We start from the raw sequence: 112,585 nt of genomic DNA, 5'->3' as shown, positions 1-112,585 counted from the left end.
GTGCATTGATCGAACGGCTCAGCGCCGTGCTCGTCGAGCGCAGCCGTTCATGCATGTGCTCGGAAATCTTGATGATGCCCATATATCCCCAATTAAACGAAACGTAGCTGTTTCGTATATTACGCCGTGCACGACGACCGGGCAAGCCGTTCGCGCGCGCCTCCCGCCGCCCAGCGGCCGGAAATGCCATTGACATCAAATTCCAGTTTGCTGGAAAATCAATCCATCATGAAAGAATCAACGATCACCGCGGCCGACGATACCGGCATCAACGAGCGCATTGCCCGGCGCGTGCGCGACCTGCGCACCGTCCGAGGCTACACACTCGACGCGCTGGCCGCGCGTTCCGGCGTCAGCCGTTCGATGATCTCGCTCATCGAACGCGCGGCGGCCAGCCCGACGGCCGTCGTGCTCGACAAGCTCGCGGCCGGCCTCGGCGTGTCGCTGGCCGGGCTGTTCGGCGGCGACCGGGACGACGCGCCCGCCCAGCCGCTCGCACGGCGCGCGCAGCAGGCCGAATGGCGCGATCCGGCGTCCGGCTATGTGCGACGCAACCTGTCGCCGGCCGGCTGGCCGTCGCCGATCCAGCTCGTCGAGGTCGATTTCCCGCCCGGCGCGCGCGTCGCGTACGACAGCGGCGGGCGCGAAAGCGCGCTGCATCAGCAGGTGTGGATCATCAGCGGCCGCGTCGACGTCACGTTCGGCGATACGCTTCACGAACTTCGCGAAGGCGACTGCCTGGCGATGCGGCTCGACCAGCCGCTGATCTTCAGCAATCCGTCGCCGCATGCGGCGCGCTATATCGTCGCGATTTGCGATGCATCCGCCGCCGGCATGCGCGGCGCGTAATGCGCGCGCCGTGTGTGCAACCGGTTTAGCCAAACAGGAAGGAAACGTATGAATTCCCCGACACAGCGCGACGACGTGCGCCTGATCGATTGCAGCGAGGCCGAACACGCGGCGGCCATTCTCGAGATCCTGAACGACGCGATCGTGAACTCGACCGCGCTGTACGACTACCGGCCGCGCCCGCCGGAAGCGATGATCACGTGGTTCGCGACGAAGCGCGCGGGCGGCTTTCCGATCATCGGCGCCGTCGACGCGGCGGGCACGCTGCTCGGCTTCGCGAGCTGGGGTACGTTCCGCGCGTTTCCGGCATTCAAGTACACGGTCGAGCACAGCGTCTACGTGCGCAACGATCAGCGCGGTCGCGGGCTCGGCGAACTGCTGCTGCGCGAAGTGGTCCGGCGTGCGCGCGAAGCGCAGGTCCACGTGCTGGTCGGCTGCATCGACGCGGCCAACGCCGGCAGCATCGCACTGCATACGAAACTGGGGTTCGAGCACGCGGGCACGATCGCGGAGGCCGGATTCAAATTCGGCCGTTGGCTCGATGCGGCGTTCTATCAACTGAAGCTCGAGACGCCGGTGCAGCCGGTGGATGGGTAATTGCTTTGCGGCCGGCGCATAAATCGACGCCAAGACTTACCCCACCCTACCCGCATCGTTTTGCCACCGGACGCTCTCTTCCGACCAGTCTCTCGACCCACTATGTAACGACGCGCGAGCGGCACGGGCAATTTTCAGCAGAGCGGCAACGGCAGCCGTATTTTTATTTATCAGGCATTCACCTTGAATGCCGCCTTCTTTTACGTGGATATATAATCGACGCAAGATGCGGCGGCTAGCATTTACTGCGGCAACCGTCTTTAAATGCGCAATAGAGATCGTCCACGCAAGCACGTCTGATGCAGATATCGTGATCTGCACCTGAATTCGAAGCCGAAACTACAACGCCCAGTGCTGACAAAAATAATCTTCATTCCCAATGGAGAAACATTCAATTTAATTGGATATGAAATCATCAAATCAACTACTAGGGGTAAACGATAGATAGCTTGCCACACCTTATTTAAGGAAATTTCCTAATATGATCTGACGGGGATCTACAGATCTGATTATTGCTTGCCACATGAAAATCATTACGGCACCATTTTTTTAAAATTATCGGGAAATTTCACCAAGACCCCTGGCGGCCGCAGACAGGGCAGAAAGACCTATTGCCGACGAAAAAACATTTTCTGGGCGCGAACGCTGAACATTGCCGAAAATATACAGCCCGAATCGCAGATGCCGTGAATTTTGCCTGCTAAAGAGTATCGGATCGTCAATCGCAGATTGCGGAGGCGTTTATGTAAAAAATCAAGCCATCCATGAACCGAGTGTGGCGAAACACCAAATCCATCTTTCATCGTGGAGACCGAAAATGACTTCCTATTATGTCGACTTCAACAACGACACCAAGCAAACCTGGACCATGGCTGTATATCAGACCCTGCCGAGTTCCATTGGATTGGAAAGCGTGTCGTGGAAGCAAACGACCGTTCCTCAAAGTGGCGCCAGCGGTGTGACGTGGGATATTTTCTATAACGTCGCCATTGCCAATTACCAGCAGATTGGCGGCATCGGAGTCTACAAAGCCAGTCAGACGCTGACGACGGAATTGGGGACGTCATGGGACTGCATTTTTAAAGACAACGTCCAGCAATTGGTGCCGGGGTCCGGTTCCGTACCTCCGGATTCCGTCCTGATCAACAACAAGTCGACCAATCTCGCGAACCTTGGTATCGGCATGAGCGGTCAGGGATCCGTGTTCAAGAAGGGCGTGGTCAGCGGCGCATCGGCTCAGTTCCAGGTGACACCGACTTATTGGGTCGGCTTGTTCAATTCACTCGTCCTCGGCGAAGTGATCTCGAGCAACGTCGTCGTGGGTCCGCTACAGCTGTCTTATCCCAGCGGGCAGAACCTCGCAACCGTCAATGCATACATGGACGGCAACACGATCAAGCTCAACGTCACATATGGCCAGCAAGTGGCCGTCGAAAATAGTGTGGTGGACAGAATCATTGCTGCGCAACCGACGCGATCAGGGATTTTGCTCGAGTACGGCAACTAAACGGCTACGTGCTCTTGTCATGCGAGGGACAGGCGCCGTTACGGCGCCTGTCTTGTTACACAAAATTTTCCGATGTGGACAATTGATATGCGAACCATTGCCAAGATTCTCTTTCCGACCTTGATGGCCTGCCTTGTGTTCAACGGAGAAGCCGGCGCCGCCGAAAAATCCTTTTGCTATTACCATCACAATTGCCCTGCCGACGGAAAACTGCCGAAAGGTCAATTGCCCGAGCAATATACCAAGCGCCAGTGCACGAACGGTGGAGGAAAGAGCTGGGGCGACGGCCCGAAGAGCTGTGAGAACGTAAACGATTGACGGGCCTTGGTATTGAGGGACGACTTCAGACGTGATTGCACGAATTTCGACGATGCCGACATTTTTGCCGGACCGAACCCGTCGGCAAAGGAATTCTCCTGTGAACCGCCCTGGTTATTCGGAGATTTTCTGTCGATACCGCCTATGTCGATTGACACGTAGCAATCCATCGCGACGAGATCGACGGTCAATCGCCCCTCAAAATCACACTGCCTGCCCGGACGATGCAATAGCAGGAAGAATGGCGTAGTTATTTAACATCCCAACGACTGCTTTTATATTTGTGGCGCATCTTTATCTCGTGCCTAAACGGTGCGCTCGCAGCCCCCTGCCACTTCCCTCGTTGTGGCAGGGGTTTTTTAGTGTCTTCCGATATTACGGTCGCACGGTCGGGCCCTGCCATAGAAAGACCTTCCAAACGGGTTGGACGAGTTGCGCGGCGGCTGGAGCGCAGCCACTTTCAAGAAATGACGCTCGAACAGCGCTTCGTGCCGGAACTCTGCATGTGCGCCCGAAGCCGGAGGGCAGCGCGACCGCCACCATTGATGGAAAGCCCATTACCGGCGGCGGCCGCAAGTACCACTCCTCCCCGCAGTACGAAGCCCTCGTTCCGATCCTGCGGCCACGGGGCGGTATTACCCTCACACGTTCGACGGCCGAAAAATCGCCATCGATGGCATGAAAACCGCGTGCGGAGCGACGCTGATCGCATCCTGGTCGTCCCGACGTCGGCTCGGGTAACGCGACGACTGGTGTCGCTACGTCCGCCCAGTAACCCTGAAACCCGATGCGGTGAAGAACGGTGCCCGTTCCTGACCATGCCCGAGCCGATGCTTCGCCTGCAGGCGTGGTTACGCGTGCCTCTTGAGTGGTTCGAGGCGGCTTTGTATTGCTCCGGGTGATTTACTTACGAGAATGAAAGCGCCGCAGAAAAAAGAAAAGCCCTGACGAATCAGGGCTTTATCTCGTTCTACCTGGAGGCGCGAGCCGGAGTCGAACCGGCCTAAACGGCTTTGCAGGCCGCTGCATAACCGCTTTGCTATCGCGCCAAAAGCGGACTGTCCGGATGCCGTGAGGCAAGCGGCAGATTTTTATTCGAGGACCGGAAGTCCATCAAATAAAAAGGGAAGCGTGGCTTCCCCATTACTGGAGCGGGAGACGAGTCTCGAACTCGCGACCTCAACCTTGGCAAGGTTGCGCTCTACCAACTGAGCTACTCCCGCATTGTCCTGCACCTGCAGCGCTTCGCCGACCAACACGCTGCCAGAAAAATCTGGAGCGGGAGACGAGTCTCGAACTCGCGACCTCAACCTTGGCAAGGTTGCGCTCTACCAACTGAGCTACTCCCGCATGTGTCCTGCATCTGCAGCGCTTTGCCAACCAACACGCTGCCAGAAAAAAATCTGGAGCGGGAGACGAGTCTCGAACTCGCGACCTCAACCTTGGCAAGGTTGCGCTCTACCAACTGAGCTACTCCCGCGTATTGCTGCGCTACTGCTTCCCCGTCACACACTTAATTCGTCGTGCAGCGGAGAAGCGAGATTATGTCGAAGGCACATTCGTGTGTCAAGGGCTTTTCCAACCCTTTTTACAAAAACCGCTGCCGAACCGGCGCAGCAGGTCACGCGCCGCCGCGCTCGCGAATCTGCGGCCATGCGAGCTTCATGTAGTACAGCATCGACCAGATGGTCAGCACCGCGGCCAGGTACATCAGCCACTCGCCCCACACGCGCGTATCGATCGTCACGATGCCGAGCGGCAGCGGCCCGTAGAACAGCAGCATCGGAATCGCGACCATCTGGCACGCGGTCTTGAACTTGCCGAGCTGGTTCACCGCGACGCTCTTCGACGCGCCGATCTGCGCCATCCATTCGCGCAGCGCCGAAATCGCGATCTCGCGACCGACGATCACGAGCGCGATCGCCGCGTCGACCCGCGAAATCTGCACGAGGATCAGCAGCGCGGCCGTGACCATCAGCTTGTCCGCCACCGGGTCGAGAAACGCGCCGAACGACGACGTCTGGTTCCACTTGCGCGCGAGGAAGCCGTCGAACCAGTCGGTCAGCGCGGCGAGGATGAAGATCGCCGCCGCCGCGAGATTGCGGTGCGCGCCGCCCATCACCGTGTCCGGCAGATAGAACACGCCGACGACGAGCGGAATCAGCACGATCCGTACCCACGTCAGGAAAATCGGGAAATTGAACGGCATGGCATGCGGGACAGTAAAGGATTCGCAATTGTGCCGTGTCGACCGGCCTGCCACAAGAACGCTGGCAACGCCGCCGGCCGCACGGCCGCGTCAGTGAAGCTGCTTGTAGATCTGCTCGGCGAGCGCGCGCGAAATGCCTTCGACGCTCGCCAGTTCCTCGACACTCGCGGCCACCACGCCGCGCAGCCCGCCGAAGCGCGCGAGCAGCCGCTGCCGGCGCTTCGCGCCGACGCCTTCGAGCTCCTCGAGCCGCGACGTCTGGCGCGCCTTCGCCCGCTTCGCCCGCATGCCGGTGATCGCGAAGCGGTGCGCCTCGTCGCGGATCTGCGCGACGAGCATCAGCGCGGCGCTCTCCTTGCCGAGTTCGAGCGGCGCGCGGCCGTCCGCGAACACGAGCGTCTCGAGGCCGACCTTGCGCCCCTCGCCTTTCGCGACGCCGACCAGCATCGACGTGTCGAGGCCGAGCTCGGTGAACACCTGCCGCGCGATCTCGACCTGACCCTTGCCACCGTCGATCAGCACGATGTTCGGCAGCAGGCTCGACGCTTCGGCCTCGCGCGTCGATTCGCCGTCGATGCCGGCCGCTTCGTCGGCGGCCGCCGCCTGCGCGGCCTGCTCGACCATCTTCTCGTAGCGGCGCGTGAGCACCTGCCGCATCGCCGCGTAATCGTCGCCCGGCGTGATGCCCGTGATGTTGTAGCGGCGGTATTCGCTCGACTGCATCTTGTGATGGTGATAGACGACGCACGACGCCTGCGTCGCCTCGCCCATCGTATGGCTGATGTCGAAGCATTCGATCCGCAGCGTCGCCAGATCGTCGCTGTCGTAGCTGAGCGTGTCCGCCAGCGCGCGTGTGCGCGCCTGTTGCGAGCCCTGCTCGGACAGCAGCCGCGCGAGCGCGAGCCGCGCGTTCTGCTCGGCCATCGACAGCCACGCGCGCCGCTGTCCCTGCGGCTGCCGCACCAGCGACACCTTGTAGCCGGCCTGCTCGGACAGCAGCTCCAGCAGGTCGCGGCTCGCCGGCGCATGGCTGACGACGAGCACGGGCGGCACGCGGTTGCCGAGATAGTGTTGCGCGATGAACGCATCGAGCACCTCGGCCTCGACCGACGCTGCGGCCGCGCCGCGCGCGCCGCCGGCCTCTTCCGCAGCCTGATCGGGCACCGCATCGACCGTCGAGCCGACCGTCGCACCGACCGCCTCCACCGGTTCGGCCTCTTCGCCGAGACCGCCCTCGGCGAGCGTCAGTGCGCTTTCGACATGCGTCGGGAAATACGCCTTGTCGCCGAGGTGCCGGCCGCCGCGCACCATCGCGAGGTTCACGCACACGCGTCCGCCCAGCGCGACGACGGCCAGGATGTCGACGTCGCTGTCGCTGCCGACCTCGATCGCCTGCTGGTGCAGCACCGTCGCGAGCGAGCTCATCTGGTTGCGCACGGCCGCCGCCTGCTCGAATTTCAGCTCGGCCGCGAACGCGTGCATCTTCTGCTCGAGTTCCTTCATCACTTCGGACTGCCGGCCGAGCAGGAACCGCGCGGCGTTCGACACGTCGACCGCGTAATCCTCGCCGGAGATCGCGCCGACGCACGGCGCCGTGCAACGCCCGATCTGATGCAGCAGGCACGGCCGCGTGCGGTTGTTGAAGACGGAATCCTCGCAGGTGCGCAACTGGAACACGCGCTGCAGGATCTGGATGCTCTCGCGCACGGCCCATGCGCTCGGGAACGGCCCGAAGTACTGGTTCTGCTTGTCGACCGAGCCGCGGTAGTACGCCATCCGCGGAAAACGGTGCGCGGTGAGCTTCAGGTACGGATACGACTTGTCGTCGCGAAACAGGATGTTGTAACGCGGCGCGAGCGCCTTGATCAGGTTGTTCTCGAGCAGCAGCGCTTCGGCTTCCGAGCGCGTGACCGTCGTTTCGATGCGCGCGATGCGCGTGACCATCATCGCGATGCGCGGCGACAGTTGCGTCTTCGTGAAATAGCTCGACACGCGCTTTTTCAGGTCGCGCGCCTTGCCGACGTAGAGCACGGCGCCCGCCGTGTCGTAATAGCGATAGACGCCCGGCATGTGCGGCAACTGCGCAAGGATCTTCTTCGGTTCGAACGGAGTATCGGAGGCTTCTGGGGATGTCATGCGTGATCCGGGCGCCTTGTAACGCGGAACGGGTCTATTAGAATCGCCAGTTTAGAGCATCCACCCGCCCGCTTCGATGCCACACCCCGCCGCTGGCCCCCTCTCCGCCGTCCCGCTCGCGCCGGGCGAACCGATCGCCTGCGACCTCTTCTGCACGGTGATCGACAATTTCGGCGACATCGGCGTGTGCTGGCGCGTCGCGCGCCAGCTCGCGCACGAGCACGGCTGGCAGGTTCGGCTGTTCGTCGACGACCTGCACACGTTCGCGCGCCTGCTGCCCGAAGTCGATCCCGACGCGGGGCGGCAAACGGTCGATGCGATCGTGATCGAGCACTGGCACGCGGAAGTCGGCGACGCGCTGGACATCGCCGATGTCGTGATCGAGGCGTTCGCGTGCGAACTGCCCGGCCCGTATCTCGCGGCGATGGCGCGGCGCGCGCGGCGCCCCGTGTGGATCAACCTCGAGTACCTGAGCGCCGAGGACTGGGTCGCCGATTTCCATTTGCGGCCGTCGCCGCATCCGCGCTACCCGCTGCTGAAGACGTTCTTCTTCCCGGGCCTGTCGGCCGGGACCGGCGGCGTGCCGAAGGAGCGCGACCTCGACACGCGCCGCGCGGCCTTCGACGCCGATCCGTCAGCGCGCGCCGCGTGGTGGCAGCGCGCGACCGGCGGCCCGCCGCCGGCGCCCGGCACGACGGTCGTCAGCCTGTTCGCCTACGAGAACCCGGCCGTCGACGCACTGCTCGCGCAGTGGCGCGACGGTCCGTCGACGGTCGTTGCGCTCGTGCCGGTCGGGCGGCTGTCGCCCGCCGTCGCGCGGTTTTTCGGGGTCGAAGCGTTCGAGGCGGGCGCCCACGTGCACAGCGGCAACCTGACCGCCCATGGCCTCGCGTTCGTGCCGCAGGCCGACTACGACCCGCTGCTGTGGGTCGCCGATCTCAATTTCGTGCGCGGCGAGGATTCGTTCGTGCGCGCGCAATGGGCGCGCAAGCCGTTCGTGTGGCACATCTACCCGCAGGCCGACGACGTGCACCTGCCCAAGCTCGACGCCGCGCTCGCGCACCTGTCGGCCGGCCTCGCCGATGCGCCGCGCGTGGCGCTCGAACGGTTCTGGCATGCATGGAACGGCGCCGGCACGCCCGACTGGGCCGATTTCTGGCAACATCGCGCCGCGCTGCACGCCAATGCACGCCGCTGGGCCGACGCGCTCTCGGCCGTCGGCGATCTCGCGGGAAAGCTGGCGGAATACGCAAAATCTCAGTTAAAATAAGCGGTTATCCGACGGCTGACCACGCAAGCGCTCGCGTTTGGGCGCTTGGCGCCCCCCGGAACGCCCCGCCGCTTGCGCCGTCAGCCGTTGCGCAACGCTCAGGCACCTATTTATTTGATTGGATCAGGACAGTTTTTATGAAGACCGCACAGGAACTCCGCGTAGGCAACGTCGTGCAGATCGGCAGCGAAGCATGGGTCATCGCAAAGGCGGAATACAACAAGTCGGGCCGTAACTCGGCCGTCGTCAAGATGAAGATGAAGAACCTGCTGACGAACGCAGGTCAGGAATCGGTCTACAAGGCTGACGACAAGTTCGACGTCGTCGTGCTCGACCGCAAGGAAGTGACGTACTCGTACTTCGCCGACCCGATGTACGTGTTCATGGACGCCGACTACAACCAGTACGAAGTCGAAGCCGAAATGATGGGCGAAGCGCTGAACTACCTCGAAGACGGCATGGCTTGCGAAGTCGTGTTCTACAACGAGAAGGCGATCTCGGTCGAACTGCCGACGATCCTCGTTCGCGAAATCACCTACACGGAACCGGCCGTGAAGGGCGACACGTCGTCGGGCAAGGTGCTGAAGAACGCGAAGCTGGCGACCGGCTTCGAACTGCAAGTGCCGCTGTTCTGCAACACCGGCGACAAGATCGAAATCGATACGCGCACGAACGAATACCGCAGCCGCGCGTAATCGTCGGCGATACCCGCATCGAACAAAGCGCCCTTCGGGGCGCTTTTTGTTTGTCTGGCGTCAACAGCTGCCACAACTCGGCGCCGGAAGCAGCACAAAAGCCACCGGTAAAGATATTCAATTTGTATCATCGGTAACTGTTTTATAGCGCCGGAGAAATAATGCGCGTGACGCGTTCGGTGGGGCATAAAATCAGTCTTTAATCCGACATGCGGCTGCGGTCCGCTGGCCGACAGCCCGCCTCTCTTGACTCGACTCGCGTCCACCATGCCACACGCCCTGATTGTCGAAGACGATCCCAACAGCCTGTCAGGCCTCACCGCGCTGCTCGCCGCAGACGGCTTCTCGGTCGACACGGCCACGTCGCTCGCCGAAGCGCGCACGGCGCTCGGCCGCTCGATCCCCGACGTCGTGCTCGTCGACCTGAACCTGCCGGACGGCAGCGGGTTCGACCTGCTCCAGCACCTGCCGCAGCAACAGCCGAACGGCTCGCTGCCCGTGATCGTGCTGACCGGCAACGCGACGGTCGAGAGCGCCATCGAGGGCCTGCGTCACGGCATCTGGGACTACCTGCTCAAGCCGATCAACATCCCGCGTCTGCGCAGCCTGCTCGCGCGGATTCCCCGCCCGTACGAACTGATCGACGAAGTGCAGTCGCTGCGTGCGTCGCTGCGCCATCTCGGCCGCTTCGGTGCGCTCGTCGGTCGCAGCGACGCGATGCAGCACGTGTACGACATGATCGAGCACAACGCCCGCACCGAAACGGCCGTGCTGTTCTCGGGCGAAGCCGGCACCGGCAAGAAGCTGGCCGCGCGCACGCTGCACGAACTGAGCCGGCGCCGCAAGGGGCCGTTCGTCTCGTTCGACTGCCGGATGCTCTCGCAGGCCGGCCGGCACGGCGCGTCGCTCGACAGCGTGCTGTTCGGCCATGAACGCGGCGCGTTCGACGGCGCCGAACGCCGCGAATCGGGCCTGTTCGAGCAGGCCGGCGGCGGCACGCTGTTCCTCGACGAAATCACCGCATTGCCGCTCGTGCTCCAGGAAGCGCTGCTGCACGCGCTCGATTCGCAGAACTTCATGCGGATCGGCGGCACGAGTTCGATCACCAGCGATTTCCGGCTGATCGCGGCCACGCGCCGTCCGGCGCGCGAAGCGGTGGCGAACGGCACGCTGCGCGAGGATCTGTGGCTGCGTCTCGACGCGGCGTCGATCACGATGCCGCCGCTGCGCGAGCGCGACGGCGATGCGCTCGCGATCGCGGACGCGCAGATCGACGAACTGAACCGCGAAGCGCGCGCAACCGGCCGCAGCACGACCGACAAGCGCGCGGCGCCAGGCTTCGTGCGCGATTGTCTGTCGTACGAATGGCCGGGCAACGTGCGCGAACTGCAGGAACGCGTGCGTTTCGCGTACGACGCATCGGGCGACTTCATCGAGACGCTGCGTGCCGGCGAGGCCAGCTTCTCCGCCGGCGCCGCGCTGAACGGCAGCAGCGTGCAGATCAAGGTCGGCACGCCGCTGTCGGACGTCGAGGATCTGCTGATCCGCGCGACGCTCGACGCGGTCGGCGGGACGCGCCACCGTGCGGCGACGCTGCTCGGCATCAGCCCGAAGACGCTGTACAACAAGTTGCAGCGCATGAAGGTGAACTGAGCGGCGGGCGCCTGAATACGGGCGCTGGCCGGATCTGACCGTTAGTTGCGTTCAAATTCATTCCGGCGACCGGAACGGCGCTGCGCACCATCCCTGTCCGCTTACGCCAGCGCGCTCTTCAGCAGCGCCTGCGCCCGCAGATACTCGGGCTGCGCGATCAGCTTGTCCCATTTGAGCGCCTTGCCGTGCGCGCGCATCCGCTTGATGCGCCGCACCGATTCGGCCGAAGCCCGCGCCTTCAATCCGTTCAGCACGACTTCGGCCGCGTCCGGCTGGTTACACACGAGCACCATGTCGCAACCGGCGGCGAGCGCGGCGTCGGCCGCCTGCGTGAGCGTGCCGCCTTCGCGGGCAGCCTCCATCGACAGGTCGTCGCTGAAGATCGCGCCCGTGAAGCCGAGCTTGCCGCGCAGGATGTCCTGCAACCACACGCGCGAGAATCCGGCCGGCCGCTTGTCGACCTGCGTGTAGATCACGTGCGCCGGAATCACCGCGGCAAGCGACAACCCGAGCCAGTCGTACGGCGCGACGTCCTGCTCGATGATCGCATCGAGCGGGCGGTCGTCGGTCGGCAGCGCGACGTGCGAATCGGCCTCCGCGAAACCGTGCCCGGGAAAATGCTTGCCGCAGTTCGCCATGCCGGCGAGCGACAGCCCGTGGTTCAGGCTCTTCGCGAGCAGCGTGACGACGCGCGGATCGCGATGGAACGCACGATCGCCGATCACCTTCGAGTGCCGGTAGTCGAGGTCGAGCACGGGCGTGAAGCTCATGTCGATCCCGCACGCGCGCAATTCGGCAGCGAGGATGTAGCCAACGGCGGTCGCGACCTTCGTCGCGAGCAGCACGTCGCGATCCCACAGTTCGCCGAGGCGGCGCATCGCGGGCAGCACCGTGAAGCCGTCGGTGCGGAACCGCTGCACGCGCCCGCCCTCGTGATCGACGGCGATCAGGATGTCTTCGCGCACCGCGCGGATCGCGTCGGTCAGCGCGGTCAGTTGCGCACGATTCTGGAAGTGCCGCGCGAACAGGATCACGCCGCCGGTATTCGGATGCGCGAGGCGCCGCGCATCGTCGCGCGACAGGCTCGTGCCGACGACGTCGAGCATGACCGGGCCGGGAGTCGTTTTCATCAGATCGGGAATTCCGTCAGGAGGAGGTTCGGGAAACAGGTGCAGGGGCACGCGCGGCGGCCGTTTCAGCGGCCGTTTCAGCGTCCGTCTCGGCGACCACGAACGACACCGCGTAGTCGCGTTCGTCGCTGACCGTCACGCGCGCCGTGATGCCGCGCGCGGCCAGCCAGTCGGCCAGCTCGCCCGACGCGACCACGTACGGCTCGCCGCTCGGGTGGTTGAGCGTCTGCAGCGCGCGCCACGTCATCGGCCAGTGCATGCCGAGCCCGATCGCCTTCGAGAACGCTTCCTTCGCGGAGAAGCGCGTCGCGAGAAACGCGATGCCGCGCGCCTCGGAGCGTGCGCGCCGCGCGTGGAACACGCGCAGTTCGTCGGGGCCGAGCACCTTCTCGGCAAACCGGCCGCCCGTGCGTTCGAGCACGGCCGCGACGCGGCTCACCTGCGCGATGTCGGTACCGATGCCGTAGATCGCCATGTCAGTCTCCGCCGGAGTGGCCCGGCGAGCCCGGGTCAGGCGCGTCGCACACGGCGTGCGGGGCGCGGCAGCCTCGCATCGTCACCGTGCGCCGCCGTGCAGCGCGGCGACGCGTGCGGCGACCATGATCGCCTTCATCTCGCGCACCGCGTTGTCCCAGCCCGCGAAGATCGCGTGCGCGACGATCGCGTGGCCGATGTTCAGTTCGACGATGCCGTCGATCGCGGCGATCTGCTGCACGTTCGTGTAGTGCAACCCGTGGCCCGCATTGACCTTCAGGCCCAGCCGCGCGCCGGCCTGCACGCCCGCGACGATACGCTCGTATTCGCGCTGCTGCTCCGCTTCGTCGTGCGCTTCGGCGTAGCGGCCCGTATGCAGCTCGATCACCGGCGCGCCGGCTTCGTGCGCGGCGCGGATCTGCGTGTCGTCCGGGTCGATGAACAGCGACACGCGCACGCCCACGTCGGCGAGCTGCTTGCACGCCGCGCGCACGGCCTCGAAGTGGCCGGCCACGTCGAGACCGCCTTCGGTCGTCAGTTCCGCGCGCTTCTCCGGCACGAGGCACGCGTCGTGCGGACGCACTTCGCACGCGATGTCGAGCATCTCGGCCGTCACCGCGCATTCGAGATTCATGCGCGTCTTCAGCAGCGGGCGCAGTTCGCGCACGTCGGCGTCGACGATGTGACGACGATCCTCGCGCAAATGCAGCGTGATCGCATCCGCACCGGCCTCTTCGGCGGCGAGCGCCGCGCGGATCGGATCGGGATAGCGTGTGCCGCGCGCATTGCGCAGCGTCGCGACGTGGTCGATGTTCACGCCGAGGTCGATGGCGGTGGGCGTGGTCAGGAAGAAGCTCATAGGTTTTGCAGGTCGATCAGGATCTGACGCGTGGCGAGCGGCGTGCCGCCGAGATAGGTGTTCAGCAGGAAGCGCATCAGCGTCTTGCTCTGCGCGACCGTCTGGGCTCGATGGTAATCGTCCTGCTCCATGTCGAGCAACGTCTGCCCGGTGATGACCGGCCAGTGCGACGGCACGTCGTCGTCCGCATTGCGCACGCCGCGCTCCGGATCGAACACGTAGCGGCGCTCGGGTTCGACCGCGCGACGCGCGACCGTGCGGTTCAGCGCCATCGCATAGCCGGTCTCGCGCAGCAGCACGCGCTCGAACGAGCGCAGCACCTGCACGGCGGGCTCGCCGTGCGCGAGACGCGTGAGCGTCAGCACGTAATGATTGAACAGCGGCGGCTGCGGATCCTCGCGCGCGCAGAATTTCACGAGCAACTCGTTCGCGTAGAAACCGCACAACAGCCCGTCGCCGCCGAGCGGCAGCATCCCGCCGACCCACTCGGCGCCCGTCAGCGTGCGCACCTCGGATTTGCCGGACCACGACAGCAGCAGCGGCTGGAAGGTCTGCAATACGCCGCGCAACGCGGAGTGCGGGCGCTTCGCGCCCTTCGCGACGAGCGCGAGCCGGCCGTGGTCGCGCGTCAGCACGTCGACGATCAGGCTCGTTTCCCGATACGGGTAGCTGTGCAGCACGAACGCCGGCTGCTCGGCGACGCGGAAATCGGACGTGCGAGACGTCGCGCGCCGCGCCTTGCGCGGCGGTTCGGGCGGTGCCGGCAGCGGCGCGTCGTTCGCGCCGGCCGTCACCGCGTCTTCGGTCGACGTCAGCGCGTCATTCGTACCCATAGGCACGCAGCCCCGCCTCGTTGTCGGCCCATCCGCTCTTCACCTTCACGAAGGTCTCGAGGTACACGGGGCCGTCGAACAGCTTCTCCATGTCCATCCGCGCCTCGGTGCTGATCTGCTTGAGCTTCTCGCCCTTCTTGCCGATCACCATCGCCTTGTGCGAATCGCGCTCGACGAGGATCGTCGCGAAGATGCGCTTCAGGCGGCCCTCCTCCTCGAACTTGTCGATCAGCACGGTGCTCGTGTACGGCAGCTCGTCGCCGGTCCAGCGGAATACCTTCTCGCGCAGGATTTCGGCCGCGAGAAAGCGCGAGCTGCGGTCGGTCAGTTCGTCCTCGCCGTAGATCGGCTCGCCTTCCGGCAGGTACGGCTTGATCGTGTCCAGCAGGCGCTTGATGTCTTCCGGCTTCTGCGCGGACAGCGGCACGAGCTCGGTGAACTCGCGCAACCCGCTCACCTTCTGCATGAACGGGAACAGCGTGGCCTTGTCGTTCACGCGGTCGATCTTGTTCGCGATCAGCAGCGTCGGCATGCCGGGCGGGATCAGGTCGAGCACCTTCTGGTCGTCGGGCCCGAAGCGGCCGGCCTCGATCACGAACAGGATCACGTCGACCGACGTCAGCGTCGACGTGACCGCGCGGTTCAGCGAACGGTTCAGCGCGGTGCTGTGACGGGTCTGGAAGCCGGGCGTGTCGACGAACACGAATTGCGCGTCGTCGAACGTGTTGATGCCGGTGATGCGGTGACGGGTCGTCTGCGCCTTGCGCGACGTGATGCTGATCTTCTGGCCGACGAGTGCGTTCATCAACGTCGACTTGCCGACGTTCGGGCGGCCCACGATCGCGATCATGCCGCAACGGAAACCGGTAGGAGCGGGAGTGTTCATATCGTTTGGGAGACAGGTTCGGAAACGGCCGCGCGGCGCGCGGCACGATCGATGGGCAATTCAGTGGTCGGCATCGGCCACGCGCGCCTGCGCGGCAGCCAGGCTCGCGCCGCCGGGCGGCGTGTCGGCGTCGGGCGCCGCGGCATCGCGTGCGCGCGCCGGCGCGCGCGCGGCGGAATCGGCGCCCGCCGCAGGCTTGTCGGCCGACGACGATGCCGGATCGGCCGCATGGCCGGCCGGTTTGTCGGCTGCGCGCGGCGCGGCCTCGGCGGGCTTTTCCGCGGCCTTGTCGGCCCGCTCGGCCGGTTTGTCGGCCACCTTGTCGGTCGCCGGCTTCGCCGCCCGTTCGCCCTTGTCCGTTGCCGGCTCGACATGCGCCGCGCGAATCGCGGCCATCGGCGCGACGGCCGGCTCGACGCCCGCAGCCGCAGTAGCAGCCGCAACGGTTACCGCCGGCACCGCGCCGGCCGCCCGGGCCTCGCGCGCCGCCGCACGTTCCTTCCGCTCGGGCGAGCGCAGGTCGAGCGCTTCCTGCACGCCCTTCACACCCGGCACGATCTCGGGTTCGACATGCTTGGACCCACGCGCGTTTTTCGAGCGCTTCGGCTTCGCGGCCAGCATCGGCGCGGCCGCCATCACTTCGTCGAGTGCCTTCTTCGCGGCGGCCTGCTCGGCCGCGCGCCGGCTCGCGCCGGAACCCGATACCTTCACGTCCAGCTTCGGCACCGTGCACTCGACCTCGAACTGCTGATTGTGCGCCGCACCATGCGTCGCGACGACCGTATAGGTGGGCAGCGCGATCTTGTGCCCCTGCAGGTATTCCTGCAGCAGCGTCTTCGCGTCCTTGCCGAGCGTGCGCGGATCGATGTGGTCGAGAATCGGGATATAGAGGCGCTTGATGACCCCTTGGGCGGCTTCGAAGCCGCCATCGAGGAATACGGCCCCGATGATGGCTTCGAACGCGTCCGCGAGGATCGACGGGCGGCGGAACCCGCCGCTGCGCAACTCGCCCTCGCCCAGCCGCAAGCCGTCCGAAATATTCAGGGCCTGAGCAATTTCGTACAGCGACTGCTGTTTGACGAGGTTGGCGCGTACGCGCGACAGGTCACCTTCGTCCAGCTTGCCGAACCGCTGGAACAAAAGGGCGGCCACCGCGCAATTCAGAACGGAATCGCCGAGAAACTCGAGCCGTTCGTTGTGCGTGGCACTGTGACTGCGATGGGTCAAAGCCTGGCGCAACAATTCCGCATTGCGAAATTCGTAGCGCAGCCGGCTTTCCAACTGGGATGAGGGCATGTGCAGGAGTATAACGCGGGCGCCCGGTCGGGCCGAAACGGCACGGCCGGACACGAAAAGGCGTGACGAGGCGGTGTTACCGCCGGTTCTTAAAGTCGTTCGGCACGACGCGACGCGGCCCGTGCGTCGCGTCGTGCGTGTACATCGAAGGCGGTCAGTTGAAGGAACCGATGCGCTTCAGGTCGCCGAAGTTCATCCAGATGAAGAACGCGCGGCCGACGATGTTCTGGTCCGGCACGAAACCCCAGTAGCGGCTGTCCGCGCTGTTGTCGCGGTTGTCGCCCATCATGAAGTAATGACCGGGCGGCACCTTGCAGATCACGCCGCGGCTGTTGTACGTGCAGTTGTCGCGATACGGATAGTCGTATGCGCCCATCACGAACGGCGGCACGGCCGGGTTGTTGAGGATCGCGTTCTTCTTGGTGCCGATCGTTTCCTCGAACTGCTTCGCGTAATTCTGGCGCTCGTCGTCGAAGAAATCGGGCAGCGGCGTTTCCGGCACCGGCTGGCCGTTGATCGTCAGCTGCTTGTCCTGGTACGCGACCGTGTCGCCCGGCAGGCCGATCACGCGCTTGATGTAGTCGACCGACTCGTCCTTCGGATAGCGGAACACGACGACGTCGCCGCGCGACAGCGGGCTGCCCTGCGTGATCTTCGTGTTGGTGACCGGCAGGCGCAGCCCGTACTCGAACTTGTTGACGAGGATGAAGTCGCCGACGAGCAACGTCGGCACCATCGAGCCCGACGGAATCTTGAACGGCTCGACGATGAACGAACGCACGACGAACACAGCCAGGATCACCGGGAAGAAGCTTGCCGTGTACTCGAGCCACCACGGCTGGCGCAGCTTTTCGTCACGCAGCTTCGACCGCGTCTGCGTCGCGTTTTCGTCCGCGAAACGCTTGTCGATGCGCGACTGCTGGCGATCGAACTCCTCGATCGCCGAGTCGGCCGCCTTGCGACGCCGCGGCAGGAACACCAGTTTGTCCAACACCCACGCTACGCCCGTCACGACGACGAGCACAAAAAGAATCAGCGCAAAATTCATAAAAGGATCAGTCCTGTTATTTGTCTTCGACGCGCAAGATCGCGAGGAACGCCTCCTGCGGGATCTCGACCGAACCCACCTGCTTCATGCGTTTCTTACCTTCTTTCTGCTTCTCGAGCAGTTTCTTCTTCCGCGTGATGTCGCCGCCGTAGCACTTCGCGAGCACGTTCTTGCGCAGTGCCTTGATGTTCTCGCGCGCAACGATGTGCGCGCCAATCGCGGCCTGGATCGCCACGTCGTACATCTGGCGCGGAATGATCTCGCGCATCTTCGCGGCGACTTCGCGGCCGCGATATTGCGACTGCGACCGGTGCACGATGATCGACAGCGCGTCGACCTTGTCGCCGTTGATCAGCATGTCGACCTTCACGACGTCCGACGAACGGTATTCCTTGAACTCGTAATCCATCGACGCGTAGCCGCGCGACACCGACTTCAGGCGATCGAAGAAGTCGAGCACGATCTCGGCCATCGGGATCTCGTACGTGAGCTGCACCTGACGGCCGTGATACTGCATGTTGATCTGCGAGCCGCGCTTCTGCTCGCACAGCGTGATCACCGAGCCGACGTAATCCTGCGGCATGTACAGGTTCACGGTGACGATCGGCTCGCGCACTTCGCCGATGCGGCCGGGCTCCGGCATCTTCGCCGGGTTCTCGACCATGATCGTCGAGCCGTCGCTCTGCACGACCTCGTAGACGACCGTCGGCGCGGTCGTGATCAGATCCATGTCGAATTCGCGCTCGAGCCGCTCCTGCACGATTTCCATGTGCAGCAGCCCGAGGAAGCCGCAGCGGAAACCGAAGCCGAGCGCCTGCGACACTTCCGGCTCGTACTGCAGCGAGGCGTCGTTCAGCTTCAGCTTCTCGAGCGATTCGCGCAGCGCGTCGTACTGGTTCGCCTCGACCGGATACAGCCCCGCGAACACCTGCGGCTTCACTTCCTTGAAGCCCGGCAGCGGCTCGGCGGCGGGCTTGGTCGCGTGCGTGACGGTATCACCGACCTTCGCGGCCGTCAGTTCCTTGATGCCGGCGATGATGAAGCCCACCTGCCCGGCCGACAGCGACTCGAGATTGCGCGACTTCGGCGTGAACACGCCGACGTGCTCGACCGGATACTGCGCGCCGGTCGCCATCATCTTGATCTTGTCCTTCGGGCGCAGCGTGCCGTTGACGATGCGCACGAGCATCACGACGCCGACGTAGTTGTCGAACCACGAATCGATGATCAGCGCCTGCAGCGGCGCGGCCGGATCGCCCTTCGGCGGCGGCACCTTCGCGATCAGCGACTCGAGCACGTCTTCGACGCCGAGGCCCGTCTTCGCGCTGCAGCGCGTCGCGTCGGTCGCGTCGATGCCGATCACGTCCTCGATCTCCTCGATCGCGTTCTCGGGGTTCGCGGCCGGCAGGTCGATCTTGTTCAGCACCGGCACGACCTCGACGCCGAGCTCGATCGCCGTGTAGCAGTTCGCGACCGTCTGCGCCTCGACACCCTGGCTCGCGTCGACCACCAGCAGCGCGCCTTCGCACGCGGACAGCGAACGGCTGACCTCGTACGAGAAGTCGACGTGCCCCGGCGTGTCGATCAGGTTCAGGTTGTAGACCTTGCCGTCGCGTGCGCGATAGGACAACGCGGCCGTCTGCGCCTTGATCGTGATGCCGCGCTCGCGCTCGATGTCCATCGAGTCGAGCACCTGCGCTTCCATTTCACGGTCGGCGAGGCCGCCGCATACCTGGATGATGCGATCCGCGAGTGTCGACTTGCCATGGTCGATGTGCGCGATGATCGAGAAATTGCGAATATGATCCATTCAGTGCCGATCAAGCGAAAAAGGCGCGCTCGACGACTGCGGAGCACGCCTTGTGTAAGTCGGTGAAAAAACGGCTTATTTTAGCCGAAAAGGCTTACGCCGGGCGGGATTTCGGACGCCCGCCCCGCGGGAGCCGGCGGCGCGCCCGCCGGATCAAACCCCGTATGAAGCGGCACGGGCCCGCGGCAAGCCAGGCTCAACGCCGGGCCGCCAGCGCGCCGCGCACCCGGGCGTCGTCGAACCGGTGGCGGCACACTTCCGCGCCGTCCAGCAGCAGCACCGGCACGTCCTCGTCGTAACGCGCGACGAGCGCCGCATCGGTGTCGATGTCGACGTAGTCGACCGAGACGCCGAATTCGGCCGCCACCGGCGCCAGTGCGTCGCGCATGTCGTCGCACAGGTGGCACCAGCCGCGGCCGTAGAGCGTGAACATCGGCGCGTTACTTCTGGGTCGCGCGCGGCCGCACCGGCACGAACTGCGTGTTGTCGCCGCGCCGCACGAGCACCGCGACCGCCTTCTGCGGATCGAGCTGCGCAGTCACGTCGGCGAACTGCTTCGCGTTCGCGATGTCGATGTCGCCGACGCGCAGCACGATGTCGCCGCGCTGCAGGCCCGCACGGGCGGCCGGGCCGTCGACGCCATCGATCTGCACGCCGTTCTTCAGCTTCAGCGTCTTCAGTTGCTCCGCCGTCAGGTCGCTGACCGTCAGGCCGAGCGAATTGGCCTGACGCGGCTTCTGCGGCGCGTTCTTGCGCTGCTCGGCCTTCGCCGTCGACTCGGCCGGCGTCTCGGCGATCGTGATCGGCAGATCGCGTGCCTGACCCTTGCGCCACACGCTGACCGTCGCCTTCGTGCCGGGCTTCGTGTCGCCGACCATGCGCGGCAGGTCCGACGCCGCCTCGACCGGACGACCGTTGAACTTCAGGATAATGTCGCCCGGCTGGATGCCGGCCTTGTCGGCCGGGCCGCCCGGCTCGACGCTGCTGACGAGCGCGCCTTCGGCCTTCGGCAGCCCGATCGAGTCGGCCACGTCCTTCGTCACCTCGCCGATCGCCACCGCGATCCGGCCGCGCGTGACCTTGCCGGTCGCCTTCAGCTGGTCGGCCACGCGCATCGCCTCGTCGATCGGAATCGCGAACGAAATGCCCATGAAGCCGCCAGTGCGGCTGTAGATCTGCGAGTTGATGCCGATCACCTCGCCCTGCATGTTGATCAGCGGCCCGCCCGAGTTGCCGGGGTTCACGGCGACGTCGGTCTGGATGAACGGCAGGTAGTCGCCCGTGTTGCGGCTCTTCGAGCTGACGATGCCGGCCGTGACCGTGTTGTCGAGGCCGAACGGCGAACCGATCGCGACGACCCACTCGCCGACGCGCACCTTGTTCGAATCGCCGATCGCGACGACCGGCAGGTTCGACGCCTGGATCTTGACGACCGCGACGTCCGTGCGGTCGTCGACGCCGATCAGCTTCGCCTTGAATTCGCGCTTGTCGGTCAGCGTCACGTAGATGGTGTCCGCATCGTCGACGACGTGCGCATTGGTCATCACGTAACCGTCGGCCGACACGATGAAGCCCGAGCCGACGCCGCGGTTCTGCTCGGTGTCGGGCCCATTGTCCGGCGCCGGCGCGTTCTTCGGGTTGCTGCCGTTGCCGCCGCCGTTGCCGGGCGCCTGCGGCAGCGGAATGCCGAAGAAGCGCCGGAAGAATTCCGACATGTCGCCGTTGTCGAAGCCGGGCGGGAGCACGCCGCGCGGGCCGGGTACCGGCACGTTCGCGGTGGTCCGGATGTTCACGACCGCGGGGCCCACCTTTTCGACGAGGTCGGCGAAATCGGGCAGGCTGGCAGCGGGAGGCGTGACAGCGACAGCGGTTTGCGGGACGAGCGGCAGGCAGGCACACAGCGCCGCCGCCGCGAGCACTTTGCGCAGCGTGAGTTTCGTCATGTCGGGAGCCGTAGCGTTACTTGGAAGCCTTGTATTCTATGGCAGACGCGAACTGCTGCAACGTTGCCGGCGGCACTTCGCCGAGCACGGTGATCCAGTAGTCGCCGCGGCGCTTCACGAGAACGTGCGTGGCGCCGGTGCTGCCCGCGCCTTCCTTGCGCGTGTTTTTCTCGGCCGGCTCGATGAAGACCGAGACCGTCGCGAGGCCGTCGGTGAAGACGGCCTGGTCGACCGGGATCGGCGGATCGCCCGCATCGCGCGCGGCCATCGGCCGGCGCACTTCACGAATCTTCTGGAAGCCGGCGACGCTCGGCGCGAGCTGCCAGCCCTGCGCTTCCATGTCGACCGTCGCGACCGGCGGACGCACGACCGTCCAGCCGCCCAGGTTGCGCATGCCCGCTGCGATCGCAGCCTTGTCGCCACTTGCGCCGCCCGTCTGCACTTGCGAGAACGCGATCTGCTCGAGCACGCGATCGTTCGCGTCGAGCGTCTGCGAACGCAGCAGCAGCCCGGTGCGCGCGTCGGCCCACAGCTTGTACGTGAAACGGTACGCGTCCTTCGGCACGAGCTCGACGACTTGTGCGTCGATCCCGGCCACGCGGTCCTTGCCGAGCGACTTCGCATCGTAGACGGACATCACGTGCTCGCCGCTCGCGCCGAGCAGCGCGGGGAACGAATCACGCGTCTGACGGCGCTCGACCACGCACAGCTTGCGCTCGGGCACGAACGTGTACAACTCGTCGTTGTGCCGCAGCAGTTTGCGCGGCTTGCCGTCGAGCGTTTCGATCCGCTCGAACTCGCCGTCGCGGGACGAGACGTGCGCGATGCGCGACGACTGCACGTATCCGCCGCGCTGGTAGACGAACGTACCTTCGTAGCTCTGCTGCTGCGCGGCCTGCTGGACGCGGTCGAGCCAGTCCGCGGCGCCCTTGCGGGTCGCGACGGGATCGTCCGGTTGCTGGGCGCTGGCGGGAAGGGATTGAACGGACAACAGGGCGGCTGCGCAAAGCAGGAGGGCCGGCAGCCGCTTCCATCCGGAGATGGCGTGATTCAACTGCAATGTCCGCATCGGGTTTATTGGCCTGGCGTGGTGGTCACGGCAGCGCGGATCAGCGGCATCGAACCCGTGACGACGGGCTGCTGCGCGAATTGCTGGTGCGCTTCAAGATATTGGTCGAGGCTCGCGTCGCGAATGATGTTGACGTCCTGCAGGCCCGGCTGGGCCGATGCCTGCGCAACCGTCACGCGCTGCAGGTTGCCGCTCTGCGGCGCGCCTGCCGACGCGACCTGAACGGCGCCCGGCGCACCGGCCGTCTGCATCTGCGGGACGACGATCCACGTCAGCGTGGCGGCCGCGGCGGCCACCGCGAACGCGGGCACGACACGGCGGCGCAGCGACAGCAGCTTGCGCGCGACCGGTGCGGCCGCCGGCGCCAGCAGGTGCGGCTCGCTTTCGAGCGCCGCCGACATGCGCGCGGTGAACGCGACGCTCAGCGCGGGCGGCAGCGCGAGCTCGTCCGAGCGCAGCGCATCGCCAATCAGATGGTAATGGGCCCACACGGCGCGATCCGCGCGGTCGAGCTCAGCCAGAAACTGCCCGTGATCCGGGCCATCGAACATTTCGCCGTCGACCAGCGCGGAAAGGCGCTCGCCGCGCGAGCACGCTTGCGATTGCGTATTGACCGACCCCATGATGCTCCCCATCTTGCACACCCCGTCGTGACTTCACGACTCTATCCGTAACTAGACCCCGACCCGCGTCGTTCCGCCCGTCGCGCTTACCAGCGCTTGCCTTCGGGCGTATCGAGCAGCGGACGCAATTTGGCAGCGATTGCTTCGCGCGCGCGGAAGATCCGCGACCGGACCGTCCCGATCGGACAGCCCATCATTTCCGCGATCTCTTCGTAGCTCAGGCCCTCGATCTCGCGCAGCGTGATTGCCTGGCGCAGTTCTTCGGGCAGCAGAGCCATTGCAGCGTTGACCGTCTCGGCAATCTGCTTGCTCATCAACATCGACTCAGGCGTGTTGATATCCCTTAGTTGGTCTGCGTCGGAGAAAGTTTCCGCTTCCTCCGCATCGGCCTCGGTCGAGGTCGGCGCCCGGCGGCCTTGCGTCGCAAGGTAGTTCTTCGCCGTGTTGACGGCAATTCGGTACAACCACGTATAGAACGCCGATTCGCCGCGGAATTGCGGCAGCGCACGATACGCCTTGATGAACGCGTCCTGGGCCACGTCCTCGACCTCGGCGGGATCCCGCACGAGGCGCGAGATCAGCCGAATGATCTTGCGGTGGTATTTGGAGACCAGGAGTTCGAACGCCGCCTTGTCGCCCTTCTGTACGCGCTCGACCAGAGCCTGATCGATTTCTTTTTCACTCACCTGACAAATCCGTTAACTAGGGATGCAACGCGGAGCGTTATTGTAGCGTTCCGGCGCCGGCCGCTGGTTACGGTCGGTAACCGCGCGGCCGTCATGCCCGCGCCGCCGCCCCGGCCGTTCTCGCCAGCACCGACAGCGCACTGAACGACGCGGCATCGAGCGCGTCGGCCGGAATCAGCAGCGGCCGCGCGCGCCGGGCACCCTGCCCGACCGACAGCACCAGCAGCAGGCTGCTCCAGTGCGCATGGCCCGTCACACGGCCGCGGGCCAGCAAGCGCCCGGTGCGGCCAAACGCCGCAATCTCCCCGAACGCATCGATTTGCAGCTCGGCCGGCAGCCGGCGGGCGCAAGCCCGCGCCGCGCATACGGCCAGCAGCGCCGCCGTCACAGCCGCCACGCCTGCGCCGGCGGCAGCGCCCGCGCGCGGCGCCCAGAACAGGTACGCCGATGCGGCAGCCGACGCGACGAACGCGGCCAGCACGAGATACGACACGGCCGAGGCCCGCAACGCAAAGCGCTGCGGACGCCCGGCCGGAGCATCGAATGGACTCGTCAAGCGATTCGACGTCAGACGCGCTTGAACACCAGCGTGCCGTTGGTCCCGCCGAAGCCGAAGTTGTTCTTCACGGCCACGTCGATCTTCATGTCACGCGCGGTGTTCGCGCAGTAATCGAGATCGCACTCGGGGTCCTGGTTGAAGATGTTGATGGTCGGCGGCGACACGTTGTTGTGCAGCGCCAGCACCGTGAACACCGATTCGAGGCCGCCCGCGCCACCCAGCAGGTGGCCCGTCATCGACTTCGTCGAGTTCACGACGAGCTTGTACGCGTGCTCGCCGAACGCCGCCTTCACCGCGTCGGACTCGTTCTTGTCGCCCAGCGGCGTGGACGTGCCATGCGCGTTCAGGTACTGGACCTCGTCGGCGTTCATGCCGGCGTCGCGCAGGGCCGCGACCATGCAGCGGCGCGGACCATCCATGTTCGGCGCGGTCATGTGGTACGCGTCGCCCGTCATGCCGAAGCCTGCGACTTCCGCATAGATCTTCGCGCCGCGCGCCTTCGCCGCCTCGTACTCTTCGAGCACCATCACGCCGGAACCCTCGCCCAGCACGAAGCCGTCGCGGTCCTTGTCCCACGGACGCGACGCGGTCGCCGGATCGTCGTTGCGGGTCGACAGCGCGCGTGCTGCCGCGAAACCGCCGATGCCGAGCGGCGAGACCGTCGATTCGGCGCCGCCCGCGACCATCACGTCGGCGTCGCCGGCCTGGATCAGGCGCGCGGCGAGGCCGATGGAGTGCAGGCCGGTCGTGCAGGCCGTGACGGCCGCGAGGTTCGGGCCCTTCAGGCCGAACATGATGCTCAGGTGACCCGAGATCATGTTGATGATCGAACCCGGCACGAAGAACGGCGAAATCCGGCGCGCGCCGCGATCGACGTAGGTCTGGTGCGTATCCTCGATCATCGGCAGGCCGCCGATGCCGGAACCGACCAGCACGCCGATGCGTTCCGCGTTGGCTTCGGTCACTTCCAGCCCGCTGTCCCGGATGGCCTGGACGCCGGCGGCGATGCCGTAATGGATGAACGTATCCATGTTCCGGGCTTCCTTCGCCGGGATGTACTCCTCGGCGCTGAAACCCTTCACTTCGCCCGCGAAATGGCAGGCGAGGTTCGACGCATCGAACTTCGTGACGGTGGCGATACCGGACTTGCCGGCGACGAGATTGGCCCAGCCGTCGGCAACATTATTGCCAACAGGCGAAATCAGCCCCAGGCCTGTAACGACAACACGACGGCGGCTCACGGTAACCTCTTTTCCATTATTGGATGACAAAAACAAAAGCCACAGTGGCCACAGGAACCAGCCCTGCGAGCCCTGTGGCTGTTAGTCCGTCCGGCGCGGAGCCGGCAGGATGGCGCGTCAATCGCGATGATCGCGGCGACGTGGCGGACAAGCGCGAAAGGCGCTTACGCCTTGACGTTTGCGCGAGCGTAGTCGATCGCTTGCTGAACGGTCGTGATCTTCTCTGCTTCTTCGTCCGGGATTTCCATGCCGAACTCGTCTTCCAGAGCCATCACCAGTTCGACCGTGTCGAGCGAATCGGCGCCCAGGTCGTTCACGAACGAAGCTTCGTTCTTGATCTCGGCTTCCGCGACGCCCAGTTGCTCAGCGACGATCTTCTTGACACGTTGTTCGATGTTGTCCATTACCCCTCCGAGGGAAAGTTCAGATTTACAAGTGCGCGCATTTTATCAGGTTTGCTGACGGCAAAACGCGCGTTGGCTTGATGGTCGATCAAGCGCCGGTCCGCCTGAAAAACGGGATACGGCGCGGATGGTAAACGAAAACCGTTACGACATGTACATGCCGCCGTTCACGTGCAGCGTCGTACCGGTGATGTAACCGGCCTGCGGCGATGCGAGGAACGCGACGGCATGGGCGATGTCCTCCGGGCTGCCGAGGCGGCCGAGCGGAATCTGGGTCTTGAGCGCGGCCTGCTGTTCTTCCGGCAGCGTCTTCGTCATGTCGGTGTCGATGAAGCCCGGCGCCACGCAGTTCACGGTGATGCCGCGGCTGCCGATCTCGCGCGCGAGCGCCCGCGTCATGCCCGCGACGCCGGCCTTCGCGGCCGCGTAGTTGACCTGACCCGGATTGCCGGCCGAGCCGACCACCGACGTGATGTTGATGATACGGCCGCCGCGCGCCTTCATCATCGGGCGCAGCACCGCACGCGACAGGCGGAACACCGACTTCAGGTTGGTGTCGATCACCGCGTCCCAGTCCTCGTCCTTCATCCGCATCGCGAGCTGGTCCTGCGTGATGCCCGCGTTGTTGACGAGCACGTTCAGCGCGCCGAATTCCTTCACGGTCGCATCGATCAGTGCCTCGGCCGCGGCTGCGTCGTTGACGTTCAGCACCGCGCCGCGGCCCGTGACGCCCGCTTCCGCGAACGCCGCGGTGATCGCGGCGGCGCCCGATTCGCTCGTCGCCGTGCCGATCACCGTCGCGCCCAGGCGCGCGAGTTCGAGCGCGATCGAACGGCCGATGCCGCGCGACGCGCCGGTCACGATCGCAACCTGTTTATCGAGAGTCTTGTCCATGAATCGAATATCCGTTGCTTGGGAAAAGGCGCCGCGTCAGGCGGTCGCGAGCTTGAGCGCTTCGTCGAGCGAAGCCGGATCGAACACCGACGCACCCGTCAGGTTGCCGTCGATGCGCTTCGTCAGGCCGGCCAGCACCTTGCCCGGACCGCATTCGATCACGTGCGTGACGCCCGTGCCGGCGATGTGCCGCACGCACTCGACCCAGCGCACCGGGCCTGCGGCCTGGCGCACCAGCGCATCCTTGATCGCGGCCGGATCGCTGACCACGGCGACGTCGATGTTGTTGACGACCGGAATCTGCGGCGCCTTCACGTCGACGTTCGCGAGATAGTCGCGCAGCTGGTCCGACGCCGGCTTGAGCAGCGACGAATGGAACGGCGCCGACACCGGCAGCGGCAGCGCGCGCTTCGCGCCCTTCGCCTTCGCGATCTCGCATGCCTTTTCGACCGCGGCCTTGCTGCCGGCGATCACGACCTGCGCGGGCGCATTAAAGTTCACCGCTTCGACGACGCCCGCTTCCGCGGCTTCGGCGCACACCGCGCGCACCGTGTCGTCGTCGAGGCCCAAGATCGCGGCCATGCCGCCCTGGCCGACCGGCACGGCCGTCTGCATCGCCTGCGCACGGAAGCGCACGAGCGGCACCGCGTCCTTGAACGCAAGCGCGCCGGCCGCGACGAGCGCCGTGTATTCGCCGAGGCTGTGGCCGGCGACGATCGACGGCGCCGGGCCGCCTGCCTGCTGCCACGCGCGGTAGCACGCGTATGCGGCGGTCAGCATCACGGGCTGCGTGTTGGTGGTCAGGTTCAGCTCTTCGGCCGGACCTTCGGCGATCAGCTTGCCGAGATCCTGATTGAGCGCATCGGACGCTTCCTGGAGCGTCTCGCGCACGACGGCCAGATCGGCGAATGCGTTGAGCATGCCGATCGCTTGCGAGCCCTGCCCCGGAAAAACGAATGCAAATTTCATATCGTCCCCAATTGAATCGATTCGGACGGCGCGCACGAACGGCGCGCCGACGGGATCCGCGCGCGGCTTGTCGCGCGCCGCGGATCAGAAGCGGAAGACCGACGCGCCCCAGGTGAAGCCGCCGCCGACGCCTTCGATCAGCACGTGTTGGCCACGCTGGATGCGGCCGTCACGCACCGCGGCGTCGAGCGCCAGCGGGATCGACGCCGCCGACGTGTTGCCGTGCTGGTCGACCGTCACGACCATGCGCTCCTGCGGCAGGCCGAGCTTGCGGCAGGTGCTGGTCATGATGCGGATGTTGGCCTGGTGCGGAATCAGCCAGTCGATTTGCTCGGGCGCGAGATTCGCCTTCGCGAGCGCTTCGATCGCGACCTTTTCGAGCACGTTGACCGCGAGCTTGAATACGGCCTGCCCGTCCATGTGCAGGAATGCGCTGCCGTCGATCACGCCGCGATTGACGTTGCCCGGCGTGCACAGGATGTTCGAGTAGCTGCCGTCCGCGTGCAGCGCGCTGCCGAGCACGCCCGGTTCTTCCGACGCGGACAGGATCACCGCGCCCGCGCCGTCGCCGAACAGCACGCAGGTCGTGCGGTCCTTGAAGTCGAGAATGCGCGAGAACGTCTCCGCGCCGACGATCAGCGCGGTGCGGTGCTGGCCGCTGCGGATGAAGCTGTCGGCCGTGGCCATCGCATACGCGAAACCCGAGCATACGGCCTGCACGTCGAATGCCGCACCGCCGTTCTTGATGCCGAGCTTGTTCTGCAGCAGGCACGCGGTGCTCGGGAACACGAAATCGGGGGTCGAAGTCGCGACGATGATCAGGTCGATCGACTGCGGATCGATACCGGCCGCTTCGATCGCACGACGCGACGCCTCGAGCGCGAGATCGCTCGTCGTGACGTCGGGTGCGGCGAAATGGCGCGCGTGGATGCCCGTGCGCGCGACGATCCATTCGTCGCTGGTCTCGATGCCTTCCTTCGCAAGACGATCGGTCAACTGCTGGTTCGTGACGCGGTCGGGCGGCAGGTAGCTGCCCGTGCCGAGCACGCGGGAATAGAGAGTCGATTGGGCCATTTATGCTTTAGAGGATTGCGCAGCGGAAGGTTCGGCGTGATGGCCTGCGGCCGGGCTTGCCTGGCCCGCGCCGCCCGCGTTGTGTCCGCCATCGCCGAGCGACACTGAATTATCCGCCATCGCGCGCGCGAGGCGCTCCAGCACCCCGTTTTTGACGGCATCATACCCGCGTTTGATCGCCCACTCAAACGCGTACGCGTCGGCCGAACCGTGGCTCTTGATCACGAGGCTCTTCAGCCCCAGCAGCGCCGCGCCGTTGTACTGGCGGTGGTCGACGCGCTTCTTGAAACGCATCAGCACCGGCAGCGCGAGCAACGCCATCAGCCTCGACATCAGCGAACGGCCGAACTCCTCGCGGATGATGTTCGACAGCATCTGCGCGAGCCCTTCGGACGTCTTCAGCGCGACGTTGCCAACGAAGCCGTCGCACACGATCACGTCGACGGTGCCCTTGTAGATGTCGTTGCCTTCCACGTTGCCGCGGAAATTGAGCGTGCTGGCGCGCAGCAGCTCGCCTGCGCGCTTGATCGTCTCGTTGCCCTTGATGACCTCTTCGCCGATGTTCAGCAGGCCGATCGTCGGGCGCTCCTTGCCTTCGAGCGCGGCCACGAGCGCGTGCCCCATCTCCGCGAACTGCAGCAGGTGCTGCGGCTCGCAGTCGACGTTCGCGCCGAGGTCCAGCATCATCGTGTAGCCGGTCGGGTTCGGCAGCGCGGACGCGATCGCGGGCCGCTCGATGCCGGGCAGCGTCTTGAGCACGTAACGGGAAACGGCCATCAGCGCGCCGGTATTGCCGGCCGAGATGCAGGCCTGCGCCGCGCCTTCCTTGACGTGGTTGAGCGCGACGCGCATCGAAGAATCCTTCTTCTTGCGCAGCGCCACTTCGACAGGATCGTCCATCGCCACGACTTCGGTGGCGGGCACGATGGTCAACGCGGGATCGTCGAGGGCTTTCAGCTTCTTCAGCTGAGCGCGAATCGCGCTTTCGATGCCGACGAGCATCAGGTGCGCATCGGGATGCGCGCGGACGAACTTGACTGCCGCGGGAACGGTCACGGACGGGCCGTGGTCGCCTCCCATGCAATCGATTGTGAGCTTTACGGTCATGGAATGCGACGAATTTCAGGCACAAAAAAGCGGCAGTTGAATGCCGCCTTTTTGTTGAGCCAGGAAAGTGTCAAGCGAACCAGTTGTCACGCGAACGGCGAGCGTAGCGCGCAACGCGTGACTTGACGCTTAGTCGTTCTTCGTCTTGACGACTTTCTTGCCGCGATAGTAGCCGTTCGGGCTGACGTGGTGACGCAGATGCACTTCACCCGTGCTCGGCTCGACTGCCAGCGGCGCTGCCGTCAGGAAATCGTGCGAACGATGCATGCCGCGCTTCGACGGCGACTTCTTGTTTTGCTGGACTGCCATGACTAACTCCTAAATAATTTTCCGGATTCTAACACAGCCCGATCCGGCGCTTAACTACCCTGGCCCAAAGCCCTACGCCTTCCCGCGCCACAACTGCTTAGTGTTTCTTGGTGCCGTCACCGTCCTTCTTCAACGCTTGCAGCGCTGCGAACGGATTCGGCCGTTTGCCTTCGTCCCCGGCTTCGTCGGACTCCTCGTCCGCCGCTTCCGCGGGACCGCTCGCGCCCGACACGAGGCTTTCGTGAACTGCCGGGCAAACCTCGTGCTTGGGCACGAGCGGCAACGAAAGCAGCAATTCCTCTTCGATCAAGTCGACGAGATCGAACTGGCGTGAGCCCACGATCACATCGGCTTCATCGTCGTCGAGCGGAAATTCCTCAGCTTCTTCTTCGGTCGCGACGACCCGGTACGTCATGTCGACGTCGAACGTCTGATCGTACGGCGTCACGCAGCGCTGGCACGTGAGCCACGCATGGCCGTGCACCGCGAGGCGCAGATACGGCTGCTGCCCGTCGGCGCCGTCGTCCTGCAACTCCTTCTGCGTGAACCCTTCCGCCTGCCACGTGAAGACCGTGTCGCGATCTGGCGCGTCCGTCGGCACTTCGTTTAACATGCGCGGCAGTTGCGAGAGGCGCACCGCCCCGGCTGCCTGCCGCCCGCTGCGGGCGAACTCGAACAGGTCGACCGCGTGCGGATCGAGCGCCGCCGCAGGTTTGCCAGAAGAAGTGTTCATGTGCGCTCCTGCCTACAGGCTGACTTGCGGATCCGGCTTGGCACCGCTCGCGTACGGCTCATCGAAGGATGACGTACTTTACTTCCGAAGACCCGGCAGGCGCCACCACAACGAAAGCCTGCCGACGAAAAGCGGGAAAGCATACCTGTTTTACCTTTTGCGGTCAATCACTTAAGCTTGCGTCCGCGCAACGCCGCGCCACACCTGACGACTCACCGATCCAACCGACCATGCCGGATACCGTTTGCCGCCCGCCGCGGCTGATTCTTGCCTCCAGTTCCCGCTACCGCCGCGCGCTCCTCGAGCGCCTCGGCGTGCCCTTCGACGTCGTGTCGCCCGACCTCGACGAAACCCCGCTCGCCGGCGAAACGCCGGCCGCGACCGCGCTGCGCCTCGCCGGCGCGAAGGCGCGGGCCGTGGCCGCGACGATCGATGCGCCGGACGGCGTGCTCGTGATCGGGTCGGACCAGGTCGCGACCTTCGACGGGCACCAGATCGGCAAGCCCGGCACGCACGAGCGCGCGCTCGCGCAGCTCATGTCGATGCAGGGCCGCAAAGTCGAATTCCACAGTGCGCTCTGCCTGTACGACAGCCGCACCGACGACGCGCAGGTCGAGGACATCGTCACGCACGTGCGCTTCCGTTCGCTGCCCGAAGCCGAACTCGACGCCTACCTGCGCGCGGAAACACCGTACGACGTGGCCGGCAGCGCGAAGTCCGAAGGGCTCGGCATCGCGCTGCTCGACGCGATCGACTCGGACGACCCGACCGCGCTCGTCGGCCTGCCGCTGATCGCCCTCACGCGGATGCTGCGCGCCGCCGACTATCCGCTGTTTGCCACCACCCGAGGAGACCGCGCATGACCGCCGGCACGCTTTATCTGGTCCCGAACACGCTCGGCGAAGGCGACGAATCGATGCTCGCCGCCGTGCTGCCCGCCGCCGTGCAGGCGCGCGCCGGCACGCTCGGCTATTACATCGGCGAGAACGCGAAAACGACGCGCGCGTTTCTGAAGAAGATCGGCACGACGCGGCCGATCCAGGAAATCGAGATCAGCGAGCTGAACGTCAATACGCCGGCCGGCGCCATCGACCGGCTGCTCGCGCCCGTGCTGGCCGGCGCGGACGCGGGCCTCGTGTCGGAAGCCGGCTGCCCGGCCGTCGCCGACCCCGGCGCGCTGCTGGTGCGCCGCGCGCACGAGCGCGGCGTGAAGGTCGTGCCGCTCGTCGGGCCGAGTTCGATCCTGCTCGCGCTGATGGCGTCGGGCCTGAACGGCCAGAGCTTCGCGTTCAACGGCTATCTGCCGGTCGATGCGGCCGCGCGCGCGAAACGGCTGCGCGAACTCGAGCAACTGTCGCGCAAGGCGCGCCAGACGCAGATATTCATCGAAACGCCGTACCGGAATCACGCGATGCTCGACACGCTGGTCGCGACCTGCGCGCCGTCGACGCAGATCTGCGTCGCGGCCGACCTGACCCTCGCGACCGAAACGATCGCGAGCCGCACGGTGGCCGACTGGAAAAAAGCGCCTGCGCCGAATCTGCACAAGCGCCCCGCGATCTTCCTGCTGCTCGCGAATTGATGCCGCGAACGGCGATCCGCCAGCCAGATGAAAGGCGGGCCGTCGCGGCCCGCCGATTGCCGCCAGCCGTCAGCGCAGGCTGACCGACGCGCCGCCGGCCGTCAGCGCCTTCATCGCGGCGCCGCCGACGGCCGCGCCGAACTTGCGCGCGACGCGATTCGTCAGGCTTTCCTTCACCGTGTAGTCGACCAGATCCGGCGCCTTCAGCACGTCGCGTGCGACCGTGTCGGTCGTGCCGTAGCCGTCGGCGAGGCCCAGTTCGACGCTCTTTTCGCCGGTCCAGAACAGGCCCGAGAACATGTCGGGCGTCTCGTGCAGCCGCTTGCCGCGGCCATCCTTCACCGCCTTGATGAACTGCGCATGCACCTGGTCGAGCAGTGCCTGCGCGTGCGCGTCCATCTTCGGCGTTTCCGGCGAGAACGGATCGTAGAAGCCCTTGTTTTCGCCCGACGTGTGCAGGCGCCGCTCGACGCCGAGCTTGCCCATCAGCCCGGTGAAGCCGAACCCGTCCATCAGCACGCCGATCGACCCGACGATGCTCGCCTTGTCGACGAAGATCTTGTCGGCGGCGGACGCGATGTAATAGCCGCCCGACGCGCACATGTCGGTCACGACGACGTACAGCGGCTTGTCCGGATACTTGCCGCGCAACCGCCGGATCTCGTCGTAGACCATCCCGGCCTGCACCGGGCTGCCGCCCGGGCTGTTGATCCGCAGCACGACGCCGACCGTGCCGTCGTCGTCGAAGGCGGCGTCGAGCGCCGTGTTGATGTCGTCGGCGTTCGCGTTGACGCCGGCCGCGATCTCGCCGTCGATCGTCACGAGCGCCGTATGCCGCCCGCTCGCCGAAAACTTCGAATCGCTCGAGAAATCGATCAGCGCAAACGCGAACAGCACGAACACGCCGAGAAACGCGAAGCGGAAGAAGATCTTCCAGCGCCGTGCCGCGCGCTGCTCCTTGACGGCCGCGAGCGCGATCCGCTCGAGCGCCGCGCGCTCCCAGCTCGGTTCACGGCTGTCGGGACGGGAGGAGGAATCCGGGGAATTCGGTTGGTCGGCCATGCAGTAGTGTCGTCAATCGGTCGTGGCGGAAGTGGCAGGATGCAGGTCCGCATCGGGCACCCAGAATACCGCACGGCCGTCGGGCGTGTCGCGCTCGTCGACCTCGACCGGTCGCAGGCGGCCGCCGCGGCACGGGCCGCCGACGCACTTGCCGGTATCCGGCGCGTAGATCGCGCCGTGCGTCGCGCACATCAGATAGAGGCCCGACGACTCGAAGAACTGCCCTTCGGCCCAGTCGAGCTCCATCGGCACGTGCGCGCAGCGGTTCAGGTAGCCGTACGCGCGGCCGTCGTAACGCACGAAGAACACGACGGCCTGCTCGCCGCGCAGCGTCGCGTCGACGCGCACGCCGACGCCGCCGTCGGTCAGCGCGTCGGACGCGCATACGCGCACGGCGTCCGGCGCCGCGCTCATGCGTGCTCCCGCAGCCAGGCGGCCAGCGCGCCGACGTCCGGCGCGACGAAGCGCGGCGTGAGCGCCGCCAGCGCATCGGCCGGGTGCGCGCCGTACGCGACGCCGACGCCGGCCGCGCCGGCGCTGGCGGCCATCTGCAGGTCGTGCGTGGTGTCGCCGATCATCACGGTGCGCGACAGGTCCTGCCCCAATTCCCGCGACAACTCGTGCAGCATCGCCGGATGCGGTTTCGAGAACGTCTCGTCCGCGCAGCGCGTCGCATCGAACCAGCTCGTCAGTTTCGACTGGTCGAGCACGCGGTTCAGCCCGACCCGCCCTTTGCCGGTCGCGACGGCGAGCAGGTAGCCCGTGTCGCGCAGTTCGGCGAGCAGCTCGCGCACGCCGGCGAACAGTTCGATGCGCTGGTCGTCGAGCAGATAGTGATAGCGGTAGCGTTCGGCCAGCCGCGCATAGTCGGACGGATCGAGGGTCGGAGCCGCGATCTGCAGCGCGTCGCGCAGCCCGAGGCCGATCACGTAGCGGGAGGCCTCGTCGGACGGCGTGGGCAGACCGAGATCGCGGCATGCGGCCTGGATGCTGTGCGCGATGTGCGCAGTCGAATCCATCAGCGTGCCGTCCCAGTCGAAGACGATCAGGTCAAATTGCTGTCGAGCCATGCGGTTCAGGCGGTATCGCGCAATGCGCTGAGTTGATCGAGGAAGCGCCGGCATTCGGCCGGCAACGGCGCATCGAACTGCAGCGCCTCGCCGGTCAGCGGATGCGCGAGCTTGAGGCGGTGCGCATGCAGGAACATCCGCTTCAGCGACGGCTGCGCGTTCGCGCGCGCCAGCGCCTTGTTCAGTGCGAAATCGCCATACTTCGCGTCGCCGGCGATCGGCAAGCCGAGATGCGCGAGGTGTACCCGTATCTGATGGGTCCGACCCGTTTTGAGTTCCGCTTCGACGAGCACATAGTCGGACCAGCGGTCGACGAGGTTGAACACCGTATGCGAGGCCAGCCCATCGTCCTGCACGCGCACGCGGCGCTCCCCTTCCGGGGTCGAATACTTGAACAGCGGCGCCTTCACCGCGCGGCGCCGGCCCCAGTCGGATTGCCATTCGCCGTGCGCGCACGCGAAGTAGCGCTTGTCCATCCGGTTCTCGCGGATCTGCTCGTGCAGCGCGACGAGCGCCGTGCGCTTCTTCGCGAGCATCAGGATGCCGGACGTCTCGCGGTCGAGCCGGTGCACCAGTTCGAGGAATTTCGCGCGCGGGCGCGCCTGCCGCATCTGCTCGATCACGCCGAACGCGACGCCGCTGCCGCCGTGGACCGCGACCCCGGCCGGCTTGTCGATCACGAGCATCGCGTCGTCCTCGTACAGCACGTCGAAATTCGCGGGCGGCACGACCGGCGTGTCGGCGCGCGCGAGGTCGGCCGCGGCCACGCGCACCGGCGGCACGCGGACGAGGTCGCCCAGTTCCAGGCGGTACTGCGCGTCGATCCGGCCCTTGTTCACGCGCACTTCGCCGCTGCGCAGGATCCGGTAAATATGGCTTTTCGGCACGCCTTTACAGACGCGCAACAGGAAATTGTCGATACGCTGACCGGCCGAGTTTTCGTCGATCTCGATCATCGATACCTGGCCGCTTGCGACCGAATTCTGGGATATTTTGCCTAACTCATTCATACTGAATATAATTTTGCCCAGCCTGACGTTGTGGGTGGCCTGATCGGCCGGCCCCGGCTGAATTGGGCAAGGCGCAAGCGCAAACCGCTATTTTACTTGCGCCGGGGGTCCGCTGCTCGCCCCTAATCAAAGAGATGCAGCAAGTTGCACGCACGGCGCCGCCCGTCGGCAAGGATCGCGCCCACAGGCGGATTCGGTCGGCAAGGCGCCGCGGTAACGGAAAGTTGGTTGAAAAGAATTTGATCGGCAGCCCGACGGCGCGCAGTGCGTCCGCAGGCTGCCGGTTGCGAAAATTACGGCGTTGCGCCCGATTTGGCCCCGCGAAGCGTGCGGGGCTTGGCGACGTCAAACCAGGGAAGTACACCCCAAGCGGGAAAGTCGGGCTGGATTCGATACTCCCCGCTGCGGCCCAAGCCGCAGCATCTGCCGCCCGTCGGCGCGCGCGACGCATTGCGCGCGCCCGTGGCAATGCCCGGACAGGCTTAGCGCGCTTTTGCAGCGTGCGGTGTGTGAACGCCGTGCTTTGAAGCCGTATTCGCAGGTGCCCTATGGCCGCCGGCCCCGTCTTTCGGGCCCAAGCGCCTCTTCAGGCAATTCTCCCCGCCAGCGTTCCCGCTCCAGCGTGCTCGTGACAACACAACAAGGTGCGGCCTGCCGTCGTTCCCGCCCTCGCCACTGACAACCGCGAGGCGCCGGCAGCGGAGCCGCCTGGAGTCGTTCATGAAACGCATGCTGTTCAATGCGACGCAGCAGGAGGAGCTGCGCGTCGCCATCGTCGATGGGCAAAAGCTCATCGACATCGACATCGAAACCGCCGGGCGCGAACAGCGCAAAGGCAATATCTACAAAGGTGTCATCACCCGTATCGAGCCGTCGCTCGAAGCGTGCTTCGTCAACTACGGCGAAGACCGCCACGGCTTCCTGCCGTTCAAGGAAGTCGCCCGCCAGTACTTCAAGGACGGCATCGACATGCGCTCCGCGCGCATTCAGGATGCGCTGCGCGAAGGCCAGGAGCTGATCGTCCAGGTCGAGAAGGAAGAGCGTGGCAACAAGGGCGCCGCCCTCACCACCTTCATCTCGCTCGCCGGCCGCTACCTCGTGCTGATGCCGAACAATCCGCGCGGCGGCGGCGTGTCGCGCCGGATCGAAGGCGACGAGCGCCAGGAACTGCGCGAAACGATGGCGCAACTGCAGATTCCGGACGGCATGAGCATGATCGCCCGTACCGCGGGCATCGGCCGCAGCGCCGAGGAACTGCAATGGGACCTGAATTACCTGCTGCAACTGTGGCGCGCGATCGAAGCGGCGTCGCAAAGCGGCAACGCCGGCCAGCCGATGCTGATCTATCTGGAATCGAGCCTCGTGATCCGCGCGATCCGGGACTATTTCCAGCCCGATATCGGCGAAATCCTGATCGACACGAACGAAATCCACGATCAGGCCCGTGCGTTCATGGACATCGTGATGCCGGACAACGTCGCGAAGGTGAAGCGCTACCACGACGACGTGCCGCTGTTCTCGCGTTTCCAGATCGAGCACCAGATCGAAACCGCGTACTCGCGCACGGTGCCGCTGCCGTCCGGTGGCGCGATCGTGATCGACCACACCGAAGCGCTCGTCGCGATCGACGTGAACTCGGCCCGCGCGACCAAGGGCGCGGACATCGAGGAAACGGCCACCCGCACGAACCTCGAAGCGGCCGACGAAGTCGCCCGCCAGCTGCGCCTGCGCGACCTCGGCGGCCTGATCGTGATCGATTTCATCGACATGGAATCGGCGAAGAGCCAGCGTGAAGTCGAGCAGCGCCTGAAGGACGCGCTCAAGCACGACCGTGCGCGCGTGCAGATGGGCAAGATCTCCCGCTTCGGCCTGATGGAGCTGTCGCGCCAGCGCCTGCGCCCGGCGCTGTCGGAAGGCAGCCACGTGACGTGCCCGCGCTGCAACGGCACCGGCCACATCCGCGATACCGAATCGTCCGCGCTGCAGGTCCTGCGGATCATTCAGGAAGAAGCGATGAAGGAAAACACCGCGGCGATCCACTGCCAGGTGCCGGTCGAGGTGACCGCCTTCCTGCTGAACGAAAAGCGTCAGGAAATCAACAAGATCGAGTCGCGCTTCAAGGTCGGCATCGTGCTGATCCCGAACAAGCACCTCGATACGCCGCACTACAAGCTCGAGCGCCTGCGTCACGACGACGCGCGCCTCGACGATCCGCGCGCATCCTGGAAGATGGCCGAGGAAGCGGCCCGCGAGCTCGAGTCGGAAACCGGCTACAGCAAGCGTGCGGCCGAAGTGAAGCCGAAGCAGGAAGCCGCGGTCAAGGGCATCACGCCCGAGCGTCCGGCACCGAGCCCGGCGCCGCAGCGTCCGGTCGAACCCGTTGCGGCCCCCGCCCCGGCGCCCGTCGCCGCGGCAAGCGGCGGCTTCATCGGCTGGCTGAAGGGCCTGTTCGGCGTGTCGCCGGCACCGGCGCCCGCACCGGTCGCGCCAGCCCCGGCGAAGGAGCAGGCAGCCCGCCCGGCTCGCGAGCGCAACGAAAAGACCGAGCAGCGCGGCGGCGATCGCAACCGCAACCGTCGCGGCGGCGCCCAGCAGGCGCAAGGCGGCCGTGACCAGGCAGCCGCCGGCCGTGGCCAGCCGCAACGCCAGGAGCGCGAAGGCAAGGAAGTGCGCGAACCGCGTGAAGGCCGTGAGCCGCGCGAGGGTCGTGAGCTGCGTGAGGGCCGCGAGGGTCGCGAAAACCGCGAAGGTCGTGAAAACCGTGAGGGTCGCGAAGGCCGCGAGGGCCGTGGCCCGCGCGAAGGTCGCGAGCCGCGTGAAGCCCGTGAGCCGCGCGAACCGCGGGAAAACCGCGAACCGCGCGAGCGCGGCGAACAGCCGGAAGGCGTCGAAGCAGCCGGCCGTGGCGAGCGCCAGGAACGCGGCGAGCGTCGCGAGCGCGGCGAACGCCGCAAGCCGACCCAGCATGCGGCCACGCTCGAAACCGTCACCCGCGGCGAAAACCATCCGGAACCGGAAACCGACAAGGCTGTTGCAGAAGCCCTGCCCGGCGCGGAACTGGCAGCCGATGCGGAAGCCGGCGCACGTGACGGCGAAGAACGCCGCCGTCGCCGTCGCGGCCGCCGCGGCGGTCGTCGCGAGCGCGAGGAAGACGGCTCGGTCGACCAGGCCGAGCAAGGCGCCGAAGGCGAAGTCGCGGCGCAAGCCGTGACGCCGGTCGCGGCCGAACCGGCCCACACTGCCGCACCGGTAGTCGTCGCGGCCGCGGCCAGCGCGGTCGCCGTGGAAGCCGTCGCCGAGCAGCATGCCGCACCAGCCGCTGTCGAAGCGCAGCCGGCGCCGGCACACGCCGAAGCGGCTCCGGCCGCCCCGGTCGAGCCCGTCGTCGCCGTCCAGGCAGCAGAACCGGCACCGGTCGCACCGGCGGTCGCGGAAGCGGGCCCGGCGCCGGTCGCGGTATCGCCGACCGATGCGTTCGAAGTGCCGGCGGCCGCTCCGGTCGCTGTCGACGCGCCGCAAGCCGCGCCGGTCGCTGTCGAGGCGCCGCAAGCCGCACCGGTCGAGCCAGCCGCACCGGCCGTCGCGATCGAAGCCGCTCCGGTGGCAGTCGAACCGGCACCGGTCGAAGCAGCGCCTGTCGACGCAGCACCGGTCGAGGCCGTCGCCGCACCGGCACCGACGCCGGCTCCCGCACAACCGGCAGCCGCGCCCGCTTCGGCGAGCCTGGATGTCGTGCTGGAGCAGGCCGGTCTCATCTGGGTGAACACGGACGCCGACAAGTTCGCGGCCGCGCAGGAAGCCGCATCGCGACTCCCGCGCCCGGCCCGCGTGCCGCGCGAACGCAAGGTGCTGCCGCCGGCCGATACGGCCCCGATGCAGCAGGTCGAAACGACGCACCACTGAACGGCGCATCGCACGACCTAGGAAAAGCCCGCCTCCGGCGGGCTTTTTCACGTCCGCGCTGCGGGTTTCCGCCCACCGGCCCCGCCGGCCGGTTGCGGCTAAAATAGCAGTCTGGTTCGCACTTCTTCCAACATGTCCCGACGCATCATTCCCCTCGCCGACGTCAGCGGGATGCCGGACGTCTCCGGCATCGCGCATGCCCCCGACGGCACGCTGGCCGACACGTTCGCCCGGCCGCTGCGCGACCTGCGCATTTCGGTGACGGATCGCTGCAACTTCCGTTGCGTGTACTGCATGCCGCGCGCGGTCTTCGACAAGGACTATCCGTTCCTGCCGCACAGCGCGCTGCTTACGCACGAGGAAATCGAGCGCGTCGCGCGGCTCTTCGTCGCACACGGCGTCGAAAAGATCCGCATCACGGGCGGCGAGCCGCTGCTTCGCAAGAACCTCGAATTCCTGATCGAGCGGCTCGCGCGCCTGACGACGCACGCAGGCCGCCCGCTCGACCTGACGCTGACGACCAACGGCTCGCTGCTCGCGCGCAAGGCGCGCGCGCTGAAGGACGCCGGGCTCACGCGCGTCACGGTCAGCCTCGATGCGCTCGACGATACGCTGTTCAAGCGCATGAACGATGCGGAGTTCGCGAGCGCCGACGTGCTCGACGGCATCTTCGCCGCACAGGCCGCGGGCCTCGCGCCGGTCAAGGTCAACATGGTCGTGAAGCGCGGCACCAACGACAGCGAGATCCTGCCGATGGCCGAGCGTTTTCGCGGCACCGGCGTGATCCTGCGCTTCATCGAATACATGGACGTCGGCACGTCGAACGGCTGGAACATGACCGAGGTGCTGCCGTCGGCGGACGTCGTCGCGCGCATCGCCGAACATTTCCCGCTCGTGCCGCTCGAGCCGCACACGGCGGCCGAGACCGCGCAGCGCTGGGGCTATGCGGACGGCAGCGGCGAGATCGGCGTGATCTCGAGCGTCACGCAGGCCTTCTGCGGCGACTGCACGCGCGCGCGGCTGTCGACCGAAGGCAAGCTGTACCTGTGCCTGTTCGCGTCGACGGGGCACGATCTGCGTGCGCTCGTGCGCGGCGGCGCGACCGATGCCGAGATCGCGACCGCGATCGCCCGCATCTGGCACGCGCGCACCGACCGCTATTCGCAACTGCGCGGCAGCGCATTGGCCGACGGCGCGCCCGACGGCGCCGGCAAGCGCGTCGAAATGTCGTATATCGGCGGCTGACGCACGCCGCTCTGTCCATCCGCGCACGATGCCCGCTCCCGCCTCCCCGTCGATCGCCGGCCTGCTGCTCGCGGGCGGGCGCGCCACGCGCATGGACGGCGTCGACAAGGGCCTGCAACTGCTCGACGGTACGCCGCTCGCGCTGCACGTACTGCGCCGGCTGTCGCCGCAGGTCGACGAGACGGTGATCAGCGCGAATCGCCATGCCGATCGCTATGCCGAACTCGGTGCGCCGTTCGACGCGCGCATCGTCGCCGACGAAACACCCGACTTCCCCGGGCCGCTCGCGGGCCTGCTTGCCGGCATGCGCGCGGCGCGCGCACCGCTGGTCGCGTGCTCGCCGTGCGATACGCCCTATCTGCCCGCCGACCTCGTCGCGCGGCTGCATGCGGCGCTCGACGCGCAACAGGCCGATATCGCGATGGCGGTCACCGTCGACGCGCAGCAGATGCGCTCGCCGCAGCCGACGTTCGCGCTGCTGCGCACGTCGCTGGCGGACGACCTCGCCGCCCGACTCGCAGCCGGCGACCGCAAGATGCGTGCGTGGTACGCACGCCACACGACGGTCGAAGTCGAGTTTCGCGACGAGCGTGCGTTTTACAATGCCAATTCCTGGCAGGAACTGGCCGCGCTGGCCCGCCGTTGACGGCCCCGCGCCGTTCCCGCCCGGCGTCTGCCGCACGCGAAACCCGCGCCCCGGCACCCTCCTCGCGCCACCGGCCACGAACCCGATACGCCTTGCGGCGCAGTCCGACTGATGATCACGCAATCCTCGCCCGCCTCCCGAACCGCACCCGACCCCGATGCCCCGCTGTCGCTCGCCGACGCGCAGGCACTCGCGTGCCGCTTCGCGGTGCCCGTCGACGCGTGCGATACGGTGGCGCTGCGCGAGGCGCTCGATCGCGTGCTCGCGGCCGACGTGAGCGCGCCATTCGACATTCCCGCGTACGACAACTCGGCGATGGACGGCTATGCGTTCGACGGCGGAGCCGCGGCACTCGCGTCGGCGCAGGGCGAGGTCGCGATGACGGTTGTCGGCACCGCGTTCGCCGGCCATCCGTTCGACGGCGCCGTGGCGGCCGGTGCATGCGTGCGCATCATGACGGGCGCGCCGATGCCGGCCGGATGCGACACGGTGATTCCGCAGGAACGCGTTCGCGTCGACGGCGACGCGATTCGCTTCGCCGCGCACGACGTCGCGCGCGGCGCGAACTGCCGCAAGGCCGGCGAGGATCTCGCGCGCGGCACCAGTGCGCTCGCCGCGGGCCGCATTTTGCGGCCGTCCGATCTCGGCCTGCTCGCGTCGTTCGGCATCGTCGACGTCACGGTGCGCCGGCGCGTGCGCGTCGCCGTGTTCTCGACCGGCGACGAGTTGCGCGAGCCCGGCGAACCACTCGGCCGCGGCGCGCTGTACGACAGCAATCGCGGGATGCTGATCGCAATGCTCGAACGGCTGCACGTGGACGCGATCGATCTCGGGATCGTCCGCGACGACCCGGCCGCGCTCGAAGCCGCATTGCGCGACGCCATCGCCGCGCAGGCCGATGCGGTGATCACGTCCGGCGGCGTGTCGGTCGGCGAAGCCGATTTCACGCGCGACGTGATGGCCCGGCTCGGCGACGTGACGTTCGCGAGCCTCGCGCTGCGACCGGGCCGCCCGCTCGCGTGCGGTACGCTCGCCCGCGCGGCCGACGACGCCGGTCACGCGCTGTTCTTCGGCTTGCCCGGCAATCCGGTCGCGTCTGCCGTGACGTTCCATGCGATCGTGCGCCCCGCGCTGCTGACGCTGGCCGGCGCGCGCACGCCGCCGCCGGCCATGTACACGGCGCTCAGCACGCAACCGTTGAAGAAACGCCCCGGCCGCACCGACTACCTGCGCGGCATCGCGACGCGCGCCGCCGACGGTCAATGGCACGTCGTACCGGTCGGATCGCAAAGCTCGGCGTCGCTGAGCGGTCTCGCGGCCGCCAACTGTTTCATCGTCCTGGGCCACGATTCCGCGGCAGTCGACGCGGGCGCCCCGGTCGACATCCTGCCGCTCGACGGCCTGATCTGAATTCCAATCGGTATATTTCTACGGGGGCAATCCGCACATGAAGAAACAAATCTCGTCGATCGCCGCGGGGCAGACCGCCAAGGCGCTGATCCTCGTCTACCTGACGTTCAGCGTGCCGATCGTGCTGCTCGGCATTCTCGTTGCGTATATCCGTTACGGGATGGTCGAGTTGAGCACGATCCTGAGCGCACTGCTGCTGAACGCGATCCTCGGTTTCGTGCTGCTGTGGATCGCGTGCCATGCGTACAACTGGGTCGCATCGCGCTTCGGCGGCATCGAGATCGTGCTGTCCGATCCGCCGGAAGAAGCGTGAGCGGCACGCCGCTGATCCGCGCGGCCGACACGCGCGACGTCGGCACGATCCTCGCGCTGATGCGCGAGCTGGCCGAGTTCGAAAAGCTCACCGAGCTGTTCGTCGCGACCGAAGCCGATCTCGCCGACGCGCTGTTCGGCGAGCATCCTGCCGCCGAGGCACGCGTAGCCGAACAAGACGGCACGATCGTCGCGTACGCGCTGTTCTTCCACAACTATTCGACGTTCCTCGGCCGCCGCGGGCTCTATCTCGAGGATCTGTACGTGCAGCCGTCGCAGCGCGGCACGGGCCTGGGCACCGCGATGCTGCGCCATCTCGCGGCGCTCGCCGTCGAGCGCCGTTGCGCGCGCTTCGAATGGTCGGTGCTCGACTGGAATCAGCCGGCGATCGACTTCTACGAGAAGATGGGCGCGACCGTGCTGCCGGAGTGGCGCATCGTGCGCGTGACGGGCGACGCGCTGGACACGCTCGCCGCGCATTGAACGCGAGCCGGCTGCGCCGGTGACCGCTGCAAAGGAAAACGGGCGCCCGTTTCTTCTGTCCGACAGTTGCCAGCAACGCGCGTCACGCGTCGTCCGCGTCGGCGCCTTCGGCCTCTTCCGCGCCGAGCAACCCGGCCGCCGTATCGCCCGGCAACGCCTCGACCTGCTTCAGCTTGCGGTTCATCACACGTGTGCGCTGCTCGGCGGACTCGATCGAGCGCGTGACCGTTTCGAGCTGCGCCTTCGTGCGCGCGAGCACGTCGCCGAACTTGCCGAACTCCGTCTTGACCGCGCCGAGCACCTGCCACACCTCGCTCGAACGCTGCTCGATCGCGAGCGTGCGGAACCCCATCTGCAGGCTGTTGAGCAGCGCGGTGAGCGTGGTCGGCCCCGCGACCGTCACGCGATAGTCGCGCTGCAGCAGGTCGGTCAGCCCCGGGCGGCGCAGGATCTCCGCATAGAGCCCCTCGGTCGGCAGGAACAGCAGCGCGAAATCGGTCGTGTACGGCGGCGCGACGTACTTCTCGGCGATCGTGCGCGCTTCCATCCGCACCCGCGCCTCGAGCGCACGCGCCGCCTCCTCGACGGCCACCGCGTCGGCACGCTCCTGCGCGTCGATCAGCCGCTCGTAGTCTTCGCGCGGGAATTTCGCGTCGATTGGCAGCCACACCGGCGACGCGTCGCGCGTGCCGGCGTCCCGCCCCGGCAGCCGGATCGCGAATTCGACGCGCTCGGTACGCTTCGGCACCGTCACGACGTTCTTCGCGTACTGGTCGGGCGTAAGCATCTGTTCGAGCAGCGCCTCGAGCTGCACTTCGCCCCAGGTGCCGCGCGTCTTCACGTTGGTCAGCACCTTCTTCAGATCGCCGACGCCGGCCGCGAGCGTCTGCATCTCGCCGAGCCCGCGATGCACTTGTTCGAGCCGGTCCGACACGAGCTTGAACGATTCGCCGAGCCGCTGCTCGAGCGTCGCGTGCAGCTTCTCGTCGACGGTGCGGCGCATCTCCTCGAGCTTCGCCGCGTTGTTCGTCTCGATTTCCTTCAGCCGCTGTTCGAGCGTCGCACGCACCTCGCCGATCCGGCGGTCGTTCGCCTCGGTCAGTTGCGTGAGCTGCCGGTTCAGCGTGTCGCCGAACAGCCGCAGCGCGCCCGTTTGCTCCTCGCGTGCCTGCTGGGCCTGGCGCTGCACGCTCTCGCGCATCGCGTCGAACTGCTGCGCGTTGCCGGCGACGAGCTTGCCGAGCTGCTGCGCGAACCCCTCGATCTGGTTGTTCTGCACGGTCGCGACGCTCGTCAGTTGCGCGGCGAGTGTCTGCTGCAACTGGGCGAAGCTGCCGGCCAGCTCGGTACGCGAGCCGCGTGCGGTCTCGACGATCTCGCCGCGCAATTCGCGTTCGAGCCGCTCGACCGCGCGCGCCTGCGCATGCGCGGCGTCCTCGATCTGGTCGCCGAGCACGGCCGCGTCGTCGTGGCGGCCGCCGCCGCGCACGAGCGCGACGATCGCCACCGCGAGCGCGACGGCCAGCACGACGACCGCCGCAAGCAACAACGTCGTCGTCATGCGCGCGGCTTCCCGATCACGTCAGGGTTGATCGGATTCGGCGGCTGCCCCGCACGCGGCCCTTCGCCCAGTGCGGCGATCAGGTTGTCGGCGGCGAGATTGGCCATCGCGCGGCGAGTCTTTTCGGTCGCGCTCGCGATATGCGGCGTCAGCACGACGTTCGGCACCTCGAGCAGCGCCGGATGCACGCTCGGCTCGCCCTCGTACACGTCGAGGCCGGCCGCGGCGATCGTCCCGTCGCGCAGCGCGGCGGCCAGCGCCGCGTCGTCGACGATCCCGCCGCGCGCGATGTTGGTCAGCGTCGCGGTGGGTTTCATCTTCGCGAGCTCGGCCGCGCCGATCGTGTGATGGTTCTCCTTCGTGTACGGCAGCACGAGCACGACATGATCGGCGCGCGCAAGCAGCGCATCCTTCGACACGTATTCGGCATCCAGCTCGGCCTCGATCTCGGGCGCGACGCGCGACCGGTTGTGATAGATCACCTGCATCCCGAAACCGCGCGCGCGGCGCGCAAGCGCCTGGCCGATACGGCCCATCCCGATCACGCCGAGCGTCGAGCCGTAGATGTCGGTGCCGAGGAAGCCGTCGTACGCCCACTTCCGCCAGTGACCGGCGCGCAGCCAGTGTTCGGATTCGGCGATCCGGCGTGCGGCGGCCATCATCAGCGCCCAGCCGAAATCGGCGGTCGACTCGTTCAGCACGTCGGGCGTGTTGGTGCCGAGCACGTTCGCCGCGTTGAACGCGGCCATGTCGAAGTTGTTGTAGCCGACCGCCATGTTCGCCACGACCCGCAGGCGCGGCGCCGCCGCGAGCGTGGCCGCGCCGACCGGGTCGCCGGCCGTCAGCGCGCCGTCCTTGTCGGCCAGACGCGCGGCAAGCGCGTCGGGCGCGAGCGCATCGCCGTCGTTCCAGTCGACGTCGAAATACTGCTTGAGCCGTTCGATCACGTCCGGAAAGATCGGACGCGCGACCAGGATCTTCTGCATCGCCATCTCCGCATACCGCGGACGGATCGCGGCGCGCGATGCGCCGCCGGAGCCGCCCGCTCGGGGTTGAAAAACGTCAGCTTACGCCGTGAAGAAAAGCCACGACGTCAGCAGGAATACCGGTATCAGCACGACGAGCGCCCAGCCGAGGTACGCGAAGAAGCTCGGCATCTTCACGCCGCGCGATTCGGCGATCGCCTTCACCATGAAGTTCGGCGCGTTGCCGATATAGCTGTTCGCGCCCATGAACACCGCGCCGGCGGAAATCGCGGCGAGCGTCGACGCGCCGGTCGTCATCAGTGTCTGCGCGTCGCCGCCCGCGAGGTTGAAGAACACGAGATAGGTCGGCGCGTTGTCGAGGAACGACGACAGGATGCCGGTCGCCCAGAAGTACATTGCGTCGACCGGCTTGCCGTCGGGGCCCGTGACGAGATGGACGATCTGCGCGAACGCGCCGTCCGCACCCGCGCGCAGGATCACGATCACCGGCGCGATCGTCACGAAGATGCCCGCGAACAGCTTCGCGACTTCCTCGATCGGCGCCCAGTTGAACGCGTTGCCGTCGCGCGCGGAACGCGGCGTCAGCGCGAGCGACGCGAGCGTCACGACCACGAGCGCGACGTCGCGCACGAGATTCTGCAGCGCGACGTGCGTGCCCCAAACGTCGAACGAGATGCCCGGCTTCCACACGCCGCTCATCAGCACGAGCGCGATCACGGCCGCCAGCAGCACGAAGTTGATCTTGCCGTCGATCGACAGCGCCGCGCCGTCGGGCGTCGGATCGAGCGCGGCCGGCCGCTCCTCGCCGCCCTTCCGGTAGAAGTACGTATCGAGCGCGAAGAACAGCGCGAGCAGCACCACGCAGATGAACAGCATCGGCAGCGCGAGATGGGTGGTCGTCCAGAAGAAGCTCACGCCGTTCAGGAAGCCGAGGAACAGCGGCGGATCACCGAGCGGCGACAGCGAGCCGCCTGCATTCGCGACGAGGAAGATGAAGAAGATCACGACGTGCACGACATGCTTGCGGTTGTCGTTGGCGCGCAGCAGCGGCCGGATCAGCAGCATCGCGGCGCCCGTCGTGCCCATCACGCTCGCGAGCAGCGTGCCGAGCGCGAGGATCGCGGTATTCAGCTTCGGCGAACCGTGCAGGTTGCCGTTCACGCAGATGCCGCCCGCGACCGTATAGAGCGCGGTGAGCAGCACGATGAACGGAATGTATTCCTCGAGCAGCGCATGCACGAGCGTGCCGAACGCGGCGCCGGCGCCGAACGCGACCGCGAACGGCGCGAGAAACACGATCGCCCAGCCGGCCGCGATCTTGCCGAAGTGGTGATGCCAGAACACCGGGGCGATGAGCGGGAACAGCGCGATGGACAGCAGGATCCCGGCGAACGGGATGCCCCAGAGCGCGGACAGCGTGGCACCGTCGAGCGTGGCGGCCGATGCGAGCGCGGGAGTGGCGCCAAGCGCGATTCCCGACGCCATGCCCGCCCAGGCGGCATGTCGTTTCATGCGGAACTTCCTTGTTCGAGTAACTGTGAATGCGGCGGGCGCGTCATGCGCCCCGTACGACGATCGCGTGCACGCGGTACGGGCCGTGTGCGCCCAGAATGATCGTTTGCTCGATGTCGCCCGTGCGCGATGGGCCCGACACGAAATTGACCGCGCGCGGCAGCTCGCCGCGCTCCGCGCGAATCAGCGCGAACGCGTCTTCATGACCGGCGACGATGCGCGACGCCGGCACGATCGCGATGTGGGTTTCCGGCAAAAGACCGGCCGATGCGTAAGTGTCGGGACCGGACAGCAGCACCAGCGACCCCGTTTCGGCGGTCGCGCAGAAGCAGCCGGTCAGGCCGACGAGATCGCCGTCGCGCGGCTTGCGGCACTCGACCGACAGGCCGGCGCCGGCCCAGTCGAAATCGGCCAGCGTGCGCCATGCGACGGCCTGCGTCGGCAGACCCTGAGCGGCAAGATAGCGGGCGGCGGCGGCAGGCACGTCGGCCAGCGTCGCGACTTCGTCGACCGTGGTCGACAGGCGCCCCGCTTCGTCGACGAAAGCAGCGACGAGGTCGGCCGGCGCCGGCGGGCGCGGGCCCTGCGGATGCCGCGCGAGATAGTCGGCGACGCCGTCGCGCTCCGCTGCATCGGGTTCGGCCGCGCGCCCCTGCGCCGCGCGAATGCGCGCGAGGATCTGGCGACGGGCGGCGGAAGTGTCCATGAACGGTCCTCGTGACGTTGGCGTGCAATACGTCGGATTATACCGGCCACCCCTGCCGCGACACACCTTCGGCCGAACGGCCAACGCCTACTTCGACGCGTCTTCCTCGACCGGCTGCGCGATGCCGAACACCTGGCGCAGGTACGCGAGATAGGCCTTGTCGTCGCACATGCTCTTGCCCGGCGAATCCGACAGCTTCGCGACCGGCTGGCCGTTGCAGCGAACCATCTTGATCACGATCTGCAGCGGCACGTAGCCGAGATCGTTGGTGAGGTTGGTGCCGACGCCGAACGCGAGCTTGCAGCGGCCGCGGAACCGTTCGTACAGCTGCATGACCTTCGGGATGTCGAGCGCGTCCGAGAACACGAGCACCTTAGTGCGCGGGTCGCAGCGGTTCGCCTCGTAGTGGCGCAGCATCCGCTCGCCCCAGTCGAACGGATCGCCCGAATCGTGGCGCGCGCCGTCGAACAGCTTGCAGAAATACATGTCGAAGTCGTTCAGGAACGCGTCCATCCCGTAGACGTCCGACAGCGCGATCCCGAGGTCGCCGCGATATTCCTTCGCCCACATCTCGAAGCCGTAGATCTGCGAATCGCGCAGCCGCGGGCCGAGCGCCTGGCACGCCTGCAGGTATTCGTGCGCCATCGTGCCGAGCGGCGTGATGTCGTGCTTCATCGCGTACAGCACGTTGCTCGTGCCCGCGAACTGCGGGCCGAGCCCGTCGCGCAGCGTGAGCGCGACTTCCTCGTGCCAGACCTTCGAGAAGCGCCGGCGCGTGCCGTAGTCGGCGATCTTGCAGTCGGCGAATTCGGGCTTCGCGCCGAGCAGCTTGATCTTCTCGCGCAGCCGCTCGCGCCCTTCGCGATAGTCGGGCTCGCGCTGCGTGTTGCGGAAATAGACTTCGTTGACGATCGCGAGCACCGGGATCTCGAACAGGATCGTGTGCAGCCACGGCCCCTCGATCACGACGTCGATCTCGCCGTTGCCCTTCGGCGACGGCGTGATCGAGATGTACTTCTCGTTCAGGTGGAACAACGCGAGGAAGTCGACGAAGTCGCTCTTGATGAAGCGCATCCGCCGCAGGTAGTCGAGTTCGACGTCGGAAAAGCGCAGCGAGCACAGGCCGCGCACCTCGTCGCGAATCTCGTCGATGTACGGCACGAGATCGACGCCGGGCGTGCGGCAGCGGAACCGGTATTCGACGTTTGCAGCGGGAAAGTGATGCAGGACGACCTGCATCATCGTGAACTTGTAGAGATCCGTGTCCAGCAGCGAAGTGATGATCATGATGACGGCAGCGCCAATATCGTGACAGGGCACCGGCGCACCGCGCGCCGCCCGGTCTGTCGGCCATGTTACCCGAATGCGGGCCCGACCATCGTGAAACCGGCCGCCGCCTTGCCGTATCGTGCCGGTGCCTGGCGTACGGGTATCCGTGTCGCGCGCCCCATAAACTAATCACGAAACGATATAAGCCGGATAGCCGACCTCGTCATGCGGGTTTGGCGCTTCAGTTACAATGCCGCTTTTGGCGCAAACGCCACCCCATATACCGCCAAGCAGGAGCGTTTTAATGACTCACGTTGTGACCGAAGGCTGCATCAAGTGCAAATACACGGATTGCGTGGATGTGTGCCCGGTGGATTGCTTCCGTGAAGGTCCCAACTTTCTCGCCATCGATCCGGACGAGTGCATCGACTGCGCCGTGTGCGTCGCCGAATGCCCGACCAATGCGATCTATGCCGAAGAAGACGTTCCGGGCGACCAGCAGCAGTTCACCGAGCTGAACGCCGAGCTGGCGAAGAACTGGCCGTCGATCACGAAGACCAAGCCGGCGCCGGCCGACGCGGACGAATGGAAGGACGTGCAGGACAAGCTGCACCTGCTCGAGCGCTGATCGCACGGCGGCGACCGCAAAAAATTTCATGCGTCGCGGCTTCGAAGTGTTGACAGGTTAGCGAACACTCCATACAATCTCGTTTCTCTGCTGTTGCTTGTTTGTTCCCCGATAGCTCAGTCGGTAGAGCGCCGGACTGTTAATCCGTAGGTCCCTGGTTCGAGCCCAGGTCGGGGAGCCAAAAACGCAAAAGCCCGTTGAAAGTGGACGGGTTTTTTGTTGGAAAACATAGCACGCAGATGTACCGATTTATTCCCCGATAGCTCAGTCGGTAGAGCGCCGGACTGTTAATCCGTAGGTCCCTGGTTCGAGCCCAGGTCGGGGAGCCAAATAGCGAAAGGCCCGTCATTCGACGGGCCTTTTGTTTTTCCGGCCCCCTTGTCCGCCTTCCTGCGTTGCGTGACCCGGTCATGCGCATGCTAGAGTCTCTGTCCCGCATCCGCATCCGGTTCCGTCGATGAAGCATCGCCTCCTCCGTTTCGCCCCCGCCGCCCTCCTGCTCTCCGCCGTCGCCGCCGCACCGCTCGCGCACGCGGAGGAAGTCGGCAGCGTCAACACCCATTTCCGCGTCACGGGTTCCGATCGCGTGGTCGTCGAGGCCTATGACGATCCGGTCGTGAACGGCGTGACCTGCTACGTGTCGCGCGCGCGCACCGGCGGGATCAAGGGCACGCTCGGCGTCGCCGAGGATCCGAGCGAAGCGTCGATCGCGTGCCGGCAGGTCGGCCCGATCAGCTTCAAGGAACCGCTCAAGCAGCAGGCCGACGTATTCAGCGAACGCATGTCGTTCATCTTCAAGACGCTGCACGTCGTGCGCGTGGTCGACAAGAAACGCAACACGATCGTCTATCTGACCTACAGCGACCGCATCGTCAGCGGCAGCCCGAAGAACGCCGTCACCGCGGTGCCGATGCCGGCCGGCACGACGATTCCGGTCAAGTAAGCCCGCACCCGCCGGGGGCGCGAGCGATACACTGTCGGTTCGACCGCTCCCGCGCCCGATCATGTCCGCCACCCGCCTTCCCGATTCCGCACGCTACTGGCGCACGCCGCTCGTGCCGGACGCGGACCTGCTCACGGCCACCTATCGCGATCACGCGTTCGCGCCCCACTGGCACGATGCGTACACGATCCCCGTGATTCTCGAAGGCGCGGAACGCTTCACCTATCGCGGCAACGGCTATGTCGCCGAAACGGGCACCGTGCCCGTGATCAATCCCGGCGAAGTGCATACGGGGTCGCGTGCCGCCGACGAGGGCTGGTGCTATCGCGTCAGTTACATGCCGGTGGAATTCATCCGCGAACTCGCGAGTGCAGTCGCGGGCCGCCCGCAGGATCCGCCATGGTTCGCCCCCGGCGTGATCCGCGACGCCGATCTGGCGGCCCGGCTCACGCTCGCGCATCGGATGCTGGAAGCCGGCAGCGAGCGCGCGCTGTCGTCGCATGCGGCCGACGGTCCGGCTACCGACGCGCCGCGCGTCTACGATCCGCTCGCCGCCGAAACCGCGATGCTCGACGCGCTGTCGACGCTGATCGTGCGCCATGCCGACGTGCGGCCGCAACCGGCGCCGCTCGCGGCCGACGAACCGCGCGTCGACGCGATGCGCGAGCGGCTCGCCGCCGATCTGACGTCCGCGGTGACGCTCGACGACGTCGCGCAGGCGGTCGGCCTGTCGCCGTTCCACGCCGCGCGTCTGTTCACGCGTACGACCGGCATGCCGCCGCATGCGTGGCGCAACCAGCTGCGGCTGCAGCGCGCGCTGGCACCGTTACGCGCGGGCGTGCCGGTCGCCGATGTCGCCGCGGCCAGCGGCTTCGTCGACCAGAGCCACTTCACGCGGCATTTCAAACGGATGTTCGGCGTGCCGCCCGGGCGCTGGCAGGCAAGCTGACGCACGGCTTCCCGCCGTCGTCGGTCGGACCGCACCGCGCAGCGACCCGCCGCGCCGGCCGACACTCGGGCACCGACCCCGCTCCCGCGAGCGCAAGAACATACAAGCCGGCCCGCCACCGGCCCGCTATCCTCCAGCTCATGGAGGAGCGCTACTTGAACGAGACACCCGCCTCACCCCCGCGTCGCCCGCTCAACGAATGGCTCGATGGCGCGCGCGACACGATTCCGATGATGATCGGCGCCGCGCCGTTCGGCGTGATTTTCGGCACGCTCGTCGGCAGCGGCCCGCTTGCCGCCTGGCATGGCGCGCTGATGTCGCTCGCCGTGTTCGCGGGGTCCGCGCAGTTCATCGCGCTCGGCCTGATCGCCGGCAGCGCGAGCTTCGCCGTCGTGCTCGCCACGACGCTGATCGTGAACCTGCGCCACCTGCTGTACAGCGCGACGCTCGCGCCCTATGTCGCACACCTGCCGCTGCGCTGGCGCGCGACGCTCGGCGCGTTGATGACCGACGAAGTGTTCGCGGTCGCCTACGGGCACTACCGGCACTACCCGCCCGGCACGATCGGCCCCCACTACTTTTTCGGCTCCGGGCTCGCGATGTACCTGAACTGGCAGGTCTGGACGCTCGCGGGCATCGGCTTCGGCACGGCGTTCCCGGGCCTGCAGTCGCTCGGCCTCGACTTCGCGATGGCGGCGACCTTCATCGCGATCGTCGTCCCGCAGCTCGGCACGCTGCGCTACTTCGCGGCGGCCGCGACGGCCGGCACGCTCGCGTACTTCTGGCAGGGCTGGCCGTACAAGCTCGGGCTGCTCGGCGCGGTCGCCGCCGGCGTCGCGATCGGCGTCGTGCTCACGCTGCGGCACGACCGCACGCGGGCCCGCTCTCGCCCGGAGGCCGCATCGTGAACTACGCGCTGTTGATCCTCGGGATGGCCGTCATCACGTATGCGATCCGCTCGACGCTGTTCCTGTTCGGCGAGCGGCTGACGTTCCCGCCGCTCGTGCGGACCGCGCTCGGCTTCGTGCCGGTCACCGTGCTGACCGCGATCATCGTGCCGATGACCGTCTCGCCGCACGGCGGCACGGCCGAGCTGACGTGGCGCAATCCGCAGCTCGTCGGCGCGCTCGCGGCCGTGCTCGTGTCGGCCGCGACCCGCCGGCCGCTCGTCACCATCGCAGCCGGGCTCGCGGTGTTCTTCCTGTGGCAAGGGGTCGTCATCCCGCACTGGCCGCCTGCCTGAGCGCACGCTCCATCGCGCGCGCTCAAGTTTCCGCGCGGCCCGCCGATATAGGAGAGGAAGACCCGCCACCGGCCCCGGCGCGCATCGGTCAGTCGACGCGGCGCCCGCTCCGGTGCGCCGCGCCGGCGCCGGCTTGCGCGGGCCGTCATCGAGATGATTCATGGGCCAGATCACCCTTTCCCTCAAGGACGACACGCTCGAGTCCCTGCGCAAGGACTACGACGCGTTCGTGCGCGTATCGCTGAAACTCGACCCGCAATTCGCGACGCCGTCGTTCGAGGATTTCCTGCGCGCCAAGCTGCTCGACAACATGGTGCCGCTGACCGAGCACGCCGTGCAGCGGATGCTGCAGGGCGGCCAGTACGCATGGGCCAAGCGCACGCTCGACAAGGAATTTCCGGACGTCGTCGCGATCCTGATGCGGCAGGCCGGCGAATTCGGCTTCGGCTTCGCGTCGCGCTCCGAATGGACGCCCGACGAGCTCGCGAAGGCATGCCGCGACTGGGCGAAGGCGATCGTCGCCGAAGCACAGGGCGACGCGTCGCTGATCGACCCGCTCGCGTCGCAGATCAAGGCGGCGGCGCAGGACATCCAGACGCTCGAGGAACTGATGCAGACGCCCGCGTGGCGGCTCGCGGAATCGCTGCGGCAGCGGATCTACGAGGCCAAGCTCGCATGCGAGATGAGCGTCGGCAGCACCGCGCGCGACAAGCTCGGCGAACTGCGCGGGCTGCTGCGGCTCGGGCTCGCGCACGGCTCGTTCCAGAAGCAGGAAGCGCAGCAGATCATGGAATACCTGCGGCTGCTGAAGCCGGAGATCTTCGTCGAGGAACCGTACGACGTCTTCGCGCGCCTCGCCGCGTGGCTGCGCAGCGTATTCACGCCGGCTGCGGTGCGGCCGGCCCAGGGCCAGGGGCAAGGCCAGCGCCGGCCGTAAGTACGCGTCCCGCTTATTACCCCACGAAAACGGCCCGATTCGCGCAAAGCGAACCGGGCCGCCGGACGATCGCCCGTCGCGACGCGCCGTCCGAAAACACGCGTCGCGACGGCGCCGGACACTGCTTACTGCGTGGCGCCCTGGGCCGATGCGCCGCCCTGCGCGCCGACCGAGGCGCCGCCTTCGGTCGCGTCGTCGGCCTTCTTCTTGGCCGAGCCCGCATGGCTCTTGGCCGACTTCGCCGCATGCTTCGTGTGCTTCTTGGTCGAATGGACGGCCGACGACGTCGTATCCTTCGCGCCATCGGCTGCCGCGCCGACCGCATCGGTCGCGCCGCCCGTCGCATTGCCCGACGCGTTCGCGCCGGCACCACCCTGCACGCCTGCGCCGACACCTGCCGCCGGAGCCTGCGTCTGTACGCCGGCACCCGCCGCGCCTTGCGCCGTCGTGCCCGTCTGGGCGAATGCGGCCGAAGTGGCGAACGCCGTCAGCGCGGCACCGATCAGCATCGTACGAATCTTGGACATGGCAATTCTCCTCACGAAGTTGTGCGCCCGGTCCGCAGCGATGCGGACCGTCGCGTTCCCGCCGCAACACGCAGCAGGTACGACAGAAGACCCGCGGCCCACGCGGCCGGTTCGCGAATCTCTCAGACTGTTACCCACCGTTTCATTTGCTGACGAATCGCTCACAGTCCTTTACAACGTGCGGCGGCGGCCCGCGCTCGCGTGCCGGCCCGCGGTGCCGTATGATGCGGAGCGTTTCCTCCCGCGCACCGCGCACCTTCCTCGTCATGCCCAATCTGGATTTCACGCTGACCGGCGAATACGTCGAGCTGCACAACCTTCTCAAGATCACCGGCCTCGCGGACAGCGGCGGCACCGCGAAACTGATCGTCGCGTCCGGCGCGGTGAAAGTCGACGGCGCGGTCGAGCTGCGCAAGACCTGCAAAATCCGCGCGGGCCAGGTCGTACTGCTCGGCGACACGCGCATCGCGGTACGCGAGGCATAGCGCCCGTTCACGCTGATAACGGGCTTGCGCAGGCCCTGGCCGTTCCCCTGCCCGCGACATGGCCATCGGCGCACGCGTTCGACACGGTACGAATAAAGCCGTAAGCTAGCCGTCTCTCAAAATAACGACATACAGCGCGGGCCCGCACCCGCGCGAGCGCCCATTCCATGTCGCATTCCGGTCTCACGCGGACGGCCGCCGCGCCGCCGTCCCTGTCCAGTCATGCCGCCGATACCGCGCGCCTCGCCGCGCCGCTCGCGATCGCGCAACTGTCCCAGATGGCGATGAGCGTCACCGACACGGTGCTGCTCGGTTCGCTCGGCCCCGATTCGCTCGCGGCGGGCGGGCTCGGCGCGAACTTCTTCTTCGTGATCGTGACGATCCTGCAAGGCGCGCTGTCGTCGGTCAGCGTGAGCGTCGCGCACGCGCGCGGCGCGCAGGCCGAGGAGCGCGTGCCGCACATCTACTGGACGGGCTTCGCGCTGTCCGTGCTGCTCGCGATTCCGGCGATCGTCGCGCTGTCGCTGGCCGAACCGATCCTGCTGATGTTCCACGAGCCGCCGCTGCTCGCGCATCACGTCGGCGAATACACGGGCATCCTGCGCTTCGCGGCGCTCGGCAGCCTGATCGGCGTCGGGCTGATGCGCGCGTTCCTGCCAGCGATCGGTGCCGCGCGGCGGCTGTTGTGGGTATCGATCGGCGGCGTCGGCGTCAACGGCGTGCTGAACTACGGGCTGATCCACGGCGCATTCGGACTGCCGCGCCTCGGCTTTCTCGGCTCGGCCGTCGCGACGACGATCACGATCTGGCTCACCGCGCTCGCGCTGATCTGGCTGCTGCACGGCCGGCAGCGCTTTCGCCATTTCGTGACCGCCGCGCGCCCGAAGCTGCCCGTGATGGGCGAACTGATCGGCATCGGCTGGCCGGTCGCGATCACGTACGGCGTCGAATCGACGCTGTTCCTCGCCACCGGCCTCACCGTCGGCGTGCTGGGCGCGACGTCGCTCGCCGCGCACCAGATCGCGCTGAACGTCGCGTCGGTGTCGTTCATGGTGCCGCTCGCGATCGGCCAGGCGGCCAACGTGCGCGTCGGCTACTGGATCGGCGCGGGTTCGCCCGTCGCCGCGCGGCACGCGGGCTTCGTCGCGCTCGCGCTCGGCGTCGGCTTCATGTCGCTGTCCGGCCTCGTGATGATCGTCGCGCCGCATACGATCGTCGGCCTGTACCTGCACCTCGACGACCCGGCCAACGCGGCCACGGTGTCGCTCGCCGCGTCGCTGCTCGGCATCGCCGCGGTGTTCCAGATCGTCGACGGGATGCAGACCGTCGGGTCCGGTGCGCTGCGCGGCCTGAAGGACACGCGCATCCCGATGCTCGCCGCGACCCTCGGCTACTGGGGCATCGGCTTCCCGACCGGCTACTGGTTCGCCTTCCACGCGGGCCTGGGCGCGCGCGGCCTGTGGTGGGGGCTCGCGGCGGGCCTCGCGAGCGTCGCCGTGCTGATGGCATGGCGCTTCCACCGCAAGACCGCGTCGCTGATCGCGGCGGCGCGCTAGCGCCGGTTTGCGCGCGTCACGCGCCGTGGGCACGACACGACGCGAAATCGCGGCCGGCGCTATGCTTGTCGGCTGAACCGCTCGAGACGCCGCGCCAGCGGCGCGACTGCCTCACGATACGTCTGATTACGCCTGACGCCGCGCGACGACGCGCGGCCTTTCCCCTTTCCAGGAGGAGTGCATCATGAATGAAGCAGTTCGGATGGAACGCGACACGTTCGGCGAGATCGCCGTGCCGGCCGACCGGCTCTGGGGCGCGCAGACCGAGCGCTCGCTGCAGAATTTCCGGATCTCGACGGAGAAGCAGTCGCCCGAGCTGATCCACGCGCTCGCGATCGTCAAGCGGGCCGCGGCGGCCGTCAACCAGTCGCTCGGCGTGCTCGCCGACGACAAGGCGCACGCGATCATCGAAGCCGCCGACGAGATCATCGCCGGCAAGCATCCGCGCGAATTCCCGCTCGCGGTGTGGCAGACGGGCTCCGGCACGCAGACCAACATGAACCTCAACGAGGTGATCGCGAACCGCGCGAGCGAGCTGCTGGGCGGCGAGCGCGGCGAAGCGCGCAAGGTTCATCCGAACGACGACGTGAATCGCGGCCAGTCGTCGAACGACGTGTTCCCGACCGCGATGCACATCGCGGCCGCGTATGCGATCGTCAACCACCTGCTGCCGGCGCTGCGCACGCTGCGCGCGACGCTCGACGCGAAGTCGAAGGCGTTCGCCGACATCGTGAAGATCGGCCGCACGCACCTGCAGGACGCGACGCCACTCACGCTCGGCCAGGAGTTCTCCGGCTATGTCGCGCAGCTCGACCAGGGCATCCGTCACGTCGAATCGGCGCTGCCGCACCTGTACGAACTCGCGCTCGGCGGCACCGCGGTCGGCACCGGGCTGAATGCGCATCCGGAATTCGCGGTGCGCGTGGCCGACGAGATCGGGCGGCTCGCGAAGCTGCCGTTCGTGACGGCGCCGAGCAAGTTCGAGGTGATGGCGGCCGCCGACGCGCTGGTCTTCGCGCACGGCGCGCTGAAGACGGTCGCGGCGAGCCTGATGAAGATCGCGAACGACGTGCGCTGGCTCGCGAGCGGGCCGCGCTGCGGGCTCGGTGAGCTGTCGATCCCGGAAAACGAGCCGGGCAGCTCGATCATGCCGGGCAAGGTGAACCCGACGCAGTCGGAAGCCGTGACGATGCTGTGCTGCCAGGTGTTCGGCAACGACGTCGCGGTCAACGTCGGCGGCGCGAGCGGCAATTTCGAGCTGAACGTGTTTCGGCCGATGATCGCGCACAACGTGCTGCAGTCGGTGCGGCTGCTCGCCGACGGCGCGCAGAGCTTCAACGATCACTGCGCGGTGGGCATCGAGCCGAACCGCTCGCGCATCGACCTGTTGTTGAACGAATCGCTGATGCTCGTGACGGCGCTCAATCCGCACATCGGCTACGACAAGTCCGCGCAGATCGCGAAGAAGGCGCACAAGGAAGGCACGACGCTGAAGGCGGCCGCGCTCGCGCTCGGCTACCTGACCGAGGCGGAATTCGATGCATGGGTACGCCCCGAGCAGATGATCGGGACGCGGTAACGGCAGGACGACGGGCGCGGCGCGTCGAGCGCGGCGCCCGCGGCACTCAGACGGTGCCCTTCGCGACCTCTTCCGGCTTCATCTCGACGATCTTGTCGAGCGCGGCCCGCACGTCGGCCGCATATTTGGCGAGCACCTTCTGCTCGTCGGTTTCGGGCACGAACGGCGGCACCGGCACCGGGTTGCCGTTCTCGTCGACCGCGACGAACACGACGAGGCAATCGGTCGTCTGGCGCAGCACGCCGCCCTTCGGATCGCCGGCGTGCACCGACACGTGGATGTGCATGCTGGTACGGCCCGTCGCGACGACGCGCGCCTTCAGCTCGACCAGATTGCCGACCAGGATCGGACGCTGGAAACGGATGTTGCCGACGCTGACCGTCACGCAATAGCGGCTCGACCAGACGGCCGCGCACGCATACGCGACCTCGTCGATCCATTTCATCAGCGCGCCGCCATGCACCTTGCCGCCGAAGTTCACGGACGAAGGCTCGGCAAGGAAGCGGAATACGGTTTCGGTGCGGTCGAGAGCGGCCGGCACGGGGGACGGTTGGGGCATTGTTGTGGCTCCAGGCGGCAGGGGCGCTGTAATCGGGCCATTATACGTTGCACTGCGGCAATGCGTCGCGGCAAGCCCCGCCTAGCGGGGCTGCGGCGGCCATGCCGGCTCGCGCGCCGACCGGCGTCGGTCAGCGGCGCACCGTGATGCCCTGGTCGATCGTCCCGTACATCTCGATACTGCCGCTGCGCTCGCCGGTCGCGCCCGCACCGCCGGACGCACAGGCCGCGCACACGAGCGCGGCCGCCAACACACAGAAAATCGTCTTCATCGTTGCATCGCGTCACATGCGGCGGCCCGCTGCCGCCGCGTCCGGCCATTCTACGCGTGCCCTGCAACGGGCCGCGGTCCGGTCCCCGCCAGCGCGCCACCGCCGTATCCGACATTTCATCCGGAAACGAAACATCGAATGCGCGCGCGGACTACACTGCCCTCCAACCCGCTCGACGAGACACGACGATGACCGATCAAGACGACCACCATTTTCCGGGCCTGAGCCGCATCGGCGCACTGATCGCCGATCCCGGCCGCGCCGCGATGCTGTGGGTGCTGATGGACGGCAGCGCGCGACCGGCCGGCGAACTGACGATGATCGCGGGGCTGTCGCCGTCCGCGGCCAGCGCGCACCTCGCGCGCCTGACCGAGGGCGGGCTGCTGGCCCTCGACGTGCGCGGCCGGCATCGCTACTACCGCATTGCGTCGGCCGACATCGCGGCGTCGCTCGAAGCGCTCGCGAACGTCGCCCGCGCGGCCGCGCCGCATCGCCCGGTTCCGCCGCCGTCGCGCACGGTCCCGGCCGAACTGCGCTATGCACGCACCTGCTACGACCACATGGCCGGCGAGCTCGCGGTGCGCATCTTCGACGGCCTCACCGCGCGCGGCTGGCTATTCGCCAACGGCGACGCGATCGACACCACCGAGCGCGGCACGCAGGCGCTCTCGCAATGGGGCATCGACGTCGCGCAGCAGCGCGCGCGCCGGCGCCGCTTCGCGTGCGGCTGTCTCGACTGGAGCGAGCGGCGTTCGCATCTCGGCGGCGCGCTCGGCGCGGCGCTGCTCGACAGCTTCTGCGCACACGGCTGGATCGAGCGCGCGGCCCGACCGCGCGTGCTGCGCGTCACGGTGCCCGGGCAGCAGGTTTTCGACGCGTGGCTTACGTCTGCTTGACGCCGGCATTGCAGCTGCACGACAACGGCGCGCGATGGACAGGTTTTGTTACACCGCGTGCCATTCGACTTACAAAACACCGTGCCTTGAAACAGGCCAAGCGGATATCGTGAACGGGACGGCACGAATCGACGCGCCGCGATCACAACGATGACGCTCACCATGGCCTCCCTGTTCGCGCTCAAGCGCACCGCCCGCTACACGCTGCTCGCATTCGCCGCACTGGCGGCGCTGCCGCCCGCCTTCGCGCAATCTGCCGATGCGCCGCCGGCTGCAGCCGCGGCACGGCAACCCGGCGGCGATCCGCCCGGCCGCGTCGCCCGGCTCAATTACCTGTCGGGGGCCGTGACGACCGAACCGGCCGGCACCGATACCTGGTCGTATGCGGCGGTGAACCGGCCGCTGACGACCGGCGACCAGCTGTGGAACGATGCCGGCGCGCGCTCGGAACTGCACATCGGCTCGACCGCGGTGCGGCTCGGCGAATCGACGAGCCTGTCGGTGCTGAACCTCGACGACACGACGACGCAGTTGAAAGTGGGTCTCGGCACCGTCTCGACGCACGTGCGCGGTCTGCCGGCCGGCGGATCGTACGAAATCGACACGCCGAACCTCGCGCTCGGCATCACGGGCCCCGGCGACTATCGCGTCGATGTCGCGCCGAACGGCGCGAGCACGACGGTGACGGTGCGCAGCGGCAGCGCGACCGTCTACGGCAGCAACGGGCAGTATCCGCTGTCGCCCGGGCAGCAGGTCGTATTCACCGGCACCGACCTGCAGGTCGCGCAGCAATCGGCCGCACCGGGCCCCGACGCGCTCGACCAGTGGGCCGCCAGCCGCGACGCGGCCGAAGCGCGCTCGGTGTCGGCCCGCTACGTGTCCCGCGACATGCCCGGCTACCAGGATCTCGACGCGAACGGCACGTGGCGCGAAACCCCGAATTACGGCGCGGTATGGGTGCCGAACGACACGCCGGCCGACTGGGCGCCGTATCACGACGGCCACTGGATCTGGCAGGCGCCGTGGGGCTGGACCTGGGTCGACGACGCGCCGTGGGGCTTCGCGCCCTATCACTACGGCCGCTGGGCGTACCTGGACGACAGCTGGGCCTGGGTGCCGGGGCCGATGGTCGTCAGCCAGCCGCCCGTCTATGCGCCGGCGCTCGTCGCGTTCGTCGGCGGCGGGGGCGGCGGCGGTTCCGACTGGAGCGTCGCGCTCACGGTCGGCGGCGTTGCCGCGGCCGGCTGCGCGTGGTTCGCGCTCGGTCCGGGCGAACCGTGGCATCCGGGCTGGGGCGGCTGGAGCCCGCACTACTACGACCGCGTCAACCGCAACATCGTGGTGAACAACGTCAACGTGAACAAGACCGTGAACGTGACGAACATCACCAATATCACCAACATCAACAAGACGTACGTGAACTTCCGCGCGCCGCATGCGATCACGGCCGTGCCGGCCGCCGCGTTCGTGCACGGCCAGCCGGTCGCGCACTTCTCGCAACACGTCGATCCGCAGCAATGGCGCAACGCGCACGTCACGCCGGGCACGCCCGGCATCGCGCCGGTCCGCCAGAGCTTCACCGGCGGGCTGCGCACTGCCAGCTACCGTCCGCCGGCGGCGATCGCGCAACACCCGTACGTCGCGACGCGCAATCCTGCCGTGCCGCCCGCGTATCGCGACCAGGCCGCCGCCCACCTCGCGCAGCAAGGCGGGCGCGTACCGGGCGCCGGCGCGCCGGTCGTGAAGACGAATGTGCCGGCCGACTACGCGGCGCGTCCGGTCCGCGTTCCGGGCAAGCCGGGCGGCGGCGCCTGGGCGATGCACAACGTGCAGCTCGTGAACCCGCACGGCCCCGTCGTGCAGCCGGGCCGCGCGCCGCGTGAAGGCCAGCCGGCCGCCGAGCAGGCGGGCCGGCCGGGCGTACCGACGCCGGGCATGCCGAACGGCGCCCGGCCGAACGGCGAAAACCCCAACGCACCGCGTTTCACCAATGGCGGCCCGCCGCAGGCGCCCGGCAACCCGATCCCGCATCAGGCGTTCGCGCCCGGCAACGGCGTTCCGCATCCGCCGGGCGCGAACAACGCTCCGTCGGGCATCGGCAATGCACGTGCAGCCGGCGCACCGTCGTCGCCCGCGTGGATGCAGCCGCACACGCCGATGGAGCGTCAGCGCGCCGCGCCGCCTACTGCGCTGCACGCGGCAGGACAGAATGCGCTGCCGCCCGTGCGCAGCGCGGCGGTACCGCATCCGGACGGCGTGCCGACACCGCAGGGTGTGCAACCCGGCGGCCGGAACGAAACGCCGCGCGCGCAGCAGCAACCGCAACCGCAGTCGGACCATGTCGCGCAGATTCCGCAACCGCGTCCGCGCCCCGATCTCCCGACGCCGGCCCGCCAAGCGCAGCCGCAGCCCGAACGGGCCGCCCCCGCGCCGCAACCGCGCCAGGACTTCGCGCAACCGGCGCCCCATCGCGAAGTCGCGCCGCCGCGCGTGAACGAGTACCGCCCGCCGGCGCCCGCCGTGCATGACATGCCGCGCCCGCAGCCGCAGGCGCCGCGCATGGAGCCGCGACCTCAACCCCAGCCGGCGCCCCGGATGGAACCGCGCCCGTCGATGCCCGCGCCCCGGATGGAGCCACGGCCACAGCCGGCGCCGCACGTCGAGGCGCCGCGTCCGGGCAATCCGCCGCCGCAGGGCGGCCACGAGGAGCGGCATCGTCAGTAGGTGCAGCAAACATGAAACAAAAAGGCTCGACCGGTATCAGCCGGTCGAGCCTTTTTGCAGGTGCGAATCGATGAAGCCGCGCGGCCCCGGCCGCGCGATCAGACCGCCATCGGCGCGGTCAGCGGCTCATGATGCCGGTAGCCGACGAGCGAGAAATCGGACGGCTCGACCTGCTCCAGCCATTCGGGCGCATAGACGCCCGTCTTCGCGTACTCGGGCACGCGCTCGGCAATCTCGAGCCGCGGGCTTTCGTACGGCTCGCGCGTGAGCTGCTGCTGCAGCATGTCGAGCTGGTTCTCGTAGATGTGCGCGTCGCCGATGAAATACGTGAACCAGCGCGGCGTATAGCCCGTCAGCCGGCCGACGAGCGACAGCAGCGCGGCCCCCTCCGTCAGGTTGAACGGCGTGCCGAGGCCGACGTCGTTGCTGCGGATGTACAGGCACAGCGAGATCTCGCGCTTCGTCGCGTTCGGCAGGAACTGGTACAGCAGATGGCACGCGGGCAACGCGATCTGGTCGAGCACGGCCGGATTCCACGCGTGAAACAGGATGCGACGATCGGACGGGTTCTCCATGATCGTGTCCAGGCACTGGCGCAGCTGGTCGATCGCCTTGTACAGCAGCACCTTCGGCGCGCCGTCTTCGTCGAAACGCGTGACGATCCGGAAGCCGCGGCGCGTCGCGTCGGCGATCTGCGCGTCAGCGTTCGCGTCGAGCACCTTGTAACCCGGCCACTCACGCCATTGCACGCCGTATACGTCGCCGAGATCGTCCACGCCCCGGCGATACGGGTTCGCGAGCCACTGCGCGTTCTCGTTCGCGTTCGCATCCCACACCTTGCAGCCGAGCGCGCGAAAATCGGCCGCGCTGCGCGACGCGCGCAGGAACCCGACCAGTTCACCGATCGCGGACTTGAACGCGAGCTTCTTGGTCGTCACGGCCGGGAAGCCTTGCTGCAGGTCGAAGCGCAGCATCGCGCCCGGCATGCTGATGGTGCGGATGCCCGTGCGGTTCTCCTGCCAGGCGCCGGTATCGAGAATGGTACGAACGAGATCGAGATACTGTTTCATGCGGGTTCCTTCGGCCGCGAGGGGCGGCCGTACCCGCCAATTTTAGCAAGCGTGGCGCGGAAGCTCCGGCAACGACGCCGAAAACCCTGCCAGCGTGTCGCCGCGATCGCGCATGCCGTGCGCGCACATCAGCCGGTAGAGCGTGACGCGCGACACGCCGAGCTCACGCGCGGCATCGGCAAAACGGCCGCGATGGCGCAGCAGCGCCTGCTCGATCGCCTGCCGTTCGGCCGCCTCGCGCGCCTCCAGCAGCGACACCGGCGCGAGCGTCGCATAGTCGTTCAGCTCGAGATCGGCCGCGGTGATCATCCGGCCTTCGGACATCACGATCGCGCGCCGCACGCGGTTGATCAGCTCGCGCACGTTGCCCGGCCACGAATAGCCGTACAGCGACGCGACCGCGTCCGGGGAAAAGCCGCGCAGGCGGCGATGCGCGTCGCCCTTGAAGCGCTCGAGCATGTGGCGCGCGAGCACCTCGATGTCCTTGCCGCGCGCGCGCAGCGGCGGCTCCTCGATCTTCAGCACGCACAGCCGGTGAAACAGGTCCTCGCGAAAGCGCCCTTCGCGCAGCGCCGTTTCCATGTCCACGTGCGTCGCGCAGATCACGCGGACATCGACCGGCATCGACACGTGCGCGCCGAGCCGCTCGATCTTGCCTTCCTGCAGGAAGCGCAGCAGGCTCGCCTGGCTTTCGAGCGGCAGGTCGCCGATCTCGTCGAGAAACAGCGTGCCGCCGTTGGCGGCCTCGACGCGGCCGATCTTGCGCTGGTTCGCGCCGGTGAACGCGCCGCGTTCATAGCCGAACAGTTCCGCCTGCAGCAGCGTCGACGGGATCGCGCCGCAATTGATCGCGATGAACGGCGCCTGCGCGCGCGACGAACGCTCGTGAATCGCGACCGCCGTCAGTTCCTTGCCCGTGCCCGATTCGCCGGAGATGAACACCGGGGCGTCGGTCGCCGCGACCCGGCGAATCGTCCTGAAGAGCCCGAGCATCGCATCGCAGGTGCCGACCATCTCGCCTTCGCTGCGCCCGGCGCCGACGGGCGGCGCAACGGGATCGGTCAATGCGACCATGCCGTGCGCATGGCCGACGGTCTCGACGATCCGCCCGGTTTCGTACGGCATCGTCACGTAGTCGAAGCAATAGTCGCGGATGAGATGCCGCAGTGTCGCGTCCTGCAACTGGCCGCGTCGCGTCGCCGCGATCCAGCCGATGTGCTGGATGCTCAGGCAGGCTTCGAGTTCGCGCAGGTCCGACGGCTTGAAGCCCGGCGAGAAATCGAGCAGGCCGGCGGTTGCCACGCCGTGCTGCACGACGCGCCGTACGTCGCGCACGGTCTCGGCGAGATCGACGCGCCAGCCGCGTTCGTCGAAATGGCCGCGCAATGCGTCGTTCGGTTCGCGCGAATAGTAGATCACGTGCCGCTGATCGGCTCCCATATCCTCACCCCGTTCATCAACCGTCTAACGATTGCCGCACACGTCAGATCGTGTGCAAAAGGATCGAATCGGGTCAGCCAGAGGTGGCTCGATTCGCCATGCCGATGCGCGGCAACGACAAAGCCTCGCATGATGGCGCTTATCTCGCGTCCAATAATTTTTGACAAGACAGCTTGGTTATAGGCGCTGAATACGACAAACCCGTTTCAGCGCCGATGGCGATGCGGCCAAATCGCTCAGGAGGTCGATGCAGATCAATCCTCTGCACATAGTGGATGCGCAGAAAGGGCTTCGTCACCAACACACGCGCCGATTTTCATCCTTCGAGCGTATCGGTTGAATCAGCAATATTCCCGAGCCCCCTCGTTTCAGGCCTGAAACATTTTCAGGCGTTTTCGGCCGTCATTCGCAATGCTCGGGCACGAATCGCAATGGCGGCAACGGTCCCGGTACGGTGGCATGTATTTCGCTGAATACGGAAACGACCGGAGACAGTCGCCATGCGAAAACTTTTTTTACTTTCCTTCGTGCCGATGACGCTCGTGCTGTCGGCCGCCGGCCCGCCTGCACCGGCCTGCGCGGACGAAGGCATGCAGCCGCAGCGCGCGATGCTGCTTGCCGACAACACGCCGGGCAGGCAACACGACAACGCGTTCGGCATCGTGACCGTGTCGGCGCCGCAACCGCTGCCGGCACGCCAGGCCTCCGTGACGCTGTGGGACGAGATTCCACCGCCGCCCCATTTGCCGCTGCCGCTGCCGGCGCCTCAACCGGGCGATATCCGGCATGCGATGGAAGGCAACGCGCGAGCCAATACGCATCCCTGATCATTCGACGCGTCGAATCGATCAGGATTGCGTATTGAATCGACGATCCGGTCGGAAGGAATGCCATCGGGTAGAGCCGGTATCGCCGATCTCGCAGCACAAAAAGTTTTTGTGCTCCGTCCCCCGGCGGGCACTCTTTTTATTCGGACGGCCGCCGCGGCGCGGGGCATCACGCGTCGCGGCGCACGATGCAAGAAACGCGGATACCCGCGCCGGCAGGCGGAATCCGGCACGCGCCGCCGTTCCGGTAAAATCGGCCCCATTCCGTCTTCCCTCTTCCCCGACCTTCATGACGACGTTGACCCTGATCGTCGCGCGCGCCCGCAACGGCATCATCGGCCGCGACAACCAGTTGCCCTGGAAACTTCCCGAGGATCTCGCGTTCTTCAAGCGCACGACGATGGGCGCGCCGATCGTGATGGGCCGCAAGACCCACGAATCGATCGGCCGGCCGCTGCCCGGCCGCCGCAACATCGTCGTCACGCGCGACGCCGCGCGCCGTTTCGAAGGCTGCGACACGGTCACGTCGCTCGCCGATGCACTGGCGCTCGCCGCGCACGACGGCGTGCCCGAGGCGTTCCTGATCGGCGGCGCGCAACTCTACGCGGAAGGTCTCACGCTCGCCGACAAGCTGATCGTCACCGAGATCGATGCCGATTTCGACGGCGACGCGTCGTTCCCGGCGCCCGACGCCGCGCACTGGCAGGAAGTCTCGCGCGACGCGCATCGGGCCGCCGCGCCGAACACGTTCGGCTATGCGTTCGTCGTCTACACGCGCAAGCGCGGCTGACGTCTTCTTCCGCACGATGAAAAAAGCCCGACCGGCTCACATACGCCGGTCGGGCTTTTTCGTTTCCTGGCGGCCTGCGCCACGCGCGGCTTACTGCCCCGCGATCGTCATCTGCTCGATCAGCACCGAGCCGGTTTCCTTCGTCCCGCGCACGATCGAGTCCGCCCCGATCGCGACGATATGGCGGAACATCTCCTGCAGCGTGCTGGCGACGGTGATTTCCTCGACCGGATACTGGATCACGCCGTTCTCCACCCAGAAACCCGCCGCGCCGCGCGAATAGTCGCCCGTCACGTAGTTCACGCCCTGCCCCATCAGCTCGGTCAGCAGCAGGCCCGTGCCGAGCTTCTTCAGCATCGCGTCGAAGTCGTCGCCCGCCTGCGTGTTCGAGCTGCGCAGCGCGAGGTTGTGCGAGCCGCCCGCGTTGCCGGTGGTTTGCGTGCCGAGCTTGCGTGCCGAATAGGTCGACAGGAAATAGCCTTCGACGACGCCGTCCTTCACGACGCTGCGCGCACGCGTGCGCACGCCTTCCTCGTCGAACGGCGCGCTGCCCATCGCGCGCGGCACGTGCGGATCCTCGACGACCTGGACGTGCGGCGCGAACACCGGCTTGCCGAGGCTGTCGACGAGGAACGACGTCTTGCGATACAGCGCGCCGCCGCTCACCGCCTGCACGAACGCGCCGAGCAGGCCGGCCGCGAGCGGCGCCTCGAACAGCACGGGCACCTTGCGCGTGTCGAGACGGCGCGCGCCCATCCGCGCGAGCGCGCGTTCGGCCGCGTAACGGCCCACCGCTTCGGGCGCGGCGAGATCGATCGCGCTGCGCTTCGACGAATACCAGTCGTCGCGCTGCATGTGGCGGCCGCTGCCCGCGATCGGCGCGCATGCGATGTAGTGGCGCGAGTACGGATAGCCGGCGAGGAAGCCGCGCGACGTCGCGAGCACGAACTGCGAGTGCTGCGCCGACACGCTCGCGCCTTCCGAATTGCGGATCTGCGGGCTGACCGCGAACGCGGCGTCTTCCGCGCGGCGGGCGAGCTCGACGGCCTCGTCGGCGCTCAGCGCCCACGGGTGGTACAGATCGAGGTCGCGCGGATCGGTTTCGAGCAGCTCGGCTTCGGCGAGGCCGGCCGCTTCGTCCTCTGCCGTGAAGCGCGCGATGTTGTAGGCTGCGGCGACGGTATCCTTGATCGCGGCCGGCGAGAAGTCCGACGTGCTCGCGTTGCCGCGCTTCTTGCCGATGAACACGGTGACGCCGACCATCTTGTCGCGGTTGTGCTCGATCGTTTCGACTTCGCCGCGGCGCACCGACACCGACAGGCCGTCGCCCTCGGAGATTTCGGTCGCGGCGTCGGTCGCGCCGAGCGCCTTCGCATGGCGAAGGATGTCCGATGCGATTTCCTTGAGCTGGTCCTGCGTGTGCGGGAAATAGCGCGCTTGTACGTCGAGATTGGCTGCCATCGTCTTGGTATCCGGTGGCGGGCGGGCGCCCGCATGGTCAAAATGTTGCGTATCCCGCGATCATAGCAAGGTCCGGGGCCGCGCACAGACAAGCTTGGGGTGTCCGCACCGCGATACAATGCGGCCCATGACACGCAAAACCCGAATCCAGCCGATCGAGCCTGTCGCCGAAGAAGACGACAACGGCTACGATCGCCCCAGCAAATCCCAGTTGAAGCGCGAAATGCACGAGTTGCAGGTGCTCGGCCAGGCGCTCGTCGACCTGCCGAAAGACGCACTGAAGCGCATGCCGATGCCCGAAAGTCTCGCGGACGCCGTGCGCGAGGCGCGCCGGATCACCGATCACGAAGGCAAGCGCCGCCAGCTCCAGTACGTCGGCCGCGTGATGCGCTCGCTGACCGACGACGAAACGGCCGCGCTGCGCACCGCACTCGACGCGCAACGCGGCGTGAACAAGGCTGCGACGGCCCGCCTGCACTGGATCGAGCGCACGCGCGAGCAGCTGCTCGCGAGCGACGACGCGCTGACCGAATTCCTGCGCCAGCACCCCGACGCCGACATCCAGGAAGGCCGCACGCTGATCCGCAACGCACGCAAGGAAGCGCAGCAAGGCAAGCCGCCGCGCTATTTCCGCGAGCTGTTCCAGTGGATCAAGGCGGCCGGCGGCGCGTCCGACAGCGACGACGACGCGGCCGACGACGCCGGAGACGACCATGACGACGAAGCCTAACCACCCGGACGAGCTCGTGGTCGGCCTCGTGTCGATCAGCGACCGCGCGAGTACGGGGGTCTACGAAGACAAGGGTATTCCGGCGCTGCAGGAATGGCTCGCCGGCACGCTGGTTTCGCCGTGGCGCGCCGAAACGCGCCTGATCCAGGACGACGCGCCGACGATCTCGGCCACGCTGACCGAACTCGTCGACGTCGCCGGCTGCGACCTCGTGCTGACGACGGGCGGCACGGGCCCCGCGCGTCGCGACGTGACGCCGGAAGCCACGCTGGCCGTGGCGACGAAGGAAATGCCGGGATTCGGCGAACAGATGCGGCAGATCAGCCTGAATTTCGTGCCGACCGCGATCCTGTCGCGGCAGGTCGCGGTGATCCGCGAAACGGCCGACCATGCGGCGCTGATCATCAACCTGCCCGGCCAGCCGAAGTCGATCCGCGAAACGCTGGAAGGGCTGCGCGACGCCGACGGCAAGTCGACCGTGCCCGGCATCTTCGCCGCGGTGCCCTACTGCATCGACCTGATCGGCGGCCCGTATATCGAGACCGACGCCGCGGTGGTCGCGGCGTTCCGCCCGAAAAGCGCGCGGCGCTGAGCGTTTGCCGCGCGCCGCACGTGTGCCGGCCCGCTCAGGCGGCCGGCACGGAATCGCCTGCCGGCGCCGATGCGGCCGGAATCAGGAAATGCTCGCGGTAGTACTTCAGCTCGTCGATCGACTCGTGGATGTCGGCGAGCGCGGTGTGCATCGCCCGCTTCTGGAAACCTTTGTAGATGGCCGGCTGCCAGCGGCGGCACAGCTCCTTGAGCGTGCTGACGTCGAGGTTGCGGTAGTGGAAGAACCGCTCGAATTCCGGCATCCAGCGCGCCATGAAGCGGCGGTCCTGGCAAATCGAGTTGCCGCACATCGGCGACTTGCCCGGGGACACGTACTGCGCGAGGAACGCCTGCAGTTGCGCGGCGGCTTCCGCCTCGGTCACGGTCGACGCGCGCACGCGGTCGATCAGCCCCGAGCGGCCGTGCGTCGACTTGTTCCAGTCGTCCATCTTCGCGAGCGTCTCGTCGCTCTGGTGAATCGCGAACACCGGGCCCTCGACGGCGACGTCGAGCGTGGAATTGGTCACGACGACCGCGATCTCGATGATGCGGTCGTTATCCGGGTCGAGGCCCGTCATCTCCATGTCGAGCCAGACGAGGTTCAACTCGTTGCGCACGAGCGCGGGCTGGCTGGCGGAAGCGGCGGTATCGGTCATGATTCATCCTGGAAAATAGCGAACCGGGCGCGCCGACGCGGCGCCACCCGGGCGGTCGGCATCGCATCAGCGGGGCCGGTCCGCAAGAACATATAATTCTCGCATAGAACCCTTTGGCGCCTTCGATGTCACCCTTTTCGTTCACCCTGCTGTTCGCGATCGCCGTACTCGCGATGGTCGTCACCAAGCTGTGGCTCGCGTCGCGGCAGATCCGCTTCGTCGCCGCGCACCGCAACGGCGTGCCCGCGCAGTTCAGCGCCACCATCCCGCTGACCGCCCACCAGCGCGCGGCCGATTACACCGTCGAGCGCACCCGGCTGACGATGCTCGAGATCGTCGTCAGCGCGGCCGTGCTGGTCGGCCTCACGCTGCTCGGCGGCGTCGGCGCGCTCGACACGCTGCTGACCGGCTGGCTCGGCCGCGGCTACGGGCAACAGGTCGCGCTGGTCGCCGCGGTGCTCGCGATCACGGGCGTGATCGACGTGCCGTTCGAGTATTACCGCCAGTTCGGGATCGAGCAGCGCTTCGGCTTCAACCGGATGACGAAGCGGCTGTTCTTCACCGACATGCTGAAAAACACGTTGCTCGGCGCCGTGCTCGGCCTGCCGCTGCTGTTCGTCGTGCTGTGGCTGATGAACCAGGCCGGCAACCTGTGGTGGCTGTGGACCTGGGTCGTCTGGGTCGCGTTCCAGATGCTCGTGCTGCTGATCTACCCGACCTTCATCGCGCCGCTGTTCAACAAGTTCGAGCCGCTGAAGGACGACGCGCTGCGCGCGCGCATCGAGTCGCTGATGAAGCGCTGCGGCTTCGCGGCCAAGGGGCTGTTCGTGATGGACGGCAGCCGCCGCTCCGCGCACGGCAACGCGTACTTCACGGGCTTCGGCGCATCGAAGCGGATCGTGTTCTTCGACACGCTGCTCGCGCGCCTGTCCGGCCAGGAGATCGAAGCCGTGCTCGCGCACGAGCTCGGCCACTTCAAGCGCCGCCACGTGATGAAGCGGATGCTCGTGTCGTTCGTGCTGAGCCTCGTGCTGCTCGCGCTGCTCGGCTGGCTCGCGCAACGCACGTGGTTCTACACGGGGCTCGGCGTCACGCCGTCGCTCGACACCAGCAACGCGGGCGCCGCGCTCATCCTGTTCTTCCTCGCGATTCCGGTGTTCCTGTTCTTCGCGACGCCGTTCAGCAGCCTCACGTCGCGCAAGCACGAATTCGAGGCCGACGCGTTCGCGGCCAGCCAGACCGACGCGCAGGATCTCGTCAGCGCGCTCGTGAAGCTCTATGAGGACAACGCGTCGACGCTGACGCCCGACCCCGTCTACACGGCCTTCTACTACTCGCATCCGCCCGCGTCGCAGCGGATCGACCGCCTGCTGCAGCACGCATGAGCCGGCCGACCTCCCGCCAGCCGGCCCCGCGCGCATCCGGCGCGCAGCGGGCCGAAGGCCGCGTGATCGCGGCGCACGGCCGCCACTACATCGTCGCGCCCGATGACGGCGGCCCGATGCTGCAATGCTTCCCACGCGGCAAGAAGAGCGACATCGCGGTCGGCGACCGCGTCGCGTACGAGCTCGCATCGGCCGACCAGGGCGTGATCGTGGAGATCGGCGAACGGCGCAACCTGCTGTACCGCTCCGACCAGTTCAAGTCGAAGCTGTTCGCGGCGAACCTCGACCAGTTGCTGATCGTGCTCGCGACCGAGCCCTATTTCAGCGAGGATCTGCTCGGCCGCGCGCTGATCGCGGCCGAGGCGAACGAGCTGAAGCCGCTCGTCGTGCTGAACAAGATCGACGTCCAAGCCGCGCTGCCGGTGGCGCGCGAGCGTCTCGCGCCGTACCGCGCGCTCGGCTACGACGTGCTCGAGCTGTCGGTGAAAGGCGCGCCGGACGACGCGCGCGCGCAGTTGATGCCGCATCTCGCCGGGCATTCGACGATCCTGCTCGGCCAGTCCGGGATGGGCAAGTCGACGCTCGTGAACCTGCTCGTGCCCGATGCCGAAGCCGCGACCCGCGAGATTTCGGCCGCGCTCAACAGCGGCCGTCACACGACCACGTTCACACGCCTGTACCCGCTGGAAGGCGGCGGTGCGCTGATCGATTCGCCGGGATTCCAGGAATTCGGCCTCTACCACCTGACCGAAGGCCGCCTCGAGCGCGCGTTTCCGGAATTCCGTCCGCTGCTCGCGGACTGCCGTTTCTATAATTGTCATCATCTGCACGAGCCCGGCTGCGCGATCCTCGAAGCCGTCGCCGACGGCCGCATCGCGCCGTCCCGGCACGCGCTGTACGCGCAGCTCGTGCATGAGGCGAGCCAGATCGTCCGCTGACCGCTCGACGTGTGCGACGGCCGGCCGGCGCCAGCCGGGCCGGCCTTCATCGACAGGAGCCGCGATGCGTTTCAAGGCACCCGACCTCGCGACCGCACAGCATTGGGCCAACGTGCTCCAGGTGGCCGGCATCGGTTGTGAGCTGCACAACTGCTATGCGACCGGCGCGCTCGGCGGCCTGCCCGCCGATGCGTGCACGCCCGAACTGTGGCTCGACGACGAACGCGACGACGCGCTCGCCCGTCGGCTCCTCGATGCCGCGTCGCACGGCCCGTCGGCCGGCGCGGCACCCTGGCGCTGCCGGCAGTGCGGCGAAGCGCTGGAAGCGCAATTCACCGCGTGCTGGCAATGCGGCGCCGTGCGCGACCCGCTCGACGACTGAACGCACTGCCCCGACGCACAGCGAAAAGGCCGGCATCGAGCCGGCCTTCTCATTTTGGCGAGCGCTGGGCTAGCGCATCACTCACGATACCCACACGGCCAGCGTCAGCATCAGCAGCAGGATCATCCACAGGATCACCGCGCGCCACACGAGGCCAACCGCCGACTGCAGCGTGCGCGGCGTGCAATCGTCACCGACCGTCAACGGACCGCTGTCGCCGACCGCCAGCGCATCGAGGCTCGACGGCTCCGCGAGCGGCCCCGCGAGACGCGCGCCGAGCGCGCCGCTGCCCGCGGCCAGCAATACGCCGTCGTTCGGGTCGGGCCACTGGCGCGTATGGTTGCGCCACGCATAGATCGCATCCTCGAAGTTACCGACGATCGCGAAGCCGAGCGCCGTCAGGCGCGACGGAATCCAGTCGATCACGAAGAATGCGCGCTGCGCGAACGTCGAGAACGCGGCCGTGCGGTCGTCGCCCGGCGTCGACCAGCTGCGCGCGAGGTATTCGGAAATCCGGTACAGCACGGCGCCGGCCGGGCCGATCGGCAGCACGTACCAGAAGAACACGCCGAACACGTGCCGATGCGACGCGACGACCGCGTGGATCAGCGTATGGCGGACGATTTCGCCGACCGGCATGTCGACCGTGTCGATGCCCGTCCACTCGTGCAGGATTTCGCGCGCACGCGGCACGTCGTCGTTGTTGAGCGCGAGATGGATATCGGTGAAGTAGTGGCTGAACTGGCGGAAGCCGAGCGTGAAATACACGACGGCGACGTTCCACAGGAACGCGAGCACGAAGCTCACCTTGTACAGCAGGAAATAGATCAGCGCGACGATCAGCACCCACGGCAGCACGACCGCGAGCCAGGCGAGGAGCCCATGCTTCTGCTTGCCGGCGTCGAGGCCATGCGCGACGGTTTCCGCATGAAACTGGAACAGTGCGAACACCGGATTGCTCGGCGACAACGCGCGGACCTGTTCGATGATGAGAGCGAGGAGAACCGAAAAGAAAGTCATGCGTGGCGCCGTCTTCGGAGTTATGTCATTTTTTGCATAACGATAGCACAGCGTCAGCCGCGCATGGCTGCCGGCGCGGTCGCCGGGCAGCCGCTCGCGCGCGCCGGCCGGCGCGCCCGCCTAACCGGCCGCCAAGAAGCGATACAGATTGCGAAACATGGCGGCAGTTGCGCCCCAGATGAAGTAATGCCCGTCCGGTTCGTCGTTCGGGTAAGGCATGGCAAAAAAACGACGCTCGCCGCCTTCCCACCGGAACACGCGGATCTGATGGTTCGCGGGATTCATCACGAACGCGAGCGGCACTTCAAAAATCTCGGCGACTTCGAACGTGTCGGCCTGCACGGTGAACGGCGGATGCACGAGGCCGACGACCGGCGTCACGCAGAAACCCGTGCCGGTCAGGTAGTCGGGCAGCGCGCCGAGAATCTCGACGCGTTCGGCGGCCAGCCCGATCTCTTCTTTCGCCTCGCGCAACGCGGTGGCGGTCGCGTCGTGGTCGAACGGCTCGCGACGGCCGCCGGGAAAGCTGATCTGTCCGGCGTGGTCGTTCAGGTGATCGGCGCGTTGCGTCAGCAGCACGGTGAGGCCCGACTCGCGGACGATGAGCGGCACGAGGACGGCCGCGCTACGCGGATCGACGCCTTCCTGCAGCCTCGCTTCGCCGGGTTCGACGCTCCACTCGAGCGTGCGCGCGAAGCGTTCTCGCAGGCCGGACGGCGTCATTAGCCTGGAATCGATGACAGGCAGGCCGGCGCCGGTGCCTTCGACCGGCAATACTTCGGGATCGATGATGGGGCGGCGATTCAATGGGGCTCTCGGGTTCGTGTCGTATCGAGCATATTGTCGCGCCAGAATGAAAAAAGCACCCGGTTGGGTGCTTTTTCCTTACAGCTCTTACTCTTGGGAAGCTGCTGCGGCGCGATCCTTCGACACCAGCTTTTCCTTGATACGAGCCGACTTGCCCGAACGCTCGCGCAGGTAGTACAGCTTCGCACGACGCACATCACCGCGACGCTTCACGACGATGCTTGCCAGCAGCGGCGAGTACGTCTGGAACGTACGCTCGACGCCTTCGCCCGACGAGATCTTGCGGACGATGAAGTTCGAGTTCAGACCACGATTGCGAATCGCGATCACGACGCCTTCGTAAGCCTGAACGCGCTTGCGGTTACCTTCAACCACGTTCACGTTCACGATCACCGTGTCGCCCGGGGCGAAATCGGGGATGGTCTTGCCGGCGAGCGCGCGCTCGATCTCTTCCTGCTCAAGTTTTGCGATCAGATTCATTACTGACTCCTTATGCCATCGTGTCGGCGTTCACACCCGCCTGCTTCCAGGCCTGGCCCCGATAGAGGATGGATTCACATCAGGCGCCGCACACGCATGTACGGCACCGCCAATTCCCGCTCGCGCAGCCGCCTCAGGAGGCGTCCTTCGCTTCGCGTGCGAGGTTCGCGAGCCACGCCTCGTCGGCCCGGCTCAGCAACTTCTCGCGGCGCGCCCGGACGATCAGGTCCGGCCGCTTCCGCAACGTATTCCTCAATGCTTCCTGGCGCCGCCACTTCTCGATCTCGGCATGATGCCCGCCGAGCAGCACGTCCGGCACGCGCACGCCGTCGTATTCCTCGGGGCGCGTGTAGTGCGGACAATCGAGCAGGCCGTCCGCGAAGCTGTCCTGCACGGCCGACAGCGAATCGTTCAGCACGCCGGGCAGCAACCGCACGACCGCATCCATCATCGCCATCGCCGGCAATTCGCCGCCCGACAGCACGAAATCGCCGAGGCTGATTTCCTCGTCGACGCAACGGTCGAGCAGGCGCTGGTCGATCGCCTCATAGCGACCGCACAGCACGACGACGCCGGGTTCCTGCGCCATCCGCACCGCCCGATCGTGCGTGAGCGGCGCGCCTTGCGGCGACATCATCACGACGCGCGTGCTCGCGATGCCCTGCTCCGCCTGCGCCGCTTTCGCGGCGTCGATCGCGGCTTCGAGCGGCCTGGCCAGCATCACCATGCCCGGACCGCCGCCGTACGGACGATCGTCGACCGTGCGGTAGTTGTCCGTCGTGAAATCACGCGGGTTCCAGGTGCGCAGCCCGAAGCGCCCCTGCTTCACGGCCCGGCTGGTGATTCCCCAGTCGGTCAGTGCACGGAACATCTCGGGAAAGAGCGTGACGACGTCGAACTGCACCGCGCTCTCGGTAACCTGGTTCATTTCAGTAATCGGCTTCCCAGTCGACGACGATGCGACGCGCCGCCTGATCCACCGTTTTGACGTAGACGCCGACGAACGGAATCAATCGCTCGTCGGTGGTCGGCTGACCGTCTTTACCGGTTGCCGGATACTCGACACGCATGATCGAATGCACGCCGTTGTCGATCATCCCGCTCACCTTCCCGAGCGCCACCGATTGCTCGTTGACGACCTCGAGACCGATCAGGTCGACCCAATAGAATTCGTCCGCGGCCAGTGCCGGGAAATCTTCCCGGCGCACGAACACGCGAAAGCCGCGCATGAACAGCGCGGCATCGCGGTCGCTGACGCCCGCGGGTTGCGCAACGACAGTATCGCTGTGCGTCTTCGACTGCATGATGCGGACGGAAAGCCGCTCCGCACCGCGTTCCAGCCACCAGCGACGCGCGTTGAGCAGCGCGTCGCCGCCGCGACCGGCATCGGCATGCGTCGCCACCTTGACCCAGCCCTTCAGGCCGTAGGCGTCGACCACCGCCCCGACCTCGACGGCATCGTCGGGCCAGGCTTGCGTCGCGTCGGGACTGCCTGGTTCGGCAGCCTGACCGGCGTTCGCGACCGCGTCGCGCTCGACCGGCTTGCGGACGAATGCGCCGAATGACGCACGCCCGCGCCTTGCATTACCGGAATCGTGACCCGCCATCAATGCACCTCACAGCCGGCACGACCGGCACACCGTGCCATTAGGCAGCCGGTTGCGCCTTTTGCGCTTCCTTCACCAGACGCTGGACGGTCGGCGACAGTTGCGCGCCAACGCCTTGCCAGTACGTCAGGCGATCCTGAGCGATACGCAGCGATTCGCCCTTCGTGGCGACCGGGTTGTAGAAGCCGACGCGTTCGATGAAGCGGCCGTCACGACGGTTGCGCGAATCGGTAGCAACGATGTTGTAGAACGGGCGCTTCTTCGAGCCGCCACGAGCCAGACGGATGATAACCATATGATGTCCTTCGGGAAAACCGGGTTCGAAACTACTGAAACACGCGATTATAGCCGGAAACCAGAGGTACAACAAACACTTACGCGTAAAAATCCGCGGACGGCCCGTCCGCCGGGCATACAATCGTCGTGTCCAGGATGCTACCGACCGTCATGCCGCCTCTTCGCGCCGCCCCGATGCGCCGCGTGCAGCACCTGTTCGCGGCGCTGCTTGCCGGCCTCGCCTGCCTCGCGTCGGCCCCGGCGTTTGCCGCGCCGCTGCCTGTGAACGAACTCGTCGTGCCGCCCGGCTTCCATGTGGACGTGCTGACCGACGCCGTCCCGGCCGCACGGGAAATGGCGTGGTCGCCGCGCGGCATCCTGTATGTCGGCACGCGGGACGGCCGCGTCCACGCACTGGTGATGCACGAGGGCCGGATCAGCGCACGCTACGTGATCGCGTCCGGGCTCGACATGCCCGTCGGGGTGGCCTACCTCGACGGCGCCCTTTATATATCCGCCGTGTCGCGCATCCTGCGCGTCGATCATATCGACGACCGGCTCGCGAAACCGCCCGCGCCCGTCGTCGTGACCGACGCACTGCCGACCGATCACCATCACGGCTGGAAATTCATCGCGTTCGGCCCCGACGGCAAGCTGTACGTGCCGATCGGCGCACCGTGCAACGTCTGCCTCGCCGATCGCAGCCGCTACGCGATCATCGCGCGGATGAACGCCGACGGCAGCGGGCGTGAAGTGGTCGCGCGCGGCATACGCAACACGGTCGGCTTTGCATGGCACCCGGATTCGGGCGAGCTCTGGTTCACCGACAACGGGCGCGACCTGATGGGCGACGACGTACCGGACGACAAGCTGAACCGCGCGCCGCGCGCCGGCCTCGACTTCGGTTTTCCATACTGCCACGGCGGCGATACGCCCGACCCCGAATTCGGCAGCGCCGACGCGTGCCGACGTTATGTGCCGCCGGTCCTGAAACTCGGTGCGCACGTCGCGGCGCTCGGGATGCGCTTCTACACCGGGCCGATGTTTCCGGCGTCGTATCGCAATAACGTCTTCATTGCCGAACACGGCTCGTGGAACCGCCGCACGAAGGTCGGCTACCGCGTGATGCGCGTGGTCGTCTCGGCGGACGGCAGCCATGCTCGTCAAACGCCGTTCGTCACGGGCTGGCTGCGGCCCGACGGCACGGCATGGGGACGCCCGGCCGATGTATTGCCGCTGCCGGACGGTTCTCTGCTCGTCAGCGACGATTACGCGGGCGCGATCTACCGCGTGACGTATGCGGCACCCTGACGCACGCGAGGGGTGACCGGCCCCGACCGGGCATCGTAGAATGCGTGCCGGGCCGCGCGCCCGCGCCGGCCCGCCGGCCCCGCCCATGCCAACGACACTACGCCGCCATCCATGTCCAGCAGCACCGCATCGCCCCGCCGCTTCCGCTCCAAGACGCTCACCGCCGCCCTCGCGTTCCTGCTCGGGTCGATCGGCGCGCATCGCTTCTATCTGTACGGCTTTCGCGACGTATACGGCTGGGCCCACCTGCTCGCGACGATCGTCGGCATCCCGGGCTTCCTGCTGCTTGCCGCAACCCAGCGCAGCGCCGGCCTCGGCTGGTGGCTCGCGGTGCCCGGTGCAATCTCGCTGCTGGCGGCGTTCCTCGCCGCACTCGTCTACGGGCTGCGCCCCGATGAAAAATGGGATGCGCAATTCAACGCCGACACCGGCAAGCAGAGCCAGTCGGGCTGGACCGTGATCTTCGTCGTGATCTTCTCGCTGCTGATCGGTGCGTTCCTGTTGATGACCGCACTCGCGCTGTCGTTCCAGACGTACTTCGAATCGCAGGTTGAAGCGGCCAAGCAGATTTCGCAGTAAGCACGACCAATACGGTCGATACGGCCCACCGGCGACTGCGTTGCTCGCCGGTCAGAACAGGTTCAACTGCATGTCGTCGCGCGATTTCGCGCCAGCTGCACGAACCGCGACGCGTGGCGCCGGCGCCCCGGCGGCAGGCGCACCGCGGAACCGCGACAGATCGAGGATGCCGTTCGTGCGTTCGTTCAACCCGAGCCGCTTGACGGCCTGACGGAAGCGCTGCCGCAGCAGGTCGGCCCAGATCCCCTCGCCCTTCATCCGTTTCGAGAAATCCGAGTCGTAATCCTTGCCGCCGCGCATGTCGCGCACGCGATTCATCACGCGCTCCGCGCGATCGGGAAAATGCGCGGCAAGCCACTGCTTGAACAGCGGCGCGACCTCCCACGGCAACCTCAGGACGATGTAGCTCGCATGCGTCGCACCGGCTTCCGCGCAGGCCTCCAGCACGTGCTCCACGTCGGGCTCGGTCACGAACGGAATCACCGGTGCAATGCTCACGCCGACCGGCACGCCCGCATCGCGCAGCGCACGGATCGTGCGCAACCGCCGCGCCGGCGTGGCCGCGCGCGGCTCGAGCGTGCGCGCCAGTTCGGCATCGAGCGTCGTGATCGTGACCGCCGCCATCACCTGCCCGCGTTCGGCCATCGGCGCGAGCAGGTCGAGATCGCGCTCGATCAGCGACGACTTCGTGATCGCCGCGAACGGCAGCCCGCGGTCGTGCATCACCTGGATCACGCTGCGCGTGATGCGCAGGTCGCGCTCGACCGGCTGGTACGCGTCGGTGTTGACGCCGAGCGCGATCGGCTCCGGCACGTAGCGCTTGCGCGAAATCTCGCGCTCGAGCAGTTCGGCTGCATTGACCTTCGCGTAGATGCGGCTTTCGAAATCGAGCCCCGGCGACAGCCCGAGGTAGCTGTGCGTCGGCCGCGCGAAGCAATAGATACAGCCGTGCTCGCAGCCGCGATACGGATTGAGCGACACGCTGAACGGAATATCGGGCGACTGGTTGCGCGTCAGGATGCTCTTCGCCCGCTCCTCGAAGACCTGCGTGCGCAGCGGCGCGGGGAAATCGGCATCGTCGGACGCGTGCGTCCAGCCGTCGTCCACCGCTTCGCGCTGCGCGATTTCATACCGCCCCTGCAGGTTGTCGACCGCGCCGCGCCCCTTGCGGGGCACGGGCGGCGCTACCGGAAATTCGTTGTCGGACCGATCGTCCATGTGCCCACCCATTCGCCTGCGCCCAATACTGTACATTTATACAGTATTGGGCGCAGCATGCCAAGGGTGGGATAAAGGGCCCGACGACGGGCCGCCTAGCGTCACTCGCCGACCGCAATCGTCAGCGTTTCCTTGATTTCCTCCATCACGACATAGCTCTTCGACTGCACGGCGCCGGGCAACTGCAGCAGGATGTCGCCGAGCAGTTTCCGGTAGTCGGCCATCTCGCCGATCCGCGCCTTGATCAGGTAGTCGAAATCGCCGGAGACGAGATGGCATTCGAGCACCTCGTCGATCTTCATCACTTCCCGGCGGAACTGCTCGAACATGTTGCCGCCCTTGTGGCCGAGCGTGATCTCGACGAACACCAGCAGCGCGGCATCCAGCTGATGCGGGTCGACCCGCGCGTGATAGCCGGTGATCACGCCGTCGCGCTCCATGCGCCGCACGCGCTCGATGCACGGCGTGACGGTCAGTCCGACCTGTTCCGCGAGGTCCTTCATCGCCATCCGGCCGTCGTCCTGGAGCAGTTTCAGGATGCGCCGGTCGAGCTTGTCGAGCGTACGTACGGGCTGACGTTGCGTTCTCATTTGTTTATGCTGAAAACCAGAAAAATACAATAACAAAAACTGCACATTCGACAATACCATAGCGCAAAAAACTAGATCAGCTAGAGGTTACACGGAGCCGCAGGTGCGCCCGGCCTCGACCTGGTTCCTTCCATCTGGAGCAGCTATGCGAGTCGTCATTCTGGGCAGCGGTGTAGTGGGCGTGGCAAGCGCGTATTACCTTGCGCGCGCCGGTCATGAAGTCACGGTGATCGACCGGGAAGCCGGCCCGGCGCTGGAGACGAGCTTCGCGAACGCAGGCCAGATCTCTCCCGGCTATGCGGCACCGTGGGCCGCGCCCGGCGTGCCGCTGAAGGCCGTCAAGTGGATGTTCGAAAAGCATGCGCCGCTCGCGATCCGTCTCGACGGCACGCGCTTCCAACTCCAGTGGATGGTTCAGATGCTGCGCAACTGCACGGCCGAGCGCTATGCAGTCAACAAGGGCCGCATGGTCCGTCTCGCCGAATACAGCCGCGACTGCCTGCAGGCGCTGCGCGCCGATACCGGCATCGAATACGAAGGCCGCACGGGCGGCACGCTGCAACTGTTCCGCACGCAGCAGCAACTCGACGGCGCGGCGAAGGACATCGCCGTGCTGCAGGAAGCGAACGTGCCGTTCGAACTGCTGTCGCCGGCCGAACTGAAGCATGCCGAACCGGCGCTCGCCGCCGTCTCGCACAAGCTGACGGGCGGCCTGCGCCTGCCGGGCGACGAAACCGGCGATTGCCAGCTGTTCACGACGCGCCTCGCCGCGCTCGCCGAATCGCTCGGCGTCAAGTTCCGCTACAACACGCCGATCGATGCGCTCGCGATCGCGGGCGGCAAGATCGCCGGCGTGCAGTGCGGCAGCGAGACGGTGCGTGCCGACGCGTACGTCGTCGCGCTCGGCTCGTACTCGACCCGCTTCATCTCCCACCTGATGAAGATTCCCGTCTATCCGCTCAAGGGCTATTCGATCACCGCGCCGATCGTCAACGAAGCCGCCGCGCCGGTGTCGACCGTGCTCGACGAGACCTACAAGATCGCGATCACGCGCTTCGACCAGCGCATCCGCGTCGGCGGCATGGCGGAAATCGTCGGCTTCGACAAGACGCTGCGCGCGGCGCGCCGCGAAACGCTCGAGATGTGCGTGAACGACCTGTTCCCGGGCGGCGGCGACACGTCGAAGGCCACGTTCTGGACGGGCCTGCGCCCGATGACGCCGGACGGCACGCCGATCGTCGGCCGCACGCCGGTGTCGAACCTGTTCCTGAACACCGGCCACGGCACGCTCGGCTGGACGATGTCGTGCGGCTCGGGCCAACTGCTCGCGGACCTGATCTCGGGCAAGATGCCCGCGATCCAGGCCGACGACCTGTCGGTGCATCGTTACCTGAAGGACGTGCCCGGCCAGACGCGCCCGGCCTACGCGTAAACCGGAACGGCCCGCTGCGATGCGGGCCGATTGCATCAACGAGAAAGGCGCCCGAGGGCGCTTTTCTCGTTTTGGCGACTGCGACTCGACTGCGAGTGGCCACTCGGCACGACGCTTCAGTCGACGCGCGCATGCACGCGTCGTCCGTTAAACGAATCGACGTTACCCGCCGTGCCTGCGCGACGATATGTTCGGCGCGGCACGGTACGAGCGCGAATCGTCCGGACGAGCGATATCCGCTCCTCATTCAACGACCACACAACGAAAAAAGGGGCGCTCGTCGCGCCCCTCTTCTTGTGTGCTTACCGCTGAAGCGTCACGCCGCGTCAGCCGAGCTCGCTCACGAGCTCCGGCACGAGCGAGAACAGATCGCCGACAAGGCCGTAGTCGGCCACGCTGAAGATCGGTGCTTCGGGATCCTTGTTGATCGCGACGATCACCTTCGAATCCTTCATGCCGGCCAGGTGCTGGATCGCACCCGAGATGCCGACCGCGATGTACAACTGCGGCGCGACGATCTTGCCGGTCTGGCCGACCTGGTAGTCGTTCGGCACGTAGCCGGCGTCGACTGCCGCGCGCGAGGCGCCGAGCGCTGCGGACAGCTTGTCGGCCAGCGGCTCCAGCACCTTCGTGTAGTTCTCGCCGCTGCCCAGACCGCGGCCGCCCGACACGATGATGCTCGCCGACGTCAGTTCCGGACGGTCCAGCTTCGTCACTTCACGGCTCACGAACTGCGACTTGCCGGCGTCGGCTGCCGCTTCGATCTTGTCGACCGATGCGCTGCCGCCTTCCGCCGCCACCGGATCGAAACCCGTCGCACGCACCGTGATCACCTTGATCGGATCGCTCGACTGCACCGTCGCGATCGCGTTGCCCGCGTAGATCGGACGCTCGAACGTATCGGCCGAATCGACCGCCGTGATGTCCGAGATCTGTGCGACGTCCAGCTTCGCGGCGATGCGCGGCGCGATGTTCTTGCCGTAGGCCGTCGCCGGCGCGAGGATGTGCGAGTAGTCCTTCGCGATGTTCAGCGCGGTCGCTTCAACGTTTTCCGCCAGGCCTTCGGCCAGTTGCGGCGCGTCGGCCAGCAGCACCTTCGAAACGCCCGCGATTTTCGCTGCCGCATCGGCCGCCGCTTGCGCGTTGTGGCCCGCGACCAGCACGTGGATGTCGCCGCCGACGAATTTGCCAACTTCGGCCGCCGCCGCCACCGTGTTCAGCGTCGCGGCCTTGATCGACGCGTTGTCGTGTTCTGCAATCACCAGAATCGTCATTTCTTTGCGCTCCCTCTTACAGCACCTTGGCTTCGGTCTTCAGCTTCTCGACCAGCGTCTTCACGTCCGGCACCTTCACGCCGGCCGCGCGCTTCGGCGGCTCGACCACCTTCAGCGTCTTCAGACGCGGCGCGACGTCCACACCGAGGTCTTCCGGCTTCACGGTTTCCAGCGGCTTCTTCTTCGCCTTCATGATGTTCGGCAGCGTCACGTAGCGCGGCTCGTTCAGGCGCAGGTCGGTCGTGACCACCGCCGGCAGCGTCAGCGACAGCGTTTCCGCGCCGCCGTCGACTTCCCGCGCAACGGTTGCCTTGCCGTCGGCGATCGTCACCTTCGACGCGAACGTCGCTTGCGGCAGACCTGCCAGCGCGGCCAGCATCTGCCCCGTCTGGTTCGAATCGTCGTCGATCGCCTGCTTGCCGAGGATCACCAGCTGCGGCTGCTCCTTGTCGACCAGCGCCTTCAGGATCTTCGCGACGGCCAGCGGCTCGACGCTGTCGTTCGATTCGACGAGGATCGCGCGATCCGCGCCGATCGCCAGCGCCGTGCGCAGCGTTTCCTGCGCTTGCGTGACACCCACCGACACCGCGATCACTTCGGTCGCGACGCCCGCTTCCTTGAGGCGCACCGCTTCTTCCACCGCGATTTCGTCGAACGGGTTCATCGACATCTTCACGTTCGCGATGTCGACGCCCGTGTTGTCCGACTTCACGCGGACCTTCACGTTGTAATCGACCACTCTTTTCACTGGCACCAGGATTTTCATGCACACGCTCCAAAGTTACGAATACGACCAGAGGCCATTTTATAGCGCGGCCTCATGACTGCGCGGCCAGGCGGACCCAACCATGATGGTTGTCGAGGATACCGCTTCTTGGCGACGCGCCAATGATAGCGAACGGTCGTTCTATTTTAAAAGAGAAAAAACCCGGACGCAAAGCCCGGGTTTTCGATCATCGACTCTAATCCCGCCGGGCGTCCGTGCGCTGCCGGTTACCAGGCGGCAATGACCGCGCCGCCGAACTTGCCTTCGATGAACTGCTTCACGTCGGCCGAGTGATACGCGGCGATCAGCTTCGCGACCCACGGCTTGTTCCGGTCCGCCTCGCGGATCGCGAGGATGTTCGCGTACGGGCCGTTCGGGCCCTCGATCGCGATCGCGTCCTGTTTCGGTTTCAACCCCGCTTCCATCGCGTAGTTGGTATTGATCGCGGCCGCGTCGACGTCGCCGAGCGAACGCGGAATCTGCGCGGCATCGAGTTCGACGATCTTCAGCTTGCGCGGATTGTCGACGATATCGAGCGGCGTCGCCTTCAGCCCCGCATCCGCGCGCAGCTTCAGCAGCCCCTGCTTCTGCAGCAACAGCAGCGCGCGGCCGCCGTTGGTCGGATCGTTCGGCACCGCGACGCGCGCGCCCGGCTTCAGTTCGGCCAGCGACTTCACGCGCTTCGAATAGATGCCCATCGGGAACGTGACGGTGTCCGCGACCTTGAGCAGCTTGTAGCCGCGATCCTTCACCTGCGCCTGCAGATACGGATCGTGCTGGTAGCTGTTCGCGTCGAGGTCGCCCGACGCGAGCGCGGCGTTCGGCTGCACGTAATCGGAGAATTCGACGATGCGGATCTCCAGGCCGTCCTTCGCCGCGACCTTCTTCACCACTTCCATGATCTGCGCGTGCGGGCCGCCCGTCACGCCGACCTTGATGGTTTCGGCCTGCGCATGCGCGCCCGCGAACAGTGCGGCCGCGCCCAGCGCCGCCGCGAACTTGAGCATGAAGCGTCGTTGCATCGTTTCTCCCCTATCGGATCGGTTTGGTTTTATTTGTGGCTGAGCCGGCGCACCAGCCAGTCGCCGAACGATTGCACGATCTGCACGAACACGATCAGGATTGCGACGACCGTCCACATCACTTCGGGCAGATAGCGCTGGTAACCGTAGCGGATCCCGAGATCGCCGAGCCCGCCGCCGCCGATCGCGCCCGCCATCGCCGAATAGCCGACCAGCGACACGAACGTGATCGTCAGGCCCGCGACGATGCCCGGCAGCGATTCGGGCAGCAGCACCTTGAAGACGATCTGCGACGTGGTCGCGCCCATCGATTGCGCGGCCTCGATCAGCCCGCGGTCGACTTCGCGCAGCGCCGTTTCGACGAGACGCGCGATGAACGGCGCGGACGCGAGCGTCAGCGGCACGACCGCCGCGGCCGTGCCGATCGACGAACCCGTGACGAGCCGCGTGAACGGAATCACCGCGACCAGCAGGATGATGAACGGCGTCGAGCGGACGGCATTCACGATGCCGCCGAGCACGCGATTCACCGCGAGGTTCTGCAGCACGCCCTGGCGGTCGGTCAGGTAGAGCAGCACGCCGAGCGGCAGGCCGACGAGCGCGCCGACCGCCCCGGCGATGCCGACCATGATCAGCGTCTCCCAGAACGACTGCACGAACATATCGAACATCTCACTCAACATACGAAAGCTCCTCTACCACCACACCTTGCTCGCGCAGGAACGCGAGCGCCTGCCCGACCTTGCCCGGCTCGCCGCCCGCGAGCACCGCGAGCGAACCGAATGCCTGCCCCTGGATCTCGTCGATCTGGCCGTGCAGGATGTTGAAATCGAGTTCGTACCGGCGGATCGTCTCCGACAGGATCGGCTGGTCGACCCCCGAGCCCGTGAACGCGAGCCGCAGCAGATGCCCGCGGCCCGTCTTCAGCCGCTCGGCCACGCGCGCCTTCAGCGCGGGCGGCAGTTCCTGCGCGATCACGTCGCCGATCAGCGCGCGCGTCACTTCGTGGTGCGGCTGCAGAAACACGTCGATCACGCGGCCTTCCTCGACCACGCGACCCGCATCGAGCACCGCGACGCGATCGCAGACCTGCTTGATCACTTCCATCTGGTGCGTGATCAGCACGATGGTCAGGCCGAGCTCGCGGTTGATGCGCTTCAGCAGATCGAGGATCGAGCGCGTGGTTTCGGGGTCGAGCGCGGACGTCGCTTCGTCCGACAGCAGCACCTTCGGCTGGCTCGCCAGCGCGCGGGCGATACCGACGCGCTGCTTCTGCCCGCCGCTGATCTGCGCCGGATAGCGATCCTTCTGCGCGGACAGCCCGACCAGGTCGAGCAGCGGCAGCACGGCGGCCTCGATGTCGGCACGACTCGCGCCGGCCAGCTCGAGCGGCAGCGCGACGTTGTCGAACACCGTGCGCGACGACAGCAGGTTGAAGTGCTGGAAGATCATGCCGATCTCGCGGCGCGCTTCGCGCAGCGCGCCGGCCGACAGCAGCGTGAGATCGCGCCCGCCGACGACGACATTGCCTTCGGTCGGCCGCGTCAGCAGGTTGATGGTGCGCACGAGCGTGCTCTTGCCGGCGCCGCTTCGGCCGATGATGCCGAACACCTCGCCTTGCGGGATCGTCAGGTTGACGTTGTGCAACGCTTCGACCCAGCCGCCCGGGCCGGGGAAACGCTGCGAAAGATTGCGTAATTCGATCATGTAAACAAAATGGCGGCCGGCCGGCGAGTTGGCCCGCCAGTCGGCCGCCGATGCATCTGGAATAGCCGGCGATTTTACCGCAAACCCCTCATTCCACTTAATAATCGATTTCGATCTTTTCATAACCAGACGAAATTAGAGGGGCGCTGCTGGGCCCGCGCCGGAGGGCCGCGACTATGATCGCGAAACGCACATGCCAACGACCAGGAGACACGCCCGATGAGCACCACCACCCCGCGGGCCGCCGCGCCCGCCACCGCCGGGTCGGTACCTTCGGCGCCCGCGCCGCGCATGGGCCGCCTGCGTACCGCGGACGGGCTCGAACTGGCGTCGTACCGCTGGCCGGCCGGCGACGGCGCCGCGCCGCCGCACGCGACGATCGCGCTGGTGCACGGCCTCGCCGAACACGCGGGCCGCTATGCCGCGCTCGCCGGCCGGCTGAACGCAGCGGGCATCGACGTGCTGGCGATCGATCTGCGCGGGCATGGCCAGTCGCCCGGCACGCGCGTGTGGGTCGACCGTTTCGACGGCTACCTGAACGACGCGGATGCGCTGGTCGCCGAAGCCGCGCGCGGCGATGCGCCGCTGTTCCTGATGGGGCACAGCATGGGCGGCGCGGTCGCGGCGCTCTACGCGATCGAACGCGCACCCGCCCGCGGCCACGCGCTGGCGGGCCTCGTGCTGTCGAGCCCGGCGCTTGCGCCAGGGCGCGACGTGCCGCGCTGGATGCTCGCGGTCAGCCGCGTCATCAGCCGTGTGTGGCCCTCCTTCCCCGCGATCAGGATCGACGCGGCCCTGCTGTCGCGCGATCCGGCCATCGTCGCGGCCAATCGCGCCGATCCGCTCGTGCATCACGGCGCAGTGCCCGCCCGCACCGGCGCGGAGATTCTCGACGCGATGGCGCGCATCGAAGCCGGCCGCGGCGCGCTGCGCGTCCCGGTGCTCGTCTATCACGGCACCGAGGACAAGCTGACCGAACCCGACGGCAGCCGTTCGTTCGGCGCACGCGTCGGCTCGCCCGATCGTACGCTGACGCTGTACGAGGGCGGCTTCCACGAAACGATGAACGATCTCGAACGCGACCGCGTGATCGACGCGCTGATCGCGTGGATTCACGCGCGCGTGCCGGCGCGCTGAGCGCGCCCTGACCGGCCGGTCGAGCGGGAATCAGATCCCGGCGAGCACGCGCAGGTGCGCGACGACGCTGCGGCCGAGCGCGGACAGGTTGTAACCGCCCTCGAGGCAGCTGACGATACGGCCCTGCGCATGCCGGCGCGCGACGTCGACGATCCGCGCGGTCAGCCATTCGAAGTCGGCCTCGACGAGACCGAGATTGCCGATGTCGTCCTCGCGATGCGCATCGAACCCGGCCGACACGAACAGCATCTGCGGCTTGAATGCGTCGAGGCGCGGCAGCCACAGCATGTCGACGGCTTCGCGGATCGCCATCCCGTTGCTGCGTGCGGGCATCGGCAGGTTGACCATGTTCGGCGCCTGGTGATCGACGCCCGAGAACGGATACAGCGGATGCTGGAAGAAACTGCACATCAGCACGCGCTCGTCGTTCGCGAACGCCGCCTCGGTGCCGTTGCCGTGGTGCACGTCGAAATCGATGATGGCGACACGCTCGATGCCGTGTACGTCGAGCGCGTGCCGCGCGGCGATCGCGACGTTGTTGAAGAAGCAGAAGCCCATCGCGCGCGCCGGCTCCGCATGATGACCGGGCGGCCGGACGCCGCAGAACGCATTCGCGTAGCGGCCTTCGATCACCGCATCGGTCGCCGCGACCGCGGCGCCGGCCGCGCGCAGTGCCGCGCGCCACGTGTCGCGATTCATCAGCGTATCGGGATCGATCTCGACGTAACCGTCGACCGGCGTCATGCTGCGGATGTAGTCGATGTGCGCCTGCGTATGCACGCGGCCGAGCGCGACCTCGCTCGCGAACGGCGCGGTTTCGTGCACGATCAGGTCGTCGATGCGGCTCGCGATCAGTTGATCCTGGATCGCCGACAGGCGGGCCGGACATTCCGGATGCCATTCCCCCATCTCGTGCAGCATGCAGTCGGGGTGCGTATAGAAAGCGGTTGCCATAAGCTGTCGTCCGCGGCGCGCGGTGCGTCGCAGGTCTCCGTCAATGATGTCCATCGTCTGCCGCGAATTCGCCGCTAACTTACCACAACGGCGGCCGGCTTCGGCCCGGCGCGCCGGATGCGTCGGGTATACTGCGCCGAACACAATCGCCCTGTCCGCCCGCTTCGACATGAATTCCAGCAAGCCCGCCGCCCTTCTCTCCGCGCTGTTCCGTGTTCGCGCTCCGCTCGTCGTCGCTGCCGTCGCGGCGGCCCTCGGCACCGCGCCCGCCGTCGCGCAGACGCAGCCGGCGAAGCCCGCCGGCACGCTCGTCGCCCAGGCCCAGCCACAGCAGCCGACGCCGCAAGGCCAGACGTTCGAAGAGGAAATCGTTCCGCAGCGTTACGCGAGCAACGCGAAGGTCGACGCGTTCATCGACGAGATGGTGAGCCGCAACGGCTTCGATTCGGCGAGCCTGCATGCGCTGTTCTCGCGCGTCAGCTACTCGGCCACGGCCGTCAAGCTCGTGAGGCCCGCACCGACGCCTTCGGTGAAGAACTGGCGCGTCTATCGTTCGCGCTTCATCGAGCCGATCCGCATCAATGCGGGCGTGAAGTTCTGGAAGGCGAACCAGGCGACGCTGCAGCGCGCGTCCGAGCAGTTCGGCGTGCCGCCCGAGGTGATCGTCGGCATCATCGGCGTCGAGACGATCTATGGCCGCTACATGGGCAATTTCCGCGTGCTCGACGCGCTGACCACACTGACGTTCGACTACCCGGACACGCCGAATCGCGACAGCCGCCAGGCCACGTTCCGCAAGAACCTCGAAGACTTCCTGGTCTGGACCCGCGACAACCAGCTCGACCCCACCACCGTGCTCGGCTCGTACACCGGCGCGATCGGGATTCCGCAGTTCCTGCCGAGCAGCATCCGCGAATATGCAGTCGACTTCGACGGCACGGGCCACGTCGATCTGCGCAGCAGTCCTGTCGATGCGATCGGCAGCGTCGCGAACTACCTGAAACAGCACGGCTGGGAAACCGACCGCCCGGTGGTCTGGCAAATCACGCCCGATACGGGCAGCCTGGGCATCGCACAGGCCGCCGCCGACGGCCAGCCCGAACCGCACTGGGCGCTGTCGCAACTGCTGCGCGCAGGCATGACGCTGAACGAGCCGACGGTCAACATCACGACCGAAGCCGGCACGCCGGTGACCGTGGTCGACCTGCCGACGCCGGGGCGCGCGACCGAATACATGCTCGGCCTGAAGAACTTCTACGTGCTGACGCGCTACAACCGCAGTTTCTTCTACGCACTCACCGTGTACCAGCTCGGCGAAGCCGTGAAAGCGCAGATGCAAGCGAGCGGCGCGCTCCCGTTGCCTGCGGCGGACACGGAAGCACCTGCACAATAAGCACGCCCGCACAAAACAAAAACGCCGCATATGCGGCGTTTTTTTTGCGTGTGGCGGCAGTGCGTGCCGCCCGGGCTCACGCTGGAAACACGCCCGTGGACAGGTAGCGGTCGCCACGATCGCAGATGATGAACACGATCGTCGCGTTCTCGACCTGACGCGCGATGCGCATCGCGACTTCGCATGCGCCGCCCGACGAAATGCCCGCGAAGATGCCTTCGACCGCCGCCAGCCGGCGCGTCATCGTTTCCGACGCAGCCTGGCTCACGCTCTCGACGCGGTCGACGCGGCTGCGATCGAAGATGGTCGGCATGTACGCTTCCGGCCATTTGCGGATGCCCGGAATACGCGAGCCGTCTTCCGGCTGCGCACCGACGATCTCGATCGCCGGATTCTGTTCCTTCAGATAGCGCGACGTGCCCATGATCGTGCCCGTCGTGCCCATCGCGGACACGAAGTGCGTGATGCGCCCTTCGGTATCGCGCCAGATCTCCGGCCCCGTGCCTTCGTAGTGCGCGACGGGATTGTCGGGGTTGCCGAACTGGTCGAGGATCACGCCCTTGCCCTCGCGCTGCATCTGCTCCGCGAGGTCGCGCGCCAGCTCCATCCCGCCCTTCACCGGCGTCAGGATGATTTCGGCGCCGTAGGCCGCCATGCTCTGGCGGCGCTCGACCGACAGATCCTCCGGCATGATCAGCACCATCTTGTAGCCGCGGATCGCCGCGGCCATCGCGAGCGCGATGCCCGTGTTGCCGCTCGTCGCCTCGATCAGCGTATCGCCCGGCTTGATGCGACCGCGCGCCTCGGCCTTGCTGATCATCGACAGCGCCGGGCGATCCTTCACGGAACCGGCCGGATTGTTGCCCTCGAGCTTCGCGAGCAGCACGTTGTTGCGCGCGCGAATCTCGTCGTCCGGCAGGCGGACCAGTTGCACGAGCGGCGTATTGCCGATCGTGTCTTCGATAGTTTTGTAAGCCATGGATATACCGTGAGTGCGAGGCCGATCAATCGATCGATTGTAAACCAGCACCGGCACGCGCGCCGGCAACCCCTTTGCGACGATGGAATACGCGTACCGCGCGGTTCGCGTTTCGCCGCGCGCGCGGCCCCACGCAAAAAACCCGCGGCATGCCGCGGGAAGCCGTCGCAACGACGGCGACTGAAGGAGCCCGGTGTCGGGTACGCGCGACCCGTTATTTCTGCGCGGTGCGGGCCGGCACGGCGGCGGGCTTCGCTGCCGCCGGCTTGCCCGCGGCCGCCGGCGTCGTGCCCGCGCCCGCCGCCGTACCGACCGTCAACCCTTCCTGCTGAAGCCGCTCGACGGTATGCCCGCCCATGCCCTTCACGCGTGCGGCGAGATCGTCCGCATTCCTGAACGGACCGCGTGCACCGCGCTCGTCGAGAATCGCCTTCGCCCGCGCCGGGCCGATGCCCTTGATGCCGACGAGCGCATCCTCGTTCGCGGTGTTGACGTCGACGGCCGCCCAGGCCGACGCCACTGCGCCGAGCATGACCGCTGCGGCAAACCATTTCCTGATCATGTGCTGGATCTCCGAAGAAAAACGGCCGGCGGCTGCCGACCGTGAGACCCAGTCTATCGATGCAACGCGCCGGTTTAAACCTGGCCGGATAGCCAACGCACGTAGCGGTCGACGCCTTCCTGCACGGTCAGGAACGGTGCGTCGTAGCCGGCCGCGCGCAGTTTCGTCTGGTCGGCCTGCGTGAAGCACTGGTACTTGCCGCGCAGCGCATCGGGGAACGGCACGTATTCGATCAATCCCTGCTCGACCTGCTGCGCGAGCGTCAGCGGCGGCTGGTTGTCGAGCGCGCGCAGCGTATTGACGACCGTCGACGCGATATCGTTGAACGGCTGCGCGCGCCCCGTGCCGAGGTTGAAGATGCCCGACTTCTCCGGATGATCGAAGAAGAACAGGTTCACCTTGGTCACGTCCTCGACCGACACGAAATCGCGCGTCTGCTCGCCCGGCGCATAACCGTTGTACTCGCCGAACAGCTTCACCTTGCCTTCCGCGCGGAACTGGTTGAAGTTGTGGAACGCGACCGACGCCATGCGGCCCTTGTGCGTCTCGCGCGGGCCGTACACGTTGAAATAGCGGAAGCCCGCGATCTGGCTCTTCGCGCTCGGCAGCACGCGACGGATCACCTGGTCGAACAGGAACTTCGAATAGCCGTACACGTTCAGCGGCGCCTCGACGTCGCGCGCCTCGACGAAGCGCGTCGAGCCGCCGTAGATCGCGGCCGACGATGCATACAGGAACTGCGTGCCCTGCGCGAGGCAGGTATCGAGCACCGCGCGGCTGTAGCGGAAATTGTTGTCCATCATGTAGCGGCCGTCGGTTTCCATCGTGTCCGAACAGGCGCCTTCATGAAATACCGCGCGTACCTTGCCGAAATCGCCGCGCGCGAAGCGTTCGACGAATTCGGTCTTGTCGAGATAGTCGTCGATCTCGCAGTCGACGAGATTGCGGAACTTGTCCGCGCGCGTCAGGTTGTCGACCGCGATGATGCGCGTCTCGCCGCGCGCGTTGAGCGCGTTGACGATGTTCGCGCCGATAAAACCGGCTGCGCCGGTGACGATGAGGGTCATGATCGTCCTGCCTGAAAAGTGCGAGCCACTCGTGCGGCGCGCTCGTCGCGCCGCCGAATGCGCTCAGTGAAACAGTTCGTTGTAGTCCACGGTGGCCGTGCCGAGCTTGCCGACCACGATGCCTGCCGCGCGATTCGCGAGCACCACAGCATCGACGAGCGGCACACCGGCGCCGAGCATCGTCGCGACCGTCGCGATCACGGTGTCGCCCGCGCCCGACACGTCGAACACTTCGCGTGCGAGCGCCGGCGCATGCAGTTCGCCGCCCGCGGAAAAGAGCGTCATGCCCTCTTCCGAACGCGTGAGCAGCAGCGCGTCGATGCCGAGCTCCGCACGCAGGGTCGCGACGCGCGCGCGCAGGTCGTCTTCCGATTTCCACTGCCCGACCACCTCGCGCAGTTCCGCGCGATTCGGCGTGATCAGCGATGCGCCGCGATAGCGTGCCCAGTCGTCGCCCTTCGGGTCGACCAGCACCGCCTTGCCGGCCGCACGCGCCTTCTCGATCATCGTCGTGACGTGCGTGAGGCCGCCTTTCGCGTAATCCGACATCAGCACGACGTCGTGCTGCGGCAGCAGCGCATCGAAGCGCGCGAGCCCCGCGAGCAGCACCTCGTGCGTCGGCATCGCCTCGAAGTCGACGCGCAGCAGTTGCTGCTGGCGCGCGAGCACGCGCAGCTTGATCGTGGTCGGCAACGCCGGATCGCGCTCGAGATGCGGCGTCACGCCGCTGCTGCCGAGCAGCTCGACGATCCGCTCGCCGGGTTCGTCGCAACCGACGACGCACAGCAGCCCGGCCTGGCCGCCGAGCGTCACCGCATTGCGCGCCACGTTGGCCGCGCCGCCGAGCCGCTCTTCCTGACGCTGCACGTGCACGACCGGCACCGGCGCTTCAGGCGAAATGCGATCGACGTTGCCGAACCAGTAGCGGTCGAGCATCACGTCGCCGACGACGAGCACACGCGAACGCGCGAGTTGCTCGCGCGGCACCGGAACGACTTCACGAAGAGTATTCATCGTACGTTCAGCCACGGGAAAACGACTGGGGATCGACGTACGGCCGACCGATCGCGTAGTAGTCGATGCCGAGTTCGGCCATCGCATCCGGCTCGTACAGGTTGCGCCCATCGAAGATCACCGGCGCTTTCAGCTCGGCCTTCAGGCGCGTGAAATCGGGGCTGCGGAATTCCTTCCACTCGGTCACGATCACGAGTGCGTCCGCGCCCGTGACCGCGGCGTCCTGCGTGTCGACGAGGTGCAATCGCGCCAGCACGTCGGCATCGTCGCCGAAATCCAGCGCGAACACGCGCCGCGCTTCGTCGACGGCAACCGGATCGTAGGCGCGCACGGTCGCGCCGCGCTCGAGCAGCGCGGCGATCAGGCGGCGGCTTGGCGCCTCACGCATGTCGTCGGTGTTCGGCTTGAACGCCAGGCCCCAGACTGCGAACTCGCGGCCCGTCAGGTCGGCGCCGAAACGCTGCTCGATCTTGCCGATCAGCACGTCCTTCTGCGCATGGTTGGCGGCCTCGACGGCCTCCAGGATACGCAGCGGCTGGCCGTTCTCACCCGCGGTGCGGATCAGCGCCTGCACGTCCTTCGGGAAGCACGAGCCGCCGTAGCCGACGCCGGCGTACAGGAAGTGATAGCCGATGCGCGGATCGGAGCCGATCCCGCGGCGCACGGCCTCGATGTCGGCGCCGACCTTGTCGGCGAGATTCGACATCTCGTTCATGAACGAGATGCGCGTCGCGAGCATCGCGTTCGCCGCGTACTTCGCGAATTCGGCCGAACGCACGTCCATGTAGATCGTGCGCTCGTGATTGCGGTTGAACGGCGCGTAGAGCTTCTTCATCTTCTCGCGTGCGATCGTGCCGGTTTCGTCGTCGTCGACGCCGATGATGATCCGGTCCGGGCGCATGAAGTCCTCGACCGCGGCGCCTTCCTTCAGGAATTCCGGGTTCGACACGACCGAGAAGCGATGCGCGACGCTGCCCGCGAGCCCGCGTGCGGCCAGCGCCTCGTCGACCACGCCGTGCACGCGCCGCGCGGTGCCGACCGGCACCGTCGACTTGTCGACGATCACCTTGAAGCCCGTCATGTGGCGGCCGATGTTGCGCGCGGCCTCGAGCACGTATTGCAGGTCGGCCGAGCCGTCCTCGTCGGGCGGCGTGCCGACCGCGATGAACTGGATCTCGCCGTGCGCGACGCTCGCCTCGATGTCGGTCGAGAAGCGCAGGCGCCCCGCCGTGCGGTTGCGCGCGATGATGTCCAGCAGCCCCGGTTCGTGAATCGGCATCCCGCCGTTGTTCAGGATGTCGATCTTGCGCGGATCGACGTCGAGACAGAAGACGTCGTGACCGATCTCCGCGAGGCACGCGCCCGTGACGAGGCCGACATAGCCGGTGCCGATGATGGTGATTTTCATAGATGTTCCGGTACTTCCCGGTAATAGACTAACTTGGCCGCAGCGCGTTGGCTCCGCGTGCCGGGATCAGCCCGGCATCGCGGGTTCGACGCGGCGCGGCGCATAGGTTTCCCAGCCGCTGCATCCGGGGCACTGCCAGTAGAAGAGCCGTGCCCGGAAACCGCAATTCTGGCACGTATACCGCGGCAGATTTTTCGTACGCTGCTTGATCAGCGCACGCATCATTTCAAGTTCCTTACGACGCGGTTCGTCGGCCGCCGCGATCTGCGCATCGAGCAGGTGCAGCATCCCCGACAGGTTCGGCGACTTTTCCATCTGCGTGCGCGCGAGCGTGTGCGCCTCATCCTGGCCGCGCAACCCGGCGATATGCTGATAGGCGATGTCGAGCAGGTCGTTCGACGGATAGCGATCGACGTACCCCATCAGCAGCTCGGCGCCTTCGACGTTCTTGCCGAGCGCGACGTACGCCTTCATCAGCTTGTCGGCGACGAGCGGCAGATACGCCGGGTTCTGCGCTTCGACGCGCTTCCAGTGCTCGATCGCGGCCGCGTGGTCGCCCGCCGCTTGCGCCGCGTCGCCGGACAGGATCGTCGCACGGACGTTCTGCGGATTCACGGTCAGCGCACGGCGCAACTGTTCGGCCGCCACGTCGGCCTGCTTGCGCTGCAGCGCGTCCTGCGCGAGTTCGCAGTGAAACTGCGCAATTTCGATGCCGAGCGGCTTGTCGCTCATCGATTCGATACGTTTCGCCGTATCGATCGACTTGTTCCAGTCCTTCTCGATCTCGTAGATCGTCAGCAGCGCCCGCTGTGCGCCGAGCGCGTAGTCGCCGTCCGCGAGCTTGTGGAACGCCTCTTCGGCGCGATCCAGCAGGCCGGCCTTCAGAAAATCCTGACCCAGTTCGTACAGCGCGTGGTCGCGCTCGTTGACCGGCAGGTCGGTGCGGCTCAGCAGGTTCTGGTGCACGCGGATCGCGCGGTCGGTCTCGCCGCGACGGCGAAACAGGTTGCCGAGCGCGAAGTGCAGCTCGACCGTTTCGGGGTCGAGCTTGGCCACCTCGATGAACGCATCGATCGCCTTGTCGGGTTGTTCGTTCAACAGAAAATTCAGGCCGCGAAAATACGAGCGCGGCAGGTTGGCGCTCTCCGACAGGAGATTCTTCAGGTCATAGCGTGACGCCGCCCAACCGAGCGCGAACGCGACCGGAATCGCGAGCAACCACCAGAAATCCAGATCCATGCGAAATATCGAAGCAGAGACGAAAACCGCGCGAGGAATCGCGCGGCGTCCGGGGTTAAATGACGGGCGGCATCGGCGGCTGGTCGATGACGGCAGGCGTTTCGCGCGCCGCACGCAGATCGCGCTTCAAACGCCCGTTCTCGAGACGCAAACGAAAGATCGAAGGCAGCGCGGACAGCAGGCCGGCCAGCAGCCCCACGGCGAAGAATGCCAGGCCGATCAGGATCAGCGGCGCTTGCCATGCGTAGCCGGCAACGAAATTCAGCGTCGCGGTTTGTGTATTGGCCAGCGCAAGCACCAGCAGCAGGACGAACACCAATACCCGGATCAGCCAGACGATAAACTTCATGAAGCCCTCTCTTTGTTGAGGTTTGCCGCGGCGCGCGACTCCCCTTCGTCGCACCGAATCGACCCGTATTGTAAAGGAAGCGTTTCCGCGGCTGCGCAGATCCTGTGCGCGGCGTTGCGGGTCGGTTGCCGGACATGCCGCCGGAAATGAAAAAAGCGCCCACAAGGGGCGCTTTTCTTTTCAGCCTTCGCCGGACAGGTTCCGGGCTCACCGAACGACGCTCAACGCTCGTCGTCCGGATCGTCAGCCTTCAGCGGTTCACCGGCGCGGCCGTCGACGCGTTCACGCAATTCCTTGCCAGGTTTGAAGTGCGGCACGAACTTCTCGGGCACCTGCACTTTCTCCCCCGACTTCGGGTTGCGTCCGACGCGCGCCGGGCGACGATTGAGGCCGAAGCTGCCGAAACCCCGAATTTCAATGCGATGCCCTTTCGCCAGGGCGTCGGACATCGCATCGAGCATCGTTTTCACCGCGAAATCCGCATCCTTGAGGACAAGTTGCGGAAATCGCGATGCCAGCTGCGCGACCAACTCGGATTTGGTCATACTTCAGCAGACCTCGTAAGGCTTACTGGTTCTGGCCGTCGAGCTTCGCCTTCAGCAGCGCGCCGAGGTTGGTCGTACCGGTCGCAGCAGCGCTGGAGTCCGACTGCAGGCCGCGGATCGCTTCCTGTTGTTCAGCCGAATCCTTCGCCTTGATCGACAGGTTGATGCCGCGCGACTTGCGATCGATGTTGATCACCATCGCGTTGACCTTGTCGCCTTCCTTCAGCACGTTGCGTGCATCTTCGACGCGATCCTGCGAGATTTCCGACGCACGCAGGTAGCCTTCGATGTCGCCCGTCAGCGTGACGACCGCACCCTTCGCATCGACCGTCTTCACGACGCCGTCGACGATCGAGCCCTTGTCGTTCATTGCAACGTAGTTGCTGAACGGGTCGCCTTCGAGCTGCTTGATGCCGAGCGAAATGCGCTCCTTCTCGACGTCGATACCGAGCACGATTGCTTCGACTTCGTCGCCCTTCTTGTACTTGCGAACGGCTTCTTCGCCGGCTTCGCTCCACGACAGGTCCGACAGGTGGACCAGGCCGTCGATGCCGCCCGGCAGACCGATGAACACGCCGAAGTCGGTGATCGACTTGATTGCGCCCGTGATCTTGTCGCCCTTCTTGAAGTTGCGGCTGAAGTCATCCCACGGATTCGGCTTGCACTGCTTCATGCCGAGGCTGATACGACGACGGTCTTCGTCGATCTCGAGGACCATGACTTCGACTTCGTCGCCCAGCTGGACAACCTTCGACGGCGCGACGTTCTTGTTGGTCCAGTCCATTTCCGACACGTGGACGAGGCCTTCGATGCCCGATTCCACTTCGACGAATGCGCCGTAGTCGGTGATGTTCGTGACCTTGCCGAACAGGCGCGTGCCCGACGGGTAACGGCGCGAGATGCCTTCCCACGGATCGTCGCCCAGTTGCTTGATGCCCAGCGAGACGCGGTTCTTCTCTTGGTCGAACTTGAGGATCTTCGCGGTGACTTCCTGGCCAACCGACAGGACTTCGCTCGGGTGACGCACGCGACGCCATGCGATGTCGGTGATGTGCAGCAGGCCGTCGATGCCGCCGAGGTCGACGAATGCGCCGTAGTCGGTGATGTTCTTGACCACGCCGTTGACGATCGCGCCTTCCTTCAGCGTCTCGAGCAGCTTCGCGCGCTCTTCGCCTTGGGTTGCTTCGATCACTGCACGACGCGACAGCACGACGTTGTTACGCTTGCGATCGAGCTTGATCACGCGGAACTCGAGCGTCTTGCCTTCGTACGGGGTCGTGTCCTTGACCGGACGCGTGTCGACCAGCGAACCCGGCAGGAACGCGCGGATGCCGTTGACCATCACGGTCATGCCGCCCTTCACCTTGCCGGTGATCGTGCCGGTGACGAGTTCGTTGTTGTCGAGGGCCTTTTCCAGCGACAGCCACGATGCAAGGCGCTTCGCCTTGTCGCGCGACAGGATCGTGTCGCCGTAGCCGTTTTCGAGTGCGTCGATCGCGACGGACACGAAATCGCCCGACTGCACCTCAACCTCGCCCTGATCGTTCAGGAATTCCTCGATCGGAATGTAAGCCTCGGACTTCAGGCCTGCATTGACGACCACGAAGTTGTGGTCGACGCGCACGACTTCGGCGGAAATCACTTCGCCGGCGCGCATGTCTTGGCGGGTCAGCGACTCTTCGAACAGAGCCGCAAAGGATTCGGTATTCGGGGTGGAGGTTTGCAGGTCGGACATAAAAATCTGATTGTGCATGGCTCGCTGTGCCACGCCGGCCGGAATGGCAGGCTGAAAGGGCCAGATCGAGGACCACACGGGGTTAAGGGTTCGAAACACGCTCCGCGCTTGCGACGCGAAGCACCTACCGCTGCCCGCCTTCTCAGGCGGGCTGGCCGAGCGCCCGGTACCACTGCAGCACCTGATCGACCGCTTCATCGACCGAAAGCGCCGACGTATCGAGCAGCTTGGCATCTGCCGCAGGCTTCAGCGGCGCGGCTGCGCGATTGCTGTCGCGCGCGTCACGTTCACGAAGATCCCGGAGCAAGTCATCTATATTAGCAGAAAAACCTTTTTGCATCAATTGCTTATGCCGTCTGGTCGCGCGCGCCTCGGCGCTGGCCGTCAGGAACACCTTCAGCACGGCGTCCGGGAAGATCACCGTGCCCATGTCGCGCCCGTCCGCGACGAGGCCGGGTGTCTTGCGGAATGCGCGCTGGCGCGCGACGAGCGCGGTGCGCACGGGGCCGTGCACGGCAATGGCCGACGCGCGGTTGCCGACCGCTTCGGCACGAATGTCGTTCGACACGTCGACGCCGTCGAGCTGCGCGCACCCTTCACGGAACGTGATGTGCAGATCGTCGATCAGCTTCACCAGCGCGTCGATGTCCTCCGCGGCGATCCCGTAGCGCACGCTCGCGAGCGCGGCGAGCCGGTACAGCGCGCCGCTGTCGAGCAGGTGGAAGCCGAGGTGCGCGGCGACGAGCGCCGCGACGGTGCCCTTGCCGGAAGCGGTCGGGCCGTCGATCGTGATGACGGGAGTCGGGTGAAAGGGTCGGGTCGATTTCATCGGAACAGTGGGTCAGGCCTTGGCGAGCGCGGCGAAGCGGTCGAAATAGTCGGGGAACGTCTTGCCGACGCACTTCGGATCGTTGATCCGCACGGGCACGCCGCCCAGGCTGACGAGCGAGAAGCACATCGCCATCCGGTGATCGTCGTACGTATCGATCGCCGCGTTCGGCGTGAGCTTTTCCGGCGGCGTGACGACGAGATAGTCGGGGCCTTCCTCGACGATCGCGCCGACCTTGCGCAGCTCGGTCGCCATCGCGGCGATGCGGTCCGTCTCCTTCACGCGCCAGCTCGCGATGTTGCGCAGCGTGCTCGCGCCGCTCGCGAACAACGCCGCAACCGCGATGGTCATCGCCGCGTCGGGAATCAGGTTGAAGTCCATGTCGATCGGCTCGAGCTTGCCGTGATCGTGGCCGATGCCGCGCACGTCGATCCAGTCGTCGCCCATCGTCACGTTCGCGCCCATCTGCATCAGCGCGTTCGCGAAACCGACGTCGCCCTGGATGCTCGCGCGCCCCACGCCCTCGACCCGCAGCGGGCCGCCGCCCAGTGCACCGGCCGCGAGGAAGTACGACGCGGACGACGCATCGCCCTCGACCATGATCCGTCCCGGCGACTTGTAGCGAACGCCGGCCGGCACGACGAAGCGCTGCCAGCCGTCGCGCTCGACGGTCACGCCGAAGCGCGCCATCAGCCGGATCGTGATGTCGATGTACGGCTTCGAGATCAGTTCGCCGTCGACTTCGACGACGGTCGTGCCGTCCTTCGTCTTCACGAGCGGCAGCGTCATCAGCAGCGCGGTGAGGAACTGGCTCGACACGTCGCCGCGCACGCGAATCGGCGCATCGACCGCAATCGTCGCGGGCTTGATCCGCAGCGGCGGGTAGCCTTCGTTCAGCTCGTAGTCGATCTGCGCGCCGATCTGGCGCAAGCCGTCGACGAGATCGCCGATCGGCCGTTCGTGCATGCGCGGCACGCCGTGCACGCGATAGTCGCCGCCGTTTACCGCGAGCGCGGCGGTCAGCGGCCGGACGGCCGTGCCCGCGTTGCCGAGGAACAGGTCGGCCGTCTTCGCGGTGAACGCGCCGCGCGTGCCGGTGACCACGCAGGTGTCGCCGTCGCGCGCGAGCTTCACGCCGAGCTTGCCGAGTGCGTCGAGCATCACGCGCGTGTCGTCGGAGTCGAGCAGGTTGGTGATCGTCGTTTCGCCTTCGGCGAGCGCCGCGAGCAGCAGCACGCGGTTCGAAATGCTCTTCGAGCCGGGCAGGCGCACGGTACCCGAAGCGCTGGAGTACGGGCCGAGATCGAGGTAGTCCATGGGAATCGTCCTGTTATTTCTTGACCGGTTCGGCAGCGGGCGCGCCGCCGCGCTCCTGCCATGCCTTGCGTGCGGCGCGCGAGCGCGTGAATACGGCTTCGAGCGCCGCGCCGTCGCCGGCGTCGATCGCCGCACGCAACCGCGTGAGCACGCGCGTGTAGCCGTCGAGTTCGTCGAGCAGCGCCGCGCGGTTCGCGACGCACACGTCGCGCCACATTTCCGGGTTCGACGCCGCGATACGCGTGAAATCGCGGAAACCACCGGCCGCGTACGAGAATTTCAGTTCCGCGTCGGCCTCGCCGAGAATCTGCTCGACGAGCGCGAACGACAGCACGTGCGGCAGATGGCTGATCGACGCGAATACGCGATCGTGCTGCTCGGTGCTCATCATGCGCACGTCGGCGCCGGTCGCCCGCCACATCGCGTCGATCCGGGCCACCACGTCGGGCGCGTTCTCCGGCAGCGGGCACAGCACGACGTTGCGGCCGACGTAGAGGTCCGGCAACGCCGCCTCGACGCCGCTCGATTCGCGCCCCGCGATCGGATGACCGGGCACGAACTGCGCGATCCGCGCGCCGAGTACGTCGCGCGCAGCCGCGACGACGTCGGACTTGGTGCTGCCGGCATCGGTGACGATCGTCGCGCCGTCGAGCCACGGCGCGATGCGCGCGAGCAACGGGCCCGTCTGCGCGACGGGCGCGGCCAGCAGGACGAGATCGGCGCCGGCAAGCGCGTCGCGCAATTGCGCGTCGTCGTCGAGCGCCGCCGCGCGGTCGATCACGCCGAGCGAGCACGCACGTTCGACCGACGCGCGCGAACGGCCGACGCCGACGATCTCGCCCGCGCCGCCCGGCGCGCGCTCGCGCAGCGCGCGGGCCAGCGATCCGCCGATCAGGCCGACGCCGAAGATGACCAGTTTGTTGAATGCAAAGCCTGACACGACAAGAGCCAAGTTACGCGCGCGAAACGACGCCCCGCACGCGGAATTCCAGATTCCGGGCAACGGGCCCGCACCCGGCGCCACCTGCGCCGGATACCGCCCGAACCCGCCTTCGGCAGCGGACCGGCCTGCCCTGCCCGCCCCGCCTGCGCCAAGCACGCGACGGCCGCCGCGCGTCAGCGTGCGCGCGGATACGAACCGAGTATCTTCAGGAACGCGGCCTTCTGGCCGAGTTCCGCGAGCGCGGCCGCCACCGCCGCATCGTCACGGTGCCCTTCGATGTCGATATAGAAGTAGTACTCCCACGTGCCGACGCGCGCCGGACGCGACTCGAAGCGCGTCATCGACACGCCGTGCCGTGCGAGCGGCTCGAGCAACTTGAACACGGCGCCCGGCTCGTTCTTCACGGACACGATCAGCGACGTCTGGTCGTGACCGCTCTGCCCGGCCGGCTGCTTGCCGACGATCACGAAGCGCGTGCGGTTGTGCGGATCGTCCTGGATCAGCGAGAACGCGATCTGCAATCCATAGTGTGCGGCCGCGCGGTCGCCGGCAATCGCCGCGACGGTCGGATCGGCCGCCGCGAGGCGCGCGGCCTCCGCGTTGCTCGCCACGGCCTGCCGCTCGAGCTGCGGCGCATTCGCCGCGAGCCACTGCTGGCATTGCGCGAGCGCCTGCGCATGCGCGCAGACGCGCGTCACGCCGTCGAGCGTGCCGCTCTGCGTGAGCAGGTTGTGATGGATCGGCAGCGCGAGTTCGCCGCTGATCACGAGCTGGGTCTGCAGCAGCAGGTCGAGCGTGCGCGATACCGCGCCTTCGGTCGAATTCTCGACCGGCGCGATGCCGAACGCGGACGCACCGGCCTCGACCGAGCGGAACACCTCGTCGATCGACGGGCACGGCAGCCCTTCGATCGACTGGCCGAAATACTCGAGCATCGCCTGCTCGCTATACGTGCCGACCGGCCCGAGGAACGCGACGTGGATCGTCTGCTCGAGCGCACGACTCGCCGCCATGATCTCGCGCCAGATCGCGCTGATGTGCTCGCTCGCGAGCGGCCCGGCGCTCATGTCCTGCAGCCGCGCGATCACCTGCAGCTCGCGCTCGGGCCGGAACACCGGCGCGTTGAAATGCTTCTTGACCTCGCCCACCTCGAGCGCCACCGCGGCGCGCTGGTTCAGGAGCGCGATCAGCTGCGCGTCGATCGCGTCGATGCGGTCGCGCAGCGGTTTCAGGCGGGAATTCAGTTCGTCGTCCATGCGTTTTGCCGTGCTGTTTGAGCAGCGCCGCCGTCAGGCGCCGCGCTGCTCGAAGTCCTTCATGTACTCGACGAGCGCCTTCACGCCCTCGAGCGGCACCGCGTTGTAGATCGACGCCCGCATGCCGCCGACGGACTTGTGGCCCTTCAGCTGCAGCAGCCCGCGCGCCTTTGCGCCGGCAAGGAAGTCTTCGTTGCGCGTTTCGTCGGCCAGGAAAAACGGCACGTTCATCCGCGAACGTGCTGCCGGCTCGACCTTGTTCAGATAGAAGCTGCTCGCGTCGATCGTGTCGTAGAGCAGCTTCGATTTTTCGATATTGCGGGCCTCGATCGCTTCGAGGCCGCCCTGCCGCTTCAGCCACTGGAACACGAGGCCCGCGATGTAGATCGCGTAGGTGGGCGGCGTGTTGTACAGCGAGTTGTTCGCGGCGATGGTCTTCCATTCGAACGCGGACGGGCAGATCGACAGCGCGCGATCGAGCAGATCCTCGCGCACGATCACGACCGTCACGCCGGCCATCCCGATGTTCTTCTGCGCGCCGCCAAACAGCACGCCGTACTTCGCGACGTCCATCGGACGCGACAGGATGTGCGACGAGACATCCGCGACCAGCGGCACGTCGCCGAGATCGGGGATCTCGAACGTCTCGACGCCGTCGATCGTCTCGTTGGTGCACAGATGCACGTAGGCGGGATCGTCCGACAACTGCCATTCCGCGCGCACGGGCGCACGCGTGAAGCCGTCTTCCGTCTTGCCGCTCGCGGCCAGATGCGGCGTGCAGAACTTGTTCGCCTCGCCGAACGATTTCTGCGACCACGAACCCGTCACGACGAAGTCGGCCGTCTTGCGCGCGCCCAGCAGGTTCATCGGCACGATCGCGTTTTCCGCGATGCCGCCGCCCTGCAGAAACAGGATCCGGTGGCTCGCCGGCACGCCTAGCAGGTCGCGCAGGTCGGTCAGCGCGGCCTCGTGGATCGACATGAATTCCTTGCCGCGATGGCTCATCTCCATCACGCTCATGCCGCTGCCGTGCCAGTCGAGCATTTCGTCGGCGGCCTGCCGCAGCACTTCCTCGGGCATCGCCGCAGGGCCGGCGGAGAAATTAAAGACGCGCATCGTGAAAACCTCGGGAGGGACGCGACCGGCTTGTCGCCGGCAAAACGCGCCAGAAAAGAAATGGCCGCTTGCGCTCGCGCGCAAACGGCCATTATCGCACTGTCGTCAGGCTCCCGCCAAACCCGGCCGAACGGCCGGGGGCGCGCGCCCGGACAGCTTACTTGCCCGGCTTGACTGCTGCGACTTCCTTGTCAGCCTGCGTACGCGTTGCCTGGATCGCTTGCGGCATGTACTTCTGCATCAGGCCGTTGACCACGTCGCGACCGACCTGATCCTGAACCTGGATGAACTTGCGGCCCGTCGGGCTCTTGTAGAACGTCGTCAGATCCTTGATCTCCGACGTGCTGTAGTACTTCGCGTACGCGTCGTACTGAGCCGACATCGCGTCGCTCTGGAACTGTTGCGTGCCGAACACCTTGCCCGCGCCGTCGACCAGCTTCGGCACCGCGTTCTTCTGCAGCGTCGGAACGGCAGCCTGCTTCTGCTTGTCGTTCAGCGTCTTGTTTTCCGACAGCGCGTCCGACAGGATGGCCGGCACGAGCTGCTTGGCCTGCATTTCGGCGCTGTTGCCGATTGCCGACACGAGCTTCGGCGCGTCGATCGCGTCGAGCAGATCCTTGATCGCTGCCTTCTTGTCGGCGTCGATCGGCGCAGCTGCCGCCGGAGCAGCCGGTGCGGAATTCGACAGCGCCTGCGCCATCGCGAAAGTCGGCACCAGTGCAGCCAGCAGAACCAGTTGCTTGAATTGCTTTTGCATCATCACTCCCTTTTGGAAATATGAATGGTTGCTCGCCGGCCGCGGCGCTTTTCGCCCGCGGCGGCCAGAGTCTCATCCGTTCTTCAGGCTTCGCCGTCCGACGCCTCGTCGGCTTCGCCCTCTCCCTCTTCGGCCTCGGCGATCTGCTGGAGGCCAGAGAGCTTCGTACCCTCATCGAGACTGATGAGTGTAACACCTTGCGTGGCGCGCCCCATCTCGCGAATCTCGGATACGCGGGTGCGAATCAACACGCCGGCCGTCGTGATCAGCATGATCTGATCCTCGGCGTCGACGAGCGTGGCAGCCACGACCTTGCCGTTGCGCTCGGACGTCTGGATCGCGATCATACCCTTCGTCCCGCGGCCATGGCGCGTGTACTCGGTGATCGGCGTGCGCTTGCCGTAGCCGTTTTCGGTCGCGGTGAGCACGGTCTGCTCCTCGCTGCCCGCGACGAGCATCGCGATGACCTGCTGCCCGTCCTCGAGCTGCATGCCGCGCACGCCGCGCGCCTCGCGCCCCATTGGACGCACGTCGTTCTCGTCGAAACGCACGGCCTTGCCGGAGTCCGAGAACAGCATCACGTCGTGCGCGCCGTCGGTGATCGACGCACCGATCAGGTAGTCGCCGTCGTCGAGGCCGACTGCGATGATGCCCTTCTTCATCGGGCGGCTGAACGCTTCGAGCGGCGTCTTCTTCACGGTGCCGAGCGACGTCGCCATGAAGATGAACTTGTCGGCCGAGAATTCCTTGACCGGCAGCACGACGTTGATCTTCTCGCCTTCCTGCAGCGGGAACATGTTGACGATCGGACGGCCGCGCGAATTGCGCGAGCCCTGCGGCACTTCATAGACCTTGACCCAGTACACGCGGCCGCGGTTCGAGAAGCACAGGATGTAGTCGTGCGTGTTCGCGATGAAAAGCGTCTCGATCCAGTCGTCTTCCTTCATCTGCGTCGCCTGCTTGCCGCGACCGCCGCGCTTCTGCGCGCGGTACTCGGACAACGGCTGCGACTTCACGTAGCCCGCGTGCGACATCGTGACGACCATGTCCTGCGGCGTGATCAGATCCTCGGTGTTCAGCTCGGTCGCGTTCAGCTCGATCTTCGAGCGGCGCGCGTCGCCGAATTCGGCCTTCACCGAGGTCAGTTCCTCGCCGATCATCGTCGTGATCCGCTCGGGGCGCGCGAGGATGTCCAGCAGGTCTGCGATCTGCGCCATCACGTCGCGGTACTCGCCGATGATCTTGTCCTGCTCGAGGCCGGTCAGGCGCTGCAGACGCATCTGCAGGATTTCCTGCGCCTGCGTGTCGGACAGGCGGTACAGCCCGTCGGTCTGCATCCCGAACGCCGGGTTCAGGCCTTCCGGACGGTACGCGGAACGGCCGCCGGCCGCCGCGTTCTCGCTCTCGGCGCGCGTCAGCATCTCGCGCACGAGCGACGAATCCCACGGCTTCGCCATCAGTTCCTGCTTCGCGATCGGCGGCGTCGGCGCGGCCTTGATGATCGCGATGAACTCGTCGATGTTCGCGAGCGCGACCGCGAGACCTTCGAGCACGTGGCCGCGTTCGCGAGCCTTGCGCAGTTCGTAGATCGTGCGGCGCGTCAGCACTTCGCGTCGGTGCGACAGGAAGCACTGCAGGATTTCCTTCAGGTTCAGCAGCTTCGGCTGGCCATCGACGAGCGCGACCATGTTCATGCCGAACGTGTCCTGCAGCTGCGTCGCCTTGTACAGGTTGTTCAGCACCACTTCCGGCACTTCGCCGCGCTTGAGCTCGATCACGACGCGCATGCCGCTCTTGTCGGACTCGTCGCGGATGTCGGAAATGCCTTCGAGCTTCTTCTCGTTGACGAGCTCGGCGATCCGCTCGAGCAGCGAGCGCTTGTTCACCTGATACGGCAGCTCGTCGACGATGATCGCCATCCGCTGGCCGCGGTCGATCTCCTCGAAGTGCGTGGCCGCACGCATCACGACGCGCCCGCGCCCGGTGCGGTAGCCGTCGCGCACGCCGGCGACGCCGTAGATGATGCCGGCCGTCGGGAAGTCCGGCGCCGGGATGATCTCGATCAGCTCGTCGATCGTCGCTTCCGGGTTGCCGAGCAGGTGCTGGCACGCGTCGACGACTTCGTTCAGGTTGTGCGGCGGGATGTTGGTCGCCATGCCGACCGCGATGCCCGACGAGCCGTTGATCAGCAGGTTCGGAATGCGCGACGGCAGGACCGACGGCTGCATTTCGTTGCCGTCGTAGTTCGGCTCGAAATCGACGGTTTCCTTGTCGATGTCGGCGAGCAGCTCGTGGCCGATCTTCGCCATGCGAATTTCGGTGTAACGCATCGCCGCGGCATTATCGCCGTCGATCGAGCCGAAGTTGCCCTGCCCGTCGATCAGCATGTAGCGCAGCGAGAAATCCTGCGCCATCCGCACGATCGTGTCGTAGACCGCGGTATCGCCGTGAGGGTGGTATTTACCGATCACGTCACCGACGATACGCGCCGACTTCTTGTACGCGCGGTTCCAGTCGTTGTTCAGTTCGTGCATCGCGAACAACACGCGCCGGTGCACGGGCTTGAGGCCATCGCGGACATCCGGGAGGGCACGTCCGACGATCACGCTCATCGCGTAATCGAGATACGAACGGCGCATTTCCTCCTCTAGGGAGGTGGGCAGGGTCTCTTTGGCGAATTGATCCATGTATCCGTATCGTTTCGGAGCGAAGACGGCGAACGCCTTTCGCGTGGGCGCTGCATGCGCAACGCAACGCGAGATTCTAACATGCGCCCATCGGCCGCCAATCCGCCTCCCCCACTATATGTAAACAGCAAAAATCGCGGCCGCGGCGAATCGGCCGAAATCCTCGGTCGAAATCGGGCCGACGAAAGGGTACGCGGGTACGCGACGCGACGCGACGTCGCAGGCGATCGCATCCGCCGCGTTTCCTGCGCGCGAGTAAACAACCGCATGCAATCGCGCAATTTCGCCGCCCCGCTCTTGACAATCTCTAAAAGTTACGGCAGGCGGGTGTTGCGCATGCACCACAAAGTTGAAGCGATCTTGGGGTGGGGAGGATTTTTTTTCGTAGGAAGGGAACGATATGGCAAAATGCCAACGCACTGAAAGTTAGACGCTGCTCGAAGTCTACACAGAGCGGTGCCGCGTTTTTTGTGCCGCACCAATGTTATACTTCGAGCAATGTATGACTTGTCACCGTCAACAGGCTCGCAGTAAACCTGCGGTAATCTCAATTTCGAGAGGAGAAATATGAATAAACTTTCAAAGCTCGCGTTCATTGCAGCTACCGCAGTTATGGCTGCATCCGCTTCGGCACAGTCGGTGCCGGCGTCGCGTCAAGCCGTCAATGACAACTGGGTGAACGGCACGGGCGAATGGGTGTGGATGAACGGCACGAACGAGCTCTGCTGGCGCGATGCGTTCTGGACGCCGGCCACCGCCAACGCGAAGTGCGATGGCGCACTGGTCGCCCAGGCACCGCAGCCGCCGGTCGCTCCGGTCGCTCCGGCCATCACGAGCCAGAAGATCACGTATCAAGCTGACGCACTGTTCGACTTCGACAAGGCAACGCTCAAGCCGCTGGGCAAGCAAAAGCTGGACGAACTGTCGTCGAAGATCCAGGGCATGAACACGGAAGTGGTCGTCGCAACGGGCTACACGGACCGCATCGGTTCGGACAAGTACAACGACCGTCTGTCGCTGCGCCGCGCGCAAGCCGTGAAGTCGTACCTGGTCAGCAAGGGTGTGCCGGCCAACAAGATCTACACGGAAGGCAAGGGCAAGCGCAACCCGGTTACGACCGGCTGCAACCAGAAGAACCGCAAGCAACTCATCGCCTGCCTCGCACCGGACCGCCGCGTGGAAGTCGAAGTGGTCGGTACGCAAGAAGTCCAGAAGACGACCGTTCCGGCAAACTAAGCCGCGGTTTTCGACTGCTTCAAAGCCCCGCTCCGGCGGGGCTTTTTCATTGACGCCCGTCCAGGCGCTCGCTGGCCTCGCCGTCCGCCCGCTTATATACTCGGGGCTGACGCACCGACGCACCGCCCTCCTCTCGTAGCCCGTTTGCCGACATGACCAACGCCGATCCGCACGAACTCCAGAAATTCAGCGACCTCGCCCATCGGTGGTGGGACCCGAATGCCGAATTCAAACCGCTGCACGACCTGAACCCGGTACGGCTCGGCTGGATCGACGCGCATGCGCACCTGGCCGGCAAGCGCGTGCTCGACATCGGCTGCGGCGGCGGCATCCTGTCCGAATCGATGGCCGGACTCGGCGCACAGGTGAAAGGCATCGACCTGTCGACCGAAGCGCTTGGCGTGGCCGATCTGCACAGTCTCGAAAGCGGCATTTCGGTCGATTACGAGGCGATCGCCGCCGAAGCGATCGCCGCGCGCGAACCGAGCAGCTACGACGTCGTCACGTGCATGGAGATGCTCGAGCACGTGCCGTCGCCCGCCGATATCGTGGCCGCGTGCGCGACGCTCGTGAAGCCGGGCGGCTGGGTATTCTTCTCGACGCTGAACCGCAACCTGAAGTCCTACCTGTTCGCGGTGATCGGCGCGGAATACATCGCACAAATGCTGCCGAAGGGCACGCACGATTACGCGCGCTTCATCCGCCCGTCGGAACTGGCCGGCTTCGTGCGCGCGACGGATCTGCACATCGCCGAGATCAAGGGCATCACGTATCACCCGATCGGCAAGCGCTTCGCGCTGTCGAACGACACCGACATCAACTACCTCGTCGCATGCCGACGCGGCGCATGACCTTTTGACCGGCATGACGACTCCCCTTTCGACCGCGCGGATCGCAGACGAACCGCGCCTGCTGCACTGCGATGCGGTCCTGTTCGATCTGGACGGCACGCTCGCCGACACGGCGCCCGATCTCGCGGCAGCCGTCAACAAGATGCAGCGCGCGCGCAGCCTGCCCGAAACGTCGCTCGACGTGCTGCGGCCGCTGGCCTCGGCCGGCGCACGCGGCCTGCTCGGCGGCGCGTTCGGCATCGATCCGCACACGGCCGGCTACGAAGCGATGCGCGACGAGTTCCTGGCCAACTACGCAGCCGACCTCTGCGTGCATACGACGCTGTTCCCCGGCATCGGCGACGTGCTCGACGAACTCGATGCGCGCGGCGTACGCTGGGGCATCGTCACGAACAAGGCGATGCGGCTCACCGCGCCGCTCGTCGAGCTGCTCGGCCTCGCGCCGCGCGCCGCCTGCATCGTCGGGGGCGACACTACGCCGCATCCGAAACCGCATCCGGCCCCGCTGCTGCATGCGGCCGACCAGTTGACGCTCGCGCCCGAGCGTATCGTCTACGTCGGCGACGACCTGCGCGACATTCAGGCCGGCAGCGCCGCCGGCATGGCCACCGTCGCAGCCGCATACGGCTATTGCGGCGACGGCGTCGCGCCGGCCGACTGGCAGGCCCAGCACCTCGTCGATACGACGCAGGAACTGCGGGACCTGCTGCGCGATGTTGGGCTATAATGATCGATCTTATCCGCGGGGGCGACCTGGTTTCGACAGGGGTTGTGAAGCGGCTAGGGCATGTCGAGGACCCGTCACCTCGTTAATCAATGGGAAAATCGTAACTGCAAACGACGATACGTTCGCACTGGCAGCCTAAGGGCCGCCGTCCTCTGCCTAGTTCACTGACGGGCTAGTGTCGCAAGACCGGTAGCAATACCGCCAGAGGTCATTTACGTCAGTTAAGCCCTGTCGGCGTCGCGACGCCAGGGTCGAAAATCTAGCGAATCGCCGTAGTGCAGCGTGTTCGTCCGCGTCGCTGCGGTTAAATCAAAAGACTGGACTAAACATGTAGAACTAGTCGTGGAGCGCTTCTGGACGCGGGTTCGATTCCCGCCGCCTCCACCAAATTCCGCGCTCGTCGCACGAACCCCGCATGACGCCAGTCTGCGGGGTTTTTTGTTGCCGGCGTAACGCGCACGCCCCACGCCTTCCCTTCCCTTCCGAAAAAGCGCCCAGCCACGGACGGGCCGGGCGGAATGCCGCCGGTGTTCGGCGGCCGGAGGTGACGGATGTTTCTCCCGCGCCCGCGCCATCGTCGATTGCGCCGGGTGGCGGCCGGCCCGGTGGTCAGGCTTCGGGCAGCGCGCGACGCATCGCCGCGCCGGGGCCCGCGCCGCCCATACCGGGCGAGGTGCCGCTTAGCTGCCGCGATACAGCGACTTCATTTCCTCCGCGCTGGCCGGGCGCACACCCATTGCGCGCGAACCCGACGCCGATGCGCCCTGCGCCTGCGCACCGTAGCCGCCGGCGTCGGCGCCTCGAGCCTGTGCGAGCGCACTGCGCTGCTGCTCCGCGACACGCGCCGTTGCGGCCTGGATCGCTTCCGGATAATGCGGGTCCTCGCCGCG

The 112,585-nt window shown here is 66.6% G+C and carries 113 protein-coding genes, 6 tRNA genes and 1 other RNA gene (2 of these 120 only partly in view); 44 read left to right on the top strand and 76 right to left on the bottom strand.

The window, feature by feature from the left end; translation table 11 throughout:
• Positions 1-82 carry the 5' portion of a ParD-like family protein gene (locus KR541_RS05380; RefSeq protein WP_050011449.1) on the bottom strand. The gene continues 155 nt to the left of window position 1, outside the view, so only the first 82 of its 237 coding nucleotides appear in the window; it begins with the start codon at positions 80-82; its stop codon lies beyond the left edge, outside the window.
• A gap of 146 nt (positions 83-228) precedes the next feature.
• Here KR541_RS05380 and KR541_RS05375 point away from each other — a divergent pair, with 146 nt between their 5' ends.
• The 4 genes from KR541_RS05375 to KR541_RS05360 all read left to right on the top strand — a co-directional run bounded on the left by KR541_RS05375 (position 229) and on the right by KR541_RS05360 (position 3,271).
• Positions 229-849: a helix-turn-helix domain-containing protein gene (locus KR541_RS05375; protein WP_050011450.1), complete on the top strand. Its 621-nt coding sequence runs from the start codon at positions 229-231 to the stop codon at positions 847-849.
• A 48-nt stretch (positions 850-897) separates the two neighbouring features.
• Positions 898-1,446 carry a GNAT family N-acetyltransferase gene (locus KR541_RS05370; RefSeq protein ID WP_050011451.1) on the top strand — a complete coding sequence of 183 codons (549 nt, stop codon included), beginning with the start codon at positions 898-900 and terminating at the stop codon, positions 1,444-1,446.
• An 817-nt stretch (positions 1,447-2,263) separates the two neighbouring features.
• Positions 2,264-2,953 carry a hypothetical protein gene (locus KR541_RS05365; RefSeq protein WP_050011453.1) on the top strand — a complete coding sequence of 230 codons (690 nt, stop codon included), beginning with the start codon at positions 2,264-2,266 and terminating at the stop codon, positions 2,951-2,953.
• 87 nt (positions 2,954-3,040) lie between these two features.
• Complete coding sequence (locus KR541_RS05360) at positions 3,041-3,271, top strand: hypothetical protein (RefSeq protein WP_080334137.1); 231 nt, start codon at positions 3,041-3,043, stop codon at positions 3,269-3,271.
• 975 nt (positions 3,272-4,246) lie between these two features.
• On the opposite strand, the gene KR541_RS05355 is transcribed toward KR541_RS05360, so the two are convergent.
• From KR541_RS05355 to uvrC, 6 genes are all read right to left on the bottom strand, one after another.
• Positions 4,247-4,320, bottom strand: a tRNA-Cys gene (locus tag KR541_RS05355).
• 98 nt (positions 4,321-4,418) lie between these two features.
• Positions 4,419-4,494: transfer RNA gene (locus tag KR541_RS05350), tRNA-Gly, on the bottom strand.
• A 51-nt stretch (positions 4,495-4,545) separates the two neighbouring features.
• A tRNA-Gly gene (locus KR541_RS05345) sits at positions 4,546-4,621 on the bottom strand.
• Positions 4,622-4,675: 54 nt separating this feature from the next.
• Positions 4,676-4,751 (bottom strand) — tRNA-Gly (locus KR541_RS05340).
• Positions 4,752-4,892: 141 nt separating this feature from the next.
• Positions 4,893-5,480 (bottom strand): CDP-diacylglycerol--glycerol-3-phosphate 3-phosphatidyltransferase, encoded by a 588-nt coding sequence (gene pgsA, locus KR541_RS05335; protein WP_006482193.1) that lies wholly within the window; start codon positions 5,478-5,480, stop codon positions 4,893-4,895.
• Between the two features lie 90 nt (positions 5,481-5,570).
• Positions 5,571-7,616 carry an excinuclease ABC subunit UvrC gene (gene uvrC / locus KR541_RS05330; protein WP_050011454.1) on the bottom strand — a complete coding sequence of 682 codons (2,046 nt, stop codon included), beginning with the start codon at positions 7,614-7,616 and terminating at the stop codon, positions 5,571-5,573.
• Positions 7,617-7,692: 76 nt separating this feature from the next.
• Here uvrC and earP point away from each other — a divergent pair, with 76 nt between their 5' ends.
• The 3 genes from earP to KR541_RS05315 all read left to right on the top strand — a co-directional run bounded on the left by earP (position 7,693) and on the right by KR541_RS05315 (position 11,234).
• Positions 7,693-8,886 (top strand): elongation factor P maturation arginine rhamnosyltransferase EarP, encoded by a 1,194-nt coding sequence (earP, locus tag KR541_RS05325; RefSeq protein WP_216089397.1) that lies wholly within the window; start codon positions 7,693-7,695, stop codon positions 8,884-8,886.
• A gap of 137 nt (positions 8,887-9,023) precedes the next feature.
• Positions 9,024-9,581, top strand: a complete 558-nt coding sequence (efp, locus tag KR541_RS05320; protein WP_044844759.1) for an elongation factor P — start codon at positions 9,024-9,026, stop codon at positions 9,579-9,581.
• Between the two features lie 267 nt (positions 9,582-9,848).
• The gene (locus KR541_RS05315) at positions 9,849-11,234 is read left to right on the top strand and encodes a sigma-54-dependent transcriptional regulator (protein ID WP_216089396.1); all 1,386 of its coding nucleotides are present in this window, start codon (positions 9,849-9,851) and stop codon (positions 11,232-11,234) included.
• Between the two features lie 101 nt (positions 11,235-11,335).
• Here the strand turns inward: KR541_RS05315 and nagZ are convergent, their stop codons facing one another.
• The 22 genes from nagZ to KR541_RS05205 form a co-directional block, all read right to left on the bottom strand.
• On the bottom strand, positions 11,336-12,364 hold the full coding sequence (gene nagZ, locus KR541_RS05310) for a beta-N-acetylhexosaminidase (protein WP_216089395.1): 1,029 nt from the start codon (positions 12,362-12,364) through the stop codon (positions 11,336-11,338).
• A gap of 16 nt (positions 12,365-12,380) precedes the next feature.
• Complete coding sequence (gene acpS / locus KR541_RS05305; protein WP_050011461.1) at positions 12,381-12,839, bottom strand: holo-ACP synthase; 459 nt, start codon at positions 12,837-12,839, stop codon at positions 12,381-12,383.
• 81 nt (positions 12,840-12,920) lie between these two features.
• Positions 12,921-13,697: a pyridoxine 5'-phosphate synthase gene (gene pdxJ, locus KR541_RS05300; RefSeq protein ID WP_050011462.1), complete on the bottom strand. Its 777-nt coding sequence runs from the start codon at positions 13,695-13,697 to the stop codon at positions 12,921-12,923.
• Positions 13,694-14,530 (bottom strand): DNA repair protein RecO, encoded by an 837-nt coding sequence (gene recO, locus KR541_RS05295; RefSeq protein WP_006476492.1) that lies wholly within the window; start codon positions 14,528-14,530, stop codon positions 13,694-13,696. Before recO ends, pdxJ begins: the two co-directional genes overlap by 4 nt.
• Positions 14,517-15,416, bottom strand: coding sequence for a GTPase Era (era, locus tag KR541_RS05290; protein ID WP_050011463.1), 900 nt, complete (start codon positions 15,414-15,416; stop codon positions 14,517-14,519). Before era ends, recO begins: the two co-directional genes overlap by 14 nt.
• Positions 15,417-15,476: 60 nt before the next feature.
• A complete protein-coding gene (rnc, locus tag KR541_RS05285; RefSeq protein WP_050011464.1) occupies positions 15,477-16,712 on the bottom strand; it encodes a ribonuclease III in 1,236 nt (411 codons plus the stop codon).
• A gap of 154 nt (positions 16,713-16,866) precedes the next feature.
• Positions 16,867-17,760: a signal peptidase I gene (gene lepB, locus KR541_RS05280; RefSeq protein WP_050011465.1), complete on the bottom strand. Its 894-nt coding sequence runs from the start codon at positions 17,758-17,760 to the stop codon at positions 16,867-16,869.
• A 16-nt stretch (positions 17,761-17,776) separates the two neighbouring features.
• Positions 17,777-19,570: a translation elongation factor 4 gene (gene lepA, locus KR541_RS05275; RefSeq protein WP_089488272.1), complete on the bottom strand. Its 1,794-nt coding sequence runs from the start codon at positions 19,568-19,570 to the stop codon at positions 17,777-17,779.
• A gap of 196 nt (positions 19,571-19,766) precedes the next feature.
• Entirely contained in the window at positions 19,767-20,003 is a 237-nt protein-coding gene (locus KR541_RS05270) for a glutaredoxin family protein (RefSeq protein ID WP_050011469.1), read from the bottom strand.
• 7 nt (positions 20,004-20,010) lie between these two features.
• Complete coding sequence (locus tag KR541_RS05265) at positions 20,011-21,513, bottom strand: DegQ family serine endoprotease (RefSeq protein ID WP_050011470.1); 1,503 nt, start codon at positions 21,511-21,513, stop codon at positions 20,011-20,013.
• Between the two features lie 16 nt (positions 21,514-21,529).
• The gene (locus KR541_RS05260) at positions 21,530-22,582 is read right to left on the bottom strand and encodes a MucB/RseB C-terminal domain-containing protein (protein ID WP_050011471.1); all 1,053 of its coding nucleotides are present in this window, start codon (positions 22,580-22,582) and stop codon (positions 21,530-21,532) included.
• Between the two features lie 5 nt (positions 22,583-22,587).
• On the bottom strand, positions 22,588-23,205 hold the full coding sequence (locus tag KR541_RS05255; RefSeq protein WP_050011802.1) for a sigma-E factor negative regulatory protein: 618 nt from the start codon (positions 23,203-23,205) through the stop codon (positions 22,588-22,590).
• 86 nt (positions 23,206-23,291) lie between these two features.
• A complete protein-coding gene (rpoE, locus tag KR541_RS05250) occupies positions 23,292-23,891 on the bottom strand; it encodes an RNA polymerase sigma factor RpoE (RefSeq protein ID WP_006490873.1) in 600 nt (199 codons plus the stop codon).
• 91 nt (positions 23,892-23,982) lie between these two features.
• The gene (locus KR541_RS05245; RefSeq protein ID WP_050011473.1) at positions 23,983-24,447 is read right to left on the bottom strand and encodes a hypothetical protein; all 465 of its coding nucleotides are present in this window, start codon (positions 24,445-24,447) and stop codon (positions 23,983-23,985) included.
• A gap of 11 nt (positions 24,448-24,458) precedes the next feature.
• A complete protein-coding gene (gene fabF, locus KR541_RS05240) occupies positions 24,459-25,691 on the bottom strand; it encodes a beta-ketoacyl-ACP synthase II (RefSeq protein ID WP_050011474.1) in 1,233 nt (410 codons plus the stop codon).
• Positions 25,692-25,855: 164 nt separating this feature from the next.
• The gene (gene acpP, locus KR541_RS05235; RefSeq protein ID WP_004197638.1) at positions 25,856-26,095 is read right to left on the bottom strand and encodes an acyl carrier protein; all 240 of its coding nucleotides are present in this window, start codon (positions 26,093-26,095) and stop codon (positions 25,856-25,858) included.
• Positions 26,096-26,239: 144 nt separating this feature from the next.
• The gene (gene fabG, locus KR541_RS05230; protein ID WP_006476504.1) at positions 26,240-26,989 is read right to left on the bottom strand and encodes a 3-oxoacyl-ACP reductase FabG; all 750 of its coding nucleotides are present in this window, start codon (positions 26,987-26,989) and stop codon (positions 26,240-26,242) included.
• Positions 26,990-27,025: 36 nt separating this feature from the next.
• Positions 27,026-27,958 (bottom strand): ACP S-malonyltransferase, encoded by a 933-nt coding sequence (gene fabD / locus KR541_RS05225; RefSeq protein ID WP_012492432.1) that lies wholly within the window; start codon positions 27,956-27,958, stop codon positions 27,026-27,028.
• Between the two features lie 84 nt (positions 27,959-28,042).
• Positions 28,043-29,032, bottom strand: a complete 990-nt coding sequence (locus KR541_RS05220; RefSeq protein WP_050011475.1) for a beta-ketoacyl-ACP synthase III — start codon at positions 29,030-29,032, stop codon at positions 28,043-28,045.
• Positions 29,033-30,139 carry a phosphate acyltransferase PlsX gene (gene plsX / locus KR541_RS05215; RefSeq protein ID WP_050011476.1) on the bottom strand — a complete coding sequence of 369 codons (1,107 nt, stop codon included), beginning with the start codon at positions 30,137-30,139 and terminating at the stop codon, positions 29,033-29,035.
• Between the two features lie 129 nt (positions 30,140-30,268).
• Positions 30,269-30,448, bottom strand: a complete 180-nt coding sequence (rpmF, locus tag KR541_RS05210; protein ID WP_006051932.1) for a 50S ribosomal protein L32 — start codon at positions 30,446-30,448, stop codon at positions 30,269-30,271.
• Positions 30,449-30,545: 97 nt separating this feature from the next.
• On the bottom strand, positions 30,546-31,181 hold the full coding sequence (locus tag KR541_RS05205; protein ID WP_050011478.1) for a DUF177 domain-containing protein: 636 nt from the start codon (positions 31,179-31,181) through the stop codon (positions 30,546-30,548).
• A 230-nt stretch (positions 31,182-31,411) separates the two neighbouring features.
• Here KR541_RS05205 and KR541_RS05200 point away from each other — a divergent pair, with 230 nt between their 5' ends.
• Both KR541_RS05200 and KR541_RS05195 read left to right on the top strand, forming a co-directional pair.
• On the top strand, positions 31,412-32,044 hold the full coding sequence (locus KR541_RS05200) for a Maf-like protein (RefSeq protein WP_050011479.1): 633 nt from the start codon (positions 31,412-31,414) through the stop codon (positions 32,042-32,044).
• Positions 32,041-32,763, top strand: coding sequence for an SAM-dependent methyltransferase (locus tag KR541_RS05195; RefSeq protein ID WP_011544932.1), 723 nt, complete (start codon positions 32,041-32,043; stop codon positions 32,761-32,763). The genes KR541_RS05200 and KR541_RS05195 overlap by 4 nt, the downstream gene beginning before the upstream one ends.
• 69 nt (positions 32,764-32,832) lie before the next feature.
• On the opposite strand, the gene KR541_RS05190 is transcribed toward KR541_RS05195, so the two are convergent.
• Genes KR541_RS05190 through KR541_RS05175 form a run of 4 tightly spaced genes read right to left on the bottom strand, consistent with a single transcriptional unit; the run spans position 32,833 to position 35,905 of the window.
• A complete protein-coding gene (locus KR541_RS05190; RefSeq protein WP_050011480.1) occupies positions 32,833-33,825 on the bottom strand; it encodes a S49 family peptidase in 993 nt (330 codons plus the stop codon).
• 12 nt (positions 33,826-33,837) lie between these two features.
• Positions 33,838-34,239 (bottom strand): Rieske (2Fe-2S) protein, encoded by a 402-nt coding sequence (locus KR541_RS05185; protein ID WP_050011481.1) that lies wholly within the window; start codon positions 34,237-34,239, stop codon positions 33,838-33,840.
• Positions 34,236-34,895 (bottom strand): HAD-IA family hydrolase, encoded by a 660-nt coding sequence (locus tag KR541_RS05180; RefSeq protein WP_124629901.1) that lies wholly within the window; start codon positions 34,893-34,895, stop codon positions 34,236-34,238. Before KR541_RS05180 ends, KR541_RS05185 begins: the two co-directional genes overlap by 4 nt.
• Positions 34,896-34,900: 5 nt before the next feature.
• Entirely contained in the window at positions 34,901-35,905 is a 1,005-nt protein-coding gene (locus tag KR541_RS05175) for an RluA family pseudouridine synthase (protein WP_050011483.1), read from the bottom strand.
• Positions 35,906-36,625: 720 nt separating this feature from the next.
• On the opposite strand from KR541_RS05175, the gene KR541_RS05170 reads away from it, so the two are divergent.
• The 6 genes from KR541_RS05170 to KR541_RS05145 all read left to right on the top strand — a co-directional run bounded on the left by KR541_RS05170 (position 36,626) and on the right by KR541_RS05145 (position 43,904).
• Positions 36,626-39,808: an Rne/Rng family ribonuclease gene (locus KR541_RS05170; RefSeq protein ID WP_216089394.1), complete on the top strand. Its 3,183-nt coding sequence runs from the start codon at positions 36,626-36,628 to the stop codon at positions 39,806-39,808.
• Between the two features lie 132 nt (positions 39,809-39,940).
• Entirely contained in the window at positions 39,941-41,053 is a 1,113-nt protein-coding gene (gene moaA, locus KR541_RS05165) for a GTP 3',8-cyclase MoaA (protein ID WP_050011485.1), read from the top strand.
• 28 nt (positions 41,054-41,081) lie between these two features.
• Positions 41,082-41,699, top strand: coding sequence for a molybdenum cofactor guanylyltransferase MobA (mobA, locus tag KR541_RS05160; RefSeq protein ID WP_050011486.1), 618 nt, complete (start codon positions 41,082-41,084; stop codon positions 41,697-41,699).
• Positions 41,700-41,810: 111 nt separating this feature from the next.
• Positions 41,811-43,109 carry a molybdopterin molybdotransferase MoeA gene (gene moeA / locus KR541_RS05155; RefSeq protein WP_050011487.1) on the top strand — a complete coding sequence of 433 codons (1,299 nt, stop codon included), beginning with the start codon at positions 41,811-41,813 and terminating at the stop codon, positions 43,107-43,109.
• 37 nt (positions 43,110-43,146) lie between these two features.
• A complete protein-coding gene (locus KR541_RS05150; RefSeq protein WP_006476519.1) occupies positions 43,147-43,422 on the top strand; it encodes a hypothetical protein in 276 nt (91 codons plus the stop codon).
• Positions 43,419-43,904 carry a GNAT family N-acetyltransferase gene (locus KR541_RS05145; RefSeq protein ID WP_050011488.1) on the top strand — a complete coding sequence of 162 codons (486 nt, stop codon included), beginning with the start codon at positions 43,419-43,421 and terminating at the stop codon, positions 43,902-43,904. The genes KR541_RS05150 and KR541_RS05145 overlap by 4 nt, the downstream gene beginning before the upstream one ends.
• Before the next feature lie 82 nt (positions 43,905-43,986).
• On the opposite strand, the gene KR541_RS05140 is transcribed toward KR541_RS05145, so the two are convergent.
• The 5 genes from KR541_RS05140 to pncB form a co-directional block, all read right to left on the bottom strand.
• Positions 43,987-45,465: a DNA recombination protein RmuC gene (locus tag KR541_RS05140; protein WP_050011489.1), complete on the bottom strand. Its 1,479-nt coding sequence runs from the start codon at positions 45,463-45,465 to the stop codon at positions 43,987-43,989.
• Complete coding sequence (locus tag KR541_RS05135) at positions 45,462-46,451, bottom strand: 2-hydroxyacid dehydrogenase (protein ID WP_050011803.1); 990 nt, start codon at positions 46,449-46,451, stop codon at positions 45,462-45,464. Before KR541_RS05135 ends, KR541_RS05140 begins: the two co-directional genes overlap by 4 nt.
• Positions 46,452-46,532: 81 nt before the next feature.
• Positions 46,533-47,963, bottom strand: coding sequence for a sodium:proton antiporter (locus KR541_RS05130; protein ID WP_176016901.1), 1,431 nt, complete (start codon positions 47,961-47,963; stop codon positions 46,533-46,535).
• Positions 47,964-48,006: 43 nt separating this feature from the next.
• A complete protein-coding gene (locus tag KR541_RS05125; protein ID WP_050011491.1) occupies positions 48,007-48,669 on the bottom strand; it encodes a LutC/YkgG family protein in 663 nt (220 codons plus the stop codon).
• Between the two features lie 87 nt (positions 48,670-48,756).
• Positions 48,757-49,956 carry a nicotinate phosphoribosyltransferase gene (gene pncB, locus KR541_RS05120; RefSeq protein WP_050011492.1) on the bottom strand — a complete coding sequence of 400 codons (1,200 nt, stop codon included), beginning with the start codon at positions 49,954-49,956 and terminating at the stop codon, positions 48,757-48,759.
• Positions 49,957-50,242: 286 nt separating this feature from the next.
• On the opposite strand from pncB, the gene fdxA reads away from it, so the two are divergent.
• The 8 genes from fdxA to KR541_RS05080 all read left to right on the top strand — a co-directional run bounded on the left by fdxA (position 50,243) and on the right by KR541_RS05080 (position 54,638).
• Complete coding sequence (fdxA, locus tag KR541_RS05115; RefSeq protein WP_011544919.1) at positions 50,243-50,566, top strand: ferredoxin FdxA; 324 nt, start codon at positions 50,243-50,245, stop codon at positions 50,564-50,566.
• A gap of 105 nt (positions 50,567-50,671) precedes the next feature.
• Positions 50,672-50,747, top strand: a tRNA-Asn gene (locus tag KR541_RS05110).
• A gap of 72 nt (positions 50,748-50,819) precedes the next feature.
• Positions 50,820-50,895, top strand: a tRNA-Asn gene (locus KR541_RS05105).
• A 128-nt stretch (positions 50,896-51,023) separates the two neighbouring features.
• On the top strand, positions 51,024-51,509 hold the full coding sequence (locus tag KR541_RS05100) for a CreA family protein (RefSeq protein ID WP_050011493.1): 486 nt from the start codon (positions 51,024-51,026) through the stop codon (positions 51,507-51,509).
• Positions 51,510-51,570: 61 nt separating this feature from the next.
• Positions 51,571-52,458: an AraC family transcriptional regulator gene (locus tag KR541_RS05095; protein WP_124557536.1), complete on the top strand. Its 888-nt coding sequence runs from the start codon at positions 51,571-51,573 to the stop codon at positions 52,456-52,458.
• 140 nt (positions 52,459-52,598) lie between these two features.
• The gene (locus KR541_RS05090; protein ID WP_050011495.1) at positions 52,599-53,366 is read left to right on the top strand and encodes an AzlC family ABC transporter permease; all 768 of its coding nucleotides are present in this window, start codon (positions 52,599-52,601) and stop codon (positions 53,364-53,366) included.
• Positions 53,363-53,701, top strand: coding sequence for an AzlD domain-containing protein (locus KR541_RS05085; protein ID WP_050011496.1), 339 nt, complete (start codon positions 53,363-53,365; stop codon positions 53,699-53,701). The genes KR541_RS05090 and KR541_RS05085 overlap by 4 nt, the downstream gene beginning before the upstream one ends.
• Positions 53,702-53,861: 160 nt before the next feature.
• A complete protein-coding gene (locus KR541_RS05080) occupies positions 53,862-54,638 on the top strand; it encodes a DUF4088 family protein (protein ID WP_050011497.1) in 777 nt (258 codons plus the stop codon).
• 125 nt (positions 54,639-54,763) lie between these two features.
• Here KR541_RS05080 and KR541_RS05075 read toward each other — a convergent pair whose 3' ends face one another.
• Positions 54,764-55,165, bottom strand: a complete 402-nt coding sequence (locus KR541_RS05075) for a hypothetical protein (protein WP_050011498.1) — start codon at positions 55,163-55,165, stop codon at positions 54,764-54,766.
• Between the two features lie 266 nt (positions 55,166-55,431).
• Here KR541_RS05075 and KR541_RS05070 point away from each other — a divergent pair, with 266 nt between their 5' ends.
• The 3 genes from KR541_RS05070 to fumC all read left to right on the top strand — a co-directional run bounded on the left by KR541_RS05070 (position 55,432) and on the right by fumC (position 58,785).
• Positions 55,432-55,650: an RNA-binding S4 domain-containing protein gene (locus KR541_RS05070; protein ID WP_006486208.1), complete on the top strand. Its 219-nt coding sequence runs from the start codon at positions 55,432-55,434 to the stop codon at positions 55,648-55,650.
• 167 nt (positions 55,651-55,817) lie between these two features.
• Entirely contained in the window at positions 55,818-57,206 is a 1,389-nt protein-coding gene (gene norM, locus KR541_RS05065; protein WP_050011499.1) for a multidrug efflux MATE transporter NorM, read from the top strand.
• 184 nt (positions 57,207-57,390) lie between these two features.
• Positions 57,391-58,785: a class II fumarate hydratase gene (gene fumC / locus KR541_RS05060; protein WP_011544913.1), complete on the top strand. Its 1,395-nt coding sequence runs from the start codon at positions 57,391-57,393 to the stop codon at positions 58,783-58,785.
• 46 nt (positions 58,786-58,831) lie between these two features.
• Here fumC and KR541_RS05055 read toward each other — a convergent pair whose 3' ends face one another.
• Together KR541_RS05055 and KR541_RS05050 are read right to left on the bottom strand one after the other, a co-directional pair.
• On the bottom strand, positions 58,832-59,344 hold the full coding sequence (locus KR541_RS05055; RefSeq protein ID WP_027811985.1) for an acyl-CoA thioesterase: 513 nt from the start codon (positions 59,342-59,344) through the stop codon (positions 58,832-58,834).
• Between the two features lie 130 nt (positions 59,345-59,474).
• Positions 59,475-59,615, bottom strand: a complete 141-nt coding sequence (locus KR541_RS05050; protein WP_162838111.1) for a hypothetical protein — start codon at positions 59,613-59,615, stop codon at positions 59,475-59,477.
• Positions 59,616-59,803: 188 nt separating this feature from the next.
• Between KR541_RS05050 and KR541_RS05045 the strand changes: the two genes are divergently transcribed.
• Positions 59,804-60,511, top strand: coding sequence for an ArsR/SmtB family transcription factor (locus KR541_RS05045; RefSeq protein ID WP_050011501.1), 708 nt, complete (start codon positions 59,804-59,806; stop codon positions 60,509-60,511).
• A 150-nt stretch (positions 60,512-60,661) separates the two neighbouring features.
• A complete protein-coding gene (locus KR541_RS05040; RefSeq protein ID WP_252996645.1) occupies positions 60,662-63,235 on the top strand; it encodes a DUF6600 domain-containing protein in 2,574 nt (857 codons plus the stop codon).
• Positions 63,236-63,333: 98 nt separating this feature from the next.
• Here KR541_RS05040 and KR541_RS05035 read toward each other — a convergent pair whose 3' ends face one another.
• Both KR541_RS05035 and KR541_RS05030 read right to left on the bottom strand, forming a co-directional pair.
• Positions 63,334-64,305 (bottom strand): thymidylate synthase, encoded by a 972-nt coding sequence (locus KR541_RS05035; protein ID WP_050011504.1) that lies wholly within the window; start codon positions 64,303-64,305, stop codon positions 63,334-63,336.
• A 42-nt stretch (positions 64,306-64,347) separates the two neighbouring features.
• Positions 64,348-65,745 carry a sigma-54 dependent transcriptional regulator gene (locus KR541_RS05030; RefSeq protein WP_050011505.1) on the bottom strand — a complete coding sequence of 466 codons (1,398 nt, stop codon included), beginning with the start codon at positions 65,743-65,745 and terminating at the stop codon, positions 64,348-64,350.
• A 500-nt stretch (positions 65,746-66,245) separates the two neighbouring features.
• Between KR541_RS05030 and KR541_RS05025 the strand changes: the two genes are divergently transcribed.
• Positions 66,246-66,572 carry a hypothetical protein gene (locus tag KR541_RS05025; protein ID WP_089488264.1) on the top strand — a complete coding sequence of 109 codons (327 nt, stop codon included), beginning with the start codon at positions 66,246-66,248 and terminating at the stop codon, positions 66,570-66,572.
• 289 nt (positions 66,573-66,861) lie between these two features.
• Positions 66,862-67,362 (top strand): dihydrofolate reductase, encoded by a 501-nt coding sequence (locus KR541_RS05020; protein ID WP_050011507.1) that lies wholly within the window; start codon positions 66,862-66,864, stop codon positions 67,360-67,362.
• A 90-nt stretch (positions 67,363-67,452) separates the two neighbouring features.
• Here the strand turns inward: KR541_RS05020 and pmbA are convergent, their stop codons facing one another.
• Positions 67,453-68,823 carry a metalloprotease PmbA gene (gene pmbA, locus KR541_RS05015; protein ID WP_048984630.1) on the bottom strand — a complete coding sequence of 457 codons (1,371 nt, stop codon included), beginning with the start codon at positions 68,821-68,823 and terminating at the stop codon, positions 67,453-67,455.
• Positions 68,824-68,950: 127 nt separating this feature from the next.
• On the opposite strand from pmbA, the gene yjgA reads away from it, so the two are divergent.
• On the top strand, positions 68,951-69,553 hold the full coding sequence (gene yjgA, locus KR541_RS05010) for a ribosome biogenesis factor YjgA (protein WP_275564760.1): 603 nt from the start codon (positions 68,951-68,953) through the stop codon (positions 69,551-69,553).
• Entirely contained in the window at positions 69,537-70,145 is a 609-nt protein-coding gene (gene mog, locus KR541_RS05005; protein WP_080334138.1) for a molybdopterin adenylyltransferase, read from the top strand. Before yjgA ends, mog begins: the two co-directional genes overlap by 17 nt.
• A 34-nt stretch (positions 70,146-70,179) precedes the next feature.
• Here the strand turns inward: mog and orn are convergent, their stop codons facing one another.
• Complete coding sequence (orn, locus tag KR541_RS05000; RefSeq protein WP_050011510.1) at positions 70,180-70,800, bottom strand: oligoribonuclease; 621 nt, start codon at positions 70,798-70,800, stop codon at positions 70,180-70,182.
• A gap of 125 nt (positions 70,801-70,925) precedes the next feature.
• Here orn and KR541_RS04995 point away from each other — a divergent pair, with 125 nt between their 5' ends.
• The 3 genes from KR541_RS04995 to KR541_RS04985 all read left to right on the top strand — a co-directional run bounded on the left by KR541_RS04995 (position 70,926) and on the right by KR541_RS04985 (position 73,505).
• Positions 70,926-72,185, top strand: coding sequence for a M48 family metallopeptidase (locus KR541_RS04995; RefSeq protein ID WP_050011804.1), 1,260 nt, complete (start codon positions 70,926-70,928; stop codon positions 72,183-72,185).
• Entirely contained in the window at positions 72,182-73,123 is a 942-nt protein-coding gene (gene rsgA / locus KR541_RS04990; RefSeq protein ID WP_050011511.1) for a ribosome small subunit-dependent GTPase A, read from the top strand. The genes KR541_RS04995 and rsgA overlap by 4 nt, the downstream gene beginning before the upstream one ends.
• Positions 73,124-73,187: 64 nt before the next feature.
• Positions 73,188-73,505, top strand: coding sequence for a putative signal transducing protein (locus KR541_RS04985; protein WP_011351362.1), 318 nt, complete (start codon positions 73,188-73,190; stop codon positions 73,503-73,505).
• Between the two features lie 81 nt (positions 73,506-73,586).
• On the opposite strand, the gene KR541_RS04980 is transcribed toward KR541_RS04985, so the two are convergent.
• The 6 genes from KR541_RS04980 to rpsP all read right to left on the bottom strand — a co-directional run bounded on the left by KR541_RS04980 (position 73,587) and on the right by rpsP (position 77,714).
• Entirely contained in the window at positions 73,587-74,525 is a 939-nt protein-coding gene (locus KR541_RS04980; protein WP_050011514.1) for a CobD/CbiB family protein, read from the bottom strand.
• Between the two features lie 120 nt (positions 74,526-74,645).
• Positions 74,646-75,332 carry a CoA pyrophosphatase gene (locus KR541_RS04975; RefSeq protein ID WP_089488263.1) on the bottom strand — a complete coding sequence of 229 codons (687 nt, stop codon included), beginning with the start codon at positions 75,330-75,332 and terminating at the stop codon, positions 74,646-74,648.
• Between the two features lie 87 nt (positions 75,333-75,419).
• A complete protein-coding gene (gene rplS, locus KR541_RS04970; protein WP_006486838.1) occupies positions 75,420-75,812 on the bottom strand; it encodes a 50S ribosomal protein L19 in 393 nt (130 codons plus the stop codon).
• A gap of 133 nt (positions 75,813-75,945) precedes the next feature.
• Positions 75,946-76,740 carry a tRNA (guanosine(37)-N1)-methyltransferase TrmD gene (trmD, locus tag KR541_RS04965; protein WP_006476548.1) on the bottom strand — a complete coding sequence of 265 codons (795 nt, stop codon included), beginning with the start codon at positions 76,738-76,740 and terminating at the stop codon, positions 75,946-75,948.
• Between the two features lies 1 nt (position 76,741).
• Complete coding sequence (gene rimM / locus KR541_RS04960) at positions 76,742-77,419, bottom strand: ribosome maturation factor RimM (protein WP_050011517.1); 678 nt, start codon at positions 77,417-77,419, stop codon at positions 76,742-76,744.
• Positions 77,420-77,459: 40 nt separating this feature from the next.
• Complete coding sequence (rpsP, locus tag KR541_RS04955) at positions 77,460-77,714, bottom strand: 30S ribosomal protein S16 (protein ID WP_006476550.1); 255 nt, start codon at positions 77,712-77,714, stop codon at positions 77,460-77,462.
• Between the two features lie 152 nt (positions 77,715-77,866).
• Between rpsP and KR541_RS04950 the strand changes: the two genes are divergently transcribed.
• The gene (locus tag KR541_RS04950) at positions 77,867-79,006 is read left to right on the top strand and encodes a PQQ-dependent sugar dehydrogenase (RefSeq protein ID WP_050011521.1); all 1,140 of its coding nucleotides are present in this window, start codon (positions 77,867-77,869) and stop codon (positions 79,004-79,006) included.
• Positions 79,007-79,117: 111 nt separating this feature from the next.
• Positions 79,118-79,585 (top strand): NINE protein, encoded by a 468-nt coding sequence (locus KR541_RS04945; RefSeq protein WP_050011523.1) that lies wholly within the window; start codon positions 79,118-79,120, stop codon positions 79,583-79,585.
• A gap of 51 nt (positions 79,586-79,636) precedes the next feature.
• Here the strand turns inward: KR541_RS04945 and KR541_RS04940 are convergent, their stop codons facing one another.
• Entirely contained in the window at positions 79,637-80,815 is a 1,179-nt protein-coding gene (locus KR541_RS04940; protein ID WP_050011524.1) for a PA0069 family radical SAM protein, read from the bottom strand.
• Between the two features lie 89 nt (positions 80,816-80,904).
• The gene (locus KR541_RS04935; protein ID WP_050011526.1) at positions 80,905-81,393 is read right to left on the bottom strand and encodes a winged helix-turn-helix transcriptional regulator; all 489 of its coding nucleotides are present in this window, start codon (positions 81,391-81,393) and stop codon (positions 80,905-80,907) included.
• A gap of 145 nt (positions 81,394-81,538) precedes the next feature.
• On the opposite strand from KR541_RS04935, the gene KR541_RS04930 reads away from it, so the two are divergent.
• Positions 81,539-82,825, top strand: a complete 1,287-nt coding sequence (locus KR541_RS04930; protein ID WP_050011527.1) for a D-amino acid dehydrogenase — start codon at positions 81,539-81,541, stop codon at positions 82,823-82,825.
• Between the two features lie 326 nt (positions 82,826-83,151).
• On the opposite strand, the gene KR541_RS04925 is transcribed toward KR541_RS04930, so the two are convergent.
• The 5 genes from KR541_RS04925 to KR541_RS04905 form a co-directional block, all read right to left on the bottom strand.
• Complete coding sequence (locus tag KR541_RS04925; RefSeq protein WP_050011528.1) at positions 83,152-84,099, bottom strand: electron transfer flavoprotein subunit alpha/FixB family protein; 948 nt, start codon at positions 84,097-84,099, stop codon at positions 83,152-83,154.
• A gap of 16 nt (positions 84,100-84,115) precedes the next feature.
• A complete protein-coding gene (locus tag KR541_RS04920; protein WP_014897713.1) occupies positions 84,116-84,865 on the bottom strand; it encodes an electron transfer flavoprotein subunit beta/FixA family protein in 750 nt (249 codons plus the stop codon).
• A 227-nt stretch (positions 84,866-85,092) separates the two neighbouring features.
• The gene (locus tag KR541_RS04915) at positions 85,093-85,887 is read right to left on the bottom strand and encodes a MetQ/NlpA family ABC transporter substrate-binding protein (protein WP_089488260.1); all 795 of its coding nucleotides are present in this window, start codon (positions 85,885-85,887) and stop codon (positions 85,093-85,095) included.
• Between the two features lie 29 nt (positions 85,888-85,916).
• Positions 85,917-86,570, bottom strand: coding sequence for a methionine ABC transporter permease (locus tag KR541_RS04910; protein ID WP_204383726.1), 654 nt, complete (start codon positions 86,568-86,570; stop codon positions 85,917-85,919).
• Entirely contained in the window at positions 86,560-87,594 is a 1,035-nt protein-coding gene (locus tag KR541_RS04905; protein WP_050011531.1) for a methionine ABC transporter ATP-binding protein, read from the bottom strand. Before KR541_RS04905 ends, KR541_RS04910 begins: the two co-directional genes overlap by 11 nt.
• A gap of 219 nt (positions 87,595-87,813) precedes the next feature.
• Here KR541_RS04905 and KR541_RS04900 point away from each other — a divergent pair, with 219 nt between their 5' ends.
• On the top strand, positions 87,814-88,731 hold the full coding sequence (locus KR541_RS04900) for an alpha/beta hydrolase (protein ID WP_050011532.1): 918 nt from the start codon (positions 87,814-87,816) through the stop codon (positions 88,729-88,731).
• Positions 88,732-88,761: 30 nt separating this feature from the next.
• On the opposite strand, the gene KR541_RS04895 is transcribed toward KR541_RS04900, so the two are convergent.
• On the bottom strand, positions 88,762-89,685 hold the full coding sequence (locus tag KR541_RS04895) for a histone deacetylase family protein (RefSeq protein ID WP_050011533.1): 924 nt from the start codon (positions 89,683-89,685) through the stop codon (positions 88,762-88,764).
• Between the two features lie 43 nt (positions 89,686-89,728).
• Here KR541_RS04895 and mltB point away from each other — a divergent pair, with 43 nt between their 5' ends.
• Positions 89,729-91,078, top strand: a complete 1,350-nt coding sequence (gene mltB, locus KR541_RS04890) for a lytic murein transglycosylase B (protein WP_080334139.1) — start codon at positions 89,729-89,731, stop codon at positions 91,076-91,078.
• Positions 91,079-91,154: 76 nt separating this feature from the next.
• On the opposite strand, the gene cysM is transcribed toward mltB, so the two are convergent.
• The 16 genes from cysM to gyrA all read right to left on the bottom strand — a co-directional run bounded on the left by cysM (position 91,155) and on the right by gyrA (position 108,881).
• Positions 91,155-92,057 carry a cysteine synthase CysM gene (gene cysM, locus KR541_RS04885; protein WP_050011535.1) on the bottom strand — a complete coding sequence of 301 codons (903 nt, stop codon included), beginning with the start codon at positions 92,055-92,057 and terminating at the stop codon, positions 91,155-91,157.
• Between the two features lie 214 nt (positions 92,058-92,271).
• Positions 92,272-92,619 (bottom strand): ComEA family DNA-binding protein, encoded by a 348-nt coding sequence (locus tag KR541_RS04880; protein WP_050011536.1) that lies wholly within the window; start codon positions 92,617-92,619, stop codon positions 92,272-92,274.
• Positions 92,620-92,693: 74 nt separating this feature from the next.
• Positions 92,694-93,686, bottom strand: a complete 993-nt coding sequence (gene rfaD / locus KR541_RS04875) for an ADP-glyceromanno-heptose 6-epimerase (protein ID WP_050011537.1) — start codon at positions 93,684-93,686, stop codon at positions 92,694-92,696.
• Positions 93,687-93,749: 63 nt separating this feature from the next.
• A complete protein-coding gene (rfaE1, locus tag KR541_RS04870) occupies positions 93,750-94,700 on the bottom strand; it encodes a D-glycero-beta-D-manno-heptose-7-phosphate kinase (RefSeq protein WP_080334140.1) in 951 nt (316 codons plus the stop codon).
• Between the two features lie 7 nt (positions 94,701-94,707).
• A complete protein-coding gene (locus tag KR541_RS04865) occupies positions 94,708-96,108 on the bottom strand; it encodes a UDP-glucose dehydrogenase family protein (protein ID WP_050011539.1) in 1,401 nt (466 codons plus the stop codon).
• 66 nt (positions 96,109-96,174) lie between these two features.
• Entirely contained in the window at positions 96,175-97,347 is a 1,173-nt protein-coding gene (gene lapB / locus KR541_RS04860) for a lipopolysaccharide assembly protein LapB (protein ID WP_050011540.1), read from the bottom strand.
• Between the two features lie 55 nt (positions 97,348-97,402).
• Entirely contained in the window at positions 97,403-97,696 is a 294-nt protein-coding gene (locus KR541_RS04855) for a lipopolysaccharide assembly protein LapA domain-containing protein (protein ID WP_012328123.1), read from the bottom strand.
• Between the two features lie 221 nt (positions 97,697-97,917).
• Positions 97,918-98,241 carry an integration host factor subunit beta gene (locus KR541_RS04850; protein ID WP_006486894.1) on the bottom strand — a complete coding sequence of 108 codons (324 nt, stop codon included), beginning with the start codon at positions 98,239-98,241 and terminating at the stop codon, positions 97,918-97,920.
• Between the two features lie 22 nt (positions 98,242-98,263).
• Positions 98,264-99,976, bottom strand: coding sequence for a 30S ribosomal protein S1 (rpsA, locus tag KR541_RS04845; protein WP_011544885.1), 1,713 nt, complete (start codon positions 99,974-99,976; stop codon positions 98,264-98,266).
• A gap of 142 nt (positions 99,977-100,118) precedes the next feature.
• A complete protein-coding gene (gene cmk / locus KR541_RS04840) occupies positions 100,119-100,805 on the bottom strand; it encodes a (d)CMP kinase (RefSeq protein WP_006476573.1) in 687 nt (228 codons plus the stop codon).
• Positions 100,806-100,817: 12 nt separating this feature from the next.
• Entirely contained in the window at positions 100,818-102,122 is a 1,305-nt protein-coding gene (gene aroA / locus KR541_RS04835) for a 3-phosphoshikimate 1-carboxyvinyltransferase (protein ID WP_204383724.1), read from the bottom strand.
• A gap of 13 nt (positions 102,123-102,135) precedes the next feature.
• The gene (locus tag KR541_RS04830) at positions 102,136-103,062 is read right to left on the bottom strand and encodes a prephenate dehydrogenase (protein WP_204383722.1); all 927 of its coding nucleotides are present in this window, start codon (positions 103,060-103,062) and stop codon (positions 102,136-102,138) included.
• A gap of 176 nt (positions 103,063-103,238) precedes the next feature.
• Positions 103,239-104,321 (bottom strand): prephenate dehydratase, encoded by a 1,083-nt coding sequence (gene pheA, locus KR541_RS04825; protein WP_050011543.1) that lies wholly within the window; start codon positions 104,319-104,321, stop codon positions 103,239-103,241.
• A 33-nt stretch (positions 104,322-104,354) separates the two neighbouring features.
• On the bottom strand, positions 104,355-105,437 hold the full coding sequence (gene serC, locus KR541_RS04820) for a 3-phosphoserine/phosphohydroxythreonine transaminase (RefSeq protein WP_050011544.1): 1,083 nt from the start codon (positions 105,435-105,437) through the stop codon (positions 104,355-104,357).
• A gap of 157 nt (positions 105,438-105,594) precedes the next feature.
• Positions 105,595-106,194 (bottom strand): DUF2059 domain-containing protein, encoded by a 600-nt coding sequence (locus KR541_RS04815; RefSeq protein WP_006486966.1) that lies wholly within the window; start codon positions 106,192-106,194, stop codon positions 105,595-105,597.
• Between the two features lie 83 nt (positions 106,195-106,277).
• Positions 106,278-108,881 (bottom strand): DNA gyrase subunit A, encoded by a 2,604-nt coding sequence (gene gyrA / locus KR541_RS04810; RefSeq protein ID WP_050011545.1) that lies wholly within the window; start codon positions 108,879-108,881, stop codon positions 106,278-106,280.
• Positions 108,882-109,448: 567 nt separating this feature from the next.
• Between gyrA and ompA the strand changes: the two genes are divergently transcribed.
• The 4 genes from ompA to ssrA all read left to right on the top strand — a co-directional run bounded on the left by ompA (position 109,449) and on the right by ssrA (position 112,082).
• Positions 109,449-110,117: an outer membrane protein OmpA gene (gene ompA / locus KR541_RS04805; RefSeq protein WP_050011546.1), complete on the top strand. Its 669-nt coding sequence runs from the start codon at positions 109,449-109,451 to the stop codon at positions 110,115-110,117.
• A 152-nt stretch (positions 110,118-110,269) separates the two neighbouring features.
• Positions 110,270-110,968 carry a bifunctional 2-polyprenyl-6-hydroxyphenol methylase/3-demethylubiquinol 3-O-methyltransferase UbiG gene (ubiG, locus tag KR541_RS04800; RefSeq protein WP_050011547.1) on the top strand — a complete coding sequence of 233 codons (699 nt, stop codon included), beginning with the start codon at positions 110,270-110,272 and terminating at the stop codon, positions 110,966-110,968.
• A 13-nt stretch (positions 110,969-110,981) separates the two neighbouring features.
• Positions 110,982-111,695: a phosphoglycolate phosphatase gene (gene gph / locus KR541_RS04795; RefSeq protein WP_050011548.1), complete on the top strand. Its 714-nt coding sequence runs from the start codon at positions 110,982-110,984 to the stop codon at positions 111,693-111,695.
• Between the two features lie 17 nt (positions 111,696-111,712).
• Positions 111,713-112,082: a transfer-messenger RNA gene (ssrA, locus tag KR541_RS04790) on the top strand.
• Positions 112,083-112,375: 293 nt separating this feature from the next.
• Here ssrA and KR541_RS04785 read toward each other — a convergent pair.
• Positions 112,376-112,585, bottom strand: partial view of a DUF4148 domain-containing protein gene (locus tag KR541_RS04785; protein WP_050011549.1) — the 3' portion only. 144 nt of this gene lie beyond the right edge of the window; only the last 210 of its 354 coding nucleotides appear in the window; its start codon lies beyond the right edge, outside the window; the stop codon is at positions 112,376-112,378.

The organism is Burkholderia sola, assembly GCF_905400185.1.
Lineage (GTDB): Bacteria > Pseudomonadota > Gammaproteobacteria > Burkholderiales > Burkholderiaceae > Burkholderia > Burkholderia sola.
The sequence above is the reverse complement of the archived record's forward strand: the minus strand, read 5'-3'. Positions and strand labels throughout refer to the sequence as shown.

Coding starts and splice junctions, on each gene's coding strand:
- KR541_RS05375 (WP_050011450.1), top strand. CDS start 229: ATGAAAGAATCAACGATCACCGCGGCCGACGATACCGGCATCAACGAG.
- KR541_RS05370 (WP_050011451.1), top strand. CDS start 898: ATGAATTCCCCGACACAGCGCGACGACGTGCGCCTGATCGATTGCAGC.
- KR541_RS05365 (WP_050011453.1), top strand. CDS start 2,264: ATGACTTCCTATTATGTCGACTTCAACAACGACACCAAGCAAACCTGG.
- KR541_RS05360 (WP_080334137.1), top strand. CDS start 3,041: ATGCGAACCATTGCCAAGATTCTCTTTCCGACCTTGATGGCCTGCCTT.
- pgsA (WP_006482193.1), bottom strand. CDS start 5,480: ATGCCGTTCAATTTCCCGATTTTCCTGACGTGGGTACGGATCGTGCTG.
- uvrC (WP_050011454.1), bottom strand. CDS start 7,616: ATGACATCCCCAGAAGCCTCCGATACTCCGTTCGAACCGAAGAAGATC.
- earP (WP_216089397.1), top strand. CDS start 7,693: ATGCCACACCCCGCCGCTGGCCCCCTCTCCGCCGTCCCGCTCGCGCCG.
- efp (WP_044844759.1), top strand. CDS start 9,024: ATGAAGACCGCACAGGAACTCCGCGTAGGCAACGTCGTGCAGATCGGC.
- KR541_RS05315 (WP_216089396.1), top strand. CDS start 9,849: ATGCCACACGCCCTGATTGTCGAAGACGATCCCAACAGCCTGTCAGGC.
- nagZ (WP_216089395.1), bottom strand. CDS start 12,364: ATGAAAACGACTCCCGGCCCGGTCATGCTCGACGTCGTCGGCACGAGC.
- acpS (WP_050011461.1), bottom strand. CDS start 12,839: ATGGCGATCTACGGCATCGGTACCGACATCGCGCAGGTGAGCCGCGTC.
- pdxJ (WP_050011462.1), bottom strand. CDS start 13,697: ATGAGCTTCTTCCTGACCACGCCCACCGCCATCGACCTCGGCGTGAAC.
- recO (WP_006476492.1), bottom strand. CDS start 14,530: ATGGGTACGAATGACGCGCTGACGTCGACCGAAGACGCGGTGACGGCC.
- era (WP_050011463.1), bottom strand. CDS start 15,416: ATGAACACTCCCGCTCCTACCGGTTTCCGTTGCGGCATGATCGCGATC.
- rnc (WP_050011464.1), bottom strand. CDS start 16,712: ATGCCCTCATCCCAGTTGGAAAGCCGGCTGCGCTACGAATTTCGCAAT.
- lepB (WP_050011465.1), bottom strand. CDS start 17,760: ATGAATTTTGCGCTGATTCTTTTTGTGCTCGTCGTCGTGACGGGCGTA.
- lepA (WP_089488272.1), bottom strand. CDS start 19,570: ATGGATCATATTCGCAATTTCTCGATCATCGCGCACATCGACCATGGC.
- KR541_RS05270 (WP_050011469.1), bottom strand. CDS start 20,003: ATGTTCACGCTCTACGGCCGCGGCTGGTGCCACCTGTGCGACGACATG.
- KR541_RS05265 (WP_050011470.1), bottom strand. CDS start 21,513: ATGACGAAACTCACGCTGCGCAAAGTGCTCGCGGCGGCGGCGCTGTGT.
- KR541_RS05260 (WP_050011471.1), bottom strand. CDS start 22,582: ATGCGGACATTGCAGTTGAATCACGCCATCTCCGGATGGAAGCGGCTG.
- KR541_RS05255 (WP_050011802.1), bottom strand. CDS start 23,205: ATGGGGTCGGTCAATACGCAATCGCAAGCGTGCTCGCGCGGCGAGCGC.
- acpP (WP_004197638.1), bottom strand. CDS start 26,095: ATGGACAACATCGAACAACGTGTCAAGAAGATCGTCGCTGAGCAACTG.
- fabG (WP_006476504.1), bottom strand. CDS start 26,989: ATGGACAAGACTCTCGATAAACAGGTTGCGATCGTGACCGGCGCGTCG.
- fabD (WP_012492432.1), bottom strand. CDS start 27,958: ATGAAATTTGCATTCGTTTTTCCGGGGCAGGGCTCGCAAGCGATCGGC.
- KR541_RS05220 (WP_050011475.1), bottom strand. CDS start 29,032: ATGGCCCAATCGACTCTCTATTCCCGCGTGCTCGGCACGGGCAGCTAC.
- plsX (WP_050011476.1), bottom strand. CDS start 30,139: ATGACCGTAAAGCTCACAATCGATTGCATGGGAGGCGACCACGGCCCG.
- rpmF (WP_006051932.1), bottom strand. CDS start 30,448: ATGGCAGTCCAGCAAAACAAGAAGTCGCCGTCGAAGCGCGGCATGCAT.
- KR541_RS05205 (WP_050011478.1), bottom strand. CDS start 31,181: ATGAACACTTCTTCTGGCAAACCTGCGGCGGCGCTCGATCCGCACGCG.
- KR541_RS05200 (WP_050011479.1), top strand. CDS start 31,412: ATGCCGGATACCGTTTGCCGCCCGCCGCGGCTGATTCTTGCCTCCAGT.
- KR541_RS05195 (WP_011544932.1), top strand. CDS start 32,041: ATGACCGCCGGCACGCTTTATCTGGTCCCGAACACGCTCGGCGAAGGC.
- KR541_RS05190 (WP_050011480.1), bottom strand. CDS start 33,825: ATGGCCGACCAACCGAATTCCCCGGATTCCTCCTCCCGTCCCGACAGC.
- KR541_RS05185 (WP_050011481.1), bottom strand. CDS start 34,239: ATGAGCGCGGCGCCGGACGCCGTGCGCGTATGCGCGTCCGACGCGCTG.
- KR541_RS05180 (WP_124629901.1), bottom strand. CDS start 34,895: ATGGCTCGACAGCAATTTGACCTGATCGTCTTCGACTGGGACGGCACG.
- KR541_RS05175 (WP_050011483.1), bottom strand. CDS start 35,905: ATGAATGAGTTAGGCAAAATATCCCAGAATTCGGTCGCAAGCGGCCAG.
- KR541_RS05170 (WP_216089394.1), top strand. CDS start 36,626: ATGAAACGCATGCTGTTCAATGCGACGCAGCAGGAGGAGCTGCGCGTC.
- moaA (WP_050011485.1), top strand. CDS start 39,941: ATGTCCCGACGCATCATTCCCCTCGCCGACGTCAGCGGGATGCCGGAC.
- mobA (WP_050011486.1), top strand. CDS start 41,082: ATGCCCGCTCCCGCCTCCCCGTCGATCGCCGGCCTGCTGCTCGCGGGC.
- moeA (WP_050011487.1), top strand. CDS start 41,811: ATGATCACGCAATCCTCGCCCGCCTCCCGAACCGCACCCGACCCCGAT.
- KR541_RS05150 (WP_006476519.1), top strand. CDS start 43,147: ATGAAGAAACAAATCTCGTCGATCGCCGCGGGGCAGACCGCCAAGGCG.
- KR541_RS05140 (WP_050011489.1), bottom strand. CDS start 45,465: ATGACGACGACGTTGTTGCTTGCGGCGGTCGTCGTGCTGGCCGTCGCG.
- KR541_RS05135 (WP_050011803.1), bottom strand. CDS start 46,451: ATGCAGAAGATCCTGGTCGCGCGTCCGATCTTTCCGGACGTGATCGAA.
- KR541_RS05130 (WP_176016901.1), bottom strand. CDS start 47,963: ATGAAACGACATGCCGCCTGGGCGGGCATGGCGTCGGGAATCGCGCTT.
- KR541_RS05125 (WP_050011491.1), bottom strand. CDS start 48,669: ATGGACACTTCCGCCGCCCGTCGCCAGATCCTCGCGCGCATTCGCGCG.
- pncB (WP_050011492.1), bottom strand. CDS start 49,956: ATGATCATCACTTCGCTGCTGGACACGGATCTCTACAAGTTCACGATG.
- fdxA (WP_011544919.1), top strand. CDS start 50,243: ATGACTCACGTTGTGACCGAAGGCTGCATCAAGTGCAAATACACGGAT.
- KR541_RS05100 (WP_050011493.1), top strand. CDS start 51,024: ATGAAGCATCGCCTCCTCCGTTTCGCCCCCGCCGCCCTCCTGCTCTCC.
- KR541_RS05095 (WP_124557536.1), top strand. CDS start 51,571: ATGTCCGCCACCCGCCTTCCCGATTCCGCACGCTACTGGCGCACGCCG.
- KR541_RS05090 (WP_050011495.1), top strand. CDS start 52,599: ATGGAGGAGCGCTACTTGAACGAGACACCCGCCTCACCCCCGCGTCGC.
- KR541_RS05080 (WP_050011497.1), top strand. CDS start 53,862: ATGGGCCAGATCACCCTTTCCCTCAAGGACGACACGCTCGAGTCCCTG.
- KR541_RS05075 (WP_050011498.1), bottom strand. CDS start 55,165: ATGTCCAAGATTCGTACGATGCTGATCGGTGCCGCGCTGACGGCGTTC.
- KR541_RS05070 (WP_006486208.1), top strand. CDS start 55,432: ATGCCCAATCTGGATTTCACGCTGACCGGCGAATACGTCGAGCTGCAC.
- norM (WP_050011499.1), top strand. CDS start 55,818: ATGTCGCATTCCGGTCTCACGCGGACGGCCGCCGCGCCGCCGTCCCTG.
- fumC (WP_011544913.1), top strand. CDS start 57,391: ATGAATGAAGCAGTTCGGATGGAACGCGACACGTTCGGCGAGATCGCC.
- KR541_RS05055 (WP_027811985.1), bottom strand. CDS start 59,344: ATGCCCCAACCGTCCCCCGTGCCGGCCGCTCTCGACCGCACCGAAACC.
- KR541_RS05050 (WP_162838111.1), bottom strand. CDS start 59,615: ATGAAGACGATTTTCTGTGTGTTGGCGGCCGCGCTCGTGTGCGCGGCC.
- KR541_RS05045 (WP_050011501.1), top strand. CDS start 59,804: ATGACCGATCAAGACGACCACCATTTTCCGGGCCTGAGCCGCATCGGC.
- KR541_RS05040 (WP_252996645.1), top strand. CDS start 60,662: ATGACGCTCACCATGGCCTCCCTGTTCGCGCTCAAGCGCACCGCCCGC.
- KR541_RS05035 (WP_050011504.1), bottom strand. CDS start 64,305: ATGAAACAGTATCTCGATCTCGTTCGTACCATTCTCGATACCGGCGCC.
- KR541_RS05030 (WP_050011505.1), bottom strand. CDS start 65,745: ATGGGAGCCGATCAGCGGCACGTGATCTACTATTCGCGCGAACCGAAC.
- KR541_RS05025 (WP_089488264.1), top strand. CDS start 66,246: ATGCGAAAACTTTTTTTACTTTCCTTCGTGCCGATGACGCTCGTGCTG.
- KR541_RS05020 (WP_050011507.1), top strand. CDS start 66,862: ATGACGACGTTGACCCTGATCGTCGCGCGCGCCCGCAACGGCATCATC.
- pmbA (WP_048984630.1), bottom strand. CDS start 68,823: ATGGCAGCCAATCTCGACGTACAAGCGCGCTATTTCCCGCACACGCAG.
- yjgA (WP_275564760.1), top strand. CDS start 68,951: ATGACACGCAAAACCCGAATCCAGCCGATCGAGCCTGTCGCCGAAGAA.
- mog (WP_080334138.1), top strand. CDS start 69,537: ATGACGACGAAGCCTAACCACCCGGACGAGCTCGTGGTCGGCCTCGTG.
- orn (WP_050011510.1), bottom strand. CDS start 70,800: ATGACCGATACCGCCGCTTCCGCCAGCCAGCCCGCGCTCGTGCGCAAC.
- KR541_RS04995 (WP_050011804.1), top strand. CDS start 70,926: ATGTCACCCTTTTCGTTCACCCTGCTGTTCGCGATCGCCGTACTCGCG.
- rsgA (WP_050011511.1), top strand. CDS start 72,182: ATGAGCCGGCCGACCTCCCGCCAGCCGGCCCCGCGCGCATCCGGCGCG.
- KR541_RS04985 (WP_011351362.1), top strand. CDS start 73,188: ATGCGTTTCAAGGCACCCGACCTCGCGACCGCACAGCATTGGGCCAAC.
- KR541_RS04980 (WP_050011514.1), bottom strand. CDS start 74,525: ATGACTTTCTTTTCGGTTCTCCTCGCTCTCATCATCGAACAGGTCCGC.
- rplS (WP_006486838.1), bottom strand. CDS start 75,812: ATGAATCTGATCGCAAAACTTGAGCAGGAAGAGATCGAGCGCGCGCTC.
- trmD (WP_006476548.1), bottom strand. CDS start 76,740: ATGAACCAGGTTACCGAGAGCGCGGTGCAGTTCGACGTCGTCACGCTC.
- rimM (WP_050011517.1), bottom strand. CDS start 77,419: ATGGCGGGTCACGATTCCGGTAATGCAAGGCGCGGGCGTGCGTCATTC.
- rpsP (WP_006476550.1), bottom strand. CDS start 77,714: ATGGTTATCATCCGTCTGGCTCGTGGCGGCTCGAAGAAGCGCCCGTTC.
- KR541_RS04950 (WP_050011521.1), top strand. CDS start 77,867: ATGCCGCCTCTTCGCGCCGCCCCGATGCGCCGCGTGCAGCACCTGTTC.
- KR541_RS04945 (WP_050011523.1), top strand. CDS start 79,118: ATGTCCAGCAGCACCGCATCGCCCCGCCGCTTCCGCTCCAAGACGCTC.
- KR541_RS04940 (WP_050011524.1), bottom strand. CDS start 80,815: ATGGGTGGGCACATGGACGATCGGTCCGACAACGAATTTCCGGTAGCG.
- KR541_RS04935 (WP_050011526.1), bottom strand. CDS start 81,393: ATGAGAACGCAACGTCAGCCCGTACGTACGCTCGACAAGCTCGACCGG.
- KR541_RS04930 (WP_050011527.1), top strand. CDS start 81,539: ATGCGAGTCGTCATTCTGGGCAGCGGTGTAGTGGGCGTGGCAAGCGCG.
- KR541_RS04925 (WP_050011528.1), bottom strand. CDS start 84,099: ATGACGATTCTGGTGATTGCAGAACACGACAACGCGTCGATCAAGGCC.
- KR541_RS04920 (WP_014897713.1), bottom strand. CDS start 84,865: ATGAAAATCCTGGTGCCAGTGAAAAGAGTGGTCGATTACAACGTGAAG.
- KR541_RS04915 (WP_089488260.1), bottom strand. CDS start 85,887: ATGCAACGACGCTTCATGCTCAAGTTCGCGGCGGCGCTGGGCGCGGCC.
- KR541_RS04910 (WP_204383726.1), bottom strand. CDS start 86,570: ATGTTGAGTGAGATGTTCGATATGTTCGTGCAGTCGTTCTGGGAGACG.
- KR541_RS04905 (WP_050011531.1), bottom strand. CDS start 87,594: ATGATCGAATTACGCAATCTTTCGCAGCGTTTCCCCGGCCCGGGCGGC.
- KR541_RS04900 (WP_050011532.1), top strand. CDS start 87,814: ATGAGCACCACCACCCCGCGGGCCGCCGCGCCCGCCACCGCCGGGTCG.
- KR541_RS04895 (WP_050011533.1), bottom strand. CDS start 89,685: ATGGCAACCGCTTTCTATACGCACCCCGACTGCATGCTGCACGAGATG.
- mltB (WP_080334139.1), top strand. CDS start 89,729: ATGATGTCCATCGTCTGCCGCGAATTCGCCGCTAACTTACCACAACGG.
- cysM (WP_050011535.1), bottom strand. CDS start 92,057: ATGGCTTACAAAACTATCGAAGACACGATCGGCAATACGCCGCTCGTG.
- KR541_RS04880 (WP_050011536.1), bottom strand. CDS start 92,619: ATGATCAGGAAATGGTTTGCCGCAGCGGTCATGCTCGGCGCAGTGGCG.
- rfaD (WP_050011537.1), bottom strand. CDS start 93,686: ATGACCCTCATCGTCACCGGCGCAGCCGGTTTTATCGGCGCGAACATC.
- rfaE1 (WP_080334140.1), bottom strand. CDS start 94,700: ATGAATACTCTTCGTGAAGTCGTTCCGGTGCCGCGCGAGCAACTCGCG.
- KR541_RS04865 (WP_050011539.1), bottom strand. CDS start 96,108: ATGAAAATCACCATCATCGGCACCGGCTATGTCGGCCTCGTCACGGGC.
- lapB (WP_050011540.1), bottom strand. CDS start 97,347: ATGGATCTGGATTTCTGGTGGTTGCTCGCGATTCCGGTCGCGTTCGCG.
- KR541_RS04855 (WP_012328123.1), bottom strand. CDS start 97,696: ATGAAGTTTATCGTCTGGCTGATCCGGGTATTGGTGTTCGTCCTGCTG.
- KR541_RS04850 (WP_006486894.1), bottom strand. CDS start 98,241: ATGACCAAATCCGAGTTGGTCGCGCAGCTGGCATCGCGATTTCCGCAA.
- rpsA (WP_011544885.1), bottom strand. CDS start 99,976: ATGTCCGACCTGCAAACCTCCACCCCGAATACCGAATCCTTTGCGGCT.
- cmk (WP_006476573.1), bottom strand. CDS start 100,805: ATGAAATCGACCCGACCCTTTCACCCGACTCCCGTCATCACGATCGAC.
- aroA (WP_204383724.1), bottom strand. CDS start 102,122: ATGGACTACCTCGATCTCGGCCCGTACTCCAGCGCTTCGGGTACCGTG.
- pheA (WP_050011543.1), bottom strand. CDS start 104,321: ATGGACGACGAACTGAATTCCCGCCTGAAACCGCTGCGCGACCGCATC.
- serC (WP_050011544.1), bottom strand. CDS start 105,437: ATGCGCGTCTTTAATTTCTCCGCCGGCCCTGCGGCGATGCCCGAGGAA.
- KR541_RS04815 (WP_006486966.1), bottom strand. CDS start 106,194: ATGCAAAAGCAATTCAAGCAACTGGTTCTGCTGGCTGCACTGGTGCCG.
- gyrA (WP_050011545.1), bottom strand. CDS start 108,881: ATGGATCAATTCGCCAAAGAGACCCTGCCCACCTCCCTAGAGGAGGAA.
- ompA (WP_050011546.1), top strand. CDS start 109,449: ATGAATAAACTTTCAAAGCTCGCGTTCATTGCAGCTACCGCAGTTATG.
- ubiG (WP_050011547.1), top strand. CDS start 110,270: ATGACCAACGCCGATCCGCACGAACTCCAGAAATTCAGCGACCTCGCC.
- gph (WP_050011548.1), top strand. CDS start 110,982: ATGACGACTCCCCTTTCGACCGCGCGGATCGCAGACGAACCGCGCCTG.